The following is a 115343-nucleotide window of genomic DNA, read 5'->3' as shown; positions in this document are numbered from 1 at the left end:
ATTTTACTAATAACAGCTGGTAATGACACTGATGGAGCAGAAGGATTAAAAATAGGGGCAAATGACTTTATGCGTAAACCTATCAAATTTGACATATTAATGGCAAAAATATTAAAGATTTTGAACTGAAGTACAGATATTTTTGAAAATAGATATAAAAAAACTGTCAGCGTGAGAATTTATAAAGAAATCGAAATCTGACAGCTATTTTCAGTACATTGAACCACAGATTTTCGTAGGGGAACGGCAAGATCAGCCTCTACCCCCTGGTTTATTTACTTGAAAACCGCGCTTCAGCAAAATTGGATTTCATTTGGATGAAAATGTGAGTCTAGATCGAGCGCTTATTATTCAAGGTTCTTGACTCTTACTTTGAAGTAATTGGACGCTCACCATCAATGTCCTGGGTGTCTATTATGTCAAAATCACTTTTAGCAACGGGACGTTCGCCGTCTATGTTGACGGTATGCCCAACGTTCATATCACCTGGATCAATTGGACGCTTGCCATCTACAGCAAGCATGTCATGATTCTTAAAAGCACTCTTGCCAATTGGACGGTTACCATCTACATTTAAGGTTCTAGAAATCTCAAAATTACCCTTGGCGAGAGGACGTTCACCATCTATGTTGAGAGTACCCTGAACTTGCATGTTATTTGGGTCGATTGGACGGTGACCATCTACATCAAGTGTTTTAGAAACTTGTTTGGGTTCGTTAGATGATGGCCTACTACCTGTTGTATTTTGAGCGGAATTTTTGGCAGTGGTATCGATTTCGTCAGTGTTATTTGAAGTGATTGGACGCTCACCATCAATGTTTTGGGTGTCTATTATGCGAAAATCACTCTTAGCAACGGGACGTTCACCATCTATGTTGACAGTCTCCCTAACTTTAAAACTACTTGGGTCAATTGGACGGTTGCCATCTACAGCAAGCATGTCATGATTCTTAAAAGCACTCTTGCCAATCGGACGGTGACCATCTACATCTATGGTTTTAGAACGGTCAAATTCACTTTTGGCGATTGGACGCTCACCATCTATGTTAACAGTTTCTTGAACTTCAATATCAGCTGGGTCAATCGGACGGTGACCATCTACATCAAGTGTTTTAGAAATTTGTTTGGGTTCGTTAGATGATGGCTTAGCACCTGGAGTACTATCAGCTTTGTCTATATTATCCATACTTCGGCTTGTTCTTCCTTATTATGGTTGTTTGCGCTCAAATAGCATAATCCCAAGAGTTATTATCCACAATTTGGAGTACTTGTGGGCTATGCAAAAATGGCTTTATTATTCACTTTAATTAACATACTTAAACACAGGCAAAAAATCATCTGCCACAACATAGAATCTACCTCTGACTTGAGAGGGATTTGTCAGTTGAGTGCGGCAGACAAAACCCTCTGGGATCATAAGGTATGTTATCAACGCGCCTCTTACAACGCCCTAGTTTGCCGTTGTCGCACCCGTTCAGCACTTCCAGTAGGAATTGAGGCGATGAGTTTTTGGGTGTATTCCTCTTTGGGTTCGCGGTAAATACTCTCTGCTGTCCCTTGTTCGACGATTTCACCGCGATTCATTACCAAGATGCGATCGCTCATAAATTTCACCACACTCAAGTCGTGAGAAATGAAGATATAAGTCAACCCAAACTCAGCTTGCAATTCTTTGAGCAGATTTAGCACTTGTGCTTGCACAGATACATCCAGCGCTGAAACCGATTCATCACAGATGATAAACTTAGGATTTAATGCCAAAGAACGGGCAATACAAACCCGCTGACGTTGACCACCAGAAAACTGATGCGGATAGCGGTTGATCGCGTCTGCACTCAAACCCACGCGTTCTAAGAGGTAAGCGACACGTTCTCGCCTTTGTTGCTTTGTGTTACCAATCGAGTGAATCACCAAAGGTTCCATAATTGCTTCCCCAACCTTGAAGCGTGGATCAAGCGAGCTAAAGGGGTTTTGGAAGACAATCTGCATTTCTCGCCGCAACTTCTGTAATGCTTTGCCTTTGAGTTTTGTGATATCTTGCCCTTCAAAAATAATTTGACCACTCATTGGTTCAATTAATCGCAGCAAGGTTCTGCCAAGAGTGGTTTTACCGCAACCAGATTCTCCCACCAATCCCAGCGTTTCTCCCTTTTTCACATCAAAGGAAACGCTATTGACTGCCATAAAATAGCGTTTTGTGCCACCAAACGCCCCCCGTATTGGGAAACCAACCTTCAAATCACGGACTTCCAAAAGAGATTGCTGGTGTTCTAAGCTTTGCAACCTTTGATTTATCTCTTCAGTTGTCACTTCCACAGGTTGTTGAGGTTGTTTTTCTTGAATGATCAAATCTCCTGTTGGCGTTTCCTCCACATCCATGTAGTCAGAAACTGTCAGCAGTTTTTGGGGACGACGGTTAAGTGTGGGGCGACAAGCTACTAAGCCTTTTGTGTATGGATGCTGCGGATTTGAAAAAATTTGTGCCGCCGAATCGTATTCTACAACTTTGCCTCTGTACATCACGGCGACTTTGTCAGCAACTTCTGAAATGAGTCCTAAGTCGTGCGTGATGAAAATTAATGCCATTTGACGGCGCTGCTGCAATTCTCGCAACAGCTCAAGGATCGTTGCTTGTACCGTCACATCCAATGCTGTGGTAGGTTCATCTGCAATCAGCAGCAGTGGGTTGCAAGAAATTGCCATTGCGATCATCACCCGTTGCAACTGTCCACCAGAAAGTTGATGCGGATAACGTTCTAGGATAGCTTCTTTGTGCTGCTTCACCAACTGTGCTATTTTTTGCTCGTCTGGAGTTGATGAACCGAAGGAAGTTTGTTTCCAAGTTTCGATATACTGTTCCTTGAGGGCTTCATCGCTAGGAAGGAGTTTGACCTCTTGCAAACCGGCGATCGCCATTCGTCGTGCTTCAGATGCCGAAACACTCTGGTGTCGCAAAATAGCTTCCGTTATCTGAAACCCAATCGTGTAAACCGGATTGAGCGAACTCATCGGTTCTTGGAAAATCATGGCAATGTCGCCGCCTCTGTGGATCTGTATTTGCTCCCTAGGCAATTCCACTAAATTGATCGGTGCGCCATTCTCTTGAGGGTGAAACCAAATTTCACCGCCACTAATCCTACCAGGATTTTGAACCAACCCCATAACTGCCAGCGATGTGACTGATTTTCCGCTTCCCGACTCTCCGACTATTCCTAGAGTTTCTCCTCGATGTAATTCAAAAGATATCCCATCTACTGCTTTGACACTTTTACTCTCACCCGAAAACTCAACTTGTAAATTGCGAACGTCTAGGATAGTTTCTCTCATAAAAGTCAGGGGCTTAATTCTAGCTTATAAATTATTTGGATTTTAACAGCGACTTTGATTTTTTTTATTGATCGCAATCTTATGTGCGACGATATTTTTCCGATTTTGACAGCTTTGGTATTAAATTTGGCATTAAAAATTACAAAAAATAACTTAAGCTGTCGCAAATATAGCAGATTTCCATTGAGTGGCATATTGGAAAAACCCTAGGGGCACACCATTGCTGTACTCCTAGCCGTGGTGTACGTAACACAGAACAGGTATATACGATTCCTCCGCAGATTTTTGCGAAGCTTCGCTCTTCGTGTATGTTAAGCGTTCGGGTGTTCCCTGCTCCCTGCTCCCTGCTCCCTGCTCCCTGCTCCCTGTTCCCTATTCACAGAATTGAAGAATCAAAATCACAAGATTCTTCGTCACTGGAATTATTAACTCCCAACGTCAAATTCACCAGCTTTTTAGATCTGTCTATGCTATCTCAACCTGTGAAACTTCTTTTTTTGAGTGCTGTGAGTTTATCCTTTGTTCTAGGTCCTGCAGCAGCATTTGGGCAAGTTCGTCGTGGAGGTGGTGATATTGTTGTACCAACACAACCAGCAAGCGGTGGCTCAACAACAACTAGAACAAGAACAATAGAAACAGATGGATCTTCCAGTACAACCAGAACAAATACCTCATCACCTATAAGTAGCAGTAATCGATTTTTCTGTCAGTCTTACAATGGTCAGTACACCGTGATGTACCAGCCAGAAAGTCAACCAGGTCAATACTTCCCTTGGGCGAGTCCTAGGACTTTGGGTGGCGGCTGGGATTCACAACAGCGTTGCCAAGCAATTGCCGAACGCTTGGAAACATATCGCCCAGATGGCTTAGTGGAACTGAAGACAGCGATAGAGAACAGACAGAATATTCTCTGCGTCACCACAGAAGCTAATCCTTACTGTCGCATTGTGTTGACAGTACCCCCGGAAAAAGATCCTTATGTTGTCCGTAATAGCGTTTTCCAAAACTTAGCATCTGCTGATAGCGGACAGCAAACTTTTGGCGTTAACACTTATACAAGTGGTGGTAACGAACTCTCCAATTTGGGGCAAAATATTTTTGGTGGTAAAAAACCTTCTGTTTCTTCTAAAGACCCCATCAATCTCAAACCTTTTCTAGATCGTGCTGATCGCGGTACAGGAGAAAAACTCCGTAACGGTGTGTCGCTTAAGACTCAGCAGTCTCAACCTCAAACTGGTAATCGCCTAAATCCCAACAAATTCCGCTAAATTTAGTTTTTTCCTGTTTCCAGTATTTGGTTAATGTCGGATTATCCGGTGATTTCAGTAGTTTTTGTTACAAAAACACAATAAGCGTTCACCAAATGAACGCTTATTGTGCGGATGGGATGTTGGACATAATTTTTGGTCTGGTTTTAAGTATCAATTCAAACCAAGTCGTTATTTGTTCATAACCACGAGACTTTCAGGGATTATCATTAACATCTTCTTTCCTGCCATCGGAACGCTTGTCGTTGGCAAGATTGGTCAGGGAATCATTCAACTCATTCTTTTCATTATTGGGATTCTTCTGAACTGAATTGTTATCCTTCCCATTGTCGGCATCCCCTTGACAATAGGAACTATGGGTTTGGGCGTTGGTGAGCGCAGCAACGCCAAAAATTAAAAAGCAACGTCACCAGGAATAACTGTTTTACCTATCACAATTGAGCATAAGATTTAGGAGTTAAGATTCCAATAAGCTGAAGTTAAAATTTGATGAATATTTTAAAAAAAATAAAACCCCCTACAGGGGGTAAGTCAGTATATTGAGTCAAGTGACAAACTGATCACCAATATTTAAAGCAGATACAGCAATAAGAAAAGGATAATCCAAATCACGTCAACGAAGTGCCAGTAGATTTCGGCGGCTTCTATACCAAAGTGATGTTCATTGCTGTAGTGACCTTTGCCGCGCGATCGCCACAATACCGCAAGAATTGCCACAACTCCCAGAGTCACGTGCAAACCGTGGAAGCCAGTCAATACATAAAATGCGCTGGCAAACAAGTTGGTCGTCAAGCCAAATTCTAAGTGGGTATATTCATATACTTGCCCCACCAAGAAAAGAATACCCATTGCAGCAGTAATCCCGAACCAGAGTTGCATTCCCCGGACATCATTCTTTTTGATGGCGGTATCAGCATTGTGGATAATAAAACTGCTAGCAATTAGATTGATAGTGTTGACTCCTGGTAACAATAGTTCTAACTCTGGGGTACCTTCTGGAGGCCACACAGGTACGGTAGAACGCATAGCCAGATATGCTCCGAACAACCCCATGAAAATCATGCCTTCAGCCACCAGGAACATAACCAGTCCAAAAAGGCGATGGTCTGGATGTTCTTCGTGATGAGCTTCTGCGGTAGCAGTGTGATGATGGTTAAGGGCTGTCTTTGCTGGGTCAATTGTTTGACTTTGCATGAATTTTCCGTTGAATTATGAATTACGAATTATGAATGATGAGTAAAAAAATTTTTTAGCATTCATCATTCATAATGTATCAGCGTTCTTCTTTCTCGGCAGTGATAGCGGGAGATGACTCGTCAGGTTCAGCGCGTAACACCGAGTTAGGACCGGCAGACAAGACTGGATCGGGATCAGACAGGGGTACACCCTTTCTGGTGTTCTCCAAACCATAATCGTATGGTCCAGTCGCTAAAACTGGTGGTTTATCAAAATTCTCGATCGCTGGTGGTGAGGTTGTCATCCACTCTAAAGTCAGTGCATCCCAGGGATTATTACCTGCTTTGGGTCCGTACATCCAACTCCAAATCGCATTGATGATGAAGGGGAATGTGGAAACCGCTAGTATATAGGCACCAATGGTACAAATTTCATTCAAAAACGTAAATTTGGGGTCGTACTGAGCAATACGACGGTTCATGCCCATCATCCCCAGCTTGTGCATGGGTAAGAAGGTCATGTTTAAACCGACGATTGTCAGGGCAAAATGAACCTTGCCCCAAAATTCGTTCAGCATCCGCCCTGTCATTTTGGGGAACCAGTGGTAGATTGCCGAATAAATGCCCAGAACGCTACCACCAAAGAGGACATAGTGCAAGTGTGCTACGACAAAATATGTGTCGTGAACGTGAATATCGAACGGTACAGCCGCTAACATCACGCCACTGATCCCACCAATCACGAAGGTGCCAACAAAACCTATGGCGAACAGCATCGCACTGTTGAGGCGAATTTTGCCACCCCACATTGTTGCCAACCAGCTGAAGATTTTGATCCCCGTGGGTACAGCGATGATCATGGTAGTGATCATGAAGAACATCCGCAGCCAACCAGGAACACCGCTGGTAAACATATGGTGTGCCCAGACGATGAGTCCTAGGAAGCTGATTGCCAAACTAGAGTAGGCGATCGCCTTATATCCAAAAATCGGCTTACGGGAATGAACCGGAATCACCTCAGAAATCGCCCCAAAGAAGGGCAAAATCATGATGTAAACCGCTGGGTGGGAGTAAAACCAGAACATATGCTGGTACACAACCGGATCGCCACCGCCAGTCGGATTAAAAAATGCCGTTCCTGCAAGTAAGTCAAAGGAGAGCAGAATCAAACCAGCTGCTAGCACCGGCGTAGAGACCAAAGTCAGCGCCGAGGTTGCCAACATTGCCCAGCAAAACAAAGGCAATTGAAAGAAACCCATGCCTGGAGTACGCATCTTAAGCATAGTCACCAGGAAATTTATTGCCCCCAGAATCGAAGACGTACCGAGCAAAAGAACGCTCAGAATCCAGATACCCTCACCCACTTGACCTGTGACCAAGCTCAGGGGAGGGTAGGAAGTCCAACCTGCATCTGGTGCATCACCCACCACTAAACTGGCGATCAGCAACAAACCAGCAGGAGGAATCATCCAAAAGGCAACAGCATTCAGGCGTGGAAAAGCCATATCTTTTGCCCCAATCATCAAGGGGATCAGGAAGTTAGCAAATCCTGCGCCTGCGGGCACAATCCACAAGAAAATCATGATTGTGGCGTGCAGTGTAAACAAACTGTTGTACACCTCAGGGGTGACAAAATCGACTTCTGGGGTTCGCAGTTCGGTGCGAACCAAGTCAGCCAAAACGCCGCCAATACAGTAAAAAATGAACGTGGTGACCAGATATTGAATCGCAATTACCTTATGGTCAGTGTTGAAGGTAAAGTAGTCTCGCCAATGTCTGATCTCTGGTTCTTCAGCCAGAGCAGGGATATTGGCTTTTTCTTGTACCTGTGCTTGTGTCATAAAAATTTTAGAACTCAGGAGTCAGAAGTCAGGAGTCAGAACGAAGGTGTCAGTCGTCAGGAGTCAGTTGCGAATCACTCATGACTGATGACTAATAACTACTTGTGGAGTTGATGTAGCATTTCTGGATGAATTCCCATATGGCTGGTATGAGGAGCGAGAAATTCATCTGGGGTTAAATCCACAGGATTAACAGCAACTGCTTGCTTGAGTTCTTCAGCGCTAGCAACTTCCTGTTCTTGGATCCACTGTTCAAATTCTTCTGGCTTTTGAACAACAACTTGTGTCCTCATAGCACCGTGGTAAGGACCACAAAGTTCGGCACAGATGAGAGTATAATCACCTTCTTTGTTGGGTGTAAAACGAATCTCACTTTGCCGACCGGGGATCACATCTTGCTTCAAGCGAAACTCTGGTACCCAGAAGGCATGGATAACATCGTTGGCTGTCATATTCAATTGCACTTCGCGCCCGATGGGAACGTGCAGTTCTCCAGAAGTGACTTCAGTATCAGGGTAGGTAAAAATCCAGGCATACTGCAAACCGGTGACATTCACCACAAATGCGGGTGGTTTTCCTTCATTTTCAGGTGTCGGTCCAAGGGTAGGAGCAACACTTCCTACACCAGGGGCATTCCGCTTTTGGGGAATTTGGTCAGCATTGCGGACTGCTGCTGTCGCAGGGTCTTGCATTGCCTGATCAGATTTTTCTTGATTTTCGTTAGGTTCTGTGCTGGGGGGAGTATCGCTTAAAGTTGCGGCGATCGCAGCCCCAGGCATGTTCATGACTTGTGAGGTCATTGGGGCTTCATGGATAGCGTGGGGGCTAAAGCCGCCCATATCGTTGTAAACGTCGAAGCTGTAAACAGAAATACCGATAACGATAACAGTTGGAATTGCTGTCCAAAGGATTTCTAATGGTACGTTGCCATGTACTGGCGGACCATCTGCATTGTCACCTGCACGGCGACGGTATTTGATAGCAGAGTAAATTAAGATACCTTCTACGAGCACAAATATACCAGTGGAGACGGTCATCATTGCGTTGAACAAACCGTCTACTAACGGGGCTTCGTCAGAAGCTGCTGTTGGTAGTAGACCATGATTTTGACCGTACCAGAGACTGACTAGGGTCAGCCCGATGCCAATAAGTAATGTCCAGATGGAACTTGGGATTTTCACGGTTTTTTTGAGTTAACGGCTTTACTATATTCGACTGAGCAGTTCACTCACTTACTACACTAGTCCAGCCTAAAAGATAAGTTGGGGGAAGGCATGAAAATTTTATTAATTTTTAGGCTGATTTTTGGGATCTTGAACAAAATCTATTTTTTAGATGTGCCACAGGGTGGATGTGGATCAGGAAAAAAACTTTAGCATGGGTTAGCATCATTAAGAATGCCACACTAGGAAAAAATTCAGAACTCCTCCAGTAGACCTCTCCAAAAATCGATTTTTAGTGCAAGCCTCGTAAAGGTTTCATAGCCATTTTTGGAGAGGTCTAGTAGTAACTTAGAGAAATTTTTTGTGACCGAAACTAAGGGTGTAAGAGGTTAAGAAGAGATTATATTTTTGTGCAATGCCAGATACCAAGTAAACGAAACCCGTATTGAGTCAGGAGAAAAGCTGCTGCATTTATAATTCACACTGGTTTGTAAAACTGAGGACATTATTCATGGGAACAATGTGAATTCTGGTTCTGAGTTCTTCGCAATCCTCACAACTTAAAAATTCCCTAAAGCTTCGGGCAAAAAGTGGCTATGGTGATTCACAGTATAGGGAGAGCCAGTCTCGAACCTTAGTTGTACGCTAGGGTGGGAGATGGATCGGTACTGATAAATGTTTAGAACGTAGACAGAATCAAAAAGAGCGGCAAAAGGTGTCTTTAGATGAGCGAATTTGTCCTAGAACAACAAAACATAACCACTGCGCCGCCGCAGGCTCCACAAGAACGAATTCGTCGCTTGGTGTGGAGAATGTGTATAGCCACTTTGATTTTGATGGCAATAGGCAGTGCCACCCGTGTGATGAATGCTGGACTTGCTTGTCCTGATTGGCCTTTGTGTTACGGGGAACTGGTGCCAACCAAGCAAATGAATTTCCAGGTTTTTTTGGAGTGGTTTCACAGGTTAGATGCGGCATTAATTGGTGTCAGCGCGATCGCACTCGTTGGAATGTCCTGGTGGTCTCGTCGCTCTTTACCCAGATGGCTACCTTGGGCATCCACATTCGCGCTATTTTTAATAGTTTTCCAAGGAGTCTTGGGCGGACTCACGGTAACTGAACTTTTGCGGTTTGATATTGTAACCGCTCACTTAGGAACAGCGCTGTTATTTTTCATGACCTTACTAGTCATCGGCACTGCACTAACCCCTTACCAGCCAACCGGAAACGTAGGTAACTTGCCTTGGGTTGGTTTAACAGCAGCTGTTTTGGTTTATCTACAAAGTTTACTAGGTGCTTTGGTCGGGTCTCGTTGGGCGCTACACCAATGCTTTGGCATATCCCAACTTTGTACTGTGATGTATAGTCATATCGCTGGCGTAGTGCCTCCAACAGTGGCAACATTGGCAGTGGTATTTCTTTCATGGCGGACACCAGCACTGCATCCTGCATTACGACGACTAGCAAATATCGCTGGTGGATTACTTATTGTACAACTCCTGATAGGAGTTGCCACTTTTCGGTTACATCTTCAAGTCGAGCCACTTACTGTCTCTCACCAAGCTGTAGGAGCAGCTTTGCTTGGTAGTTTAGTGGGTTTCACGGTTCTTGGACTGCGCGACTGGGTTCACAGCCGTGGGATCAACGCTAACAGCGTGATTATCAACGCAAATACCACAAGTGAACAGTGAACAGTGAGTCCAGTGCTGCAGGAGGGTTTCCCTCCGTAGGCATCTGGTGAGACAGCGCTGCAGGAGGGTCTCCCTCCGTAGGCGACTGCGTTCGCGTAGCGTCTCCGCAGGAGATACCCGAAGGGCGAACCCGAAGGGTCAACAGTGAACAGTTATCTAGGTTTGAAAAAAAGGAAATAGTGCCAAAATGATTGAGACTAATGTCTCTCGCCACCATCAAACATTTCTACAGGTTATTCAAAGCTACTACCAGCTTACAAAGCCTAGAATCATCCCTTTACTACTCATTACCACTGCTGGAAGTATGTGGATTGCAGCTAAGGGAGAAGTAGACCCATTGTTGTTACTCGTCACACTTACTGGTGGCACAATGGCCGCTGCAAGCGGCCAGACGATTAACTGTGTCTATGACCGAGATATCGATTATGAAATGGAGCGCACACGTCATCGCCCTCTGCCTTCAGGTAGAATACAGTCGCGCGATGCTCTGATTTTTGCAAGTGCTTTAGCGGTCATTTCTTTTACGTTGCTTTACGTATTTGCCAACTTACTAGCTGCACTGCTAGCAATGTCAGGTATTGTGTTTTATGTCCTAATTTATACGCATTTTCTCAAGCGACACAGCACTCAAAATATCGTTATTGGCGGAGCTGCAGGGGCAATTCCAGCATTAGTTGGTTGGGCTGCTGTCACTGGTACCTTAAGCTGGCCAGCATGGGTAGTATTTGCGATTGTCTTTTTGTGGACACCGCCTCATTTCTGGTCTCTTGCTTTGATGATTCGGGATGATTACGCAAAAGTTGGCGTACCAATGTTACCCGTAATTGCAGGAACTACGCCGACGGTGCGGCAGATTTGGTTATACACCCTAGTTACAGTAGCAGCAACATTTTCATTGATTTACCCTTTGCACGTCAGTGGAGTAATCTACGGAGTCCTTGCTGTCAGCTTAGGGGCAGTTTTTATTTACAAAGCTTGGCAACTACTGCACAATCCAGAAGACCGCAATTTTGCTAAAGGATTATTTCTGTATTCCATCTCATACATGATGTTGTTGTGTGTAGGCATGGTTGTTGATAGCCTTCCCTTCACTCATCATGTGCTTAACGTTGTGGTAGATAAGGCGCATTCGTTGATGGGATAGAACTTAGCTGTAGTGGAAATTTATGCGATACGCCTCTGGCGTCTGCCCTGAGTCCTTACGGACACGCTGCGCGTTCGCCTCCGGCGTGCGCTTTGCGCTTACGGGCAATCACTTCTGTAGAGGCGATCGCCTCATCTATTTTTGGAAGTGCGATTGCGCAAAGCAACAGACGCGCTCTTGGCGTATCGCTCCTTTGGGTACGCCTTCGCTAATCGCAATTTGACTAAATATGAGCTTGATTAACCAGGTAGACTAATTGTAGCCATTATCCAATTGACCTTTTTTGAATTCAAAATTCAAAATATGCCCAAAGGGCATACTTTGAATTTGAGCCCGAAGGGCGAGTGACACTCCCCTGGCTGTATCTTGGAGAAGTCTGGAAACTCTGCGGCTAAGCCTTAAGTACGCTACGTGAATCGAGCATCGCCCAATCACAACAAAAAACCTCGGTGAAACCAACCGAGGCTAGGAGGAGAAGTCCAAATGTCAATGAGTCCTGATTCCAAAATCTAAAACTTTTAGCTAACGCCCAATACAAGCGAAATTAGAGCGGTAACAAATATACGTAGCTTTTTTGGTTTGTTTTTTGTTTTTTGTATTTTTAAGTTATGTAAACAAGTATAAGAATTTTGTTAAAAAAGGTCAATAAAAGTTTACATTTAAAGAACTGATAGCGTTCATAAAATTAACTTATCAGGAATGAGCGATGATTGTGAACAGCTATGAGGTGATGCAGGCGATACATTCCTGTGGAGCGTGCACTTTGCCATAGAGCGGACACGCGCAAAGCGCACGCGATCGCGTTCGCTCAGGGAGAGGGTTTTCTGGAGGAAAATCCTCTGGGCAAAGAAGGGCGATCGCCCAGTGCTGCCCTTAACTCAACTACTCCCTTCCCGCTCGAAGAATACCTATTGGAATGAACCGCGTTAGCACAGCGTGTCCGCAGGACATAGACGCAAAGCACACGTTAGCGCAGCGTGCGCCAAGGGCGCATAGAAACAGGAGTAAGACTTGAGGACTTGCCAATACTCTGAGGGAAATCCATAAAAAGTAAATCAAACCGCCTTGGTACGCTGATATTTACGCAAAAACCGCAGCCAGTAAAAATAGGCAGTCTACCAAAATGGTACTCAAAACCGCTCCACTAAAAGCGTACCAATGCCGCTGCTTCCCAGATAAAGACAAAAGCCCCACCGTTAACAAGACTATGGCGAGAGTTAGCGCCCAAGCTTGTCCCCAAGGCGTTTGGACTTGTGTTAAAGCACTTTGTAAAATTGGTGTCGCCTCCAATGTTGATTCTACTCGCACGATTTGCCGCCAATAAGGAATTAAATCTACTAAGTAGAAATACACATCGGTTAATACTGTACCGAATAAAGAACCTAAATAAAACCAGTTACCGATTTTGCCCCAGTTCCGACTCAGACACCACAAGGCAAACGGTAAACCTATACACTCAACGGGTAAATGCCATAACGGTTCCCAGCGCAACCAGCCCCAATAAATTGAGCCTGCAAGCCAACTCCAACTGAATCCTAAAAGCAAATCTCCCCAAACATACGTAGAGGAATGCGACATTAATTTAAAACTTAACCATATCCAACCTGCTGTTAGAGCTAAACTCAGCCACGGAAGCGATCGCACAAGTGGCGCTTCAATAAACACAGGCACAGAAACCAGAAACACCGCCGCCGCAAAGACTAACCACGCCGGTTGGAGGGCAACTTTCCACAACAAACCAACATTAGCGCTTTTCGTTGGCTGAGTTCGCTGAATCGTAGTAGTAGAAGCAACGTAAGAGGACAAAGTATTGTTAACCAATGTTTTTAATATTTGTTACTTATCTTTATGTTATTTAAGATATCACAACATCTATCCCCTAGGGGGGCATTTTATACTAGCTTAATCCAAGAATTAAGAATGTGTTAATGTTGTGGGCATTTCATTTACGTATTTCTGTATTTTGGGGAGAATAGGCTCCAGACTGTGAAGTGAGCAGCTTTTTGCGGAGGTTCCCTTCGTTGAAGCGACTGCAAACTAATAAGGGTGATGACTACAGATGTTTTTGCGTGCAGCACAAAGAGCAAAAAGTATTTTGCCTCCGGGTTTGTCTATGGACTATTTGTGTAATGGGTTGTAAAGACAGTGAGCATGAATAAAGGAATGGCTCTATCAAAACGTCAATTGTTATTGTTTTTAAGCGTTGCATCCGCAATCATCTCGGTTGTCGCAGAACCGATAAAAGTTCTCAGCGCTGAACCAAGTACAGGGGATGGCGTCCAACAGATGAATATTTTTCAGGCTCTTGTTTTAGGATTTGTGCAAGGAGCTACAGAATTTCTGCCTATTAGTAGTACTGCACACTTAAAAGTTGTGCCTGTACTTCTTGGTTGGGGTGATCCAGGTGTCGCTTTCACAGCAGTGATTCAACTTGGGAGTATTGCGGCTGTAGTGTGGTATTTCTGGAGCGATTTAACGCAACTTGTCACGGGAGCAGTAAAAGCGATCGCCCGTTCTGACTACCAAGACAACAACTTTCGCGTCACTTTGGGAATTCTCATCGGAACATTGCCCATTATCTTTTTTGGACTTCTAATCAAAAAGCTAATTCCGGATTATGATAATTCACCGTTGCGGAGTTTGGGTGCGATCGCAACTGCCTCAATTTTCATGTCCCTCTTATTAGGGATAGCAGAGAAACTAGGCACACGAAAGCGGGAATTTAATCAACTAGCAATGTCAGATGGGATATTCATGGGATTAGCCCAAGCTTTAGCTGTGATTCCTGGTGTTTCTCGTTCTGGTTCTACCCTGACAGCAGGGTTATTTATTGGTTTAGAGAGAGCAACAGCAGCTAGATTTTCCTTCTTACTAGGTATTCCTGCAATTACCCTTGCTGGGTTAGTTGAGTGCAAAGATCTTTTTCAAGAAGGATTAGGAGGTGCAGGGATAGTTCCTTTGGTTGTTGGTGTCCTTTCTGCTGGAATATTTTCTTATATGGCGATCGCTGGGTTGTTACGCTTTTTAAAAAATCGAAGCACCTGGGTATTTATTTGGTATCGGTTGGTGTTTGGCGTACTTATATTAGGAGCGATTGGAGCAGGATTATTGAAAAATGTTTGATTAGATTTTTGCTAAAAATTTGATTGATACGCGCATTGCATTCATGAGTTACACCTCACCCCGCCCTGACGGGCACCCCTCTCCTTAGTAAGGAGAGGGGATGGGGGTGAGGTTTTTAGCAGGATTATTGAAAAATGTTTGATTAGATTTGTGGTAAGAATTTGATTGATACGCGCATTGCATTCATGAGTTACACCTCACCCCGCCCTGACGGGCACCCCTCTCCTTAATAAGGAGAGGGGATGGGGGTGAGGTTTTTAGCAGGATTATTGAAAAATGTTTGATTAGATTTGTGGTAAGAATTTGATTGATATAGCAGTTGCCAGGTAGATTAGGACATCAACTAATCAGAAAACACGGAAACCACGGGACAATTCCCAGCCTGCTCCCTGCTCCCTGCTCCCTGCTCCCTGCTATATGTGTGTTGCGTTCATGACTTACACCCTCCGGGTATCTCCTGCGGAGACGCTACGCGTAAGTCCCAAAGGGACACGCTTACGCGTATCTCCGTAGGAGACGCTGCGCGAACGCTCTTAGCGTGCGCTTGCGCTTACGCCCAAGCCGCGTGCGCTTTGCGCTTAGGCAGTCGCCTAGGTCGGGAGAGCCGTCATTCGCGCTGTCTCACCTCACTCCGCCCTAACGGGCACCTCTCTCCTTAGTTTTGGTTGATATGCGTGTTGGATTCATGACTGATACCTCACCCCGCCCTAACGGGCACCCCTCTCCTTACTAAGGAGAGGGGATGGGGGTGAGGTTTTAAAATCGCAGATAAATACAGATAATTTATCTGCGATTTTATTTTCCAAAAATTTGACTGTTTACTTTTGCCCTGATAATGCTACTTTGAGTTTTCCACAAGCTTTTTCAATCGCATTTATACTCCCAGGATTGACAAGTCCGTAGTAGTCGAACTCATAGACTCGATTATTTTTTGTTGCTTGGAGTTGATTCCAAAAAGATTCTGACTTGAAAGATTTTAATAATCCAGGTTGAGGACTAACAACAATTAAAACTTCTGGATTTGCTTCCAAAACTTTCTCAGCAGAAAGCGTCACATAACCAGGTACTGAAAATTTACCTTGTAAATCTGCTGATACGTTTTTGGCTTGAAATTTATCTAACAAATTTCCTGCCCAACTTTTTCTGCTGGGTGACAAAATTGGTTGACGGCTAACCAGCACTAATGTGGAAGGATTCTGAATCGATTTTTCAGGTAAAAAAGTTTGATAGCGGTTTAATAGCGGCGTTGGTTCAGCATTAACTATTTTTGCCAGAGTTTTGGTTAAATCTTGTAATTTTTCCCAACTATCAACCTTAGTCAGTAAAGTTGTTATACCCAGCTCTTTGAGTTTGTCGGTAATCGGATTAGAAAAACCTTCAGCGCCAATAACCAAATCTGGTTTCAGTGCGACAATTTTTTCTAAATTTGGTGGTGTTTGCTCCTGACTCACACGGGGAATATCTTTAAATCGTGAGTCATTTTTGAATAAATCGCTACCACTCATCCCGACTAATTTTGTGCTATCAAGTTGCTCAACAATATCAGATGATAGAGATGAGAGGGTTACAATTCTTTTAGCTGACTGTTGGGTTTGCGGCGATGTAGAGGTAGTAGTAGTGGTTGCACTTGTACAAGCAAAGGTGACTAAACTTAACCACAGTATGAATCCAAATAGTATAACACGACGTTGCATAATTACCCGATAATTTTTATTCATTATTTGATGCGGCTTCGTATTCCTCATCAATAGCAGCCAAGGAGCAAATTTGCAAACCAACTGGTGTTTCCAAGACAGCAACTTCTATACCCAAAACATCAGCCAAGTGTTCAGGCGTCAAAACTATCCTTGGTTCTCCTACTGCCCAAATTTTACCTTGGGACAACAATGCAATGCGAGAACTATACCTTGCTGCTAAATTCACATCATGCAACACTGTGATAATGGATAACTTTTGTTCTTTGTTGAGTTGTTTGAGCAGTTCCAGTAACTGCAACTGGTAGCGGATATCTAAATAAGTGGTTGGTTCATCTAATAGCAAAACTTGCGGATCTTGAGCTAACGCCAACGCCAAAAAAGCTCTTTGTCGTTCACCACCGGATAATTGTTCTACGGGGCGATCGCACAAAGATTTCATCCTAGTTAATTCTAAAGCTTTCTCAACTTTATCTCTATCCTCCGCGTCTAACTCCCATTGCCACCAAGGTTGATGGGGTGTACGCCCTAAAGAAACCAACTGTCGCACTGATAACCCCGCAGGTATCGTTTGCTGTTGCGGTAATAACGCCAGTTTTTGAGCGACAGCAGTAGCTTTTTGGGTGTGAATAACTTTTCCATCCAACAGTACAGCGCCTGTTTGCGGTTTCAGCAGGCGACTCATGAGTTTTAGGAGGGTGGATTTTCCTGAACCATTCGCACCGACTAGACTCAGCCATTCTCCTGCTTGGAGTGCGATACTAATTTCTTGGACAATGGGTTTACTATCGTATCCACCACTGAGATTGTTTGTTTCTAATGGCATTGAAAAAAGTTAAAGATTAAAGGAGTCAAAATACACAATTGCTGGAAAATGAGTTAATAATGGAGTTCTAAAATTGTACTGCATACATCAAAACTATAACCGCACTTGCGTAAAAGAACCCATGAAATTAACTGGTCCGCAATACAAACAATTTACACAAGCTCTAATTGACGCGTTTCCAGAGCAGCAAAGACTTGCTGAATTAGTACAATTCCAGTTTGGAAAAAACCTAAATGCAATAGCAATGGGCAATGACTTACAAGCAATTGTCTTTAGATTAATTCAAGCGGCAGAAGCTGAGGGATGGGTTGATAAACTGATTGCAGGTGCTCGTGAGTCAAGTCCTGGAAATCCAGCATTATTTGTCTTTGCTCAAGAGTTCAATCTTGCAACTCCTATGCCACCACAGCTATCAGCAAGAGGCGCATTAGAGAAAATTATTAAGAAAACGAATAGTTTTCTAGACGTGAATACATGGCGAGAAAAGTTAGGCACAATTGAAGCCCAAGTCTGCCGCTTAGAAATTACCAATAACAATAATAAGAAAGAATTTGGTACAGGTTTTCTGATTGCACCAAATGTGGTGATGACAAATTACCATGTCATCGAATCTGTGGATTCAGGACAAGCAAATGCTAGCAATGTTATCCTGCGTTTTGACTATAAACAATTAGCGGATGGCAATATTATCAACAAAGGTACAGAGTATCGCTTAGTAGAGGATGACTGGCTGATTGATAAAAGTCCTTACACCAAAAATACTTTACCAACACCTGACGAATTAGATTATGCTTTGCTTCGGGTAGATGGAGTTCCTGGAGAAGAAGCGATCGCGAAAAACTCTGATCCAAATGCTCCACAGCGAGGATGGATTTCTTTACCTACACAAGCTTATGAATTTTTGCCTGAGACTCCATTATTAATAGTGCAACATCCAAAAGCCGAGCCATTAAAATTGGCGTTTGACACAGATGCAATTATTAACATCAACGAAAATGGCACAACTGTTAAATATAAAACCAATACTCAGCCTGGTTCCTCTGGTTCTCCATGCTTTGACATTAACTGGAATTTAGTAGCGCTGCATCATAGCGGTGATCCTGACTGGAGAAATCCAACTTACAACGCGGGAACACCGTTCAGTGCTATTTGTTCACGTTTAGAGAAGCAAGGTTTATTGGCTGATTTACGAAGTGGTCAACCAATATGGTGAATATTTCTTTATACTCAGATTTTGCACGATTGTCTCGTTCCTTGTCTCTGGCAAGGAATGCAGCAATGGAGGCTCCGCCTCCTTTTGATACTAGAGGCAGAGCCTAAGCAAATTTCATTCCCAAACTCTAGCCTGAGAACGAGAGTGACGCTTTGCATTCTCGTCCGCCTGGGAATTAATTCCGAGGCGGTCAAAATGGGCCATAAGCAGCAAAATTTTATTTTTTCTAACTATGGAGTAGCCGTTAATGGGTTTGTCTGGAGAAACAATCAGGAAAATAAGAGAAGCACTAAAATCTGCCTTTCCGAACCGCGACGAACTGGTGATGATGCTACACATGGAACTTGATATACCCGAATCAGAAGTTCCTAATAATTCCAACTATAATTTAGTTGTTTTCAACTTAATACAGCAGCTTGATAGCCAAAATCGCATACCAGAATTAATTAAGGGAGCGTTGAATGAACGACCTGGTAATCCTGATGTGCAGAAAGTCGCTCAAGAAATTAACGCTATCTATTCCAACGTTAGCAACAAATCACCTTTAAAATCGTTTGAGTTTGATGTGGTAACGGTGAATGCTCAAGGTTGGAAAATTAGCCGCAAAAGATGTCGATCACAATACTTTACAGAAGACTTAGGAAACGGAGTCACCCTAGAAATGGTCGCGATTCCTGGTGGCATATTTACGATGGGCGCACCAGAGAATGAGGAAGGTAGTACAGATGACGAACGTCCCCAACACCAAGTCACAGTTCAACCCTTCTTTATGGGTAGATATCCCGTAACTCAAGCACAATGGAGAGCTGTAGCGGCTTTAGCTCAAGTCAACAAAGAACTAAACCCAAATCCGTCTGGATTCAAGGGAAATGACCGACCAGTAGAGAGAATCTCTTGGTATGATGCATTAGAATTCTCTGCCAGACTTAATTTTAGAATCAATTTCACAGCGGGAAGAGATTATCGGTTACCCAGCGAAGCGGAGTGGGAATATGCTTGTCGTGCAGGTACAGCGACGCCCTTTTACTTTGGTGAGACGATAACGACTGATTTAGCAAACTATAACGGTAACTACACTTACGGAAACGCTCCCAAGGGAGAGTATAGACAACAAACCACCCCAGTAGGAAGCTTTTCACCAAATGCCTTTGGTTTATACGACATGCATGGCAATGTCTGGGAATGGTGTGCTGATACTTGGCATGACTATGAAGGAGCACCCAAAGATGGCAGTGCATGGATCAGGAATAATGATAATGATTATCGGCTACTGCGGGGTGGTTCGTGGTACCTCGATCCTGGTTGCCGTTCTGCCGTCCGCGGCAGGTACTACCCCGACTACGCCTACGACTTCGTCGGTTTTCGGGTTGTGTGCGTTGCTGCGGTAATTATTTAGTATTATTTTATACTTTTGTCCGTTTCCCCTTTACTTTTTTTCTTTTCTCTTTTCTCTGTGTCAGCGGAGCGAGATAAATTTTTTTCACAAATCAAACTATCTTCCTTATAAACACAAATTTTAATTAAGATATGACAACGGGAGCATCCCAATGCATGCAAAAACATGTTTGTCATTGCGAATGAAGCGAAGCGGAATGAAGCAATCGCAAAGTCTAGATGTTGCGATTGCTTCGCTCCATTTCATTACGCTCGCAATGACAACTAGTCATCTGAGTTTGATATGACTTACACATTTGGGATGTTACCGTTTTAATAAGAATGGACTATTCACCAAATTTCATTCCCTATAGCAATTCCAGTATCAACTTCAGAATAAAATTTCTCTGGTGTCATACCTTCGAGTAATTCATCAAGCGTATATTTTTTCCGCTTTCTTGGTGTGATGACAATGCTATCACCCGAAATACTCAAACTCACATCGCTTCCTTCTTGAATTTGTACCTGTTCTGCCAATGCTCTAGGAATACGAACCGCTAAGCTGTTTCCCCACTTCGTAATGATGGTGGTGAGAAATTCCCTAATGATGTTGCATCAAGAATGACACGCTTAAATGTTCTTTTCACATGTATCTACTTTGAAGATACATGACCTCTCCCAAAACGTCAATCGTGCTGGTTACACCTTCGTTCACTAATACCCTTTCATACGGTTGGTTAACAGTCAGCCGCGCCACTCCCAAGGACAGGCAACCATTTTATGGGCTTTTGGCAAAGAAGAGTTGAACGTTGAAAACGCACAACCTCGTTGAAGAATTGAGAGTTTTCTCAATAATCCCATAGCACTATAAAAAACCTGCCCCTGAGAGTCTTACTCAGGTCGTTCTGGTAAAGCTAGATAAATTTCTGCTCAGTATTCCGCTTCGACGATATACAGTGCAGGATTAACTTCTAACCACGACAGATGTTTCTCCTGTGGTTCATGCTCAGAAATTGCGACTTGATAAGCTTCTACACTTTCCCAATGGGCGACATTAATGAACTGAAACCGAGCGTTGGGATCTAAACTGCGATGTAGCTTTGCGTCAATAAATCCTGAGGCATTTTTCAAATATTGACCCGTTTCGTTCCACGTTTTGATGAATTCCGCTTCTTTGCCCTGAGGTACCGCAAAGACATTGATGAGTGTGACAGGTGAGGTCATTGCTGTTTCTCCTTGCTTATGATTATACAATGCCGCCGTTTGCCCGCAAGCTCTGCCCCGTCACCCAGTGGGCATCGTCAGAAACCAGCATGGCAACGGCACTGGCAACATCATCTGGATGACCTAAACGTCCGAGTGGCGTTTGAGCAATCAGTTGATTGACTTGCTCTTGATCGAGTACTAATCCATCTGTATCGGTGACACCCGGAGAAACCGTGTTAACGGTAATGCCGCGTGTGCCCACCTCTTTCGCCAGTGCTGCGCTAAAATGCTCAATTGCCGCTTTGCAGCCTGCATATGCTCCTCCAGCGGGTATCGCCATTGCCGTACCACTGGTCGAGATACTGACAATCCGACCGCCATCTGCTAAATGATGGGCGGCTTGCTGAAGGGTAAAATACACACCGCGCGTGATGTCAAACATGCTGTTGTATTCGTCTTCGCTCATCTGTGAGGTGGGTTTGAAGATATTTTTTCCTGCTGCATTGTTGACCAAGATGTCTACTTTACCAAAGTGCTGTGTGGTTTTCTCAAATAGGGCGCGAACTTCTTCCAGGTTACGCACATCTAGCTGAATAGCGATCGCCTGTGATCCTCCTGCTTCAATCGCCCGGACAACTTCCTCAGCTTTGTCTCGATTGCCCGCATAGGTAATCACAACATTTGCCCCGTCTCGTCCTAATCGTTCAGCAATAGCCCTTCCAATACCGCGAGAAGAGCCAGTAATAATCGCAACTTTTCCCTGTAAAGATGACATCGTGTTACTTGTTGCTCGTAAAGATATTCATTGAACAATTACCAGGCTATATTTAAGCTTACTTTTTGGGAAGTACTTACTTTTTTGTTAGTGCCTATACTAAGATCTTGCACCATTCTCAATAACCATAGGTGGGCACTGCCCACAACGTCAAAATAAGGGTTTGAGCAAACAGTAAGGAGTGCCCACCCTACTGCAAGAAACCAACTGGTGCAAGATCTTAATCTTGCACCATTCTCAATAACCATAGGTGGGCACTGCCCACAACGTCAAAATAAGGGTTTGAGCAAACAGTAAGGAGTGCCCACCCTACTGCAAGAAACCAACTGGTGCAAGATCTTAATCTTGCACCATTCTCAATAACCATAGGTGGGCACTGCCCACAACGTCAAAATAAGGGTTTGAGCAAACAGTAAGGAGTGCCCACCCTACTGCAAGAAACCAACTGGTGCAAGATCTTAATCTTGCACCATTCTCAATAACCATAGGTGGGCACTGCCCACAACGTCAAAATAAGGGTTTGAGCAAACAGTAAGGAGTGCCCACCCTACTGCAAGAAACCAACTGGTGCAAGATCTTAATCTTGCACCATTCTCAATAACCATAGGTGGGCACTGCCCACAACGTCAAAATAAGGGTTTGAGCAAACAGTAAGGAGTGCCCACCCTACTGCAAGAAACCAACTGGTGCAAGATCTTAATCTTGCACCATTCTCAATAACCATAGGTGGGCACTGCCCACAACGTCAAAATAAGGGTTTGAGCAAACAGTAAGGAGTGCCCACCCTACTGCAAGAAACCAACTGGTGCAAGATGTGGGTATAGATAGATGAGGTGAAGTAGATGCCAGAAGAACAGACAGAAGGCACTGTATTTGTGCAGACAACGTTAAAAGTATTAGGCGGCAAATGGAAGATTTTGATTTTGTGGCACTTGAAAGATCGAACAAGACGATTCAGTGAACTGAAGCGATTAATGCCTGAAATTACCGAAAAAATGCTTATTCAACAACTTCGAGAACTAGAGAAAGATAAGATTGTCAATCGACATGTTTATTCAGATGTTCCTCCCAAAGTTGAGTATTCGTTCACCGATTACGGCAGAAGTCTTGAGGCTGTTTTACAAGTCCTCTGTCATTGGGGCGAAGAACATCTAAAACGAGCAGAAACTTAGATGTAGTCTTCTAGAAGTCGTCTCCATCATATCTCACCAACAAATCAACTCTGGGATTTTGACCACTAATTAAAATTTCCTTTGCGTTGATACAGCAACCAGATAAACAAAGGCGATCCAAAAAGCGCGGTGACCGCACCAACTGGTAACTCCACAGCACCCAAGCGAGACAGCAAATCAGCTGCTGTCAGGACTAAAGCACCGCCAACAGCACTCAATGGCAAAACAACTCGATAATCTGTGCCAACGAATAAGCGGATACCGTGGGGAACGATTAAGCCGACAAAACCAATCAATCCGGCGACACTCACAGCACCTGCGGCTAGTAGTGTGGCGATCGCCCCGATAAAAATGCGCGATCGCACCAAAGAAACCCCCAACCCAACTGCCAAGTCATCTCCCAAATTCAGCAAGTTGACACTACGTCCTAACAAACTTCCTAGCAATAAGGATAAACAAATATATGGTCCTGCAATAACTACAAGATTCCATCCTCTTCCATTCAAGCTGCCAATCAACCAATTTAACGCGACTTGCACTTGTCCATTGTCTGTCAACAGCAACAATAGCGATTGAATTGATCCAAATAGTGAGCTAATCGCGACTCCACCTAAGATAAGGCGTTCAATTGAAATCCCATCTCCAGTCTTAGCAAGCAGATAAACAAAAAGAGTTGTTAACAAACCGCCAACCCAAGCAGCCAAAGGAACCCAACTCTGTAATATTCCTAAGGTGAATATTGGCACAACGACCAAACCTGCACCAGCAGAGATACCCAATAAGAATGGATCTGCCAGTCCGTTTCGTAACATTCCCTGAAGCAGTGCGCCAGACATTCCCAAAGCCGCACCCACCAAGATTGCTGCTAGAGTGCGAGGTAATCGTAAATCCCAGATAATTGTTTGATAGAGCGTATCACCCTGACGGAGTATTGCTTGCCATAATTGAGATGGAGTCATCCCGACTGCCCCAAATGAGAGGGAAAGCCCTATCATGAAAAATAGTGCAACACTCAATGATAGAGTTGTCACCAGCACACGGTTGCTTAAAATTATTTTTTGCACTCGAACTGTAAATTGCTACTTTTAGTACTTAAGTTTCAAGAATAATACAAACATTCTATTTTCTTTCACAGTCCGTTTTAACGGACTTGGGTTATTAGCCTTGTAGACGCCGGAGGCGGTGAGGGGGTCGCAGTCTTGGCGGTTCCCGTCGATTGCGAACCCCCGAACCCGGAGGGCTTCCCGTAGGGTACTTGAGTTCAAGGCGTTTATGGAAAAGGTGCAAGATATAAGGTAACTTATATGCTTTAATATACAACTCATGAGTATCTTTCGTCCCGCCCGAATATCTAAAGTCCTACCAGACTCCATCGCTGCTGAAATTGGATTTGAACCAGGAGATGCAATTGTCAGCATCAACGGCACAAATCCTCGCGATTTGATAGATTATCAATTTTTGTGCGCTGATGAGGTATTAGAACTAGAAGTTTTAGACGCTGCTGGAAAAAGCCATTCCCTTGAAATCGAGAAAGACTATGACGAAGATTTAGGGGTAGAATTTGAAACGGCTCTCTTTGATGGTTTGATTCAGTGTAATAACCGTTGCCCATTTTGTTTTATCGATCAGCAACCACCAGGTAAGCGCTCAAGCTTGTACCTGAAAGACGATGATTACCGACTGAGCTTTTTATATGGCTCCTACTTAACTCTTACCAATTTAACAGAACGAGAATGGCAGCGAATTGAAAATATGCGGCTGTCTCCTTTGTATGTGTCTGTCCATGCGACTGAACCTGAGGTTAGAATTAAACTACTGAAAAATCCGCGTGCAGCACAAATATTGCAGCAAATCAAGTGGTTTAAAAAAAGAAGATTGCAAATTCACGCGCAAGTTGTCGTTTGTCCTGGTATTAATGATGGTGCTCATCTTGAACAAACACTGAGAGATTTAGCATCTTTCCATACTGGACAAGTACCTGCCGTTGCCTCTGTGGCAGTGGTGCCAGTCGGTTTGACGCGATTTCGTCCAGAACAAGATGAACTGATACCTGTAACCAGAGAAAAGGCACAAGAAGTCATTTCCCAAGTGCGTTCGCTACAGCAAGAATTTCGCAAGAAAAAACAAAACTGTGTTTGGCTTGCTGATGAGTGGTTTTTAATTGCTGGTGAGGATTTGCCAAATGAATCTGAATATAAAGATTATCCTCAAATAGATAACGGTGTCGGTTCTATTAATTTGTTTATAAAACAATTTACAGAAGCTGCTGACAAGTTGCTACCACCAAAAGTGCAACCAAAAAAATTAACTTGGGTTGTTGGCAATGCAGTAGAGCAAGCATTTCAACCTATCTTGAAGCGATTGAATTCTGTTGAGGGGTTAGATATCAAAATGTGTGCTTTGTCAAGCGATTACTGGGGACAAAGTATTTCCGTGACGGGCTTGCTAACGGGTCATGATTTGCTTTTGAAGTTACAGGGGCAAGATTTGGGAGACGGAATTTTGCTACCAACTGTCATGCTAAAACATGGTGAATTGGTATTTTTAGATGATACAAGTGTTGAGGATGTGGCTTGTAAGCTGGATGTAAAAATATTTCCAGTGGCGGGAGTTGAACAGTTTCTTCAAACTTGTATCAAACCACTTCATGTACAATAATGAATCGTCTGTAAATTGTATTCAAAAACGAATCGCTGAATTGCACTAATACATAGCGTGCCTGTAGGGCATACTTTGTTCTTTTAAGGGTGTCCTACTGGCAGATGTTGAATTGTTAAAGTGAGAGTGTGTAGTGAGAAATCAGAAAAGAGGAAGTAAAAAGATAAAATCAAGAATTCAAAAAGCAGGATTTCTGATTCTAAATTTCAATTTGTTAATATTTCATTTACTAAACATTCTCCCAGCCACAGCGGCAACTTCAGAACCAGTATTGAGCATAGTCCAGAGTGACGAAAATGCAAATCAGTGGACAGGAATCACAAACCGCTTGCAGACGGCTGGAGTTAAGTATTGTGTGATTCCTTTATCTAGTGTGAGGAGTGCGGCAGATTGGGGCGATCGCACAGTTTTATTTTTACCAAATGTCGAATCATTAACGCCAACACAAGCCATTGCTCTGGAAGAATGGATGAGCAAAGGAGGACGCTTAATTGCAAGCGGTCCTGTAGGAAGTTTATCAGCACCGGGAGTGCGACAGTTACTGCGAAGTATTCTAGGCGGCTATTGGGGATTCAGCCTTGATAAACCACAAAAGCTGGAACCATCACCAAAAGCAAAATTCGTAGAATGGGCAAACCAAAACGGACTCTTCGGTCAAGTCCGGGGTGGCGTTGTGATTGCTGATAACGCCACAACTACTGCTGCTGCTATTTGGGGTGGAAAAGATAACCCAGCTGCAGTGGTAGCTAATGAACGTTCCACCTTATTTGGCTGGCGCTGGGGTGTAGATGCTGCTTCCCCAGCACAGCTAGATACTGCCTGGTTACAAACTACCATTAAGCGTTTTTTAAAAAGACCTTCGAGTGCTCCAACTAAAGTAGCGGGAGGTTCTCAAACCTGCTCCACCACCGTGGCTAAAGCGCCAGCAACTCCGACGGGACAAAAAAGAGCAGGGGAAGCAGGGGGAGCAGAGGGAGCAGGGGAGCAGGGGAGCAGGGGAGTAGGGAGCAGGGGAGGATATACCACCATCACTTCCTCATCTTCCCCATCTTCCCCATCTCCCCCATCTCCTCCATCTCCTGCACCTCCCCCCAAAATTGCCACAGCTCCTCAACCCAGACCTATTCCCAGCATCACACCTCCAAAATCAGAGGAAGCAATTGACCAACTTGAACAAAGAGTGCGGTTTGATGTTGTTCCTAACTCACAAGCACCAATTAGCCGAAATGAAGCGCTTACCTATCAGCATGAGCTAGAGAATCTTATTGGTAGAGTCGAGAGTGCCAATTTAGCAGCACTCGCTCTTTCTGAAAATAGTAACAATCCAGCGTTAGCAAAGACGCAACAGGCACAGGTGGCATCAACAAGACCTGGGGCAACATTTCCTAGGACAGAACAAGCTTTAGATGCTGCTCGTGAAGTTGTGAAAAATTTGCCCGAATTGATTGCACAAAAAAACTACGCTCAGGCGCGTCAGCAATGGTTGATGGCAAGAGCGAATTTGTGGAACCAATTTCCTCTCAATAAGAGGTTGGCTCAACCAGAAATCAGGGCAATGTGGCTTGACCGAGGAACGATTATCCGTGCGGGAAGCGAGCAGAGACTGGCTGAGATTTTTGATCGCATAGCGCAAGCCGGAATTAATACCATATTTTTTGAAACGGTTAATGCTGGCTACACGATTTATCCCAGCAAAATTGCGCCCCAGGAAAATCCATTAGTTCGTAATTGGGACCCATTAGCATCTGCTGTCAAGTTAGCTCATGAACGAGGTATAGAATTACACGCTTGGGTTTGGACTTTTGCTGCTGGTAATGAACGTCATAATCGACTCCTCAATATAAATCCTAATTACCCAGGGCCAGTCCTTGCGGCTCATCCTGATTGGGCAGGTTACGATAATCGCGGTCAAATGATTCCTTCTGGACAGACTAAACCATTCTTTGACCCAGCAAATCCTCAAGTACGGCAGTATTTGCTCAGCTTGTACGAGGAAATTGTCAGTCGCTATGACGTGGATGGTTTACAACTAGACTACATTCGCTATCCCTTCCAAGATCCAAGCGCTAACCGGACTTACGGTTATGGGAAGGCGGCTAGAGAGCAATTTCAACAACTGACTGGCACAGACCCAGCGAAGATTTCTCCAAGGCAACAGCAATTATGGCAAAAATGGACAGAATTTCGTACTCAACAAATTGATAGCTTTGTTGCTCAAGTGTCACAACTGCGACAAAAGCGACCTAACTTGATTTTGTCGGCTGCTGTATTTCCCCTTCCAGAACAAGAACGCATTCAAAAGCTACAGCAGCATTGGGAAGTTTGGGCAAGGCGCGGCGATATTGATTTAATTGTGCCTATGACTTATGCCCAAGATACCCCGCGCTTTGAGCGACTGGCACAACCTTGGATAACAACTGCTACACAACTAGGTTCTTCGCTGCTGGTGCCAGGAATTCGCCTACTTTCTTTACAAACAGTTGGAGCATTCGATCAAATTCAGCTAGTTAGAGACTTGCCTGTAGCTGGTTATGCTCTGTTTGCAGCACAAAATTTCACCAATGACCTTAACCAAGTCTTTAATAATACTCAAGGTAGCCCTCAACGCACACAAAAAGAACCCATTCCCCACCGCCAACCTTTTCAAACTGCTTGGATCCGTTACACTACTTTACAACGTGAGTGGAAATTCGCACAGCAAAATAATCAGCTGCGAATAACTTCCACAACGCTTTCAACTCTTAACTCCCAAGCGGAAGTTGTGCAAAGTGCTTTAAATCAGCTGGCTACTAACCCAGATAACACTAAATTGGCAACAGCGAGAACATCGCTTTTAAGGTTACAGTCTCAATTTAGAGAGTTGATGCGTCTACAAGCGTTGGAAAATCCATATCAAGTCAGAGTTTGGGAAAATCGTCTTGCCACGATAGAGAAGTTGTTACGTTACGGAGAACGAGTACAGTTGCACCGCTCCCGGAGTTAAGGTGGGCATTGCAATCCCCACCGTAATATCAATTCAAAATTCGCTCATTCAATCCGGAAGAAAGCCGAGACGAAACTTGGGTTTGGGAGTGTGTATCTGTCGCATTCTTTTTTCAAATTGGTATAACTTGAAAATAAGGAGTGAAGCGCCCAGTGTTAACGTTTACGCAGCGCCCCTTTTAGGGGCTAGTAGACGCCCAGGTCGCCGTAGGCTAGGAGGGAGTGAGGGCACCAAAGAGTAAAAATCCTTTCTCCCAGCACCAGATGCTCCCTGCTCAGAGCGCTAATGATAAATCTTTAACCGAACACAATATGAAGCGTATTGGTTAATAAGCGAAGCAGTGCGCTGGCTCGTCTTTGTTCATCGAGTCGAGTGCAAAAATAGTGTAAAAACATACTTATTTACGAGAATTTACGCAAGAAAATACCGATAGACAAGGTAAAAATGAAAAGACACCAGGACTTACGCACGAACAACGTAACTATAGTCCGCAGCGACGTTCAAGAAGCATAAGCCCTATGCGCAAAGCGTGTGCGAGTGCGACAAGTGTGTCTGTTTTGGTGAGTTCTTTGCTGTTCAATACATCACTTAATAGATAGAAAACAATTCTGTGCTATTAGATTCTTGCAAACATTTATGCACACCTTTGCTCAATTTATTTCACTGCCATCATTAGATTCTGCAATTGACTTTTTTCCCCTAACTGTTTCACCCGAAACACTTCTATCAGATGTCATAGCTCTGATGAAGAACCATGAACCGCAAGCAAGGTGTGTGTTGATAGTTGAGAATTTGCAGATAGTAGGGTGGTTTACAGAGCATGATGCTTTACACCTTCTATTTTCAGACGTCAACCTACAGACTGCCAAGGTGTCTGAAGTCATGAGGACTTCAATACCCACCCTAAAATATTCTGAGATTCCTTGTGTAGTATTTATACTGTCATTTTTACGCCAATATAATTTATTTTGTGTACCACTCATTGGTGAGCAAGGTCAACTCCTTGGCTTATGCACTTATGAAAGTATTTGTCAAGCCTTACAACAAGCACAGGACATTATATCGAGTCCGTCTTATGGCTGCATGTTTGCCAGCAACGAAGATATTACCCAGCAAAAAAGAACTACTGAGACATTGCCTGAGAGTGAGGAGCAATTCCGCAAACTGGCAAACGAGTTACCAATACTCATGTGGATAAGTGATGTTAATGGTTTGAATACATTTGTCAACCAATCTAGCGTAGAATTTACAGGACGCCCTTTTGAAGAGTTACTAGGTGAAGGTTGGCTTGAAGGAATTCATCCTGAAGATAAACAGCACTGTGTTGATACATATCTACCAGCATTCAAAAATCATCAACGTTTCGACTATATCTATCGTTTTTTGCGTGCTGATGGAGAGTATCGTTCGCTGAGCAACATAGGCGTTCCAAGGTTTGAATCTGATGGTAGCTTTGTTGGTTACATTGGCTGTTGTATAGATATTACTGAACGTGTAGAGGCAGAATTCGCATTACAAGAAGTACAAGCAGAGCTAGAAACGCGAGTTGAGGAGCGAACAAGGGCTGTCAAACAAATGAATCGGCAGCTGATTTTTGAAATGACTGATCGTGTTTATGCAGAAGAGCAACTGCGACAATCGCAGCAAATGTTGCAGTTGATCATGGACAACATTCCCCAAGGTATTTTCTGGAAAAATACAGCTTCTGTTTACTTAGGTTGTAATCGCATCTTTGCCAAAATGTTTGGTCTTGAGAGAGCAGAAAATGTTGTGGGCAAGACTGACTACGATTTCGTGGTTAACGAAGAGGAGGCAGATTTTTACAGTGAATCTGACCTGAAAGTGATGCAAACTGATACGCCCGAATATCACATTATCTTTTCCCGCATCCAAAAGGATGGTAAACAAGTTTGGCTACAGGCAAGTAAAATCCCACTTCACGATCATGAAGGCAATGTCATGGGGGTTCTTGGCACTTTTGAAGACATTACTGAGCGCAAACAAGCAGAAGAAAGTTTACAACTGCGCGATCGCGCGATCGCAGCTAGCAGTAATGGCATCATCATTGCTGATGTTACAATGCCAGACTCGCCAATCATATATGCTAACTCAGCTTTGGAGCAAATCACTGGTTATTCAGTAGAGGAGGTGATTGGGAAAAATTACAGTTTTCTCCACGGCTATGATATCAATCAACCGGGTATGACCGAGTTACACGATGCCATTGCGCAAGGAAAAAGTTGCACCGTAGTTTTACGTAACTACCGCAAAGATGGTACACTATTCTGGAATCAGGTCAGTATTTCTCCGGTTTATGACAATCATGGTCAATTTACTCATTACATTAGTATTCAAAGTGATATCACGGAACGCAAGCAGGCAGAGGTGGCGCTCTTAGTTTCGCAAGAGCGGTTGCAATACTTACTTTCTTCTAGTCCTGGTGTGATTTATAGCAGCAAAATCGAGAGCGACTATAGCATTACGTTTATGAGCGCAAACGTTATCGCGACACTTGGGTATGAAGCACATAAATTTACTGCTGATTCCAGGTTTTGGGCTAGTCATATTCACCCAGAAGACTTACACCAGGTGTTTGTAGCGCTGTCAAAACTTCTTGAGCAAGGGCACAATAGTCACGAGTATCGCTTTTTGCACAAAAATGGTACATATCGCTGGATGTACGATCAAGCAAAGCTGGTACGGAATGACGCTGGTGAACCATTGGAAATTGTCGGTTACTGGCTGGACATAACAGAACGTAAGCAGCTAGAAGAGGAATTAAAAGCTTCGCTGTATAAAGAAAAAGAACTGAATGAACTGAAATCTCGCTTTGTCTCAATGACTTCCCATGAATTTCGTACGCCGTTGAGCACTATTCTTTCCTCATCAGAGTTATTAGAACACTACCGCCATAAATGGACTGAGGAAAAACAACTGTCTCACCTGCATCGCATTCAAACTTCTGTCAAGCGTATGACTGAGATGTTAAACAATGTCTTAGTGATTGGAAAAGTGGAGGCAGGAAAATTAGATTTTAAACCCATGCCCTTTGATTTAGTTGAATACTGCCATTATCTAGTGGAAGAATTACAACTGAATGTTAATAATCAACATGCAATCAACTTTAGTAGTCAATCTGATTCCATGCCATGCTGTATGGATGAAAAATTGCTAGGGCATATTCTGGGTAATTTACTCTCGAATGCAATTAAGTATTCTCCAACTGGTACTACTGTCAGATTTTCCCTGACGTTTGAGAATGCTTTAGCAGTCTTTAGAATTCAAGACCAAGGAATAGGTATTCCACCAGCAGACTTACCTCACCTATTTGAGTCTTTTCACAGAGCAACAAACGTAGGTAACATCCAAGGTACGGGGTTAGGATTAGCAATTGTAAAAAACTGCGTGGAAACTCATCATGGTGAAATTACGGTAAAAAGTGAAATTGGGCTGGGAACTCTATTTACTGTAACTCTGCCGTTAAACAATTACATTCCATCAGAGGCAAGCCATGACCAAAATTTTAGTCATTGAAGACGAAAAACTAGTACGAGAAAACATTATAGATTTATTAGCTGCAGAAGATTTTGATACTATTGCTGCTGCTAATGGACGCATTGGATTAGATTTAGCACTTTCTCAAACTCCTGATTTGATTTTATGCGACTTAATGATGCCAGAAGTTGATGGTTATGGTGTCTTGACAACATTACGTGAAAAAGCAATCACAGCAAGTATTCCATTTATTTTTCTGACAGCAAAATCTGCTAGGACTGACTTTCGTCAAGGAATGGATTTAGGTGCTGATGACTATCTGACAAAACCATTTACTCGGACTGAACTATTAAATGCGATCGCAAGCCGCTTAACCAAGCAAGCAAGTTTGGCAAAGCAAGTCTCTACCAAATTTGACGTCCAGACTTTCTCTCCCAAACAACAGATGATAGAAATGTTTTTGCGTCGTGCTATAGAACGGGAGGAGTTTGAGCAATTTCTGGTTTACTACCAACCTATAGTTGATATTCATTCTGGCCGAATTATCGGTGCTGAAAGTTTATTACGTTGGCAGCATCCAGAATTAGGAATGGTTACTCCCACAGAATTGATTCCTTTAGCAGAATCGACTGGTTTAATTCTCCCTATTAGTGATTGGGTATTAAAAAATGTTTGTCAACAAATGAAACTCTGGCATAATCAAGGATTCACAGACTTGCGCATAGCTGTTAACATATCGGCTAATCAATTAAAGCAACCTAACTTTACTGAAAAAATACTTCATCTTTTATTGGTCAATAACTTAGTCCCAGATTGCTTAGTTTTAGAGTTAACTGAAAATATAATTAGACCAGATATAAATCAGGCTATTTCAACTATGAATGAAATTCATTCTTATGGAGTTAAAATTGCTATTGATGATTTTGGAGCCGGATATACTTCTTTAATTTATTTGAAGCAATTACCCATTCACACTTTAAAAATTGACCGATACTTTATTCAATGTATTGCCAATGATTTACAGAAAGCAATCATTACTACGGCATTGATTCAAATGGCACATAATCTTAACCTTCATATAGTTGCCGAAGGTGTGGAAACGGAACAGGAACTTGCTTTTTTGCGTCAACATAAATGTGATGCAATACAAGGGTTTTTCTTTAGCCACCCATTACCAGCAACAGAGTTTGAAAAAATCTTAGTTGCGAAAAAACGCTTAAATATGTCAACCGTATAATATTTTTTATTCAATGTAAATGAATGATTATCAATTATCAATTATCAATTGTCGCTATAAATGAGCGTTTAGGAAAAATTAACAATTGATAATTGACAATTGATATTTTGACGATTAATGTTAATGGACTACGAAATAAGACGTAATCGTAATCGATAACCAATCAAATCAAAATCTAATTTTTTAAAAGAATTAAGTTTTTTTAAATATGTATAAAATTTTGATCATAGAAGATGAGACAAGTGTCAGACAGAATCTTTTGGAATTACTAACTTATGAGGATTTTGATGTTATTGCGGCAGAAAATGGTCAGCTTGGTGTGAAGTTAGCTCAAAAGGAAATTCCCGACTTGATTATTTGTGACGTGATGATGCCAGAACTAGATGGTTATGGCGTTTTAAAAACGTTACGTCAACAATCTACAACAGCAACGATTCCGTTGATTTTTTTAACCGCTAAAACTGAGAAAACTTACTTACGCCAAGGGATGGAATTAGGAGCTGATGACTATTTAACAAAGCCTTTTACCCGCGCAGAACTAATTGCTGCGATTTCCTCCCGATTAAAAAAACAACTTGCCATTCGTCAGCAGTCACAAAGAAGGCTGGATGATTTGCGTAGTAGTATTACCATGTCTCTTCCTCACGAAATGAGAACACCACTAAATGGTATTTTAGGTTTTTCAGAACTTTTAATGAAAGAAGCCGATAACCTTTCTCGGCATGAAATTTTTGAGATGGCAGAAGGTCTTCATAAGTCGGGAAAACGCTTACACAGGTTAGTTCAGAATTTTTTGTTGTACACAGAACTCGAAATGATAGCAACAGATCCAAAACGAATGAAAAACTTGCAAAGCCATAAAACTGTTTTCCCTTCAATGGCGTTGCAAAAATTAATTACTGAAAAAGCTCAACAAGTGGGACGTTATACAGATTTCCAAGTCGATTTACAAAGCCCTTGTTGTGTACAAATTTGCGAAACAAGACTTTCTAAAATTATTGAAGAACTAATTGATAATGCCTTTAAGTTTTCAATATCAGGAACAGAAGTTTATCTAACAAGTACTTCAGTTAGTAATCAACTGATGATCTCACTGACCAACTACGGACGAGGTATGACAGCCGCTCAAATTGCTGAATTGGGAGCATACCGACAATTTGAGCGCCAACTCTATGAACAACAAGGCTCAGGTTTGGGTTTAATCATTGCTAAACGTATAGTTGAGTTATACGGAGGGGAACTTTGTATTCACAGTAAGCTAGGAGAAAAAACAGTTATGCAAGTCGTGCTTCCGTGTATTTGAGCCTTACTCCTAAAAGCGCAGCGCAATCTTACCGAAATGCGCGCCACTCTCCATATACTCTAACGCCTGTCGCGCTTCCTCAACGGGAAACACTCGGTCAACAATCGGTTTGATACCATGTAAAGCAATTGCTTGGTTCATTGCCTCAAACATAGCGCGACTACCTACGTAGATGCCTTGTACAGTTATCCCTTTGTGCAAAATCGATGTTGTACTAACATCTGCGCTGAATCCAGAAAGTACTCCAATTAAACTGATATATCCACCGTAGCGTACAGCGCGTAGGGATTTATTGAAGGTTGCAGCACCCCCAACCTCAATGACGCGATCAACTCCCACCTCATTTGTCAGTTGCCAAACTTTCTCATCCCAATTTGGTGTGGTTTTGTAATTAATAAGTTCAGATGCTCCAAGTTCCTTTAATTTCTCTAACTTCAAGTCGCTGCTAGAAGTGGCAATGACTTTTACCCCCATTATCTTGCCAAACTGCAAGGCAAATAAAGAAACTCCTCCCGTACCTTGTATGAGGATAGTGTCGCCAGCTTTGAGCTTACCATCTGTCGTTAAGGCGTTCCAAGCCGTTACCGCAGCACAAGGTAACGATGCTGCTTCCTCGTCAGAAAGATGTTCTGGGACATGAACAACGCCATCTTCATCAAGCGTCACGTACTCAGCTAAGATACCATCAATCGCTCCACCCAACGCTGATTTTGATTTGTCTGCTGAAAACTCCCCTTCTAACCAGGTTTGCATGAAGATTCCAGCGACGCGATCGCCTACTTTGACTCTAGTCACTCCCTCGCCAACATCAACCACTTCCCCCACACCATCAGAAAGTGGAATAAACGGTAGCTTTTGCTTAGAGCCATATCCTCCTTTGACAGTCAACAAGTCCCGATAGTTGAGTGAAGCAGCACGCATCTTGAGGAGGACTTGTCCTGCTTTTGGTTGTGGTTCTGGTTTTTCAACCAGTGTCAATGCTTCCAAACCTTCTTTAGACTGAACTTCCCAAACTTTCATTGCTGTTTCCTATTACTTTTTTCTACTGCTTTGTGATCACAAATTGGTGCAATATTGAATCTGCCTTGTATTAGTATGACTCTAGCGAGTGGTTACAAGCCAACAACACACCGTCCAGTCATAATGGTCGTAAAGGTGCCGATATTATTGACACTGATTTTTTTTGAAATCCAAGCACACAATATTGATGGGTTGTCAAAAAAACTTGATTCTTCGGGTTTGTGCAACCTATAAGCTCTTTGCAATAGCAGAAATTACTATGTCTTTGTCATCTTCACAAGAACAACGTTTCCCCTCCCTCTGGCGTCAAGTGATTAGCCATGCTCTAATCGCTGTCTTGAGTGTAGGGTTAACTTTGACGACTTTATGGGCATTTCCCAATTTACAAATTTTTAAGGAGTCATCTCTACCCAGTGCTACCGCACCTATAACTTCCAGAGTCGAAACAACCCCATCTCCAATAGCAGCGGATCAAGAAATTCCTATCCGCAGTTTCGTTAGTGCTGCTGTCAATCGAGTTGGATCTGCCGTCGTACGAATTGATACAGAGCGTACGATCACAATGCGTGCGCCTAATTCGTATCTTAGTGATCCTTTTTTCCGTGATTTTTTTGGTAATGATTTCTCTGCAATGCCTCAAGAGTACCACCAACGCGGAGAAGGTTCTGGTTTTATTATTGACCCCAATGGCATGATTCTCACCAATGCTCATGTTGTCAGCGGTGCTGATTCTGTCACTGTCACCCTCAAGGATGGACGCAAGTTAAAAGGAGAGGTCAAAGGAGTTGATGAGCCTTCAGATTTGGCTGTTGTCAAAATTGATGGGAAAGATTTGCCAGTAGCTGCCCTTGGGAACTCCCAAGACTTGAAAGTGGGTGATTGGGCGATCGCAGTCGGCAACCCGTTAGGATTAGATAACACGGTAACTTTGGGTATTATCAGCACGTTGAATCGATCCAGCGCTCAGGTTGGCATCCCAGATAAACGCTTGGACTTTATCCAAACTGATGCTGCGATCAATCCTGGTAACTCTGGTGGTCCCTTGCTGAATGAACAAGGTGAAGTGATTGGCATTAATACAGCAATTCGTGCTGATGCTCAAGGAATTGGGTTTGCTATTCCTATCGACAAAGCTAAGCTTATTAAAGATGCTTTGGTTCGTGGTGAGAAAATTCCGCATCCTTACATTGGCGTTCGGATGATGACTCTTACACCAGAATTGGCAAAACAATCCAATAATGATCCCAATACAGCCATAACTTTACCACAAATCAATGGTGTCTTGGTGATACAAGTGATACCTAATAGTCCTGCTGCTACTGCTGGTGTGCGTCGAGGAGATGTCATTACCCAAGTTGGTGAACAAGCGATAACGACTGCCGAACAGTTGCAAGACTTGGTAGAACTCAGTCGAATCAACCAGCCCTTGCAAATGAAGGTACAACGGGGTGAACAAACTCAACAGTTGAGCGTGCGACCCGGTGAACTGGGGGAAACTATGAAGTCTTAAATCAGTGAAGACTTCGACAAGCGAAGTGCATCGCAGTTATACAGTGAGTCCAGTGCTGCCAAGAGTTGTGCCTTGCGGAGCCAGTACTTGATGAGGGTTTCCCTCACTTGGTATCTGGCGTCGGGTTAAGCGCGTTGTGGAGCCAGCCCCGTGCCCAGAGCAGCGCCTTGCGGAGCCAGTCCTGCAGGAGGGTTTCCCGACAGAGGGATCTGGCGTTGGGGTTCCCCCAAAGTCTGCCGGGGGAAGCAACCCAAGCGGCGAGCTTTGACCGTTGTGGCGACTGGCTGTCGGGTTCCCCCCGAGCCAGGGGACTGGCGTGCAACTAGCCCCGATAGGCGTAGCCGTGCCGCAGGCATAGGGGGCGCTACGCAAACCCAGAGGGTTTCCCGACAGAGGCATCTGGCGTAAGCGCAAAGCGCACGCTGCGCGTTCGCTCTTAGCGTGCGCTTGCGCTTACGCCGTAAGGCGTGCGCTCTGCGCACACCCGATAGCCGTAAGGCGTGGCCGTTCCCACTAGGGTGAACAGTTATCAAAATAATCAGCTTTTTTAACTGATAACTGATAACTGATAACTGATAACTGATAACTGATAACTGATAACTCCGACTACGACTGTGAAACCCACACAGAAACGGAACCAGCACTGCATCGAAAATCCGCCCAGCCCTCATCATTTGTTGTGATGGGTTCGCTGATATGTTCGGTGATGTCAATGTAAGTGCTGTTGGGTTGCCCAACTTCCATCCACTTAGTCCCCTCTTCCCCATTACTCAAAACAACTGCCATACCGCCAGGATGTTCTTCATCTCCTAAGCGTGTCCAGCCCATTGTATTAGGGTGATCGAAATAATCGTATTGATCGCCATAGGCATAAGTTTGACGAGCGTGCAAAAATTTATCAATTAACCATTGATGACTATCAAGCCAAATCTCATGCTCGTTGCCATCTGTGCCCGTATCCTTGTAATTAGCACCATAGTAATCCGCATAGAAGATACAGGGATAACCTTCACTTCGCAGTAGAATCAACGCATAAGCCAACGGTTTAAACCAGCTTTCCACTACAGACTCCAACGACTGCAAGGGTTGAGAATCGTGATTCTCTACTAAGGTGACGGCTAAAGCAGGTTGCTGTTGCACCAAGGTGTTATCAAAGATCTGCCGCATGTCATACTCATTGCCTTGTTTGCTGGCTGCGCTAAAGTTATAGTGCAATGGCGCATCAAACAACAACACATCGCCACCCGTAACCTCAATGAAATGGTGTAGCGCTTCAATTTCATAAGACCAATACTCACCCACAGCAAAGAGATCGCGCTTCGCATGTTGACGACAGTGCTGTAACCATTCTGGGAAAAAGCCAGCCCTAACGTGTTTAACAGCATCAAAGCGAAATCCATCCACCACAGTGGTGTCTATAAACCATTCCCCCCAGCGCTTGAGTTCGTCGCGAACTTCTGGATGTTCCATATCCAGATCGCATCCCATCAGATAGTCAAAAGCGCCTTTTTCTAGGTCAACCTGTTCGTCAAATTGTTTATCTTTAAACAGGTAAACTGCATTCTCACCTTCGTTGTAAACATTGTAATCAACTGCGTCGAAGTGCCACCAGTGCCATTCCATATCGGAGTATTTGCCCTTGCGACCTGGGAAGGTAAAGTGAGTCCACACTTTTATGGTTTGCATCTCACCGATTGGCTCGTGGCGATTGTCTGGATTGTAGGGAGTTGCTTCTACCTCTTCAGCTTCGTCTGCACCTAACTTGTGGTTGAGGACAACATCAGCATACACTCGAATGCCAGCATCTCTTGCTGCCTTGACAGCAGCGACATACTCGTCTTTTGTGCCGTATTTTGTCCGAACTGAGCCTTTCTGGTCAAACTCCCCCAGATCATACATATCGTAGACCCCGTAACCGACATCATAGCCGCCCCCTGTTCCTTTGTAAGCTGGGGGTAACCAAACAGATGTAACACCTACATCAGCTAACTCTTTGACTCTATCCTTTAACTCATTCCAAAGATTACCATCTGGAGGGATATACCAATGGAAGTATTGCATCATGACACCATTGAGTTGAGCCATATGTATCCTTGTAGTAAAATCTACGATAATCTTTTATTTTCGACAAAAAAGACTATACCTGAAGTTTTCTTTGATATCTATCTCTAAATAGAAATAAAATCTACTCAAAAACTGCAATTAACTATTGTTTTCTTCTGCGGATGACAGTTCTTGAGCCAAGTTTTTCTGGAGTGCTTCCAATACCGCGATCGGGTCAGCAGGTTCCTGCATCAATTGGGCTTCCGAATCATGGCGATTTATCACATCAGGCAAATCGGTACGGAGTTCTTCTAATAGAGAAATAATCTTGGCAATTTTTTGCTCGGAGAGCAAGTTAAGCTGTAGCATCAGTTGCGCCCGCTGTTCGGCAAAGTTTTCTTGGCGAGTTTGTCGCACCAGCACTCCAGTTGAAATCACCAATGCAGCTGCGTCTAAACCTTGATTTGACCAGCTAAACGAGGGCAGGTTGAATGGCAAAAAGCGATCAAAAAAACTACCAAAAATCCACAAAGCCAGTATGAATAGCAAACTATACAGAAATGTTGTTCGCCCAAAGAATGTAGCGATCGCTTCTAGTATCCGCTGGTGGGTGGGAATATCTTGAACTTCCTGGGTATGAAGTGAACTAATCGCTTCAATATTTTTTGCGATCGGATCTGGTAATGGAGCTGTAAAAACTTGATTTCGAGAAGTTTTCTGTTTGAGTTTGTTCGCGTCTGAACTAAATTGTTTATTGGCTGTGTCGTCTGCGTTGTCCCTCATGCCGCAACTCCTGAATTTAGATGTTACTCGATTATAAGGAAGGCTAGTTGAAAACCCTTGAGGATGTGCCCTCCTGAGTCGTGCACATCCGTACTTTAGGCAAGGGGACGCCAGATGCCTGCGGAGGGAGACCCTCCTGCAGCACTGGCTCATGAAAACTGCCGACGCAGGGTTTGCCCTGCCTTGATACTATTTTTGCACAATCTTCATTGCATTATTATGCTGGAACTGTTAGCATAATTGTGTAGTTGGTTAGGTCGAAGCCAGTGATAATTTACGAATTCAAAGTCAAAGGAAAAGACAGGCAATATAGAGCAATAGATGATGCTATCCGTACTAGTCAGTTCATTCAGAACAAATGCTTACGATATTGGATGGATAACAAAGAGCAAAAAGTAGACAAATATGCATTAAATAAATATTGCGCTGTATTGGCGGCTGAATTCCCCTTTGCGGATGAACTCAATTCAATGGCTAGACAATCTGCGGCAGAACGTGCTTGGGGCGGGATATCTCGGTTTTACGATAACTGCAAAAAGAAGGTTAAAGGGTCGAGCGGGTATCCAAAGTTTAAAAAATACTGTCGTTCGGTGGAATACAAAACGTCAGGATGGAAGCTTTCAAATACTCGTAAAGCTATAACTTTTTCAGACAAGAAAGGAATAGGAACCTTGAAACTAAAAGGAACCTATGATTTGAATTACTACAACATCAAAGAAATTAAGCGGGTTAGATTGGTGCGTCGTGCCGATGGGTACTATGCTCAATTTGCAATCGATATTAATTTGAAAGTTGAGACTCAACCGACAAATCAAGTAGTTGGTATTGACTTAGGTTTAAAGTACTTCATTGCAGACAATAAAGGTAATGTAGAACTGTCCCCCCAGTTTTACCGTAAAGCTGAAAGACAGTTAAACCGTGCAAATCGCAAAAAGTCTAAAAAGTACGACCAAGCAAGAAAAAAAGCCAAGAAACCGCAATCAACCAACTACCATAAAGCGAGAATAAGGTATGCTCGGAAGCATTTAAAAGTAAGTAGGCAACGAAAAGAGTATTGCAAGCGTGTTGCATACTCCGTTATCCAATCTAACGATTTGGTAGCCTATGAAGATTTAAATGTGAAAGGGCTGGTAAGAAACCGACATTTAGCTAAATCCATCAGTGATGTTGGCTGGTCAACTTTCCGGTCATGGTTGGAGTATTTTGGACACAAATATGGAAAGGTCACGGTTGCTGTACCTCCCCATAATACATCCCAAAACTGCTCTAACTGTGACAAAAAAGTGAAAAAGTCTCTGTCTACAAGAACTCACGTTTGTCCACATTGCGGATACGTGGAGGATAGAGACGTGAATGCAGCAATCAACATCCTGAAACGGGGACTCAGTACCGTGGGGCACACGGGAACTTACGCTTGGGGAGATTTGCCCTCTTGGGCAGTTGGTGCAAACCTGCTGTCTAATGGCGAGTCAACGAACCAAGAATCCCTGCGGCTTTAGCCCAGGGAGTGTCAATGCTTATCTTCTGATGCAGTCAGCACATGGATATTAAGAGGCTGAAAGTCCTATTATACGCTGATTACACCAGTTTTTATTTAACTGAAAACTGGTAAAATCGCACTTTGGAATGGTGAAAGTTTTAGAACATCTGATCTAACTTTAAGGAGCCGTGCATCATTGTTGAAATGTTTACCATGAAACATCTGCGTTACTTGCTGCTTTTTCTGCTACTGACTACAGCAGCAGCCTGTAACCAGACTCGTGCTTCCCAAGAAGAAGCGACACCCGAATCTTCACCTTCTGCCCAACTAGCACAAAGTTCTACACAACTGAAAAATGGTATTCGTACAGAACCATTGTCACCAACACCTATCCGGATTAATGTTGCTGATTTACCAAAACCCTACGCCACTGATAGCGCCTCAAAGTCACCTGAGGTAGTACCAATTCCAGAGAACCCGACTCTGCGTGTCCCTCAAGGCTTTGTAGTTAACGTTTTTGCTGATGGTTTGGATGCACCTCGCTGGTTAGCTTTAACTCCCAACGGTGATGTTTTGGTAACTGAAACTGGGCAAAATCGTATTCGTTTATTGCGTGATACCAACGGTGATGGGGTGGCTGATGTCAAACAAACTTTTGCCACTCAAGCCAACGGACTAAATAGACCTTTTGGTATGGCTTTTGCTGGTAATTCCTTCTTTTTGGGCAACACTGATGCAGTGTTGCGGTTTCCCTACGCTAAAAATCAGCAGCAAATGACTGGTTCTGGCACAAAAATCGCTAGCCTGCCTGCTAAGGGCTACAATAACCACTGGACGCGTAATGTTGTTGTCTCACCTGATGGTAACAAGTTATATGTTTCGGTTGGTTCTGGAACTAATGTAGACGAAGAACCTTTGCCACGGGCTTCAGTGCAGGTGATGAACTTAGATGGTTCCCAGCAGCAGACTTTTGCCTCTGGCTTGCGTAACCCAGTTGGTTTAGATTTTAACCCTGTGACTAAGGAACTTTACGCGACTATTAATGAGCGTGATGGTATTGGGGATGAGTTGGTACCAGATTACTTTACACGCATTCAGCAGGGAGAATTCTATGGTTGGCCGTATACGTACTTAACAGCTAAAAATCTTGACCCACGTCAGAAGACGGGTGAGGCCAGTAAACGACCAGATTTAGCAAGTCGTACTCGTACTCCAGATGTGCTCTTTCAATCGCACTCAGCCGCCTTGGGGTTGCAGTTTTCTGACGGTAAGACATTCCCGGAAAAATATCGTAATGGTGCTTTTGTTGCTTTTCGTGGTTCTTGGAATCGCGATCGCGGCACTGGATATAAAATTGTCTTTGTCCCATTTAACACCAATGGACGTCCGCAAGGATACTATGAAGACTTTCTGACTGGATTTCTCCTAAACCCTTCTGTACCTACAACTTGGGGACGTCCTGTGGGCTTACTTACTTTACCTGATGGTAGTCTTTTAGTCACTGAAGAAGCAAATAACCGTATTTATCGGATTCAGTATAAAGGTTAGTCATCAGTGAACAGTGAACAGTGAACAGTGAACAATTGATAACTGATAACTGAAATCAAAACCAGCCTTCCTGTTCCAAAGTCTCAATCAACTGAAGTCCACGGGGGTCACCAACTCCCAAAAGGGAGGCTTTAGCGTCTTCCCGCACTCCCAAATCTTTATCTTCGGCAAAGGCTTGAATCAGTGCATCAATTGCAGTAGCATAAACGACATTAGAAGGCAGTTCGCGGCAAAGTTGTCCAATTGTCCAAGCGCAATTGCTGCGTACTGGTGCGACGGGATCTTGTACCAAGGCTGAAATCAAGGGGGGCATTGCTCCCACAACAGCTTCATATCCCACTTGTGCCATTTGTGCTAAGGCGGTAGCCGCCCACAGGCGTACTGCGGAAATATCGGTTCTTAAAGCATCTACTAGAGGTGCTAGGCTGCGGCGATCGCGACAGTTCCCCAACGCCCAAACAATTCCTTTACGTACGTAGCCATTCCAATCTCGGTTTAACTGGGCAATCAAAGGTTCCACAGCATCTAAGCTGGGGTTGCGTCCAATACCATAGGCTGCACTCACCCGTACCAAAGGACAGGTATCAGTTAATAAGCGAATCAGATGGGGGATAGCCCTAGCATCTTCTATGTCACAAAAAGCACGCGCCGCTAACATCCTTTGCTGCGGCTGTTGATGTTCTAATAATGCTAGCATCTGCTCTGGATTGGGCATTGGCGTCTCTGTTTCGGCAGTGACGGGTTCCATGTGATCCAGAGGACTTTCTAGTTCTGCTTCGACATCAAGTAAGCTTAGGTCGTCTTCGTCATACATAGTTTCAATCCCTGTTAGGGATTAAGATATAATCCCCCGTGCCAATAAGTCAATAAACCAGGGTTGACAACCCTATTCTTGTGTGTTCTCAAGAGATTTTACCATCCACAGTGATTGGGTTTGATATCCTAGCTGATTGTAAAGATTCAATGCGGCTGTGTTGGTTTGAAAGACTTGCAACCCAATTTGGTGATCACCTCTAGCCCTTGCCCAATTTTCTACATATTGCATCAAAGCTGTCCCGACACCTTGTCGTCGGTGTTCTGGCACAACGTAGAGTAAAAAGATATGAGCATGGCGATCGCCTTGGACTTGATCTATGGCATTTCCTACCCATAAACCAGCGATCGGGGATGAGGGAGGTAGGGAGGGAGAGACTCCTAATTTGGAATTTGGAATTTGGAATTTGGAATTGCTTTCTCTGCCAGCTTCTGGTGCTTCCTTTTGTTCTACTTCTACAAAATCAACCCACCAAAGGGGAGTGTCTCTGGAGAAGTATTGTTCAACTGTTTGCGCGAGATGGGAGAAGTCTTGCTGTGCAAAGGCTTCTTGGTAAGTTCGCTGCATGAATTTTACCAGCAGCGCTCTATCCAAGGTGGAACCACGGCGAATTGTGTAATTCGGTAGCAATTCTTCAGACACTTAAAGAAGGCGACAAGGTAGACAGTGTGAATAGCGGCGTATTTACAGCTCCCACTTCCCCAGTTTCTTCAACGGGTGCGGGTGCAGCCATATCAGAAGGTAAAAAGATGCGGGAACTGACTGCTACAAGAGCAATAATGAAAACTAACACTACGAAAAACGGCGCGATGTACTGACGAAATATAGCCATACTTTCATTTTGCAACGAACAGTTGATATTTGTGAGCTTTGACTAGCGCGGTTACACACTCGCAATCAAGAATGAAACAAACACCACCTCCTTCTTAAAACAGTTATCAGTTATCAGTTATCAGGGGATCAAGAAATCGCTTCCTCTGTTCACTGTTTACTGTTCTCTGTTCTCTGTTCCCTTATGGGTTAGCACTTTCAAAATCAGCAATTGCTTTTTCCCAATACCAATTTTCTGGCATATTAGGGTACTCAACCTTTGCTTGATCTACTAACCGTTGGGCAGCAGTTGCATCACCAGTTAAAGAAATGAGTCTATTTTTGAGATTTGCATCAGGTTCAGGCTGCTGTCTTCGGGAGGCTCGCGTTCTTGCTGCTGGTGAAGTTTGCGCCTGCTGTCTTCTGAACTCCCAAAATAAAACGTAATAAAGTGTACCAAAAATTATAATAAGGCTGAAAGTCCCTAAAAGAGTTAGTAAGTTAGGCGTCAAGTATCCCAGAACTAACTGGGAAAGAACGTAACCAAGTAAGACGCCAGTAATTAAAAGAATAGCTGTTGCAACAATAATGATCAGTTTTTGCCCCATAAATCCTCTTTTTCATTATCAACTCCTGGTCTGTTCATTGCTGCTGGCTTTTGGTTCCAAGGGGCGAAGAATGGCAATAGAAGTAACCCTGGCAAAGCAGCGATGATACTAATTAAGAAGAATATAGACCAACCCGTACTTTTTGCCAAACTGCCAGCTGGGGAAACCAAAATATCGCGACTGAACGCCATAATGCTTGATAATAAAGCAAATTGAGTGGCAGAAAAACGCGGGTTGCACTGACTCATCATAAAAGCTGCGAATGCTGTTGTTCCTAACCCACCACAAAAGTTTTCTACGTTTATTGTCAGCACTAAAAACTGGTAGTTTTTACCGATTTGAGCCAGGAAAAAGTAAGCTAGGTTACTCGCTGCTTGCAAAAAGCCAAATACCCAAAGGGAACGATTGATACCGATTTTACTCAAAATCACTCCCCCTGTGAGAGCACCTACAATGGAAGCAATGAGTCCCATACCTGTTTGGATTGCGCCAATATCGGTTAGGGTGAAGCCTGTTTGCAGCAAAAAGGGAGTTGCCATACTACTCAAAAAAGCATCGCCCAGTTTGTAGAAGAGGATGAACATCAAAACCAATAAGGCTTGGAGTACACCTCGACGCTGGAAGAAGTCCCCAAATGGTAATATAACCGCATCTACTAATGACTCTGGTGGGCTAATTCGCTTTGGTTCTGGTGCGAAGAGAGTGCCAAAAATCCCAATTGCCATACTTGCTGCCATCAACAAGTAAACTGATGACCACGGTATTCTATCAGCAAGTATAAGCGCCAAGGAACCTGTGAGTATGAGCGCCAGTCGATAACCCAAAACGAAAACTGCTGCACCTGCGCCCATTTCTAATTCGTTAAGGACATCAGTACGATAAGCGTCGGCGACGATGTCTTGAGTGGCGCTGAAAAAGGCAATTACTAAGGCGTTGATGGCTAAGAGTTGTAATGCTTGCTTGGGTTGTTGGAAAGCCATGAGGGCGATCGCAATTAACAACGCCATTTGTATCACAATTAACCAACCCCGCCGTCGTCCCAAAAATGGGAGTGTAAATCTATCTAACAAAGGTGCCCAGATAAATTTAAAGGAATATGGTATAGCGACTAAGCTAAACAACCCAATGGCTGTTAAATCAACTTTTTCTACTGTCATCCAAGCTTTCAAGGTGTTTCCCGTTAAGAAGAACGGCAAACCCGATGACGAACCTAATAACAACAAAGCCGCCATCTTGCGGCTTTTAAAAACTTGTAGTAATGATGAAATTGTTTGCACTGTTTTATTTGTTTCTCCTAAAGTGGAACAATTTGAGAGATCTTGTCATACTGACGGCGTAATCTGTGGCAAAGATGCCTATAAATAACGCAAAGTTTCACTATCTTATGCAGTTGGCGTTTTTCATTTTTTGGCTGAATCCTAATTTTCGTTAAGGAAATGAATTTGATGTCCTCTAATTTCTACATCGTGTTCAGCCAAGCATTTTGCCCAACCTTCACGAGTACCAATCTCGCTTTTATCCTTGAGTAGTCCTAATTCTTGTTCTTTTTGGGTAAGTTGAGCAAATTCTTGGTATAATGAATAGTTAGAGATCACAAATGTTTCTTTACGGTGAAGAATTGGCGGATTTTTCCTTTGTTCATAATCTCGGTGAGTTATGCGCAAAGTTTTTAAGTCGATCGTGATACTCGCTTTTAGTTCTGGATGGGCATCAGTATCAAATTCCGGATAGAACAGGTAGGATATTCGTGGCTCATCTGTACAAAACTTTATCAGCGTTGTGTCATCGACACTTCCAACAGTGCGACTTGCGCAGCCTTCGTAAATTCGCAGCAAGGGATCGAGTTCACTAAGGGCTGAAACATGGACGTAAAGGGCGCTACGAGTGTGTTTGCCAATTTTACTTTTTTCGCAAGCTGTTTGGACGACTCCGGTTTTACCCAAACTGAAAAGCTTAGCATCAGCAACTTCGCAAGCTTCTTCATAACTGCCAAAAAAGGCTTTGATGTCATGGCGTATTTCTCGTGGTAATTTATGGAATGTCGGGCGTTGATCGAAGTGGGTGAGAGCAAGATAAACTTGGATGTCAAGAGAACGGCGGTAGGCGATCGCATCCCATTCTGTCTCATCAGTCGCTTGCAAAACCACAGCAAAAGCACGGCGAAAGTTTTTAAATTCACTCAGCAATTCCTGTTCGTTATCCAATTCGCCTTTCACTGGAAGTCTGCCACGTTGAGTAAAAAAAGCCATCAGTGGTTCCAACATCTCTTGGTAATCCTCAAACCGCTTGGTAGGAATGCGTACCTTTGGTGTTGAGGTTCTGGAGAAAAAGCGTATTGCTTTGAATTCTTCTTTTTCGGCTTCATCTCGAAAAACAAAATACACACCCAGCGCGACTGGTACCGCATCGACATTTAGGGTTTCATCAATGTATCTTTTAAGTTCTTCTTGTTCGTAATATTTCTGAAACGTGTTGCGACTGGTGACGATACCATCACTGTAAGCAACTTGAGTCTTGCTGGGAGCATTTATCAGAACTTGAGCTGCAACAATTAAGACTTTGTGGGCGAGTTCCCAAGCTTGGCAAAGAGCTTGGCGGCGTTCCTCTGTGTCTTCAATGACGTTCAGGATGTAGCTCAAGTTCACGACATCAGCAGGAACACAGGGGGTATCTGGGTAATAGTATGGATCCCAGCCTGAACTGGTGTAGCCTAAGTTCGCTACTCGCTCCACATCGCCACCGTGTCCGCAACCGTAGTCAAAAAACGTGGTATCGTTATTTATAATTGCCCATTCTATTGCCAATCGCACAGGTCTGGACAAGTCGGTGCGAAAAATAGCGGCTTTATGGCGTTCTATTTCTACGTAACTCTCTGGCGACATAAGGATATTAAGCAAAGCACAAATAAACAGATGCTCACGGATAGTTTATCTGCGTGCATCTGTGTTAATGCTTATATCTTTTTTGTCGCTAATTCAACTAAATCTTCAATCTTCTTGATATTTGGATCACCTGCGAGGTAACCGATACCGCGATGTAGATGGAGGCGAAATTGTGTCGCCAGGGTTTCTTTGTCTGTTGGGAAGCCGTCGTTGTAGCAGCGTTGTTTGAGGGCGAGTAGGAATATATCGGACATTTCGCCACCAAAGACGCGCCATGTCATTTCGACGTTACTATCTTGAGGAATTGGTACGGGTGAGGGTGAGGTTGGTTCGGCTAAGGAACGACAAAACGCCCAACGACACAGGATGTTCCATTGGTCGATTTTGGTGTTGCGTCTGAGTTTGAGGAGTTGGTCTTTGGCTGTTTGGGAGAGTTTGATACGATCTATTGGGGTTTCCATGTTGTCTTAGAGTAATGAACCGCAGAGGCGCAGAGAACGCAGAGGAAGAGAAACAAGAGAAAGAACAGAGTTTACCAGAAGTAGCCTGGTTCAACTGTTGTCTGACGGGTGGATGAGTCGTATTTGAGGAGGTATTCGCGGGCGATCGCCTCGTTTTCTCGCAATATTTTGACTTCTTTTTTTCCTATCTCTGTATCTGTGGAAAGGAGAATGACTTGATGGCTGGCTGATGGGAAGTAACGTTCAACTAGGTTGTTGCGGTGGGAGGAGTCTAAGCGTCCGAGAGGTGTGTCAATTGCGACTGGTAAGCGACGTCCGGAAACGCGGGCTAATCCCCAGAGGAAGGCGATCGCTAAGAGTTGTTTTTCACCTGCAGAAAGACGATGTTTTGGAACGGGTTTACCTTGTACATCGTATAGCGACAGGCTGAAGGTATGAGTGTCAATTGCAACGCGATGCACTAAGTCTGATTTGTGGAGGAGATAGCGGAAGCATTCGGTAACTTCAACTTCGAGTTTGTTGAGTTTTCTGAGGGTTAATTTTTCGCGGAAAAGCTTGAGTGTTTGTTGGACTTTGGCTGCAGAGGTAATAATATGTTCGTAGTTTTTGCGGTCAATATTTTGCTTACTATATTCTTGTAAGTCCTTTTTGATTTTTTTTATTTCAGCCTCTAATTCATCACAGCTGCGTTTTGTGACTTCGCTTGCAGCTTTCATTTGAGAAACTTTATTTTGTGCTGCTTCGAGTGCATCAACTAACTGTTTATAAGCTTCTGGTTCGGCTGCCGTCTGTATTTGTCTTTCTAGAGTGACAATATCTTCTTCTTTATTTGCGAGAATGTCAATTTGTTGCTTGGCTATCTTCTTCTCATTTTGCAGGTAGTAGAAAATATTGCCCAATTGACTTAAGGTTTCAGCGTCAGCTAATAACCAGGATTCTTCTGGTTGTATCAAATTGGCTCGCAATGTCTCTTCATCTTGTTCTAAAAATGCTTTTATTTTTTCAACTTGTTCTTCAGAAATTCCTGCTTGAGTCATCCAATTGAGTAAACGTTTATCTCGTTCAAATAATATATCTCTTGCTATTTGCGCTTGTTGAATGCGAAATTCTTTTTCTCCTTGGCGTTGCGCTTGAGTCAGTAAAGGTTCAATCAACGCCAGTGGTAGAATACTATCCGCTAATTGACACATTCCCTGACGTGCTTGTTCTACGTCAGTAGTTTTTTGCTTCTTTTGTAATTCTAGTTGATTTCGTTCTGCTGCGATTTTACCGCCTTCATAAACAAATTTATCAAACGCGTCTTGCTTTTCTTTTTCTAATTCTTGTAATTCGGTTTTTAATTTTTCTAGCTGTTTCGTTTTTTCTTCGTATTCTGCTTGTTGCTGTTTTAATCTTTTTTCAATTTCCTCTATATTTACCAAATCTTTAGTATCGGCTATTTCCTTACGTTTGCGATTGACCACAATTTCTAAATCAACTCCCAAACGTTCTGCCAACTCTAGCCCCAAAAGTCCGCGAATTGCATCAACAACAATAGGTGGCGGTACTTCCTGTTCTGCAAGTTCTTTCACCTGTTCTCCATCAAAGAGAAACAAATTAGAAATTCCTAACGGAAGTAGATTTTCAATGTAATCGTCCCAAGTATTAACTAATTCTTCTCTAAGCCAATCCTCTTGTTTGGCAACGTCTAATTCCAAAATTCCTAAATTATCTTTACCATCTTTAGGATTTTTTTCCCAAGTTCGCACTATTCGGTATTTGACTGGCTGATCATTTTCAATATGTTCAAAAAGTAATTCAACCCGTGTTTTTTCAATTCCTGGAGTATGACTGTTAACGCATTGGCTAAGAAAATCACTATAGCTTAAATTACCACGGTTAGAGCATTGAGCACGAGATCCATAAAGCGCAAGGCGAATCGCATCCATCAAAGTTGTTTTGCCACCACCGTTCATTCCACCTAATAAGAGGATGGGGCGAGAATTATCATTTTCTTGTGGGTTAAGGTTGATAACTTGGCGTCCATTGTAGGGACCAAAGTTTTGTAGGACAAGTTCAACAAATATCATGTGGATAGAGACTTTGGCTAGAAAAGATACCAGGTTATTATATAGCAAAATAAAAACCATTAGGCGAATGGAATTCGCCGGGTTTCTAGTTGATTGCAATTTGATTCACCTAAAATTCAATCAACAGAATTCCTCTTTTTATATTTGATATTTCCCCAAGTTTGCGGTTTTTCTGTTTCAGAAACAGTCACATCACCCAAAGTCAACTGCTTGACTTTTTCAATATCGCCTTCACTTGCTGCGGCTTTCAAGTCTCGTTTCAAATGAGCGTTTTTAATTGCTTCATCTGGAGAACGAGAACTTGTTTCAAAACATTTGGCTAACGCATCGTAAATTCCTACACGACGCGACATTTTGCGATACTGGCGTTCTGTGTCGAGAAGCTTCGCCATGAGTTCTAAGTGCATTGCATCTTCTTCACAAATTTCTTCCAGCACCGCCCATTCATCGCTACCAAGAAGACTGTTACCAGCACCAGGACGCGGATCTATAAAAGGTTCATCTGTCACTTCTTTATAAATGCGGGGTAAACTATCATCAAATTCGTGTTTTTCTTCTAGCCAAATCCGGCGAATTTCACTCAATTCTTCTATAGTAATTAGGGTAATGTCACGCATATTTTCTGGTGCTGTGCGACGGATTTGGGTTTGCGCTTCTAGAACTTTTCTTAGCCAATGTTCACGCCAATATTTGGTATATGGACCAGGAATTGGTTCTACGGAGATTTCTCCATCCATGTTGCGTTCAAATAATGTGACTTCGCCCCAGATGCGTCGGAAGTCTCTTTTGTCACGGTCATCTTCGGCATCTAATTCATTGCGGATATCTAATAGAGGTTGCATCCATTCTTTTTCTTCGTCATTTTGAATCATCGCTTCCATCGATTTATCCTTACTAACCATTGTGCAAACCCAGCAACCAAAGCGAGAGTCGCCACAACTCGGGGTAGAAGTATCAATCACGAGGGGACATTCATTATCCGCTGTTGCACCTCGATACATGGTGAATAAATCTTTGTTGCTGTATCCCCAAGGATTCTGCCATTGGTTGAGGTAAATCCACACTTCATGAGTACGCCAGTCTTCGATGGGCAGGTAAATCAGCGAGTTCGGTCGATTGGGATTTGTATTGAGGCGATCGCGTATTCGCCAGTCTCGATGCTTTGCCATCGTTATAGCGCGTTTAACGCTTTCGGCTTTTCGTGTACCAAGCACAAGAATCACTTCACCGCTGGCACGAATCATTTCACGAATGAAGCTGTCGGCGGGTTGAATTTTCAGGCGTTCAGTACACCATCTAAATCTGTTGCGTGGTGCTGGATAACCTTTGCCAATCAAGCAAACCCAAAAAGTATCTTTGATTGCTGGATAATTTAGATGAGGTTCAATAGGCATTCCTTGTTCTTTCGCGGCTGCCTTCATCTGATCTAAAGAGTTGCGTACCCAAGCAGAGACGACAGGGTTTTCTACCAACGTATCTGTTGTAATAACATGGATTGCCTTAGTCCGTTTTTCGGGTGGGAGTTGTGCGATCGCATTCCAAATCAACTGCAAAGTTGCTGTTGAATCTTTACCACCAGAGTATCCAACTACCCAAGGAATGGCATCCAGACAGTATAATTCTTGTATTTCTGTGGTGAGTTCTTGGATATAATCAACTAACTCTGCCACAGTACGGGCTTGCTGACTTTGATTTTCTGACTGTTGTGCTGTAGCCATTTCTCCTTCCCTGTCTAAACACGGACGTTACTCACCCGAATTATATGTAGTGCTATCAAACCTTAGTATTGTAAACGTAAAGTTTTTAAAAACTTTTTCATATTAACTGAATTTTATAGAGAATTAATTTGTACCAAACCCTCCAGTTTTCAAAAACCACTATGAAGGACAGCGCATCAGACCCAACCAATGACATCGCTAGTGAGTACTTGCAACGGGAAATCAAAGACCAACAGCTACTCGCTTTACTTCTAGAGAAGTTCCTTGGGAGGAAGGATCGCATTCTGGTTCAGAAAACTGAGATGGGTGGTACTGAGGCTTATGTTGGTTCTGTCACCCTAGAATGGTTTGCGGGTCGTGTTCACTTCGCGTCTGGCTTACCCTTACTTCAAAAAAAGTACAATCCAGAAACTGATAACATCGAAATTGACGCGGATACCATTGATGAAATTCAACAGCGTCCCCTTGATTGGTCACGTCAAGCACCGCTTGTGCAGTATTTGGCAGCGCGAAAAAATCACAAGTTTCCGCCAGTTCTCGTGGTAATTAATCAACCGTGGGTGGATAATCCCAAAGCTGCTGAGTGGGATAGTCAGGGACGCGCCACAAAATCCACCACCGAATTCACTCCACTGGATAAAGATGATAAAGTCGGTCTGCTTAACCTTTCTGAAGAAAATGTCACCATTTATGCCTTGGATGGTCAACATCGATTGATGGGGGTGCAGGGTTTAATGGAGTTGATCAAAACCGGCAAACTCCAGCGATATAAGAAGGATAAAACTGCTTACGAAACTTTCATTACGTTGGCTGACTTAGTAGAACAATATCGTGTGGAACCAGCTTACCTGCAAAGCTTACCCAAGGAAAAAATTGGTATTGAGTTCATTTGTGCGGTTGCGGCTGGTGAAACCCGCGAAGAGGCAAGGCGACGAGTGAGATCCATCTTTGTTCATGTTAATTTGATGGCTGCACCCTTGAGTAAAGGTCAGTTAGCACAACTGAATGAAGATGATGGTTTTTCGATAGTTGCCAGAAAAATCGCTGTCAACCATCCGCTTTTGGAACAACAGGAAACCCGAAAGCCTCGCGTCAATTGGAATAGTGCGACAGTTGCAGCGAACTCAACAGTTTTGACAACACTGCAAGCTTTAAAAGAAATGTCTGAACGATACTTGGGGCAAAAGTACTCTCACTGGAAACCCTTGGATAAAGGTCTCATTCCCATGCGTCCAGAGGATGAGGAACTTTATGAGGGGATACAGGAATTTCACAAGTTATTCGATTCTTTGGCAACGCTTCCAAGTTATAAACTTCTTGAAGATGAGGGTACGCCTGCATTACGACGATTCAGCTTTGAGAAAGATGGCGGTGAAGGAAATATGCTTTTCCGTCCTGTTGGTCAAGTGGCTTTAGCCCAAGCTTTGGGTATTTTGGTTTTTAAGAAAGGGCTATCGAGTGCAGACATTTTTAAGAAACTGCAAAAATTCGACCGTTCCGGTGGTTTTAGCGGTATGGAGTACCCGCAATCTCTCTGGTACGGTATTTTGTATGACCCAAACAAAAAGCGAGTCCAAGTTGCTGGACGGGATCTGGCGGCGAAGTTACTGATATATATTCTGGGTGGAATTCAGGATCAGATGGAACGTGCGGAACTTCGCAAAGATTTGGCTAAAGCTAGAACTGTTGAAAATAAAACAATCGGGTTTGATGGTAAGTTTGTTGAACCCAAGCAAGTAGGACTTCCATCAGTTTTGTAAATCAATCTTTTGAGGAATCTCCGACTGCCCCGGGAAATTCAGCATAAGCTTTGTCAAAATACTTCGCCAGCTGGATATCTCTATCTGATATGCGATGTCCAATATCCCATGTGGTTAAATAAACTCTCAAAGTTTTCCATATATTTTCCCACCTTGGATGGTGAAGCACAATTTCACATCCAGGAGCAACTTTATTCATGAATTCTACTGCATCAAGAAATGTCTTAAACTTGTACTTGCGAAAGAGTTCAATCCTAACATTGCTTTGATTTTCAGGTAAGGGACTAATAACTTTTTCCCATTGAGATAAATGATTAGCTAATGCAATCGAAAGTTTTTCATCACTAATTTCCTCTGGCTTCTCAGGATGAGGAATAGGATAGTCACTCCAAGGTACTTCACTGCTGGTATGATGAATATTGTCAATTGATGCTCTTAATTGCGTAAGAACAAGTTTAATATCGTGATCCCAATAGGTATTACGAATTTCTACAGCTTGCTTGCTAGTTATGGGAGCTATTGATGATGGTAATTTATTAGAAGGTGGCATTTTTGCTCCATTGAATAATACAGGCAAAATTTTTTTGCCCTTGGCTAGACAATATTCTATTTCTTTGCGAACCCAATCATCTTCCTGGTCGATCCTACGTAACCCATACTCATCGCTAGATTTAATCCAATCAGGACCTATAACCAATACTGCTATCAGCGATGCTTCTAATGCATCAACAAGTTCCTGGGGCCAGTCAGTTCCCGGCTCAATTGAAGAGGTATCAATAAATACCATATCTTTCCCAATTTCTTTAGAAATTGTGCTGTATAGACGACCAGCTTCAGAAGTAATATCAGATCTACGGTAGCTGATGAAGATAGGAGGTTTGAACATAGGCTTCTACTCCGTTAATAGAAATGCTTGTGAATCGGTAGGTATAACTATTTATTATGCAGAAACTTTCCGTATATCATATTAAATATTAAATAAACCTACTTAAATCAAACTCCTCTTCGGGCTGATTTTCCAATTTCTCGGAACTAAGCATGAGTAAAATTCTTTCTGTGTAATCTACTGCACCATGTAATTCTGCTTGTAACAATTCAAGTCCACCATTTGCATATTCTTCAAAGATGTGGTTGCGTTTTTCAACATTTTTGTCTTCATTGAAAGATAAAATTTTGATATCCTTAGTCTCAGTAATTGCTATTACATTAATAACCGTATCATATCCCCTAACAATAAACTGTTCTTGGGGAATTGGAGATGGTTCTCTTTTAGATATCTCCCCCAAAGGAACCCGCTTATTATGCTTTGCACCCAAAGCAGCAGCAAACACAATTACATCAGCATAAGTTTGAAAAAGACCAGTTGCACCATCAACTGATGTTAAAGCTTTTACCAACTCAGCCTTATCTTTCGCAACCCTGATTCTACCAGTTTCAGCCATTTTACTTAAATCTAGTTTGTGACAATCTTAACTCAGAGATAGAGCGATCGCCTTCTCTTCCCTCTGCGTCCTTGGCGTCTATGTCCTGCGGACACGCTACGCTAAGGCGGTTCGTTTAAAACTACGCCTAACTGGGAAACTGTTTATCCTCTCCAAAAGCAGTCTCAGCGCACTTCACAAAACTTTATGAAAACTGTCCACCATCTACATCACAAACTCTCCACGTGTGATAGTACAATAAAAGTAGAAACTTCCACATAGTAGTTCTCCAGGCATTAGGGTGATATCTTGTTAAGGCAATCTACAGCTCAAAGGTTGTCAAAGTTAGAAAAAGTAAAGGCGCTCTGAGTTGATAGAGTCACAACAGAGCCGATGAGAACAGTGAGAGAAAGATTTTTAAAAACCATTACCCAACATTCATGTAGTTCTTGAACTACCAAGAAGTGAATTTGTTGTATTTCTTGCATCGGAAGCAACAACACTCTCTTTTCTTCTCTTTTGCATTCTCTACGCTTCTGGAGTTTATAACTTCTAACAACTCACGCAAAAACAATGTAGAGACGCGAGGTTTCGTGTCTCTATTTTGTGTCTGTGTGTGAAATTTAAAAAACTACCCTTCGCGCATCACCTCAATAATCTCTGTATACTCAAACTCATTTGGACTTTGTCTTACCAAAGGATACCGTTCCCCAGGCAACTCAATATAATCTTGTTCACACTCAGGCTTAGAGGAATAATATGTCAGCACATATTCCCTACCAATTTTATCTGCCATTTCTTCTTCTACTTCACCTCGCCATTGTGTTTTAGTTACCAACACAATCAACTGGTTTGCTAATTTAGGAATTGTCTTTGCAATTTGTCGCCGAGAGATTTCATCCAAACTCCCAAAGGGAGAATCCATAACAATTGGGAAAGTGCTACTATCAGGAACCAGCAGGATTTTTTTCTTTTCACTCCATTCCCGTACTCTATCGATAATGCTAGCAATAAAAGATAAACTGAGAATTTGATTTTCTCCTGTGGAAGCTGCAACTGGCATTTCGATACCTGCTGTATTCTCTACCAGCGTTAGTTCATATTTATCGCTAATTTTAGGAATATAAGGTGTAAACGAAATTTCGCTGAAGATTTCTTGTACCCGCTTTTCTAATTGCCAACGAAACTGCTTTTCTTGACGGTTTCTAACTTCTGTTAACCGTTCAATAGCATCTTGAGTTGCGCTGATGCGTTGTTGCGCTAATGCTTGTCTGTCTTCATTTAGTTTCTGCTTGGCGATTTGTTTTCTCAAACCTTCCAACTCAGTTTTCAAGTTAGCAATTTGTTGCTGATTTGCACCTTGCTCTAATATGAACTCTCTGATTTTATCTTCAATTTCATCCAAACGCTTTTGTAAACTGCTGATTTCTTCATTTGCATCTTTTCGCAATCGTTCTTGAATATTATCTAACTCACCTTCAGTTTGTGATATACTTTGTCTTAACTGATTAATCCGTGCTTGCTCTCTATCAACTTCTTGCCAGAAACTAACTGCTTGCTTATCAATTTCATCAACTTGAGCACTCATGCGGATGGCTGTTTCTTCCACAATTGAAGAACCCGCTTTATCTAATAATTTGATCACATTCTCGTGTGAGTGAGTTCCTTGGCGTAAGTCTGCACCACAAATACAGCATTGAGAGTCGAGTAATTCATTTACAAATTCCCGTGAAATGCCAGAGGTTAACTCGCCTCGCTGCTTCAAATCATCTATAATTTCTCGAAATTGTGCTGTGTTTTGTGAAAGTAATATGGTATAACCGCGTCCAGAAATTGCTTTTTTAATAGCGTCCCTACTTTCTTTGAGATTTTCCTGATTAGATGCTTTTTGTTTTTCTAATTCTTGGCGTCTTTCTTCTAATTCCTTGGCAGTACTGAGTTCTCTTAAGCGGTTGCTTGTCTCTTTTTTAAAAGTTTCTTGATATTCTAACTCTTGTTTAATTTCTGTTTGTCGCTTTGTGATGCGCTCAATTTCCAGTTCGAGAGTGTTTTGCTGTTTCAAAAGCTGTTTAATTTCTGAATCACCAATTATCCTTAACTCATTTTCCAGAGTTTTTTTGGCTTCCTTTAAGTGATTGATGGAACGGTTAATGACTTCTACGCCTAAAAAAATCTTTGTGGCTTCCGCAATTTCAGCTTTCTTGTCCGAACGAACAATCTCTTCAATGCGTTCACCATCAAAGAAGAAATATTGATGTAAACTAATGGGTAAGATTTGCCCAATCACGTCTTCTGGTTGCTGAGGTGGAAAATACCACCGTCCATCATCCCCAGCTACCTGCATACGCAATTCTGTTTTGGTTACGTTGAAGTCGCTTTCATTTTTATAAAGTCGGCATATGCGTTTTACATTGTAGCGTTTGCCGTCATGTTCCCACTCTACCTCTACCCAACATTCTACAGTTTGTCCGGGTTTCGCTTCGGCGATCGCACGTTTATTAACTAATTGTTCAGTCGATGCGAAAGCTGCACTAAATTTCTCATACAACACCCAAGTAAACGCATTCAACAGACTCGTTTTTCCTGAACCATTATTACCGTGAATTATCGTTGTGTTGCGAGTCTCTCCTCCTGCAAGAATAATTTCTGGTGTCTTCCCATAAAAAGAGCGAAAGTTACAAAGCTTAATAGAAGTCAGCTTCATCGCACTGCTTCCTTCACAATCGCCAGAATATCATCATTAATATGGCTATTAATTTTCTTATCTAGTCTACTTTTCTCCAACTGCCACACACGATCAATTATTTGCCGTACTTCTGATGGTGCACTGAGAATTGGTTCTTGAACATAATCAATATGAGTTTCTTTTGTCATCTGACTTTAATTGGAGTTTTTATATCTTTTCATACTATATGGTTTCACAATTATCAGTCAAGACACTATAAGAATGATCGAACCGCCAAGACGCCAAGGGCGCAGAGGAAAGAGAGAAGAGGGAATTTAACTAAACATTTAGGACTGCTAACTGTCTTGGCGGAAGATTGAAAAATTAAATATCCAACAAACCGTATCGCTTTTGTAAGTTGAGTAACTTTATCCTCGCTTCACCAGCGTTATCAGCTAAATCAGCAAACTCAACCAATCTCAGTAATTCCTTTCTCAATAAATTGCGTTCAACTTCTAAAGTTTTTCTATCTAAATCAGGCGGTAAAACAATCATGTCAAAAATTGTGGCACGTTCCTTTCCAGGATGTGGACGCAAAACTCTTCCGCGTCGTTGAATGAATTGGCGAGGATTGGCTGAACTTGCCAAAATCACCGCCGTTTGAATTGCTGGAATATCTACCCCTTCATCTAAACAGCGAATTGCTACTAAACCTTGCAATTCACCACTTTCAAATTGACGCCGTAAAACTTCTCTTTCTTCTATAGATGTTTGGGATGTGTAGGTACTGACTTTATAACCCAGTTCTATCCCTAGAGTTTTGACGACAGCTTTGAGTTGGCGTAAGCTAGAACGTTCTCCAACTTCTTGTGAACCATCACTACAATAGAAAAGTGTATGAGTTGTTTCAAGGCGAGTTGACATTAACTCGCGCAAGGCGTTTAACTTATTTTCTGCTGCACCAATTAACCTTGCGCGCTGCATCAATAACGGCTTCAAATCTTCGTTATCTTCAAAATCTGCCAATTCAACGTTTTCCCGTTCTCGATATAGCAGTGCCCGTCCAATTTTTTGTGTTAATTTAGCATAAGCACGGCTTTCGATGTCTGTTAATTCTACTAATATAGGATAATAAAGATAATGTACTAAAGCACCTTGAGCGATCGCATCTCTTAAAGTAAACTCTGGTTTGAGAACAGGACCAAAATAATCAAATAAAGATTGGGTTCCACCTTCATCAAAATACCTTTCTGGTGTAGCTGATAAAGCCAGTCGCAACCCAACGCGACGAGGTAAACTTTCTTCCAACTTGGGTGCACCTAAGTTATGTGCCTCGTCTCCAATAATGAGAGTTTTTTCCGGAAAATATTTGAGTTGAGATTGAAAGCCATCCCCCATTAAAGTAGAGTTGCTGGTAATAACTGTAAGAAACGGTTGGGAACCAGAACGCACATTATAAAGTTGTGTGGAAAGTTGACTCTGCCAATTGTGTAAACTCTCAAAAGCTAAAATAGGTTGCAAATTAAATTTTGTACATTCTCGCGCCCATTGCGTGACAAGATGTCGATAGGGACAAACGACGAGCAAGACTTGCAAGTTAATTTGCTTGTATAATTCAGTGGCGATCGCCAGCGCTGTAATTGTCTTCCCACTACCAGTCGCCATTTTCAGCGTACCTCTACCGTTGTTGGCAAACCAGTTATTAACGGCTTGTCGCTGATACCCTCGCAGTTGCAGAGATGGTGGCATTTTAGGGCATCCTGGTAATGGTTGTGTATGATAACCACCTCTACTTTCGCCTACAAACGGTAATTTTAATTTGAACGTGGCTGTTTGCTTAACTTGATTTTTTATCAAATACATAAACTAAATAAGTAGTAAGAGAAGTCGGCAGAGAGTGTGAGAGTGAAGCGCGTTTGCGCTAGCCCCCTCCGGGGCTAGCGTTAACGTTTGCGCAGCGCCCCTTTTAGGGGCTAGTGGATCGTAGATCGCCGTAGGCTGGGAGTGAAAGAGTGTGGGAGTGAGGGAGTCAAAGAGTGTGGGAAAATATCTTTGTTTCCCTTCTTCCCTCCTTCCCTCATCCCTATCTATCAGTTGTAATTGCGCCAAATAGCTACAAGCGAACCTTGCACCTGCACCTGAGTCGCGTTTACCTCGATTGGATTGTATTTAGAGTTTGCAGGTTTGAGGGTAATGCGATCGCCGCTTCGATAAAACCGCTTCAAAGTGGTACCAATACTATCGACTCTGGCGGCGACGATAGTCCCATTTTTTAGCAGATCTGGTTCTAGTACTGGACGCAAAAATACCAAATCTCCCTCCACAATCGAATCTTCAATCATGCTGTCACCAGTTACCCGCAAAGCATATGCTTGGGGAGGTAATGACAAATGAGCTATATCTATATTTTCTACAGCTTCAGTGAAAGGTTCTATTAATCCACCAGCGGCGATCGTTCCCAAAATTGGTACACCTTGTTTTAACGCTTGTAGAACTCTAATTGTCCGTGCTTTACCTTCGTTCCATTCAATGTACCCCTTATTGCGTAAATGTTCCAAGCGACTTTGAACTGGTGCAGGCGATTTTAAATTCATCGCCTGCATCATTTGTCGAATCGAAGGTGAATGCTGGTGTTGTCGTATATATTCTGCCAGCCATTCGTAAAGTTCTTTTTGAGCTTCTGTCAGACGTTCCATAAATTTGTAGGGAGGTAAATACAAATGCTTATAGAACATTAGTACTACAAAAAACCTCCCTACGCACTATTTATTTTAGATATTTTGATGAATTCAGATCAGAACAGAGAATAAATCAGTCAATAAGCCAGTAAAAATATAACTATTCTACGAACTTAAAATTCTTCTGCCCCTAAGAAGCTTGCAAGTAAAGCTTTTTGAGCGTGCATCCGATTTTCAGCTTGATCCCAAATACGTGACGCAGAACCTTCCATAACCTCATCAGTAATTTCTTCACCACGATGGGCTGGTAAACAGTGTAAAACAATTGCCTCTGGTTCCGCAAGACTCATCAGTTGTTCATTTACTTGATAAGGTTGGAAAATTGGCATTCTATTGTCTGCTTCTTGTTCTTGCCCCATACTTGCCCAAACATCAGTGTAAATGACATGAGAACCTTTTGTTGCAATTTCTGGGTCATTAGTTAAGAGGACTTCAGTTTTATTGGCTGCAATAGAACGTGCTGTTTCTACAATTGCTGCATTTGGTTCAAATCCATTTGGTGTGGCAATTCTCACATTCATTCCTACCAAAGCGCAACCCAATAACAGGGAATTTGCCACATTATTCCCATCCCCTACATAAGTCAAAGTCAATCCAGAAAAAGTGCCAAAGCATTCTTGCACTGTCATCAAATCAGCCAGAACTTGACAGGGATGTTCTAAATCAGTCAGAGCATTAATAACAGGAATTTTGGCAGAGTTAGCAAAAATTTGCAATTCCTGCTGTGCAAAGGTACGAATCGCTAAAATATCGAGATATCTATCCAGAACCCGCGCTGTATCCTGCAGTGGTTCCCCGCGACTAACTTGAGTCACATTGGGATTGAGATCAATTACCTGTCCACCCAGTTGGTACATTGCGACAGTAAAACTGACTCGTGTCCGAGTTGAAGCCTTGGAGAACAACAGCCCTAACACCTTATGACACCGCAATCTCAGCTTTTGTGATTTTAGCCGAGATGCCATTTGCAGAAGTTCTAGAACTTCCGTTGGACTAAAGTCTGCCAGACTTAATAAATCCCGTCCGATCAACACTGCCATGCTTGTTGCTTTGCAAAGAACACTTTTGTCTTTCTGTTTAGTGTACCCAGCCGTGTCAAAACATTTTGCCTTAAAACTACACCAGATATTTTATATCTAGCCCATAATTTTAAGGTGGCTTTGGTATATCACTAGTTTATCAATATCGTCAGTGAAAAGAATCACAAGTTTGTTTGATTTTCATTACACCGAGAACGCCTGAAAGTGTGTTCATTGGTTGCGAAATCGGCAGTATCATAGACATGACGTATTTCCAGAGAAATTTGGACAACAATAACTCTTCACACTAGTATATTGTCAAATCAGCTTGCCTATGGTATAGTCATAAATTAGTGTGATGTTCAAAAAAAACAAGTATGCCAGCATAGCACAGTGGTAGTGCATCCGACTTGTAATCGGAAGGTCGTCGGTTCAAATCCGATTGCTGGCTTTTGTGGTTTCGATTAACATATTATTTGTCGTCGTTAACAGATTAATGTCATCGAACTGTTCTAAGTCAAGGTTAATAAAGTTTTGCCTCAAACTGAGTTACTTACGTTGAGTGATTCGCCACCAAAGCCCATTCCTATTCAGCCAACTTTGACCTATTGAAATCTAATAAGTTGTATAAATATACAGGAGATGCTACCAATGGATACGTATATCCCGGTCAGTTGTGACTTTCATGATGAATTAGAAGCATTGGCGACGTTGCGTCAGGAATGCCGAATTGTTTACTCCGATGCAGCTAATGAGTTGGTAGAAGTGCAAGGTCGGATTATTGATGTTTACGCTGCAAATAAAGCTGATTTTATCAAATTGAAGGATGGAACTGAAATTCGGTTGGATAGAATTGTTTCAGTTAATGAGAAGCAGCTTTCCTCTTACTCCGATTCATAGTACGGGACTTCCTAAGCTGAACTACTTAAAAAGAAATGAGAACTTTTTTAAGATAAACTTTCTTTGATTTACCTGACTTAATTTCCAAGCATGAGCATCTACTACAAAATGCCCCATAGTTAGCCCCAGTAATCCTCCCAGAATAAAATCTGTACAACTTGAAAGGATACTCTGATTTTGAATAAAGACAAGCTTTTTTAGTTCTTGACTGTACAAGAAAATCAAGCCTCCCACTACTAAATACAGTGAGAGTAAAAACAATGACTTCAAAAGAGTAGACTGTTTTTGGGCTTTATCCTTTGCTTGTTCAGAATTTATAGCGATAACTGTCATGAATATAATGTATTGAATTCCATGTGCTGTTGCATAAGTAGAAAAAGTAACTAAGGTATCGCCAGAGAAATAAATTGGTAAAAAGAAGAATACCAATAAAAAGAAGAATATCGACTTGACTAATGTAAAACACCCCGGTTTGACGAAAAAAACATAAACACTCAAAATTAAAGCCGCCAAGAACACGAATTGTCCCATCAAGTAGAAAAAGTTTATGGAATTATGTAAATAACTAGGAGCCACGCTGTACCCGATAACTTTCCACGTTGCAAAAATACCAGCTAATGTTCCTAAATTAATAGATGCCTTTTCTAATCTAGATACTGGTTTACTTGTTTGAGAATACGAAATAAAACTGTAAACTCCGATATTCTGCTTTCCATAATGATAAGCCTGCCATATCCAATAAAAAAGCAACAGATAAGGTTTTAAAAACTGGCTTGAGAAAGTAAAAACGCACCCTGAGAATAAAAATAATATTAAAGGTGTATATATGTACCTTAATTTATTTTGAGATATTATATTTAACCTAAATTCTTTGACACTATAAAAATAAACTGTTGTTGAAACATGAGCTATTGACAAGAATAACAGAGTATATTTAATGGCGTAAATTTCTAATATTTTGTGTTCTAGATCACTGACAATTGTCAAAAAAATAATTGGTAAAGCTGTACCTAGTAATATACTTAATTCAAATATATTCTTAGGGTTACCCGTGCTTATCAAAAGCTGTTGTAAATATTTCGTGCTGTTGCCCATAGTGATGTAAGTTAGCAATAAATCGGGGGTGAATTTCTGTCTCATGCACTCATGAATAAATGCATGGGAAAATGGGAAATGGTTTTTCTTCCCATTTCCCTATTGCCTCAGTACAAGGATCTCTGTTGAAGTCTAAAATGTTATGCTCTACGCGAACGGGTAGTGTGCACCTTGGACGCTCATACCAAGTTGCGGCTCAATGATCTCCAAAGCCCCTCTGCGATGCTTTGGAGAGAGGGTAAGGTACAAGTATGAATGCAACACGCGTATTAGTATCTCAAAGTTTGACGGTAAAAAGCAACTCCTCGTTCCCCCCAACGGAAAAGTTAAATCCCAAGACGCGGAAAACGTCGGTGCAGGACTGGACTCACCAGTTGCTTCCACCGACGTTTTCCTCAAAACAGTACTAGTCTCACTTCGCTCTACTGAGAATGACAAAATGACACTTTATGAGACAGACATCCTCTTAATATTCCCCCAATAAGCTAAGACTGTGCACGAAAAAAAGCTCTAGCGACATTACAGTCTTGTTGAATTTGTGTTTTTAGGGCTTCTAGAGAAGAAAATTTTTGTTCTGGTCGCAAAAATCTTTCTAGTTGCACTATCAGCTTTTTGCCATACAAATCACCAGACCAATCTAACAGATGGATTTCCACAGATTGATACGTACCATTTACCGTTGGGCGATGACCTATATTCATCACACCTAAGTAAATATTCTCTGGATTGTCTGGTGTTTCATCGCAGACGGTAACACGAACAGCATAGACACCGTGGCAGGGCAAAAACTTGTCTTTCGGTAATTGTAGGTTGGCTGTGGGAAAGCCAATAGTTCTGCCCAGTTGTTGACCTTTGATCACAGTACCGATAAGAGTGTATGCACGTCCTAACAGTTGATTTGCGCTTTGAAGATCGCCTCGGAGTAAAAGTTGCCGGATGAGTGAAGTGCTAATGCGAGTTTCCTCGGCCCAAGCAACACTGACATCACTGCTGTCTGTAGGTTCATGACTTGCATACGTTTCTAGAGCAACGATGGAAACAGGAATGCCGTACTGTGCGGCGATCAACTTCAAATCTAGCGCTGTACCACTGCGGTTGGAACCAAAGCAAAAATCTTGCCCAACGCTAATTTGTGCAGCTTGCAGTTGTTTGACCAGAATCTTTTCTACAAACTGTTCAGCAGATAAGGTAGATAATTCTTTGTCGAAAGGCAGCAGGACGAGTTGTTCTACTCCTAGCGATTGTAACTGATGAACTTTTTCATCCAGTGGTGTTAACCAAGTACGCGGTTGTCCAGTAAAAAATTCTTGTGGATGAGGATTAAAGGTGACAACCGTCGAGTAAAGGTGTGGAGTTTGAGAGGACGCAAACAGCGTTTCGGCAAAGTTTCCTTCGTCTTCTGCCCTCTTGAGGGGGGGCAATATCGGTTGAATAACCTTTTGATGACCACGGTGTACGCCGTCAAACTTGCCAAGAGCAACAAAAGTTGGAGTTCGAGCCAATTCGGTTGAAGAAGTTACCCACACAGAACACCCATTTTGAGACAAATTTAGCACGTCGATTCTGGGATTTGAGGTTATATTTAGCTGTCAGCTAATACAGTTCTTAGAACCAAAGCCCTATGCCTTCCCGTAGGGTGAGGACGCTCGTGCAACTGTTCGTTGACACCTCCGCACGAGTTGTGTGCTAGCGACTGATTGCTGAAAGCTCCTTATCACCAATCTAATCCAAAATTTAAAGTTGCTCCGACTGCAATCTGTAAGTCGAAAATTTCCTAATAGGAAAAGATTCTGATAAAGGGACTGGTACGGGAACTTGAACTACCATTCCTTCACGTGCCATGATAGCACTAGGGAATTTTTGTGCTGCTTCTTGTCCAACACGATCCAAAAACTCATCGTCATGGGATGGGTCGTGATGAAAAATGACCAGAGTTTTGACATTAGCGGATCTGGCGATTTTCACACCTTCTTGCCATGTAGAGTGTCCCCAACCAATTTTAGGCTGAATTGGGGAATTATACTCTTCATCAGTGTAAGTGCAATCGTAAATCAGAATGTCAGCGTTACGAGCTAAGCGCAAGGCGTTTTCATCTAGTCTGTCAGAATAATGTTCAGTATCAGTAATATAAGCTACAGCACCACCACGCCAGTTGACTCTGTACCCCACCGCTTCTCCCGGATGGTTGAGTGGAGCTGTTTCTATGATAATGTCATGAATGTGAATCGGTCGCCCTGATATAACGTCGTAGAAATCTAAATTTGCCTGCATAATCTGTAAGGGAACAGGAAAATTTGGGTGCAGCATCTGGTCATTAAGACGCTGTTCTATGGTCGAACCATCGGGGGCGATCGCACCGTAAATATGAAAAGTATTTCCCTTGACAAATCCTGGGGAAAAGAAAGGGAAACCCTGCATATGATCCCAATGCGAGTGGGTGAAAAAAACGTGTGCCTCTATCGGCATATTAGGCAACAAAGATTGCCCTAAAACGTGCAGTCCTGTGCCTCCATCAAAAATTAAACGTCTGCCACCCACTCGCATCTCTACACAAGGGGTATTACCGCCATAACGAACGGTGTGTGGTCCCGGACAGGGGATACTGCCACGAACGCCCCAAAAATGCACAGTAAATTGATTCTCTATCCTAGACATGGGTGTTGCTTGCTGGACCCAGCGGGCACTCAATACAAAAAATTGTTACTTATTTTGTTAAGTTTATTCTGTTTCACGACTTTTAGTAGTAGTGGTATTTATTGGTAAAACAGCATACCTTGTTTCAGGTTACTTTTGTCTTTACTTATAAAAAACTTCAAGGCAGCAGTTTTGGAGTGCAAACGTTTGCCTAGTAAGTTCTTTTCTATGACGCTCCGACTTTATAACCGATATTTTGGTCTCATGGATTTATCCATATACTTGCCTTCATAAAGAAAAGACTTTACGGAAACTTAAAATTCCACTCAGATAATTGATTCAATCCATTTGCATAAGTAAGGTTGTATTGTAATGGAGTGATACTGATGTAGTTTTTACGGATCATATGCACATCTATAGGTATATTTTCAGGAAGATTTAAACCTACTGGAGGTTCCACATCTTCTACAACTTCTCCCGCTAACCAATAATAAGTTTTCCCACGCGGGTCTACTCGTTTATCAAAAACATCGATGTAACGCCGCACTCCCTGGCGAGTGATACAAACTCCTGCAATTTCTTCCCATTTAACAGCGGGAATATTGATGTTAAGTAACATCAACTCTGGTAGAGGGTTTTGTGCCAGTTGTCCTACAAAGATTTTGGCAAAGTTAGCACCAGGTTGAAAATCCTTATTTTTGTGACTGGTAAGACTGAGCGCCACACTGGGAATGCCTTCAATCAAACCTTCCATTGCTGCAGAGACAGTACCAGAGTAGAGAATTTCGGTTCCTAAATTAGCACCCTGATTAATGCCAGATAGAACTAAATCTGGTGGAGAATCTAACAAAGCCCACAGCGCCAATTTAACACAGTCTGAAGGAGTGCCATCACAAGCCCAAGCTTTGACAGCAGGATCAAAAATCGACTCTACCATTTCAGCGCGAATTGGTTGATGCATTGTTAATCCATGTCCGGTTGCGGAACGCTCTCGATCCGGGCAAACTACATTGATATCATGACCTGCTTGCGCTAAAGTGTTTGCTAGAGTACGAATACCTAAAGCAGAAATACCATCATCGTTGCTAATCAGTATTTTCATAAATATTTAATCAATCATCATAGTCAATAGTTAAGACTTAAGAGTCAACAGTCAAGAGGTAATGACGTGATTGGTAGTCCAGCAGGTGGAATCTTGGAAAAAACAGGACTTCCTTCACCAAGTCGATGTAGAGATTTCCGGCGCGGGCTTAGTCTGGCAAAAAACAATCAGCTGTTTTGAAAAATAATACCAAGTTGCGGCGAAATCACCTCACTCCCCATTTTCTCTGGGATGCATTGGAGAGGGTAACCCGTCCAAGGAGCGTATACGCTAACTTACTCAGCATTTGTCAAAATAGATGACGGTGGCCATTCTAAAGCTAAAGGATGAAGAATGAAATATTCCGTACTTCATTCATAGTTTATACAATCCTATAAGAAGTCGTCCGCAAGGTGTTACCTGACTTGAAAATAGAACTCAGAACTCAGAACTCAGAACTCAGAAGAAAAGAGAAATTTTCATGTGTTCTGGTGTACGCAGTTCATGACGGCTACTTCATACTTCAGGTAACCGATTTTGCAGCCGAGTTCAATTGTTGCAAGATATGGGGATAACTACCCAATTGAGCATCTGGGAAGAGTGCACAATGATAGACGAAGATAAACAGCAAAACAACACAAACCAGCAATCAGGTGAAGAAAGCGAGGAAAAGCAAGCAATGACAAGCGACTCTACAGCCGAAATCAATCCCAACGTAAGCCAAAGCGAGACTGACCCAGTGGCAAGGCAAATCAACGTCTCCGAAGATACAGCAACACAGAGTCAAGACAATAGCGTTGCTGCAAAAGGTGAGGGCGCAAGTACTGACTTTACAGGTAAAGAAGGCGCACTTCATCAACAAATTGAGTCCCTAAAAGCGCAGCTAGAAGAGCGCACCACTCAATATATGCGGATTGTGGCTGATTTTGAGAATTACCGCAAACGCAATCAAAAAGAGAAAGAAGATTTGGAGCAGCAGATAAAACGGAACACGATTAATGAATTACTACCAATCGTTGATAATTTTGAACGAGCAAGAGCGCAAATTAAACCCCAAAATGATGGGGAGATGACGATTCACAAAAGTTACCAAGGTGTTTACAAGTTATTAGTAGATTCCTTAAAGCGCTTGGGTGTCTCACCAATGCGTCCAGAAACTCAACCATTCGATCCCAACTTGCACGAAGCAGTATTGCGGGAACCTACGGATGAATATCCTGAAGGAACAGTGTTAGAAGAGTTAGTACGCGGATATTACTTGGGCGATCGCGTGCTGCGCCATGCAATGGTGAAGGTGGCTGCTCCGAAGGAAGATGGACCACTCAATGCTGAAAATTCAGTTGAGTCTAGCCAATAGCTAAGCTGTATTCGCTCGCCTTACTGATCAAAAGTCCCTGGGAAACTGGGGCGAGCAATCTCACCACACCTGAGAGATAGTCACACAAACATCACGCCCAAAGTTTAGCAATCTTTACCCGGTGTTCGTGTATCGCTAACACCGGACTGAAGTTGCTCAAAACTTCCAGTAAAAATACTGATGTAACAAACTGATATTTATGTCAAAAGTTATTGGGATCGATTTAGGCACTACCAACAGTTGTGTGGCGGTTCAAGAAGGTGGTCAACCAATTGTCATTACGAATTCAGAGGGTGAACGAACGACTCCTAGTATTGTAGGATTCGGTAAAGATGGTGAACGCTTGGTCGGTGAACTGGCAAAACGTCAAGCTGTCACGAATGCTGAAAACACTATTCTCAGTATTAAGCGATTTATCGGTCGTCGTTGGGATGACACTGCAAGTGAACGCTCGCGCGTTTCTTACACCTGTGTCAAAGGTCGAGACGATACTGTTGATGTCCTTGTTCACGGACATCATTACACACCACAAGAAATCTCCGCTATGATCCTGCAAAAACTGAAACAGGATGCGGAAAATTTTTTAGGTGAACCTGTCCAAAAGGCAGTGATCACAGTACCAGCATATTTTACAGATGCCCAAAGACAAGCCACCAAAGACGCTGGTACAATTGCCGGACTAGAAGTTTTGCGGATTATAAATGAACCAACTGCTGCTGCCTTAGCCTTTGGGTTGAACAAGCAAGACCAAGAGCAGCTCATCTTGGTATTTGACTTAGGAGGCGGTACCTTCGATGTTTCCATTCTACAACTGGGGGATGGAGTCTTTGAAGTCAAGGCGACTTGTGGGAACAACCACCTCGGTGGGGATGATTTTGATCACTGTATTGTTCTGTGGATGATCACACGCTTCCAGGAAGAAGAAAAAGTTGACCTTTCTGGGGACAAGATGGCTTTGCAACGTTTGCGGGAAGCAGCGGAAAAGGCAAAAGTTGAACTTTCCAGTAGAATCAGCACTTCAATTAATTTGCCTTTTATCACTGCTGACGAAACAGGGCCAAAGCATTTGCAAATCGAACTCACCCGAGCCAAATTTGATCAGTTAACGGCACATTTGGTTGAAGCGACGATCAAACCGATGAGTCAGGCGCTCAAAGACGCACAACTCAAACCACAAGACATTGATCGGATGATCGAAGTCGGGGGTTCCACTCGCATTCCCGCGATTCAAAATGCCTTGAGCAAATTTTTTGATGGCAAAACTCCAGATCGCTCTATCAACCCCGACGAAGCAGTCGCACTAGGAGCAGCTATCCAAGCTGGGGTGCTGGGTGGTGAAGTTGATAATTTGCTTTTGTTAGATGTGACGCCCTTGTCTGTGGGGATTGAAACATTGGGAGAAGTGTTTACCAAAGTTATCGAACGCAACACCACAATTCCAACCACCCAGTCCCAAATTTTTTCCACAGCAGTTGATGGGCAAACCGGAGTGGAAATTCACGTGCTTCAAGGTGAACGGGCAATGGCGCCCGATAACAAGAGTTTGGGCAAATTTCTTCTTCCGGGAATTGCGATCGCGAATCGTGGTGTACCGCAAATTGAAGTCTGTTTTGAAATTGATGTTAATGGCATCCTCAAAGTTACAGCACAAGACAAAGCCACTCTTCGAGCACAAAGTATTCTCATTACCAATACAGGTGGCTTAAGTGCCAACGAAGTTGAAAGCATGCGACAACAAGCCGAAATGTTTGCTGAAGATGACAAAAGACGTATGCAACTGGTTGAGGTGAAAAATCAAGCAGATAATCTACTGTATAGTTACGAGTCTACCTTCAAGTATAATAGTGATATATTTAACGACCAAATGAAAGCCTTGCTAAATGAAAAAGTCATACAGTTACGAGCAGCAATGGTAGACGAAGCTATTTCTGTGGCTGAATTTCAACAGCACTTGGATAACTTGCAGCAAACTTTGTTTGACATTGGCTCCCAAGTGTATAATCCCGTTAATAGCCAAACTCATACAATAGCCGCAGCTTGCGATCATTCATTGACTTTAGAATCAGCAACGCCCCCAAATGGAACCTCAACACCACCATTTGACTTTGATTTGAAAGACGAGAGCATGATGCAGGTTGGTTACGAGACAATAGACTAGAGAATTGCCAAAAGCTTGGGTTGTGTCCAAAAATGACGGATTCTAGATTCTCACTCCTCTACAATTTGAATCATAGAATCTCTGAAACTGGTTTGAATGGTTGCCCTACATCCCCATATCTCTATAAGACCCAACCTTTAATGAACGGTTTTCCACACTTTTTAGTGCGGTTAGCTCGTCTGTAAAGTGAGCGGAGTTTTTGCAATCTACGTAGCACAATTGTAAAAGAGACAGCCTCAAGCTATTGCTTTTGTCGTTTACCATGAGGAAAGCACTTGTTGCTGTTGTCAGTAGTGAGTAAAAATTTTTCTGGTCTTAACTTAGTCTTTGATTTCAAAACTAATTCTAGATTCAACCGCAGGTGCACTCAAGGCTTAAAGTCGCAAGGACGCACTGCTTCCTCTGACTCAGTGCTCGACATTGATAACTGTTATGGTGATTTTTGTATAAAGGAAAAGGTAAAATTTTAGTATTAATAAAACTTAACTATTGCCTTCTGCCTTCTTGAACTTGTGATCGGCGGAACTCGTCGTTAAAAGTTCTCTTTGTATAGCCTGCTTTCTACCTTTTAACTTTCACCTTTGCTCTATGGCTCGCGACTATTATGAAACTCTAGGTGTCTCTCGTGACGCCGACAAAGAAGAAATCAAACATGCTTACCGCCGCCAAGCCCGGAAGTATCACCCAGATGTGAACAAAGAACCGGGAGCGGAAGAACGTTTCAAAGAAATTAACCGTGCTTATGAAGTTCTTTCTGAGCCGGAAACCCGTGCACGTTATGACCGCTTTGGTGAAGCTGGTGTGAATGCTGGGGCTGGTGTAGGCTTCCAAGATATGGGTGACATGGGCGGGTTTGCTGATATCTTTGAAAGCATTTTCTCAGGCTTTGCTGGTAGTGCGGGTGGTACAACCCAAAGACGACGCAGTGGACCAGTGCGGGGCGATGACCTGCGGCTAGACCTAAAGTTAGACTTTCGGGAAGCAGTCTTTGGCGGTGAAAAGGAAATTCGCATCTCTCATCTAGAAACTTGTGAGATATGTAGCGGATCTGGTGCTAAACCAGGAACTCGCCCTCGCGCTTGTTCGACTTGTACCGGAACAGGTCAAGTACGTCGCGTCACCAGAACGCCCTTTGGTAGCTTCACCCAAGTTTCGACTTGTCCTACCTGTAATGGTACGGGGATGGTCATTGAAGACAAATGTGATGCTTGCGACGGCAAGGGCGCAAAACAAGTTACGAAGAAACTAAAAATATCCATTCCACCAGGAGTGGACAACGGTACACGCTTGCGGATTTCTTCAGAAGGTGATGCGGGTCAACGCAGTGGTCCTCCTGGAGATTTATACGTGTATCTGTTTATCAATGAGGACGAGGAATTCCATCGGGATGGGATCAATATTCACTCGGAACTCAAAATTAGCTACCTTCAAGCAATTTTGGGATGTCGCTTGGAGGCAAATACTGTAGATGGGCCACAGGAATTGTTGATTCCACCAGGAACTCAGCCAAATACTGTGATGACGCTGGAAAATCGCGGAGTCCCGCGCTTGGGTAATCCCGTCAGTCGTGGCGACCACATGATTACGGTGTTAATTGATATTCCTAATAAGTTGACAACCGAAGAACGTGAACTCTTGGAGAAGCTCGCTAAAATAAAAGGAGATCGCACTGGTAAAGGCGGCCTAGAAGGATTTTTGGGAAATTTCTTTCACCAACGATGAGTGTATCTTCCCTTTCAACTCCTAATGCTCAACTCGATTTGCGTGGCACCCCTTGCCCGATAAATTTTGTACGGACGAAACTCCGTCTGGAGCAAATGAATCCAGGAGAGTTACTAGAAGTCTGGCTAGATTCAGGGGAACCGATAGAGCAGGTTCCTGATAGTTTGACAATGGCAGGATATCAGGTAGAAAAAATTACAGACTGTGTTAGTTATTTCTCCCTACTAGTCCGCCGCCCTGTTACTGTCTCATGAGAGGGGAAGCCGAAGACCCGACTGATAAGTTACTAGGGACAGTCCTAGCCGTGCAAGCTAATTTTTACCGAGTGCAGTTAGATATAGGGACCAGACAGATGAGTGAGCAAAGTTCCCCTCATCCCCCCATGCTCTTATGCACTCGCAGAACACGGTTGAAAAAAATCGGGCAACAGGTGATGGTGGGCGATCGCGTAGTCGTAGAAGAACCAGATTGGGCTGGTGGACGAGGGGCGATCGCTCAAGTATTACCTCGTGAAAGTGAATTGGATCGTCCAGCGATCGCTAATGTTAATCAAATTTTATTAGTATTTGCCGTTGCTGACCCGCCTTTGGAACCGTACCAGCTTAGTCGCTTTCTGGTTAAAGCTGAGTCTACGGATTTAAGTGTGATTTTATGCTTCAATAAATGCGATTTAATTGCAACAGAACAACAGGCAGAAATTAATCAGCAGTTGGTAACTTGGGGCTACCAACCAATATTTATTAGTCTCAGCAAAAGTATAAATATTGATAAAAAAGTAGATAAACTCAAAGACAACATGACAGTGATAGCTGGACCTTCTGGAGTTGGTAAGTCCAGCCTGATCAATACACTGATTCCCAATGCTAACTTACGAGTGGGAGAGGTTTCTGGTAAACTGGCACGAGGTCGCCATACCACTCGTCACGTAGAATTATTTGAATTGCCAAGTGGCGGTTTATTAGCAGATACTCCCGGTTTTAATCAACCTGACTTTGATTGTGTCCCAGAAGAATTAGTGACTTATTTCCCAGAAGCAAGACAAAGATTAGCACTTGATAGCTGTCGTTTTAGTGATTGTCTGCATCGAGACGAACCGGGGTGTATAGTCCGTGGAGATTGGGAACGATATCAACATTACTTAGACTTTTTAGAGGAAGTTATTAAGCGCCAAACTCAGCTTAACCAACAAGCAGATCCTGAATCTACTCTCAAGGTAAAAACTAAAGGTAACGGAAAGACTCAATACGAACCGAAGCTGGAAAGTAAGAAATATCGCCGGACTTCACGCAAGACGCAGTTGCAGCAGTTGCAGCAGTTGTATCAAGAGACGGACGAGTAATAAATAACCTCATGCTTACGCAAATATTCTTATGCCACTTAGGCTTTAATAGAGTGAAATGATATTTTTCTCATCGACACTCCCCCGGCTTTTTGTTCAGGCAAAGTCAGCTTGGTGGTTCTCTCAGAAGAAGATGCAAGGTACGACGAATATATCCTTCCAATGGTTCAGTTGTAGCTTGAAACACGAGTGCATAAAGCATGATTCCACTTATCAGGTCAAAAACGAGATCAGGATCTAAATCTGCTTGAATTTCATTTCTCTGTTTTGCGCGTTCAAATACAACAGCGAAGGCTTGTCGTCGCGGTTGTAAGTATTTTGTCCAATAAACTTGAGCGAACTGAGGATTGCTGGATGCAGTACTGATCATCATAGCAACTGTCTGTCGTCCCAAAGGGGTAAATGTAATTTGCGCAGCACTGTTGATTAAGGCGTCAATATCACCCCAGAGGCTACCAGTGTCAGGAACGACATACTCCTGTCTACAACTCTCAATCGCGTCTGCAACTAGTTCTTGTTTCGATTTGTAGCGCCGGTAAATTGTGGGTTTGCCAACTCCTGCACGAGTTGCGATCGCATCAATACTCATGCGATCAAATCCAACTTCTGCCAGCAGTTCCAGGGCTGCTTGCAGAATCGCTTGATGGGATTGGGCACTACGGGGTCGTCCCGGCGGACTTTTGACAGGTTTACTCATGCGATCGTCAGACAATTTTGGATTTTAGATTTTGGAGCCACTGCGTTGCGGAGAGCAGCGCCTTGCGGAGCCAGTCCTGCAGGAGGGTTTCCCGACCTAGGGACCTGGCGTTGGGGTTCCCCCAAAGTCTGTCGGGGGAAGCAACCCAAGCGACGAGCTTTGACCGTTGTGGCGACTGCGGAGGGTTCCCCCAAAGTCTGCCGGGGGAAGCAACCCAAGCGGCGAGCTTTGACCGTTGTAGCAAGTGGCGTGATTTTGGATTGCTTCCACAGGAGTTATCCGGGGGCTTGTACCATCAAGGAATCATTGGTCATTCTAAGGCATTCGTATCTAAACAACTTACCAAGCAGTTGTCCAATTGACATTTTCTTTTTATTTACGATACAGTATCGTAAATAAAAAACTTCTTTATTCATTAAACAACAGAAAACAGCATGACCAGCCTCCCGACTCAGCGATTTGCTTGGCGAACCCCGAAAGGAAAGCTCCCGTTACCTCCTGGTCGCTTCGGTTTGCCCATTGTTGGCGAATCCATCAGCTATTTGCGCGATCCAGCCCGTTTTATGAACCAGCGACAAAAACAATATGGAACAATTTTCAAAACTCATCTGTTTGGTCGTCCAACGATTGTTTTAATTGGAGCTGATGCAACTCGTTTTTTGTTCACCAATGAAAGTCAGCGATTCGAGATGACCAATACTCCAAGTTTTGAGGTGTTACTGGGAGCAAACTCAATTGGAGTAAAGACGGGCACTGCTCACCAAATACTTCGTAAGCAGTTGTTCCAAGCCTTTGAGCCAAGAGCATTAGCCGAGTACGGTACGACAATAGAAGATATGACCCGTCGTTATCTGCATAAATGGGAACGCATGGGAACATTGACTTGGTATTGCGAACTGAAAAAATATACGCTGGATATTGCCTGTAAGTTGTTCGTGAACGTTGAGACTGCCTCAGATGAAAACCTGGAAAAAGTTTATCAGACTTGGAGTGACGGGCTGTTATCCATTCCGATTCGATTTCCTGGGAGCAAGTTTGATCGTGCGGTTCGTGCGCGTGAGCAGCTTCTTGCGCTGATTGATGAAATGATCAACCAACGCCAACAACATCGAAACTCTAATCAGGATGTTTTGAAAATTCTATTGCAGGCGCAGGATGAAGAGGGTAATCGTCTGAGCTTGGAGGAAGTGAAGGATAACGTGTTGGGAATGCTCGTTGCTGGACACGAAACCTTAACTTCAGCACTCACATCCTTGTGTTTATTGCTTGCTCAACATCCAGAAGTGCTACAAGCAGCCCGTGCAGAACAAGAGCAACTAGGGTTGACACAACCGCTAACGCAGGAATCTCTCAAGCAAATGACTTATCTGGAGCAAGTGCTAAAAGAAGTTTTACGAATGGCACCTCCAGTAGTTCGCAGTGGTTCACGGAAAGTGCTTGAGTCCTGCGAGTTCGGTGGCTATCTCATCCCGCAAAGTTGGGATGTGTTTTACCAGATCCAGGAAACTCATCAAGACCAGAATGTCTATGCTCAAGCTCAACGATTTGACCCAGAGCGTTTTGCACCTGATCGAGCCGAGAACAAACAAAAGGTTTTTAGCTATATTCCGTTCGGTGGTGGAATTCGAGAATGTTTAGGTAAAGAGTTTGCCAGATTGGAGATGAAGGTGTTTGCGGCGTTGTTGATTCGTGAGTATCACTGGGAATTACTCCCTGGACAAAATCTAGAGCGTGTTGTGCTACCGTTCTCCCGTCCTCATGATGGCTTAAAGGTGAAATTTTGGCGACGTGAAAGCGGGAGGGTTTGATATGCATAATTTGGAGAGTTGACTAAAGACTGTAACGATCCCCATAAAGTCTTAAAATATTGTTAACATCTACCAAATCCCAACCTTCAATCTAAATAAGTACCACCCCGGAACTATAATTATGGCTATCGGCTACGTTGCGCTCGTACTCCATGCACATCTGCCCTTCGTTCGTCACCCAGAAAGTGATTATGTGCTGGAAGAAGAATGGCTCTATGAAGCCATTACCGAAACTTACATTCCTTTGCTGCGAGTCTTTGAAGGCTTGAAGCAAGACGGTATTGACTTTAAAATCACGATGAGCATGACACCTCCTCTTGTGTCAATGCTACGCGATCCTGTGTTGCAAGAACGCTACGACGCTCATTTAGCCAAACTTGAAGAACTTATAGAACTGGAATTCGAGCATAATGTCCACAATGGTCATATTCGTTATTTAGCCGAGCATTACGCCAGTGAGTTCAAGGCGATACGAGAAGTTTGGGAACGCTACAACGGGGACTTAGTCACAGCTTTTAAGCAATATCAAGACACTAACAATTTAGAAATCATTACCTGCGGTGCTACCCACGGCTACCTACCACTGATGAAAATGTACCCACAAGCTGTGTGGGGACAAATAAAGGTAGCTTGCGAACACTACGAAGAAAACTTTGGTCGTCCACCCAAAGGCATTTGGTTACCAGAATGCGCCTACTATGAAGGTGTTGACCGAATGTTAGCCGATGCAGGGTTGCGCTACTTCCTGACCGATGGACATGGTATTCTTTATGCCCGTCCCCGTCCACGATTTGGTACCTATGCCCCAATTTTTACAGAAAGTGGCGTTGCTGCGTTTGGTCGAGACCATGAATCTTCTCAGCAGGTATGGTCTTCTGAGGTCGGCTATCCTGGTGCTGCAGAATACCGCGAGTTTTACAAAGACTTGGGTTGGGAAGCAGAATATGACTACATCAAGCCCTACATTATGCCCAATGGTCAGCGGAAAAATACGGGCATTAAGTATCACAAAATTACAGGTCGTGGCTTAGGACTGTCAGATAAGGCACTCTACGACCCTTATTGGGCACGGGAAAAAGCTGCAGAACATGCTGCTAATTTCATGTATAACCGAGAGCAGCAAGTAGGAAATCTTCATGCTATGATGAACCGTCCACCAATTATTGTTTCTCCCTACGATGCTGAGTTATATGGACATTGGTGGTATGAAGGTCCTTGGTTCATTGATTACCTGTTCCGCAAGTCATGGTATGACCAAAAAACCTATGAAATGACCCATTTGGCAGATTATCTGCGGGCAAATCCAAGTCAGCAAGTTTGCCGTCCTTCGCAATCGAGTTGGGGTTATAAAGGATTCCACGAGTATTGGTTGAACCACACAAATACGTGGATTTATCCACACTTGCATAAAGCCGCAGAACGGATGATTGAAATAGCAAAGCGGGAACCAGAGGATGAGTTGGAATGGAAAGCGTTGAACCAAGCAGCGAGGGAACTGCTGTTGGCGCAGTCTTCCGACTGGGCGTTTATTATGCGAACGGGAACGATGGTACCTTATGCTGTCAGAAGGACGCGATCGCACCTCATGCGCTTTAACAAACTTTACGAAGAGGTTAAAATCGGCAAAATAGACAGCGGTTGGCTGGAAAAGGTCGAATATATGGACAATATTTTCCCTAGTATCAACTACCGAGTGTATCGTCCATTGTAGTAGCGAAACGGAAATCATAGGTTAGGCAGGTGAGAGCATCCTCACCTGCTGGTGCAAAGCCAAAATTTCTTTTCCATTGTCCACATCGTCTAAGCGTTGTGCTTTTTATTGTGCAGCATCTTTCCTAATCATTTAGTTTTCACTGAATCTTTCTTTTCTTCCTGAAAATCTGTTACCTCACATTCAGCAAGCAGTTCATCTACATTTTCAGGAAAGTCAATATTAGTAACTTTTTTTGCAAAAACCTGATAACAATCGTTTTTATCCCCTTCTTTACGCGGGAATCCTAACCAAATAATGATAATAATTTTTTGTTCTTTAAATGCCCTAAAAAATAATCTATATCGGGCAGGTAGCCCCATTTTCTTCAGACGACCATACTTGTGTAAAGGCTTGTGTAATATAAAATGAGATGCAAAAGGGTCTTGAGTGATTTTTTCTTTAATACCAATATTCAAGCCCTTTAGTAGCTTTACATCTGCATGAGTCATAAACTCTTGTTTAGATAACTCAGTTTTTAAAGTACGAACCCGATGAGACAATTGTACCCATTGCTTATCAAACAATGGGTAGAAAAATATTCTCCATCCATCAGATGTGAATGAGTTCATGCATCCAAAACAACATCACAAAGTAGCTCATCCATTTCGTCGCTCATTTCTTTCGTATAAGCAACGAGTTGCTCAGGATTTGTAATAGCATCTTTCATCAAAAAGTCGAGGAACAGACTCATCATAATAGATTCTGTTTCATCTACCTCCTCAACTTCATCAGTGTCTAATTGCACTAAAAAGGTATTTTTAGACAAGACTTGCACATAACCTGAAGTATTAACTAAATGAGGATGGTCTTTAGAAAAAGCACGAGGTAAGCGAAAACCATCTTGCGTGCCTATCTTAGCAGAAGCTATAGGATAGGTCTTGTCGGTCATTTAAGTATGCTCCTTTATAAAGGCAATTCATCTTATTATAACATTTCTTATAATCAAGTCAAACAAACATAAAAAAGACAGGTCAAACACCTGTCCTATGACTGATAATTTGGCTCTGAATTTAGAAATTCATTTCTGCAGCTTGAACTTTTTCAACCTGCTTCTTCTTGAGGACAAGCATAACTTGAGCCAACATAACAAGTGCGACAAATGCAATCATCCATTGAACTCTGCTAGCATCTTGTAACACAATTTCCCCATCATCTTGACCAAATCCACCAACGTTTGGATTATTGGTCAAAGGTTCATCTTTTTTGACCACTTGTCCTTCAGAGACAATCAATTCTGGTCCAACGGGTATGGTGTCAACTACTACGTCCCCAGATTCAGGTTGGATGCTGAGTTCGTACTTGACGTTACCATCTTCATCTTCTGTTTTGGCAATCTTGCTAATTGTACCAGCAGCAGAAGCGGTGTATACGGTGTTGTTGCTCTTTTGGCCAGTGGGGTAAACTTGTCCGCGTCCACGGTTACCACCTACGTGAACAGCGTACTTACCAAAGTTAATGTTCTTGTCAGTTGCAGGGTTAGGAGAAAGCACTGGGAAGACGATTTCCTGATATTGTTCACCAGGTAACGGTCCAATGATGACAACGTTTTCTTTGTCTTCGGTGTAGGGTTGGTAGAATAAACCCTCGATTTCTTCCTTCCACTCCTCGGGAATGCGTTCTTCAGGAGCAATCTTGAAGCCTTCTGGTAGCATCAGCACAGCACCGACATTTAAGCCAGCTTTAGAACCATCGGCACCCACCTGCTGTACGCTTGTATCGTAGGGAATTTTTACCACGGCTTTAAATACCGTGTCAGGCAGAACAGACTGGGGGATTTCAACTTCGGTCTTCTTTGCTGCTAGGTGACAGTTGGCGCACACAATCAGCCCTGTCGCTTGGCGAGGGCTTTCGGGGTAGGTTTCTTGTGCCCAAAAGGGATATGCTGAAGCTGCTTGAGGTAGAACTAGATCACTGGTGAAGAAAAATGTCACTGTGGCGATCGCTACGAGCAAGGTTTTGATAATTGTTCCAGCACTGCGAGTTAAACTCGCTGTTTGACAAACATTTCTCATCTCTATAAGGACAACTAGGACAACGATTCTCTGATATTAGTCATTAGTGAGCCAGCACGGCGCAGGAGGGTTTCCCGACCTAGGTGAGTGCGTAAGCGCAAAGCGCACGCCAAGGGCGAACGCGAAGCGTCTCCGTTCGGCCTCAAGCCGTGCCCGAAGGGCTCAGGAGATACCCGAAGGGTCAAGAGTCATTAGTCATTAGTCAAGAGTCAAATTTCGACTCCAAACTATAGACTATGCACTGATTTCATCAGTGAACAGCCTTTTCAGTAAACAGTGAAGAATTATCAAGCCAAGATGAGCTGATAACTGATAACTGATAACTGATAACTGTTAACCCCACCAAGGTTCTTCGCCTGTACGGAAGTCAGTTTCCGTCCATTGAGTCAGGATGATTTTGTCTTCTTCGGTTTTTGCATGACTCAAAGCTAAAGATAGCGGTGCTGGACCTCGAACTACTTTACCAGTAGAGTCGTACTGTGAACCATGACAGGGACACTTAAACTTGTTCTCTGCTGCGTTCCAAGGAACAACACAACCTAAGTGCGTGCAAACGGCGTTAATTCCGTAATCAGTAATCGCCTCTTTGCTATCTACAACAATATAAGTAGGGTCTCCCTTAAGTCCTTGAACCAGAACGCGATCGCCTACATTATGACTTTCCAAAAAGTTGCTAACACTGACATCGTTACCCAGCTCGTTTTTTGCCGTTGTACCACCTCCAGCCCCACCGCTTGATGGAGGAATAAAATAGCTGACAACGGGATACAATGCTCCCAGAGCCACTCCGGTTACAGTTCCAAATGTCAGAAGATTCATGAATTGACGACGCCCCATATCGGGCACGTCCATTGATTCAGAAAATTGAGCCATAACCTACGCGTTCTTTGTGTATTTTGTTAACAAATATGACTTGAGTTTTTCATTAAGAAACTCTTGTCTGACTGAAAAGGATAATGCCCACAATGATGCTAGGATGCTTTGTGCAAAAATCTTTCCAGCATCTTTCTTAGTAGGATTACATTTCTTTATAGTCCTATCATACTTGAGTCATGGAACTTAACATCATAACTAAATGTAAAAATATTTGAGAAAATATATGACGGGACAGGAATTACGCCAACTGTTGCTTGATAAGTGGGGACGCTCTTATGATGTCCAGTTGCGTCGGACACAGGGTAAAATATTCTTACAAGTTATGTGGAAATATTTAGAGCAAGTGTCTTTCCCATTAAATGAGGTAGAGTATCAAGAGCATCTCGATAGCATCGCCAACTATCTCAATGGTTTAGGTGGTGAAGCACAGGTAAGAACATATATTAGAGAAACACGAGAACGTCCACGACTTGGTAAAGCTGTGAGCATTGCGTTAGATTTAGGTGAACGCGCTGCGGAGTGGTTAATCGAGTAGTTGTAAAGACTTTCACCAACTATGGCGAAACCTAAGACAGAAAAATGAGGAGATTGTCAGAAAATTCTTTTACCCAAAGTTACCGTAACCTTCGTAGCGAACTGCCTCTAAACTAGAAGCACCGCCTGAGAGTGTACCTGCACCTTTGGCGATCGCTCTTTCAATATTCTCATTAGGTAAACCCGCCGCTTTTGCTTTTTCTATTGCGGTACGCAGTTGAAAATTTCCCGCTGGATCCCGAACCCCATTTCTCGCCGTCACAATAATAGCACGCGACCACTGCAAAAGTCTTACCTTTTTTTGTATCCACGACCGCTTTTTGGCGTTTAATATTTGCCCGTTTACTGTGTCCTGCCATATCAAGGAATGAATAAAAACTATCTACTCAAAAATACGATATAGCTTGATTCTAGCTTTTACATAGTTCCGTAAGAATATCAAGATGATTCACAAGAATTGCAATAACGATAGTGGTAACTATGATAAATATTAAAAGGGCATTTATCACTCAAAAAATATAACGCTTTTACAATGGCAAGGATGACCCTTGACCAATTACAGATATTTTTGGCGGTGGCGCAACATATGCATTTTACTCGCGCCGCCGAGGCGCTTTACATCACCCAGCCTTCTGTGAGTGCTGCAATTCAAAGCCTTGAAGAACAGTATGGAGTCAAATTATTTAATAGGATTGGTCGTCGGATTGAACTAACTCTTGCTGGGAGGATGCTGCAAGCAGAAGCACAAAAAATTTTAGACTCTGTTGAGTTGACTGAACGGGGACTGCGCGAATTAAACGATTTGCAAAGAGGTGAACTCAAATTAGGCGCAAGTCAAACAATAGGTAATTACTGGCTTCCCCGCTTCATCAGCTTATTTAAGCAACAGTATCCTGGCATCACTGTTGACTGTACGTTAGGTAACACTACTGAAATTAGTGAAGGGACGGTTACAGGATTGTTTGACCTTAGCTTGGTAGAAGGCGAAGTTGAGCCATCAATTTTAACTTCTTTACAGCAAACAATTGTGGGCGGAGATTGTCTGCAAATCGTTATCGGTCAATCTCATCCTTGGTTTGAGCGGAGTACAGTTAAGGTAACAGAACTAACAAACACTGGTTGGGTGATGCGCGAGAAAGGGTCAGGAACTCGTCAGCAGTTTGAGCAAGTGCTAAAACAGTGGGGTATTGAACTAATACAGTTAAATGTCATTTTGTCAATGAAAAGCGGTGATATGGTCAAAGCAGCCGTTGAGAGTGGGGTAGGGGCTGCGGCGATTTCCAACCTCATAATCACCAAAGAACTGCGTCTTGATATGCTCCGTTGTATTAAGGTTACAGGTTTGGCAAAAGACACTACTGATGCAAATTCACTCTCACGTCCCTTCTTTTTATTAAAGCATCGAGAACGCTTTCAAACCCGTATCTGCCAAGTGTTCGAGCAATTGCTAGTATCGGGGTAAATCTGTGGAATAGCTCCTTTTACTTCGACATTGGCTGTAGCTGAATCTGCACGGGCATTCCTGCAACATCATCTTTCAACGGTACAATTACCAAATACCGACGAGATTGTCCGCCTGCATTACCTTCTACAACCTGCCTAATCGGTCCCAATGTCGTGACAATTGCCGCACCAGAAGGGTTAGTTTGGAACTTTGCTAGGGGTTGTAATTTACCATAAGGTTTGCTAGGACGCTCCGCTAACGCCAATTGATACATACTTTTAGGTTGCAGTCCAGTCACTGCTGCTTCTAGTAAATCAATTATGCCCTGGTTGTTAACTGTTACAGTGGTCGCGGGTTTTTTCGCTGACGATCCTGGGGCACCCATCACTAAATGAGCCACTAAACCAGAGTTGCCCAAAGGCTCTAGATTTGCCAATCCATCTCCAGTAGGAACTGCATTGGGAACATAAACGATCGCTTGCGAGGATTGACCACCAGGAATCGTCACCATCACTTGATTTTTCAAAGTATCAATTGCGGTGACTCCAGTGCCATTTTCTAATGCTACGTAGATACGGGAACCATCACCAGAAGACCAAAGACCGTGGGGTAACTCGCCCGTTGGAATAGTTGCTACCAATTTTGGAGTATTCGTTGTTGTATAGACTTTGACAACATTTTCACCACCAACTGTAACGTAGGCAAATTGACCTTTCTGATTTCTGACGATATTGACATGGTTTGTAATCGGTCCGGTATCCAAGGTAGCAGTGACATTAAAGGGGGCTTCTGCATTAAATACTTGAACTTTACCCGTGTCTTTCAGCGTCAGCCAAACTTGCTTGTTGTCCGGAGTTGCAGCAATATTTGGGCAGAAGGGAGAGGCTTGTTTAACTGTTGCTACCACCTGATGGGACTTGACATCAATAACGCTTGTCTGGGGTGTGAAACTAGAGCAGACAAATCCATACTTACCATCGGGACGAAAAATTGTCATCCCAGGTCCATTGTCAACAGTGATGCGTTGTTTCTCTTGATACGTTTGACTATCTAACACAGAAACATAGTCTTCTCCACGTATTGTCACCCAAACTTCACTACCATCGGGTGTAAAGAAGGCTTCGTGAGGCGATCGCCCAACATAAGTGACGTGCTTAACTTTATTTGTCTGGGTATCAATAAAAGCTACCGAGTTGGAACCGACTGAAACCACCGCCAAGGTGCGATTGTCGGGCGAAAAACCCATACCATGCACTAGTAGTTGACCAGTATACAAGGGACTCAAATTCTCTGGCGCTGTTTTACCCAGACGAATCACACCCAATAGTTTATTGGTTTGGGGATTGTGTACAGAAATTGTATTCGAGGTTTGGTCAGCCGTGTAAACCCGGTCACGCGAAGTAATGGAAATATCCGGTGTAGATGCTGCATAAGGAACTTGCCCACCAAAGGCAGACAGTGTTAAACCTAGTAAAATGGCAAATGTGATTGTGGCGATTATCGCTCGATTTTTCATAGAGATATTTTCAAACTTATTTTGACGATGAAGGCATGGGTGATTGTGGATGCTTGAGCGATAGCTGCATCAGTTCAATTTCTGACTGTTGAGTGACAATAATCTCTTGCGCTAGTCGTCGCAGACGGGGATCTGTCCCGTACTGCAACTCAACCTTTGCCATCTCAATGGCTCCTTGGTGATGCGGAATCATCATGGCTGCAAAATCAGCATCAGGATTGCCATTCATCTGCACATGCTGCATTTGTGTATGCATAGAGGACATCGCTTGATCGTAAGCCTGATTTGCAAGAGTGTGATGTGGCATTATCATCGACGCTACTGGGATGCCAATTGATAATAAAAATAAAAAAGGTAGATTGAAAGACATATTTTTTAGTGTTGCTTTATGGCTTAACAATTTTCCAGGTTTCTTCAGCAATTTTTAAATTACCAGAAACGGGTTTGTAGAGCAAAGTATATTCAACAGGGATTTTAGTCTTGGCATTGCTGAATGTAACTAAAGCCTTGACTGTTTCTGTTCCTTGCTCTCCAGTGGTGGTTTTAACATTTGAGAACACAGAATTGAACTTATATCAAAGCTGAAGGTTACACCTTTTCATGGTGGTAACCCCCCGAAAGTTTCGCCCAAACAATATCTTGCCGCCAACTTCTGTTTACAAACCACTGACTCAACTTTTCGCAAAATCCAACATTGGTATGACTGACTCTTCTTAAATTCTGCTAGTTTTGTTTTTACAATATTTAAAGATTTTTTTAGTTGCGTTTGAAAGTCATTCAGTACACTTTTGCTAGACTCAACTGAGTCAATAACTAATTTGGTGCCATTCAAATAGCAGTTTTTAAGCACTTTAATTATTAGAAGTGCTTCAGAATTCTGATTGAAATCTGCTTCTGGCGTTTCTAAAAATCGATGCCTAGGAGTTATTGTGTTAGTTTTGATAACTCTAAAAAAAAGCCCGCCCATTTCATTTACCTCATCTTGGCTGATCATTCTTAGCTCTAGTGACCTATCTTTTTAGAGAAGGCTTACGTAGCGTCGAACTAGAAACTATCAGCCATGAGGGCGGTTCTCTGGTTATTCCAGAAGGCGAGTTTCATCACCACTGTTTTTGTAATACCAAAATCTCGACTAACTTGTCAAGATATTGGATTATGCTTCTTTGCTAAAGAACAAAACCTCTTGATGCTTGCGCTTGTAGTCATTTTCCAATCTGTAAATAATAGTTTAAACCTATTGTTTAAATAGTAAAGAACGTTTGCTTCTATTAATTGAAATGCCTAAAGTGAGATCAACCCTTCAGTACGAGGTTGAAATGAAGCGAAGTCTGATCACAAAAAAATTATCCTCACTCACTAGCGATCAAAAACTCCTGTATCGAAAAATTGTCTTTATCCTAGCTGCTGGATTTTGTCTGACTCCTTGGGCTTCACCACCAATAGCGCTGATGTTAGGAATTTTCTTGGCGCTGACTCACGAGAATCCATTTCACAGAATTAGCCGCCCAGCATCTAAATATTTACTAGAAGCATCTGTAATTATGCTGGGGTTTGGCATGAACCTAGCCGTTGTGTTGAAAGCAGGGGCAAGCGGTGCTTTGTTTGCTGTGGGTAGCATCAGTGCTACTTTCATTCTTGGCTATTTCTTAGGAAAGTGGTTGAAGATTCCCATTAAAGCTTCTGGCTTGATTTCAGCGGGAACTGCGATTTGTGGTGGGAGTGCGATTGCCGCAGTCAGTTCAGTCATCAACGCAGCACAAAGCGAGATTTCGGTAGCAATGGGGACAGTTTTTGTTCTGAATGCCGTGGCTTTGTTTGTGTTTCCACCTTTAGGACATGTGCTGCACTTAACGCAGACACAGTTTGGAACCTGGGCTGGTGTAGCAATTCATGATATTTCTAGTGTGGTAGGTGCAGCATCACACTATGGTCAAAGTGCGCTGTATACAGCCACAGCCGTTAAACTCTCGCGCGCTTTGTGGATTATACCTATCTCAATAGCAGCAAGTTATATATTCCAACATCAGAATAAAAAGTCAGGGGAGAGTGTGCAACATAAACCCCAAGTACCCTGGTTTATTGGTTTGTTTCTCCTTGCTTCGATAGCGCGGACGTTTATCCCGCAGGTTGCTTCTTGGTCGCCTATAGTAACACACATCTCGGAAGCAGGTTTGACACTAACGCTATTTTTGATTGGTGCGGGTTTATCTCGACGGATGTTGAAAGCGGTTGGTTGGAAACCGATGCTTCAGGGTGTAGTGCTGTGGATATTTATTAGCGCTACTTCCCTGGGTGTGATTATGTTAGTCGTGCGCTAGTCGCAAGCGTCACTCCTTATATAGGTTTCGCTATTTAAATTAAAAATTTCATTTCCCAACCAATTTAACCAAACCAATACCACCAAAGTAAAGTCCCAAAACTGCTCCTGCTAAGAGACTTTGAGTAAAGGGATCAGTTGAAGGTGTCAGAATTGCTCCTAAAACCACCGCGCCCATAATAACGTAGCGCCAACCAGAAAGCATTTGTCCAGAAGAGACAATTCCCAAAGCACCAAGTAAGACTTGGATAATCGGAATTTGAAATGCTAACCCAGTACTAAACAGCAGCAACAAGACAAATTCAAAATATTTGTCAATCGACCATAATTGTTCCACAACATCAGCACCGTAGCTGATGAAAAATTTCAAAGCAGCTGGTACCAATAAAAGATACGCAAAGGCTAACCCTCCCGCAAACAAAAAACTCGATCCCAAAACCACAGGTCCCAGCAAGCGACGTTCGCGACGAGTCAATCCAGGGAGAACAAACTGGATAACTTGGTATAGCACAAACGGGCTAGACAAAACCAACCCACTGTAGCCTGCAACTTTCATTGAAACAAAGAAATATTCTCCGGGAGCCAGTTGCAGAAATTTTACTCCCTGTGCTGGTACTTCTAGCAGCTGAACAATCGGCTTAACGGCAATAAAACAGCCAACAACACCCACTACTACAGCAATGAGCGAGTAAAAAATTCGTTGTCGTAACTCTTCTAAGTGATCGAAAATTGACATTTCGACTTCACTTGGCAACTCGTCAAGAGGATCGATAGGATCTATTTCTGGTTTTGAGTCACCATTTGGTTCAAAGTCAACACTGTATGGTGTTGTTGTGTCTACGTTTTGTGGAGGTGTCATGAGTTAGCTAGAACGGCATCACCTGCTAACTATTGTATCTGGGAAGCAGGTGGATGTAGAGACGCGCCTTAAGCGCGTCTGTACTTTTTGACATCATTGAACCGGTAGTTGTGGGTGTACAGTCGAATATTTTCCTACCAACTGCGAAGTTTCTGAGTTATAGAGTCTTAAGTAATTCCAGTAATTACCCAACACCTGACGCACGTAATTTTTGGTTTCATCAAAGGGAATTGATTCGACAAATTCATCTAGATCGTCCTTTGGCAGGGTTTGTACCCACTTGGAAACATTACCGGGACCAGCATTGTAACTGGCGATCGCTAGCATTGAGTTATTACCATACTGCTGATGAGTGTGATCCAAATACCAAGTCCCGAACATGATATTCTCGTTGGGATTTTCCAAATTTATTTTTGTGCTGTCCACCTGAATTTGTGGGGCAATCCATTTTGCTGTACTTGGTAGTACCTGCATTAAACCAACCGCACCAGCTGTAGAACGGACTTTTGGCTCAAAATGTGATTCCTGACGCATCAACCCAGTCACTAGCAGAGGATTGAGCTGACGCTTTTGGGACCATTGTTCAATTTCTTTTTGATAGGGGAAAGGATAACGAGCTTGCCAGTAAGTGACTTGTTTGCTTAAAGCCTGATATTGTGCTTGTTCTTGCGGTGTTTCTCGATCTTCCAATTTGGAAATTTTGTCAATTCCAATAATATTTTCTCCCTTTGCCAGCCGCATCAAACCCTCAGTAAATTGCTCTGCTACTGTTGGTTGCATTTTGTTCTGAAATTCGGTTTGCCATTGCAACCAAGCATCGCGGTCTTGATCAAGGAGGTATAATTCTTTAAATGTCTCAGAACCAGCAGTTGGCACCGGACGCTGGAACGGGACGAGGCTTGGGTTCATCGGGCGCACGGAGTTGAAATTGCCAACATTGAGTCCTAAAGTTGCCCCTGCTCGCCACGAATAGTAAGAATGGGGAAAATTGCTGAGGGTATACTCATAAGCTTGTTTTGCTTCCTGCTTTTTCCCCAGTTTTGTTGCCCATTTTCCAACCCAAAAGCTTGCTCTAGGAGCCAAAATACTGTTGGGGTTATTTTTGGCGATCGGTTCTGCCCATTGCCATGCAGCTTTATAATCTTTAGCTTTCGCTTTTTGTTGTGCAATTTTCCAGCGATATTCTGCCGCTTCCTCAGAATTACCGTACTTGGTAATCAGGAGCTTAGTAGCCTCACTCGCTGCTTTTTGATCTTGAGCTTGAAGAATTTTGATTTTTTCTACCAGTGCTTTACCTGCTTTGTCAGGAAATTTAGTAATAACCTGATCAAGATACGGCAAAGCATCTTTACGTACTGTTGCCATTTCTGCTAAGCGTAACAGACCAGTGCTAGTTTCTTTGGCATCGGGAAATGCCTTGACAAGTTCTTGATAGACAACAAGGGCTTCTGGTCGTTTTCCACTTATTTGCAATCCCCTGCCAGCACGGTACAGGTTGAGGGGTGTTTTACCTGCTTTGGCGTAAGCTGTCGTTGCTTTGCCAAATTCATTATTTTCCCAGAAAGCTGAACCAACAATTTCCCACTCTTCGGGTTTAAGGGTGGAATTGTTCGCCAGCTGATTCAACACAGGTACAGTTCCTGGTTGGTCATAGGCATATTTTGCCAAAATTAACTGCAATTGCGGTTGATTGGAATTTGTCTCCAACCGTTTACGGATAATTTCCCAGGTAAGGGGATGAGAAGGAAATTCAGCTATTGCTTTGTCCTGATACTCCGGGAGTCCAATCAGATACAAGGCTTTAGCAGCAGCTGGTTGTTTGGGGTAGTCTTTGATTACTTTCTGCCTCAGATCTGAGGCTTTGCCTTCTTGTCCTAGAATTTCGTGTGCCTGCGCTTGTTTTAGCAATACATACGGAGCAAAGACTGGATAATCTCTGTCTAATCCATCTAGTAACTTTAGTGCAGGTTCAGCTTGCTTTTGCTCAATTAAGTCACTTGCTAAAAGATAACGAGCGCGATTTTGATCTGCTGAATTTGATCCCTCCTTTATTAGTGCTTCTAGTTTTGCACCACGTTCTTGCGGAGATTGTGATACCAAGGCAAAAACGGGTGATTTCGCTTTGCTTTCTTCCGAAAGCTTCTCTGGTTCAGTCTTGTGCGGTTTAAGCCATTGACTTACTGATTTTCCTATCTCGGGAGCCGACAGGATTGCCCCACCTAAGAAGGCACATAGTCCGGCACCCACTATGAGAGAAATATGCTTTGTCTGTAGCTTCTTCAGCATCGATTCCCGCTGAAAATTTCACATGAATTTCTTGCCACTTTAGCATTACTGGTGGTCAACGTCTTCAGTTTTAACTTTTATATTTTTTATATTCGGAAACAAGGATGAGATTAACTTTGAACTTTTAGGAATTATTGACACAATGTTTGCGTAAGTAATCTTTGTTAAGGATTAGAGAACTAAGACATACTACTTTTCATATCAAGACTTTTTTTCATAGTAAACACTTATTTTCTCGCTCAGCTTGTTATTAAAATGACTCCATGTTTTTTTATCGCTAAACTGATTAATACTAAGTAATATAAGTAGATACAAATAGACTAGGGTTAACTACATTAATAACGTTTACAACTCTCACTCAATAACTCCTGACAACCTGAACGAGTTAACTTTATTACTAATACAAACTCTTTTCAAATGTGATGACGTTATAAATCATACAGATATTGAGAGAAGAAAGCCATCAATTGTTATAGTCTTGAATCAACCTATAGTTATATCTTTATCCCTCTAACGGAAGATGTCAAAATAACACAAATAGCTATTCTAATAATTTGTAGTCAGAGTATTTAAAAAAGAGTTCGTGACTCATAACCGAGCGATAATTTTTGCATGATTTTCTTTGCGTTTGTCTTTGTTTGATCTCAAGACAAATGGTCATAGCAATTTAGAATGATGGAAGCATGCCCATGCATGAAACAAGACGAGTCGTAGGAGCATTTTGCTCCCAAATTTTTTTAACCAAAATCAGATCAAAGCCTATACCCACAAATTGAAACATTTAGGATGCTGCCTGAATGATTCTTAAGAGGGAACAGGAATAATAAACAGCAAATAACCTGTTTTTAATGCTGCGCTAATTTAGGAGTCCTCCCTTTCAAACCAATCATCAACTTGAGAGCAAAGACTTTTACCAAAGGTATTCGCTGCATCATCCATAACCCAAGGCGACGAACTATCACAATTGGCAAGATGTTGTTAGAAAACATTCGATCTAATAAATCAGTAAAACCTAAAATTGTCAAGTTCTCCCGCTGACGCCAGCGTTCGTAACGTTTGAGGACTTGAATGTTGCCGATATCTTCACCTTGAGTATCAGCTTCTTGCAACACTTGCGCCAAAGCAGCAACATCGCGAATGCCCAAATTCAAACCTTGTCCGCCTACGGGATGGCAATTGTGTGCGGCATCGCCAATTAAAGCGAGTCGGTGGAGGGCATAGCGATCGCTCTGCATGAGTTGTACCTGAAAAATAAAGCGATCGCCCAACAATTCCAATTTCCCCATCTGATTCCCATAACGCTTGCTTAATTCTGTCAAAAACTGCTCATCATCCAAGGCGCACAAAGCTTTAGCTTCTTCATGGGGGGCAGTCCACACAATTCGGCAACGGTTTCCTGGCAAAGGTAAAATTGCAAACGGACCACTAGACCAAAATTTTTCGTATGCTGTGTTGTTGTGGGGTTTTTCTGGTTTGACAAAAGCAACAATACAAGATTGCCAATATTTCCAGCCACGGGTTTTAATTCCAGCAGCTTCACGGATAGGGGAACGCGATCCATCTGCGGCTACAATTAATTTACTGCGAACCGTCTGCATTTGGTCCGCAATTTTAACATCCATCGTTACCACATCCTGCTGATACTGGATATTAAGGACTTGAGCAGGACACAGATATGTGACGTTGGGACAATTTTTGACAAATTCCTGTAAGGGATGCAACAGTGCTTGATGTTCTGCCACATAACCTAAATCTTTTGTGTTTATATCCTTAGTTTCCCATTCCACCACACTAGGATAATCAGCATCAGAAAGACGCACACGGCGGTAAGTCTCAATGTTGGGCAATATTTTGTTCCAAATTCCAATTCCTTGGAAAATGAGCGCCGAAAGCATATGCACCGCATAAGCTTGTCCTTTGGCTACCGCCGCTGATTCTACTTTTGCTTCTACCAGCAGCACACTTAACCCGGAATCTTTCAATGCAGAGGCTAGGGTTAAGCCAACAATCCCACCGCCGACGATGACTAAATCATAATCATATCCCCGCGTCTGTGTCGGTGTTTGGGGAGGGTTAGGGGTTTGAAGCTGCGCTTGCGCCATTGTTAAGATAAGTTACAGCGTTTTCATTCTTATTTTGACGCAAGGGGGCTAGGAAGAGCAAGTTGAGGAGATGTCAGTCTCGAATTGCCAGAATAATAAGTGTTTTTGAACCGCAGAGGCGCAGAGGACACAGAGAGAAGAGGTAGTGGAAAGAAACTGTACTCCTTGCGGAGAAGAGGTAGTGGAAAGAGTACTTACATCTCCATCTGTGATAGCGACGATAGTGGTTTCCATCTCCTTGCGGAGAAGAGGTAGTGGAAAGACAGATACCATTACTTTTTCAGAGCAAGACCCTGAAAAGTTTCCATCTCCTTGCGGAGAAGAGGTAGTGGAAAGTCGGAGTTTTGAAAGATGGGACGTTTCTCTAAAAAGTTTCCATCTCCTTGCGGAGAAGAGGTAGTGGAAAGAGTTAACTTCTGGAAACCTTACTGGGTGAGACTTTCAGACCCCCCAATCGACGCATCTCGAAAAAGTGATTAAACTGTCTCAGAAATAAATTAATTTTGAGGTCGCAAAAGCTTACTGGGTAAACAATCGACACCAGTCAACGAAGTTATGCGGTTTTCAAGGATCGGGTGAGTGGTGTCGATAAACGTCACACACGCTGCATAAACTATAAGAGCATTATCGTGTGACCGTAAACTTTTGGTATAGAAACTTAATTGTGTATTTGGTGGATAATAATGTTATTACAATAGTATTACCCTAAGAATGCAAGAGATAACTATGTATACGTTAAAAGTTCGTAAAGTTGGAAATTCTTTAGGAACTACCTTACCTAAAGAAATTTTACAAAAACTGAGAGTTGACGAAGGTGACACCATATTTGTAACAGAAACTGCTGATGGTGTTTACCTCACAGCTTCTAATCCTGATTTTGAAAAAGCGATGGAAGCATACAAGAAAGTAAGTTCTAAGTATAGGAATGCGTTGCACGAATTAGCAAAATGAGGAGTGGAAACGAACCGTTTTGGTTAGACGAGGCAATGATTAGAGCTATGCACGCAGACCAACAACATCAGCATGGCGGTTTATCTGGTAGCAATGAAAACTTAATTCAAGCGACATTAGCCAGACCGAAAAATTTATTCGTTTATGGCGAACTAACACCTACGATATTTGAGTTAGCTGCTGCATACTGTTACGGATTTGCAAAAAACCATGCTTTTGTAGATGGGAATAAAAGATTATCCTTCGTAGCAATGGCTACTTTTTTAGAACTAAACGGTTATTCTTTTGACGCTCCAGAAGTAGAAGTAGTTGTAATGATGGAAGGAATAGCCTCTAGCGAAGAAACACAGGAATCGTTAGCTGTGTGGATACAAAAAAACTCAATAGAGTATGGAGAATGACCAAATCGGTAGTTGAGAAAAATCTATGATGCTTCAACGCTACAAATAAAAATACTCGCCATTCTAAACAGCGAGCAAAGCTTAATGAGCATGAGGATATATAGTTTTGACGAGATGCTTGCCTGATTAAGCCCGCTTATTAACTATTATTTATTGAGCAGGAGAAGGTGAAGCAGGAGTGGATGGAGAGGTGGAAGGTGATGTTGTGGGTGTAGTACCTGTAGGTGTTTTGGCAGAGTTAGGAGTGCGAGTCTTTTTTACCGTACCAGTTTTCTTCTTTTTAGTCGTGGAAGGTTTCATAGTACCACCAGGCTTGGTAGTTGCACCAGAAGTTGGTGTAGGTGATGTCGTTGTAGCGGGAGAAGACATTGTTCCCTGTGCGTGTACAGCAGGTGCAGTTAGGGCTACAGGAGCAGCAACCACAAGAGACAGAAGTAAAGCTTTTGTAATCTTGTTCATATGAAACTTTTATCACTCAAGAATCAACCATTCAACTATCCCAAGAAGATATGACATTGTAGTGTTATTGATATGGAGTTTTTGTGTAAATTTTTGCCTTTGTTAGGTTAACGAGGTAACAGATTAGGTTACTTTAGTCAACTTTTTTATAAAGAGAAAAAACCCCGCTGGAGCTTGAGGAACGCAACGGGGTTAGATTCTGTTATGTGTGTCGAGGAGGAGGAATAGGAATTGGGAACATCCCAAATGTGTAAGTTATATCAAACTCAGATTACGTTTAATTTGGTCGATCTAGCTTGAAAATAGAACTCAGAACTCAGAACTCAGAACTCAGAAGAAAAAATCAATTTTCATGTGTTCTAGTGTACGCAGTTCATGACGACTACTTAATTTTTATCGAAGAATCAATAATCTAAGTATTTCATACAGTTATGTCAGTCTCATGTTCTTGACATGGAGTTTTTGTGTCGATTTTTGCAGGTTTGACATCTCAAATTCCAAAATTATCATTACAGCCAAAAGTTGCAAGCTGAGAGTATTTTTTCATCTGATAATTAACAATTAGATCTTCTAAGCATTGTCTTTTTCAGTATTTTATGTGTTTTAATTGCAACAATTTTAAATTTTAGAAGTGAGATTTCATATCAAAATTCAAGCCATCACAGCCATCAATTCTTCTGACATATCAAAATTAGCGGTAACATTTTGTACATCCTCTAAGCTTTCTAAACTATCAATTAACTTCAGAAGTGAGCGTGCCTGATCTGGAGCAGTCACTTCTACATTGTTGGCAGAAATCCAGCGTAGTTCGGCATCAGTCACCCCAAAACCCTTTTGTTTGAGAGTTTGACTCAGGTTCTCTAAATTCACTACTTCGGTAAATACTTCAGCAATTTGCTCTTGTGTCATTTCATAAAACTCAGCACTTCCTTCAAGAGATGCTTCTAAAAGCTGTTCTTCATCGACGATTCTCTCTACAGTACAAACGCCTTTTTGGGAAAACATCCAGCTGACACAACCTGTTTCACCGAGGTTACCACCATTTTTACTAAAAGCAACACGTAAGTCTGCAGCAGTACGATTACGATTATCTGTCAAGGCTTCAATGAGGATCGCAACTCCTCCAGGACCGTAACCTTCGTAACGAATTGCTTCTAAACTAGAGGAATCACCTGAGAGTGTACCTCCACCCTTGGCGATCGCTCTTTCAATGTTCTCATTAGGTAAACCCGCCGCTTTTGCTTTTTCTATTGCGGTACGCAGTTGAAAATTTCCGGCTGGATCCCGAACCCCACTTCTCGCCGCCACAATAATAGCACGCGACCACTGGGTAAAAGTCTTACCCTTTTTTGCATCCACAACTGCTTTTTGGCGTTTAATATTTGCCCACTTACTGTGTCCTGCCATATTCGGAACTTAACAATACTATCTACTCACCAGATACGATATAGCTAGATTCTAGCTTTTACATCGTTTTTGGTTTGTGTGAGATTTCAAAATTTCTGCCCACCTAGTACCGCAAGGCGGAATTCAAAATTCAAAATATGCCCTGCGGGCACGCTACGCGAACAAAATTCAAAATGCTTGAAATACAAGGCTTTTGGGTGTATGAAATGGTAGCTTTATTTCCGCCATTGTGTACTAGTGGTTTGGCAACCCAAAAATGCGCTTGTAAAGCTTAGGGAAAGGGGAAAGGTTAAAGCCAAAGGGATTAAAAAACCTTCCCCTGTTCCCTATTCCCTGTTGCCTGTTTTCTATTCACAAAGGAAAAGCTGCCTCTTGTGTCTCAGGCGTTAACACAGTCGTCTGTGCATGTTGGCGAAGTAACTCTGCTGCGGTGTTTCCATCGCCCTGCACGAATGCGTTAATGATTTGCTGATGTTCCTTTACAAAACACAGCGGATCAATTTTATTTTGGCTCAATTCTAAATTAATGCGAGTCCAAGCTTCAAAATTTAATGAATCCCACGTGTGCAATAAGACACTATTACCTGATGTCTCAACAATAAGTCGATGAAACGTTGCATTTTGCCGTGCCAGTACCTTCAAGTCCTTTGCTAAAGCTGCATCTCGAAATACCACTTGCACAGTCTGAAGTGGCTGAGGATTGTTGTGAAACTTAGGCGCTGATAACCGTGCTGCCAATGCTTCGAGTTCTCCTCGAACTTGATAAGACTCCTGCATCTCATGCAAACTCACCTCCCGCACTCGCGTTCCCCGGTAGGGTTGACTATCCACCAGCCGCATCGCTTCTAGTTCGCGCAGTGCTTCCCGAACTGGTGCTTGACTTGTCTCCATATCTTTAGCAATCTGTAATTCTACCAATCGCTTACCAGGTTCATAAGTGCCGTTAAGGATGCGCTCTATGAGTACCTGCTTGACGCGATCGCTCATGCATTCACGCTTCATTTTCATTTTCCAACTTTTTTTTCTTCTCTTTTCTACTTGACTTTGATTATAGATTATCGATAAATTGAAGTGAAGTTAGCGATTATCGATAATCTATAAGAAAAAAAGCACCACGATATGTACAGAATATGACCAAAACTAAGGATTTCGAGGTTTCGAGGTGCAGGGAGGGGGGGACGTAAACTCTTCGTCCCCTACACCGTTCGGCTGAGCGCTCACCTTGGCGTTGCCCTTACACCCCCTCATTTAAATCTACAAATTTATACGTAAATGGAGTGATCTTCTGTGAAAAGTGTTAACCAGTATTCCAAGAGTGCATCTACTCATAGAACTAGCCAAAACCCTTTAGGGCGTGGTTTAGTCTTGATAATGGCAATAACCTGTGGAACTGTCGTCGCTAACTTATATTACAACCAACCTCTGTTGGTGGTGATTGCCGAAAGCTTTCAAGCTCATAGCCATGCGACTGGGTGGATTCCCATGTTGACTCAAATTGGTTATGCTGTAGGGCTTTTCCTGCTTGTTCCACTGGGCGACTTGATGGAGAGGAGAAGGTTAATTTTGATGATGCTGGTGTTGACATCTGTAGCGTTGGGAGCAGCAGCAGTATCACTCAACCTTGCTTGGTTGCTAGTGGCGAGTTTGGCGATCGGCATAACCAGTGTTTCGGCTCAGTTGATAATTCCTTTAGCAGCACAACTGGCAAAACCAGAGCAGCGGGGAAGAATTGTTGGTACGGTGATGAGTGGGGTGTTGATAGGAATTCTTTTGGCTAGGACAGTCAGCGGTTTTGTGGGGGCAAGTTTGGGCTGGCGGGCGATGTATTGGCTGGCGAGTGGATTGATGATTGTTCTGGCTGCTGTTTTATCACGAATGCTGCCAAAAAGTCAACCGTCGCTGCGAGTTTCTTATCCTCAATTGGTTGGATCTTTATTCAAGTTGATACAACAGCAGCCTATTTTACGTGAAGCATCTCTTGCAGGGGCGATGTCCTTTGGAGCCTTCAGTACTTTTTGGAGTACTCTTGTTTTCTTTTTAGCACAGCCACCTTATCACTACGGTAGTGAAGTGACGGGGTTGTTTGGGCTGGTTGGTGTGGTAGGAGCGGCAGCGGCTCCTGTTGCAGGTAAGATAGCAGATAAAAGGAATCCCAAGATAACTGTGGCGTTGGGTCTTTCGATTACAACCTTGTCATTTCTCATTTTGTGGGTGTTTGGTTACCACATCCTGGGGCTAATTGTCGGGGTTATTCTTCTGGACTTGGGTGCGCAAAGCACACATATTTCCAACCAGGCAAGAATTTTCAGTTTACCTTTAGAGTTTCACAGCCGTTTGAATGCGCTTTATATGACCTTTTCCTTTATGGGAGGGGCGTTGGGTTCGTTCCTTGGTGCATATGCTTGGAGTCGTTGGCAATGGCATGGGGTTTGTGCGATCGCACTGCTGATGCTAGGAGTGGCTTTTGTTACGTTTATTAAGCGGCGGCGTCAACAACTAGGGGTGTAAGGGGATAGGGGGAGCCAGTGCTCGGCTAGGGTTTCCCGACTTGAAGCACCTGGCGTTGTAAGGGTGTAAGGGGAGCCAGTGCTCGGCTAGGGTTTCCCGACTTATTGCAAGAGCGTCTTCGCAGGAGTTAGCACCTGGTGAGACCAGCGCTCCAAAGAGCGCTGGCTCCTCTGCGTTCTGGAGCGCCTCTGCGGTTTTTTAATTATTTAATTATTTAGATTCAACCGGAAACGATATCATGCGTGTTACTCTGCGGGCACCCAAGCTGCTTGTTTGACAAGCGATTGCGCAGAGCGCACGCTAACGCGAACGCACTGCCTTGACAATCGCATCAGCGTCAATTTTTGCTGTATGAAGTAGTTCTTCTGGAGTACCCGATCCGGGCATATCCTGCACTGCCAGCTTGACTAGGTTCAGCGCCAATTCACCATAAGCAGGAGCGCTCCCCGTACCCACAAAAGCATCAAGGACTGCGGCACCTAGTCCACCCTCACTCCAGTGGTCTTCTACTACAACGAGTTTACCACCTGCTGCAAGGGTTAGGCGTTACTTGTCAACAACTTACGATTAAAAGCCCCCAGGCATGGTACTGAGGACTTGTGACTATGGTTAACGATCCATTTCTTCCAATACTAGCGACATCATATTTTGTAAAACCCTTTCTAAAGCAGGAGTTTAGATTATAAGAATTTGTATTGATAAATACAGTATTCACGAATTAATTCATTTTGAAATATTAAATTTTTTCTGTTTTCCTTGACTAAATTGTCAAGTCGAATATTTCCCCCTCACTACCCTAAAAATAAAAAAAAACCCACACTTAATGGGTGCGGGGGAGGTACCTATAGAGGTAAGGAACCCTATAACGAATAATCAACCTTTATTTCTTCCAATACTAGCGATGGCACATTTGTAAAACTCTTTCTTCAGCAGGACTTTAGATTACAAAAGTTTGTATTGACGAATACGATACTGTGGAGTTTCCAATTAAAAATCCCCCAGCGACTGTCTGGACGTGAATTTTGAAATAGTTGTATAAAAGTCAATCAATTGACCTTGATATTAATATCAATTGATTGACATTAACGAGACTGAAAAGCACTCGAAAATCCCCCACAACCTTATCGAATAATGGGGGAAAGAAAATGTAATGCGTAAGATGAGAAGATGAAAGGAGCTTATATCGAGAAGGCTAAGAAATATAGAGATGCAAAACGTTCCAAATGTTAGGAAAACCCTATACCCACAACTTACGATTAAAAGCCCCCAGACCACCTATTGAAAATTTTCGACAAACATTCATAACTCATTTCTTCCAATATTAGCGGGATTGTATTTGTAAAACCCCTGTCTATTGTAGGACTTTCACTTACAAAAGCTTGTGTTGACGAATACAACACATAGGAGTTTTTCCGAGCGTAAATGACCACACCAAAATAAAACCCTGTACTCAACAGGTACAGGGAAGGAACCGATGGAAGAAAGGTTCCCAGTGCTTTTTTGGAAAGCTATGTCGTATTATTAATCCTCTATTTCTTCCAATCTTAGTAAGATCGTATTTGTAAAAACCCTTTCTAAAGCAGGAATCCCTCGTTACAAAAAGTTGTGTTGACTAATACATTTATGGTTCAAATACACATTACACTTATACAGGAAATTATTGATGTTACTGGTGCTATTGCCATATAAAAAATAAAAAGCCCCCAAGGTAACTGGGGCTTTTTGATGTTGTCATCTTGAAATTGATGATACTCTCAATACTAGTGAAGTCGTATTTGTAAAAACCCTTTCTAAAGCAGGAATTGAAATTACAAAAAACCCTTTCTAAAGTAGTAATTGAATTTTGAAATATTTGTATACTCTTTTAATACTAGAGGTATCGTATTTTTTAATTGTTTATGTAACTCGTATAAGCTGTGTAATAACTGCAACAAGCGTATCAATTTCAAAAGGTATATAAATAACCTCCTGAAACCCAGCATCCGTTGCTGTATTAAACTCTTCTGGACACATATAACTTGTAATCGCCACAGCAGGAATAAATCCTCCTTCCTTGGCTTCTTTGTTTCTAATGAAGCGAATTAGTGAATAACCGTCCTTCTTAGGCAGTCTGCTCTCGCTGATTATAACATCAGGTCTCCACTCTTCTATGACTTGTATGGCATTATCCACAGATCTTGCCATTTTCGTTTTTGCAAAACACTCTTCAAAAATAACCCTAACTAGCCACAAGCAATCGTCATTATTACTTACCACAAGTACCCGTAAACCATCAAGAAATGACGGTTGATTTTGAAGTGTTTGTTCAAAAAGCATTAACATGACATTTATTTATATTGCTTAGAATTTACACCTGCTTGACGTTGGGAGTCAGTACGGTTTCGCACATTAAACTCCGAAGAGTAAAACTTTTAGAGAGGGGACGCGTGAATCCATAAAAAACTGGTTTTGTGCTGACCGCTGTTGACTACCGCTAGCTCTGTTTACTTAACAATCGAGCGTACTCGTTTTTGGTGATGGAATAACATTCACAAGATACATCGAGCAAGTGTTCCCGATTGAGGATGGTAATATGTCCACGCCTGTAGGTAATGATTCCGGCTCGGCTAAGGATGCCAGCAGCCACTGTGACACCTGAGCGGCGACAGCCTAGCATTTCACCAATAAATTCTTGAGTTAGCAGGAATTTATCAGATTGCATACGGTCAGAAACTATCAACAGCCAACGGGCAAGTCGTTCTTCTACCGTATGCACGCGGTTGCAGACTGCTGTTTGTGTGACTTGGGTGAACAGTGCTTGAGTATAACGCAATAGCAAACGTTGAAGTTCAGAGCCTCGGTTGAACTCCGCTATGAGTGGCAAAGCCTTCATCTTCATACCACCGTCGGCAACCTGCACAAATGCAGTTGTGGTTGTCGTGTTGCCGCCCCAAATTACAGGAAGACCCACCATGCCATCATTGCTCACTATACCAACTTCAACGGTCGATCCGTCTTCAAGGTTAGAGACTAAAGAAATTATTGCCTGATGGGGAAAATAGACATGTGTTATCGGTTCGCCTACTTCGTAGAGGATTTGCTTATTTTTAAATTCGACTCGCTCTAAGTGGGGAACTAGACGTTGATACTCAGCCGCTGAAAGTGCGGCAAGTATTTGATTTTCTATTGGTGGATTAGGCGAGTTTGATACTGACATTGAGAACCCTTAAGCGCAACTGTACTTTGAAAAGCAACTGATGGTAAGGCACTTGCCTTGAAATAAAATACCAGCCGTCAAACCTAGATCCCTCGTTACCAACCCGTCAACCTGAAATACGGCTGGTATTTTATTTTTACGGTCTCCCCTAACTTGAGAGTTGCCTAAAACTAGTCTCAATATCTCAAAAGGTGGCTTTTGTTTATCAACACGGTGTTCAAAAATAGTGATACTAATTTGGAAATGTCAGAGTTAACTATTTTACGTAGTATAAAAGTCAATAAATTGACCTTTATAGTAATGTCAATTTATTGACATTAACTGGACTGAAAAGCACTTGAAAATCCCCACAACCTTATCGGATAATTGGGGCAATGCGTAAGATGAGAAGAGGAAAGGAGCTTATATCGAAAAGGGTATGAAATATAGAGATGCAAATCGTTCCAGACTTTAGGCAACGCTATATCCGCAATTTGCGATTAAAAGCCCCCAGACCACCTATCGAAATTTTCGACAAATAGTGATAACTCATTTCTGACAATATTAGCGGGATTGTATTTGTAAACCCCCTGTCTATTGCAGGAGTTTAGATTACAAAAACTTGTGTTGACGAATACAACACATAGGAGTTTTTCCGACCACAAATGAGCACACCTCAAATCTTGATTATCTCGTCTGACCTACGCCGAATATTAACTGCTCATTACCTTAAAAAAACCCACACTTATGGGTGCGGGGAAAATGTGCCGATGGAGGAAATGAACCTTATACCAAAAGGTCATCCTCTGTTTATTCCAATACTAGTGAGGTCGTATTTGTATAACTCTTTCTAAAGCATGAATCGCTCGTTACAAAAAATTGTGTTGACCAATACATTTATGGTTGAAATAGAAATTACACTTATGTAGGAAATTATTGATGTTACTGGTGCTGGTGAACTGGACGGTAACAGCTTTACTTATTCGTGTTCCTAAACACATCCAAATTTTATCGAAATTGAACTTTTGACAGAAGAGATATCTTTTCATCACAAATAAATTCTAAGAAGCATTGCTCCTAACGCTGGTTGGCTATTAAGTAAAGTTGCTAGTTAATAAAAACCCCCCAGTTGCCGTGGGGGTTTTTATTTTTTTTTGAGGTAACAGTTTTTCTTATTTGTGTTTATGAATACACCCAAAAATTACCGTAACAGAACTTTTGACAGAAGAGATTATCACCCCATCAAAATAAGCTTCTAAGAAGCAAGCGGTACTAGTGACTAGCCATAGCCATAGCAACACAGGAATTAAAAACCCACAGGTCATCATCTGTGGGTTTTACTTTTTGAAGTTGTGCTAGGTCTATGTTTTTTTGGCTACGCTAAGGTAGGTCAAGCTGAAAAGATTCTTGTATTCCTGATTACATCAAAATTTTCCCAAAAGGTAAACTTTCGACTTTAACACCAAAATCCCCATAAAAATACCCTCCCCCTTCATCGTCGCGAAGTTCTAAGGTATAAAACACATATAAGTACTCAACGCGCTAATCCCAGACAACAAAAAACCCCCATAACTACATCGGTAATGGGGGATATGAGGGTAATATGAGAGAAATAAGAGTGTCCCAAACGTTAGGAAAACATTTCAACTATGCCCGCAACTTACGATTAAAAATCCTCAGACGTGGTACTGAGGAATTGAGACTAAGATTCAGAAGTCATTTCTTCCAATATTAATGGCATCGTATTTGTAAAACTCTTTCTTCAGCAAGAGTTTAGATTACAAAAGTTTGTGTTGACTAATACAGTACTATACAGTTTCCAATTAAAAACCTCCACAACCTTATCGGGAAGCGGAGGGACAATGTGTTGGTTAAGAAGATGAAAGGAGCTTATATCGAGAAGGGTATGGAATATAGAGATGTAGAACGTTCCAGACGGAACGAAAAACGTCTCAGCTTGAGTTCGCAACCTACGATTAAAAACTCCTGAGCTGCTACTGAAAACTTTCGACAAACATTAAGAACTTATTTCTGACAATATTAGCGGGATTGTATTTGTAAAACCCCTGTCTATTGCAGGAGTTTAAATTACAAAAGTTTGTATTGACGAATACGACACTCTGGAGTTTCCAATTAAAAATCCCCCTGGGACTGTCTGAACGTGAATTTTGAAATACTTGTATACTCTTTTAATACTAGAGGAGTCGTTTTTTGTAATTGTTCTAAAGTTAGAACTTAAGTTACAAAAGCTTGTGTTGACGAATACGACACAGTGGAGTTTTTCCTACCGCAAATGACCACACCAAAACCTTTACAATCTCAGCACAAAAAACCACCTCAGTTATGTCCAAGGTGGTGATGAAATTGACGATATTCCCAATACTAGTGAGGTCGTATTTGTAAAACCATTTCTAAAGTAGGAATTTAAATTACAAAAAACTGTGCCAGTAGGTAGGTATGATTAAATCGAACCATATTAACTTATGTAAAGTGCCATAAACGCTTTAAAAATAAAAAAAAACCCCTGCCATCAACTCACCTAAATCCCCAAACTCACTCTAATGTTCTGCACAATCACCTCTAGTGGCTCGGAAATATCCACTGTAACCGCACCAGATGGCTCCTCAAGAGCATCAAACTGACTTTTAAGAAGTTTTTCGCCCATAAAGTGACCATGACGCATCTGTAGCCGCTTTTGAATCAACTCAAATGGTCCTTTGAGATAAACCACAATTACGCGTTTCTCATCCAAAACCAAAACCTGGCGATAACTGGCTTTCAGCGCAGAACACGCCAGCACCATATTTTTATTCTCTTGCAACCACTGCTGTATTGCCTGTTGCAACGCCAGCAACCAAGGCACCCTATCTAAATCATTTAGGGGGATACCATACCGCATTTTCTCAATATTTTCTGGCGAGTGGAAGGCATCAGCATCGCTAAATTCCCACTGTAAAGAGTCTGCCAACAGTTGCCCAATGCTGGACTTACCAGAACCAGAGACACCCATTACGAGAATTATCATATTTTTTATTGCAGACTAAGGAAATCAGGGAGAAAAGGAGGGAAAAGTTAATGTGAAATCACTCTTTTCCCTGACTTCCACACTCTTTCACTTGTCTGCTTGTCCTCTTACAAAAACTCACGCGGATCTGTCACATACCCAGTGATTGCGGAAGCTGCAGCGGTGAAGGGGGAAGCAAGATAAATTCCCGCTTCTTTATGTCCCATGCGTCCGGGGAAGTTGCGGTTGGTGGTGGAAACACAGATTTCTGGCTCATTCATCCGCCCAAAGGTGTCTTTGGGACCACCCAAGCAAGCAGCACAGGAAGGTGCAGCAGGTTCAATGCAACCAGCTTCTAAGAAAATTTCTGAAAGGGTTTGCTCTTGGTACTTGATTTTAAACAAATCTTCGTAAACTTTTTGGGTAGCAGGGACTATGTAGGTGGGAACTTTCACCTTGTGACCTTTGAGAACTTGTGCTGCATGGAAAAAGTCTTCTGTTTTTCCACCCGTGCAGGAACCGATATAAGCTCGGTTAATCTTGACATCGCTGCACTCTCGTGCTGTGGCACGGTTATCAGGGGAGTGAGGTTGGGCAACAACTGGTTCTAGTTTGGAAACATCATAGTGATGCTCACTGTAGAACTTGGCATCTGAGTCTGTGTATACTGCCTCAAAAGGCTTATCGGTACGCGCCCGCACATACTCAAATGTGGTTTCATCAGGAGCAATGGTACCATTCTTGCCACCAGCTTCAATGACCATGTTACACAAAGTCATCCGTTCTTCCATCGTCATTCGTTCGACGGCTTCTCCTGTAAATTCCATCGTCCGATAGGTTGCGCCAGAGACGCTGATATCCCCAATAATTTGTAAAATCAGGTCTTTTGCCAACAAGTAAGGAGGCATTTCACCATTCAACACAAAACGCATGGTGGCAGGAACTTTGATCAACAGCTTGCCAGTCCCCATAATAAAACCAGCATCTGTGTTGCCGATACCTGTGGCAAATTGACCGAAAGCACCAGCGTTACAGGTGTGAGAGTCCGTACCAAATAAAACTTCGCCTGGGCGCGTATGACCCTCTTGGGCTAGGGCGACGTGGCAAACACCTTTGTAATCTGGGTTGGCTTTAAAGTTGGAAAGGTCAGTAATATCGTAAAAGTATTTTATACTTTGCTCTTTTGCAAAATCACGCAAAATATCAACGTTGCGGTTAGCGCGTGCGTCAGCCGTGAAAATATAATGGTCGGGAATTAACACGATTTTTTCAGGATCCCAGACTTTGGCGTCAGCACCAAACTCGCGTTTGAAAACGCCGATGGTTCCAGGACCACAAACGTCATGTGTCATTAAAAGATCAACATTAACCCAGATATTTTCCCCCGGTTCGACAACCGAACGACCAGAGGCTTTCGCCAAAATTTTTTCTACAAGGGTCATGCCCATAGCGATCGCGTTCTTTTTGTGCAAGGGTACAAATTCTATGCTACATGGCTGACCGTCTGTGAATCAAATTTTGACACGTAAATGTCCGAATATATCCTGCAATAGCCAAATGCAGAAATTCTTTGCTAACCTCTAACGTACAACAACAATCGAGTCTGAGAGATTAACTTGTGGATGTTATATTAGAGCGATCGCACCAACTCAAACAAGACCTCACTGATTTTGTCTATGACGCTGAAGGTGAACTTGCACAAGCATTGGAAAGCTATGCTGCGCTCAAGTCACGTCGTGGAAGCGGTGATAATTTTCAACAAGAACTGATTATTGACTCATTTCTTACAGAAGGGCAAGTTGGTGACTCCTCACCCTTAGATTTGTTTCTCCAAAGCGATCAAGAGTTGTCTGAGCTTGAGCGTGAACTGATTCAAAGTTGGCATCGCACTTTTAGTGGCTTATTTGCTATCACAAAAATCTTACCTGATGGCTTTGAATTAAGGAACTGGTTGACAGACAAATACTACACTGTGAAGCCAAACACCTCCCAGAAACTAAACGAAATGTCTCGATTGAAAGAAGGAGAAATTTTACTGACTCGCATTTCTCCTGTGACTGACAGTTACTGGACTTTCTTCAGTTCCTACACACAGATGGGTAAACTGGGGAAACCAAAACTAGCAGTAGCTATTGGTAATTTTAAAGATAATTACAAAGACAATCTTTATGGTGATGCTCCAGACTTGCTACAAGAAGCTTGGCAATCTGTAGGAATCTATCATCAGCAGTTTATAGAGTTTTTTGGTACTGATGAAGTCACACTTCCAGGATACCAACTCAACAAAAAGATTGGTGAATTCCAAGAAATTTTAACGAAGAAACGTTTGGAAGAAGCAGGAATTGATCCTTCAAAATCATTAGGAGATGTCGCACAAGAAGCTGGTTTAGGAGAAGAAGAAATCAAAGCAGTTGCAGAAGAATTTGGTGCTGACTCCCAAACAGTTTCACAAATGTTTGAGAAGAAAAACAGCAGTAGTAAAATGGTGATGCCAAAAGTCGATTTACCTGCTGAACTGAAAAAAGCAGAACAGGTGACAACTATGTCTCATCCCCGATGGGGACAGATGTTTCTGCCAACGTACTCTAAAATCAAAACAATATTAGAAGCAGATGATTGGCAAAGTGTAGAAGGTGCTGAGAAACTGATTCGTTTTTATCTAGAAGATAAAAGTATTAATGCTTTCATTTGGCATCGCTTAGCCCAACAGTATCCAACGCAGTTAGAAAAAGTACTACAAACGTTTCTTAAACGACCAAATTTTCAACTTTCAAATGACTTGGATACACTCTTGCAAGAAAACAACAAACCCATAGAGCCAGAGTTACCAGAAATTGCCAGCGTACCAATACACCTGCATAATTTATTCCAAGAAGCTTTGATGGAAGTTAGTAAATCTAAGCCCAAAGGGAAGAGTCAAAAACAAACAACTAAGGGTTTTGGTAAGTGAAAGTTTCAACATACTAGGGGTGTAGGGGTATAGGCGTATAGGGGAGCCACTGCCCTTCGGGTATCTCCTGCGGAGACGCTACGCGTTCGCCCTTGGCGTGCGCTTTGCGCTTACGCAGTCGCCTACGGAGGGAGACCCTCCGTAGGGATCTGGCGTTGGGGTTCCCCCAAAGTCTGCCGGGGGAAGCAACCCAAGCGGCGAGCTTTGACCGTTGTGGCGACTGCGGAGGGTTCCCCCCGTTGTAGCAAGTGGCGTGCATGTGGCGTGAGCCAGTACTGTTCGGGCAGCGTGGCACTTTGTGCCATAGGAGGGTTTCCCGACAGAGGTATCTGGCGTGTGTAAGTGAATACAAGAGTCATCGCGAATTATTTTCTTTGCCTTACACCCTTAACTAGGGATTTAGGGGTGTAGGTGAATACAAAAGTCATCGCGAATTATTTTCTTTCCCTTACACCCTTACACCCTTATACGCTTATACGCTTACACAATGCCCTACGGGCATTGACGAATTTAAGCAATATCCTCGCGTTCCATGTATACAAACAGAAACCCAAAAACTATAGCTGGAACAACCCAACCAATCACTGGAACAAGGATGGAAGAGATATATGAAGCTGAGTACATAAAATATTCCTATCAAATCAAACGACAATTCAAAATGAGCTTACTGCAAATCTTGCATGATTTTTCAAATTCTAAAGATTTTTAACACAGCAGCTTGCAATAAAGTTGATTGTTCATACACCGAAAACTTCGTTTAGCTGCAAGTTAGGTAAGTCTGGAGGTATTACACTGCGCAGGATAGAGACTTTGTGGCTTTCCTGCTGAGTCGCCTTGTTCACAGCCATCGCCTCCAAGCGAATTTCCAAACACCCAAAAGGAACCCTCAGATGAGTGATTTCTTCCAAAACTCCAGCAGGGTTAAGCCGTAAATGTGTTAACCAACGCGGTTCATCTATCAACCCACGAGTTTGGCAATCCAAAATCCATAACTTCACAGCCACTTCATCAGCTACAGGCGCTAACTGGATGCGTATCCTCACAAATTTTCCAGAGATGAGTTCGCCTGATGACAAATGCAGTTGCGGAACTGGTAATGGTTCGGTGATTTCTGCTAAGACAGGTAAGCCAACAGATACATCTGATATTGATTCTTCTTTTTGTTTGGAAGGTTGATTTTTGAAAGTCTGAGGTTCGGTTTCATCGAATATATCTTCGACAACTATTTCGTGTACCAACCTAGCCGACAATACTTTCCCATCAAGGGAGTTTGGAGGTTGGGAAGATGGAGGAGTGAAGGAGTGAGGCAGTGCGGAAAGTTCTCCTTCCTTCGCTCCCTCCCTGCTATTATCGTGTAGATCCTCAGCATCTCCATGTTTTTGTGTTTTTTTGTTAACCTCATCAGACATCTGATCTTGGCTGGCGACAAAATAAATATCGTCGTCTTGGTTTTGCAAATTAATCGGTTCAGGCAAGGAATACCCTTGAGTATGCATCCACTTTATAATCAAGGGGGATATGTCGGGGTTACCTGTGGTGAACAGTTGCGAATTATGGGGAATGACTAATTTGACTAACGTGTCTTGGGGTTGTGCGTTGTCTTTTGCTGCATCTTCATCAAAAGATGAAATCTGATATTGTGTTTGTTCTATAACTGATTTTGCAGCATCCTCGTTATGAATCTCAGTTGTATCCTGCTGTTCGTCAACTGACTCATAACGCATGATGCCTTTTGTTTCATTCTGGGATAGTTTGACTCGTCTGAGGTAGGGTAAAGTTGTCTCCATCCTGATGACTTTACTTGTTATCTGCCTATTTGACTCCAAGTTTGGAGATGCTTCGCAAACAGCAGCAGGACTAATTATCCGATTTTGATGCTGAACAAAGCTTGGTAGTTGAGGCGAAACCGCTGCTGATTTAAGACGACGTAATGGCGGCTCAATTTTCGGTGGCAAAGATTTTTTGGGAGATGGCTGCAACAGATGTGATTTCGCTTTTGTTGGCGTTTTTACTAAATTGAAAAGTTGCAAATCTAGAGGTGTGGATAGTTTTGAGGATACTGGTTGATGTTCTATTGTGTCTAGTTCATTTTTTTTGGCTGTGGCGCTGATTGCCAGTAATTCTGTGACATCTGCTGTCATTGTGAAAAACTGGTTAGTTAACAATGTCGTTTTACCATCAACCGTAAGGATGCCATATAAACTGATTTCTCCCAAAATCAGCTTGGATTCACAATCAGCGGGAACCTCTATGGAACATCTGATCGGAAATGGTATGAACTTTTCGCTTAAGGATAGGCGCACTCGCCTGATGATTTTAGAATCTTGGGGTGAGCGCAGTTCTATTCTGATTTCTCCTGCATAGACTCTTTGATAATTTGATCTTAGGGGATGATCCAAATTCGTCGTTTCTTTTTCCTCTACACGCCCATTGATTGTGAGAGTTTGCCCCCAAGGAACAGTGTAAAAATCTTCCTGAAGTTTCAACACCAGCGGGGGTTCTAAGGTTTGATCACAAAAATCCTCAATTGCTGCTGCCAATTGAGAATCAGGTAAAGCAATCTCTATTAAGTTTTGTAAAATTTCCGATGTTTTCTCACCTTTGAGCCAAACCGGGCTAATCGGCTGCGAAATCATCGCTTCTTCAAGCAATTCATCGCTAAAGACAGGAAATTGCTCCTTATCGACTCTTGACAATCGAGTATCCTCCTGTTGTCGTCCCACCTCTATAACTACTATAGGTAGAACTTTCAACTGGATACAATGTTGCCAAGGTTGATCGACAAAGTGCGACATCAAGTCACCCGAACAACAGAACTCCCAAACTCCTGGCTTGAGATAACTAAAGGGAAGAAGTGCGATTAAGCCTTCAGAGTTTGTAGAACGCGATCGCTTTTGAATTCGCCGCTTCGGTGGAAACTCCATCGTTGAACTATGGGTGATCTGCACTTGCAAATCAGTATTAATCAGGTCAGAGCGAGCTAAAACTCTATACCGACCTTCTACAATTTCTATATTTGGGGATTCTATGGGACTCCAAGAGCGATCGCCCTGTTTCTGTATCAGAAATTGCCAGTGTTTCATGTTGAGTGATGCCCAGACTGTAGAGATGCGCTGGTTATACTAGGATTATCTTGCTTGCCAGTTTAACTCAGTAATTTCAAAAGTCATCACCTGATTATCTTGTTTTAATTAAAACACTGACGACGTTGGGATTACGTCTATGGAATGCCCGGATCTTTTCCTCTTGCAACGACGAGCGCCAATTTATCAGCTCAATCCCCTTAACAACAATGGCAGAGATTTCGGCACAGTTTCCTGATGTTTTGACTCTGGCGGCGACGGAGTTGAAAGACGAGGTGCACGGAGATGGTGTTCCTTCGACTGTTGTGAAATGGACTGGAGAAAATTGCCAAGTTTTACGACAAGGTGCAACGAAAATAAATCAGGGCAGTTTTTTATAACTTCGACACTACCGGATTTCATCTCAATTATGAAATTAAGGCAAGGGTGCATCAGAAGACAAAAGAAAGTTGGGAAAAATTAGAACGAGAAGTACATAAGTAGAAAGTTGACGATTTTTATAAAGCAGCCGACACAATCTTGCTCGGATTTTGCCCAAAAATCCTTATCTGAACAGTATTGGAAGCTGGCAAATTTTGGTGAACACGGGAAATCTAAAATGCTTTATGCAAGAGATAAAGAGCTTTGAGGACTTCTGTATACTCAAACAAATAGTTTATTTGTACTAAATAATAATTATGTAGATACAATGAAGTGCGTACAAACAAAGAGAGAAAATTCAGATAATAAAATAGGCAAGCTGCTTCAGGATTTGAGCGAAAATCATCAAAAAGCGATGACAGATGCTTCAGAACTTCTCAAGAGCACAAGTCATTTTCTTGATGCTTCTGTTTGCACATCAGACAACTCTGGTGGTGCAACAGTCGAATCAAATCACCAAGCAATTCAGGATGGGTTAGTTCAATTGCTTAGCTTGCTTCCGTGAGATTAAAGAGGAAATCAACTAATAATTAAGTAGTTCAAACCAATGTTTTACGTAACTCAAGCTTCGGAAATCCAAGCAATTATAACCCAACTAACTTCGCATCAAATTCTCTGGTTAGATACAGAAGTTGCTGACTATGATACACCCTTTCCAAAACTATCTCTAATTCAGGTTTCGGTAGAACCATTAGATTTAGCTGGGGATAATGTTTATATATTAGATGTTTTTCAAAAGCCTGATGTCGTCAAATACTTTATCAATCAAATTATGGCAAATGCCAACATTGAAAAGGTATTTCACAACTCCAGCTATGACTTGCAGTTTCTGGGTAAGATTCAGGCGCAGAATATCACTTGTACCTTAAAAATAGCAAGACAAATATCACGCAATCGCCTAGGAACATCAAATTTAAAACTTAAAACTCTAGCCAAAGAACTTTGCAATTTTACAAATGTCGATGAAGAGGAAGGAAGAAGTGACTGGGGAAGACGACCTCTGAGCCAAAAACAGCTAGACTATGCCAAGATGGACACTGTTTATCTTGCTCAAGTACATCTTTATCTTAATAGTTGGATACAATCAACTTTCCAGTCTAAAACGTCACATGAATTAGATAATAGCCACAATTCTTATTCTGAACAGGTGGACTGGACAATTGAAGCAATGAAGTTTTTATCTTGTGTGGCGCGTTGTAAAGAAAAATTTGGAATGCTTCACATTATAGATGTGTTGCGGGGAGGAAAAACTCAAAAAATTATCCAACATGAACACGACAAACTTTCTACTTATGGTATCGGTAAAGATAAAACTCTTGATGAGTGGCGAATGCTGGGGCGTTCTCTATTGGAGCAAGGATTGTTAGAACAAAACGGCGATAATTACCCAGTTTTGCAACTGAATGCTCTTAGTTGGGAAATTATGCATAAAAAGCGAAATGTGTCAATAACTATTCCTGTTGTTCAAAAGATGACTTGGGAAAATGATAATGAAAAAGCAGTTGAAGTGGAAATGCTGATCCAGAGGTTGCGATCGCTCCGCAAAGAACTTGCTGAGGAACAATCTGTTCCACCTCACTTTATCTTTCAGAATTCTACCCTAGAATTAATGGCGCAGGTGCAACCCCAAACTAAAGAGGAATTTAGTAAACTATCAGGCGTAGGTAGTTACAAACTTGCTCAATATGGTGACAAATTCCTAGCTGAAATTTGCGCTCACCGCACTGAACAAGGTTTACCAGAACAAGCCAATTTAGATAGACAAATACAGCAGGTTGAATTTCCCAAAAACAGCGAAGATTTTGATAGGGTTGATAAATTAATTGAGCAATTGAAGCAATCTTTAGAGAGTCTAAGTTCTGAGAGAATACCTGAGGATGTACAAAGATTTCTCAAAGCTGCTGCAAAGAGTGGAGCAAGTATTGACCTTCTAACTCTGGAGGTGAAAGAATGGCTCATTCAGCATAGAGTGGCTGAATCTTTACGAATTCGCTTGACGTGACATCCTCCCGACACTGACCCTTCCAAGTTCGCTCAGGGCTACGTCTCTACACAAGTTGACACATCACTAAATCTCACCAAAAATCCTTTTTCATCAACCAAAAAATAGAATTTTTGGGTGGAGAAACCTCAACCCAAAAATTCTTAAACATAGACATATTTACTAAAATTTCTTGTGAGAATTCCTCAAGCAACGTAGCGATCGCGATAATAAGTCAAAATTTGCTGTACCCGTTGCCTACTTTGTGCGCCACACTCAGGCGTATACGAAATCCATAAACCAGCAATTTGGCTTTGACTATAATCAAATTGTTGAGAAGTTTGAGGAATTAAACTCACTTCTACTCCTTCTACCTGACACAAATGAGCTGCTATCTCTCGATAGACTGCTAAAGGTAAACCAGCAAATTCAATTGTTTCTTTTGTCTCCATCTTTAAGTATCTTCCTCTGGAACAGGGTTTTGGGGTAGCGCTGTGTTAGAAACAGGATTTTCCCCAGAAGCAGTGGGTGAGGTTTGAGTAGTAAGTCCTTGCCCTACCATTTTCGCAACCTCAATACCATATTGTTCCAGAATCACGACAGGTTCGGAGCCTTCATTTATTTCAATACGTTTAATCAGGACTCCGTTTGCCAACTGCTGTCCTGCGTGTACATACTGACTTGTTGGCTCATTTGGTACTTTGATAATTGCTTGGGGTTCTTTACCAATGAGAACAACACCAGAAACAACTACTGCTTTGGCTAACTCTGGTTGTGGTGGTGTTACAGATAAGGCAGAGTTAGGGATCGCTTGCGGTAAAACTTTTGGGAGTACACGAGTCAAGGCACCGTTGGGTTTAATTTTATTATGAGATACACGCGCCACTGGCGGTGCTGAGTTATGTTTAATCACTTTTTTGGGCGCTGCACTTTGGGCGAGGCTGTTGCTGCCGCCAAGGGCGATCGCTTCGCGCGCCCTATGCCTCAAGCAGGCTTCGGCTGCTTGCCCTGTGCTGGAGGCACAGGGGGAGGGCTGTTTGGAAAACAGCCCTCCGGGCATGACACGGGCGATCGCTTTTTTGTTAATTGTGTGTTTTTCTTGATTTAGCTTTTGTTGGTTTAAAGGATTTTTACTAATAGCAGTTATGACGCTGTGCGGTTTACTCTTAGGTGTGCTTATAGGAGGTAACTTAGGAACAGGTTTTGCCTGTGCAGGCTGATTTGTGACTTTGATGGAATCAGGAACCACAATTCTTGCAAACGGATCATTGCGACCTTTTGATACGATACTGACCCGTTTTGTAGAATCCATTGGTTGAATCAAGTTAGCAGTTGTGGTGGAGGTAACTGGCGGAGTTTGTTTGGTAAGAACCTCTGGATTCTTGAAGGGTTGATTTGTTACTTTTTCGTTAGATACGCCTGGGTTCTTGAACGGCGCTCTTGCTGCTGGTGTGTAGGTGGGGCTAGGATGACTAGATTGTTCACTTTGTGAGGAACAAGAGGCGATCGCCAAAGTAGCCAAAGTCAGAATCGCTGCGATTACAATTTTTGAATTTCTGCCCATGAACTGTTCTCAAAAGCCGTTAATCTTCTGCCACATACATTAAGTGTTTCAGCAAGTCTAGCCCTTTCCTCAGCCTGCGAGAGACCGTAACTACACTTATACCAAGGCGTTCTGCCGCTTGTTTTTGCGTCAAATCATCCAAAAAAACAAATTCTAAGACTTGGCGGGTGGGTTGTTCCAACTGCATCAATGCTTGTTGGATACGAATTTGCTCTTCTTGGGCGAGTTGAAAGCTGTGGTAGCGGTTGTCTGGAACCAAATCTCCCAATAAAGTTGCACTTTCATCTCCATTTTGCACTGGTACATCAAGGCTTAAGGGCGCGCGGTTAGCCCACGCTAATTTAATTTCCTGCCATTCATCAGGAGAAATTTCCAATGCGGCTGCTAACTCAGAGTCAGTAGGTTGGCGATTGTATTTTTCCCTTAATGAACGCGAAACTCTGATTGCTTGCTGTTGCAGGGCAAACCAGCGTCGAGGAATTCGCACGATCACTCCTTTATCTCGAAGATAATGTTGTATTTCACCGCGAATATAGGGAATAGCAAACGAGCTTAAGGCATACCCCTTGGAAATTTCAAATCTTTCTATCGCTCTAATCAAACCCAAACAACCTACTTGGAGCAAGTCCTCGTAGCTTTCATGACATTGATTCATCCAGTAATGAGCTTCTTTTCTGACAAGTCCAAAATTAAGTTTCACCAATTGATTGCGAAAGTCAGGTGAGCCAGATAGCTGATATTCTCGCAACAACTGCCAAATCTCATGTTTGACTTCGTTGGTGACGCATTTGTCCCCTAAAAAATGGGGAGGGTTCCAAGCCCCTTGATTAATCGAGGGGACAACACGCATATCGTATAAACCCTCCCCATTTTTTTCGTGTAAGACCTCGTGACTGTGATTGGTATAACATCGCATTTCTTGGTCGAATAAAC

96 protein-coding genes, 1 tRNA gene, 5 pseudogenes and 1 riboswitch (1 of these 103 running past the window's edge) are annotated in these 115343 nt (G+C 42.6%); of the genes and pseudogenes, 39 read left to right on the top strand and 63 right to left on the bottom strand.

Annotation, left to right across the window (positions count from 1 at the left end; translation table 11 throughout):
• A protein-coding gene (locus DP114_RS30750; protein WP_169266263.1) for a response regulator crosses the window boundary here: on the top strand, positions 1-129 show its 3' end. Its footprint begins 246 nt before the window's first position; the window shows 129 of its 375 coding nt (coding positions 247-375); its start codon lies beyond the left edge, outside the window; the stop codon is at positions 127-129.
• 238 nt (positions 130-367) lie between these two features.
• Here the strand turns inward: DP114_RS30750 and DP114_RS34560 are convergent, their stop codons facing one another.
• Together DP114_RS34560 and DP114_RS30735 are read right to left on the bottom strand one after the other, a co-directional pair.
• Positions 368-1186 (bottom strand): hypothetical protein, encoded by an 819-nt coding sequence (locus DP114_RS34560; RefSeq protein ID WP_216669949.1) that lies wholly within the window; start codon positions 1184-1186, stop codon positions 368-370.
• Between the two features lie 254 nt (positions 1187-1440).
• Entirely contained in the window at positions 1441-3327 is a 1887-nt protein-coding gene (locus DP114_RS30735) for an ABC transporter ATP-binding protein (RefSeq protein ID WP_171977933.1), read from the bottom strand.
• Between the two features lie 467 nt (positions 3328-3794).
• Between DP114_RS30735 and DP114_RS30730 the strand changes: the two genes are divergently transcribed.
• Positions 3795-4595, top strand: coding sequence for a COP23 domain-containing protein (locus DP114_RS30730; RefSeq protein ID WP_169266266.1), 801 nt, complete (start codon positions 3795-3797; stop codon positions 4593-4595).
• 570 nt (positions 4596-5165) lie between these two features.
• Here DP114_RS30730 and DP114_RS30725 read toward each other — a convergent pair.
• From DP114_RS30725 to DP114_RS30715, 3 genes are all read right to left on the bottom strand, one after another.
• A complete protein-coding gene (locus DP114_RS30725; protein ID WP_169266267.1) occupies positions 5166-5789 on the bottom strand; it encodes a cytochrome c oxidase subunit 3 in 624 nt (207 codons plus the stop codon).
• Between the two features lie 79 nt (positions 5790-5868).
• Entirely contained in the window at positions 5869-7611 is a 1743-nt protein-coding gene (ctaD, locus tag DP114_RS30720) for a cytochrome c oxidase subunit I (RefSeq protein ID WP_171977932.1), read from the bottom strand.
• Between the two features lie 98 nt (positions 7612-7709).
• A complete protein-coding gene (locus DP114_RS30715; RefSeq protein ID WP_169266269.1) occupies positions 7710-8792 on the bottom strand; it encodes a cytochrome c oxidase subunit II in 1083 nt (360 codons plus the stop codon).
• A gap of 707 nt (positions 8793-9499) precedes the next feature.
• Here DP114_RS30715 and DP114_RS30710 point away from each other — a divergent pair.
• The 3 genes from DP114_RS30710 to DP114_RS30700 all read left to right on the top strand — a co-directional run bounded on the left by DP114_RS30710 (position 9500) and on the right by DP114_RS30700 (position 12529).
• Positions 9500-10465, top strand: coding sequence for a COX15/CtaA family protein (locus DP114_RS30710; protein WP_171977931.1), 966 nt, complete (start codon positions 9500-9502; stop codon positions 10463-10465).
• A 187-nt stretch (positions 10466-10652) separates the two neighbouring features.
• A complete protein-coding gene (locus tag DP114_RS30705; RefSeq protein ID WP_171977930.1) occupies positions 10653-11609 on the top strand; it encodes a heme o synthase in 957 nt (318 codons plus the stop codon).
• A gap of 749 nt (positions 11610-12358) precedes the next feature.
• A complete protein-coding gene (locus DP114_RS30700; RefSeq protein ID WP_169266272.1) occupies positions 12359-12529 on the top strand; it encodes a hypothetical protein in 171 nt (56 codons plus the stop codon).
• 160 nt (positions 12530-12689) lie between these two features.
• Here the strand turns inward: DP114_RS30700 and DP114_RS30695 are convergent, their stop codons facing one another.
• The gene (locus DP114_RS30695) at positions 12690-13430 is read right to left on the bottom strand and encodes a DUF3120 domain-containing protein (protein ID WP_171977929.1); all 741 of its coding nucleotides are present in this window, start codon (positions 13428-13430) and stop codon (positions 12690-12692) included.
• Between the two features lie 342 nt (positions 13431-13772).
• Here DP114_RS30695 and DP114_RS30690 point away from each other — a divergent pair, with 342 nt between their 5' ends.
• Positions 13773-14732: an undecaprenyl-diphosphate phosphatase gene (locus tag DP114_RS30690; protein ID WP_171978355.1), complete on the top strand. Its 960-nt coding sequence runs from the start codon at positions 13773-13775 to the stop codon at positions 14730-14732.
• 818 nt (positions 14733-15550) lie between these two features.
• Here the strand turns inward: DP114_RS30690 and DP114_RS30685 are convergent.
• Both DP114_RS30685 and DP114_RS30680 read right to left on the bottom strand, forming a co-directional pair.
• Positions 15551-16426 carry an ABC transporter substrate-binding protein gene (locus DP114_RS30685; protein ID WP_171977928.1) on the bottom strand — a complete coding sequence of 292 codons (876 nt, stop codon included), beginning with the start codon at positions 16424-16426 and terminating at the stop codon, positions 15551-15553.
• 16 nt (positions 16427-16442) lie between these two features.
• On the bottom strand, positions 16443-17252 hold the full coding sequence (locus DP114_RS30680) for an ABC transporter ATP-binding protein (RefSeq protein WP_171977927.1): 810 nt from the start codon (positions 17250-17252) through the stop codon (positions 16443-16445).
• A gap of 121 nt (positions 17253-17373) precedes the next feature.
• Between DP114_RS30680 and DP114_RS30675 the strand changes: the two genes are divergently transcribed.
• Together DP114_RS30675 and DP114_RS30670 are read left to right on the top strand one after the other, a co-directional pair.
• Positions 17374-18465 (top strand): effector-associated domain EAD1-containing protein, encoded by a 1092-nt coding sequence (locus DP114_RS30675; protein WP_171977926.1) that lies wholly within the window; start codon positions 17374-17376, stop codon positions 18463-18465.
• 247 nt (positions 18466-18712) lie between these two features.
• Positions 18713-19861, top strand: coding sequence for an SUMF1/EgtB/PvdO family nonheme iron enzyme (locus tag DP114_RS30670; RefSeq protein ID WP_171977925.1), 1149 nt, complete (start codon positions 18713-18715; stop codon positions 19859-19861).
• Between the two features lie 329 nt (positions 19862-20190).
• On the opposite strand, the gene DP114_RS30665 is transcribed toward DP114_RS30670, so the two are convergent.
• From DP114_RS30665 to DP114_RS30655, 3 genes are all read right to left on the bottom strand, one after another.
• On the bottom strand, positions 20191-20421 hold the full coding sequence (locus tag DP114_RS30665) for an AbrB/MazE/SpoVT family DNA-binding domain-containing protein (protein WP_256379408.1): 231 nt from the start codon (positions 20419-20421) through the stop codon (positions 20191-20193).
• Between the two features lie 348 nt (positions 20422-20769).
• Positions 20770-21063: an antibiotic biosynthesis monooxygenase family protein gene (locus DP114_RS30660; protein WP_171977924.1), complete on the bottom strand. Its 294-nt coding sequence runs from the start codon at positions 21061-21063 to the stop codon at positions 20770-20772.
• A 22-nt stretch (positions 21064-21085) separates the two neighbouring features.
• Positions 21086-21820 carry an SDR family oxidoreductase gene (locus tag DP114_RS30655; RefSeq protein WP_171977923.1) on the bottom strand — a complete coding sequence of 245 codons (735 nt, stop codon included), beginning with the start codon at positions 21818-21820 and terminating at the stop codon, positions 21086-21088.
• 842 nt (positions 21821-22662) lie between these two features.
• On the opposite strand from DP114_RS30655, the gene DP114_RS30650 reads away from it, so the two are divergent.
• The gene (locus DP114_RS30650) at positions 22663-22992 is read left to right on the top strand and encodes a winged helix-turn-helix transcriptional regulator (protein ID WP_169267741.1); all 330 of its coding nucleotides are present in this window, start codon (positions 22663-22665) and stop codon (positions 22990-22992) included.
• A gap of 65 nt (positions 22993-23057) precedes the next feature.
• Here the strand turns inward: DP114_RS30650 and DP114_RS30645 are convergent, their stop codons facing one another.
• Positions 23058-24056, bottom strand: a complete 999-nt coding sequence (locus DP114_RS30645; protein ID WP_169267742.1) for a FecCD family ABC transporter permease — start codon at positions 24054-24056, stop codon at positions 23058-23060.
• Positions 24057-24315: 259 nt separating this feature from the next.
• Here DP114_RS30645 and DP114_RS30640 point away from each other — a divergent pair, with 259 nt between their 5' ends.
• The 5 genes from DP114_RS30640 to DP114_RS30620 all read left to right on the top strand — a co-directional run bounded on the left by DP114_RS30640 (position 24316) and on the right by DP114_RS30620 (position 34668).
• Positions 24316-25650, top strand: coding sequence for a TIGR03279 family radical SAM protein (locus DP114_RS30640; protein ID WP_171977922.1), 1335 nt, complete (start codon positions 24316-24318; stop codon positions 25648-25650).
• A 133-nt stretch (positions 25651-25783) separates the two neighbouring features.
• The gene (locus DP114_RS30635; RefSeq protein ID WP_172195343.1) at positions 25784-28633 is read left to right on the top strand and encodes a family 10 glycosylhydrolase; all 2850 of its coding nucleotides are present in this window, start codon (positions 25784-25786) and stop codon (positions 28631-28633) included.
• 636 nt (positions 28634-29269) lie between these two features.
• A complete protein-coding gene (locus DP114_RS30630; RefSeq protein ID WP_171977920.1) occupies positions 29270-32167 on the top strand; it encodes a PAS domain S-box protein in 2898 nt (965 codons plus the stop codon).
• Complete coding sequence (locus DP114_RS30625) at positions 32145-33365, top strand: EAL domain-containing response regulator (protein WP_171977919.1); 1221 nt, start codon at positions 32145-32147, stop codon at positions 33363-33365. Before DP114_RS30630 ends, DP114_RS30625 begins: the two co-directional genes overlap by 23 nt.
• 208 nt (positions 33366-33573) lie before the next feature.
• Entirely contained in the window at positions 33574-34668 is a 1095-nt protein-coding gene (locus tag DP114_RS30620; protein ID WP_169267747.1) for a hybrid sensor histidine kinase/response regulator, read from the top strand.
• Between the two features lie 9 nt (positions 34669-34677).
• Here DP114_RS30620 and DP114_RS30615 read toward each other — a convergent pair whose 3' ends face one another.
• Positions 34678-35688 carry a zinc-dependent alcohol dehydrogenase family protein gene (locus DP114_RS30615; RefSeq protein ID WP_171977918.1) on the bottom strand — a complete coding sequence of 337 codons (1011 nt, stop codon included), beginning with the start codon at positions 35686-35688 and terminating at the stop codon, positions 34678-34680.
• A gap of 259 nt (positions 35689-35947) precedes the next feature.
• On the opposite strand from DP114_RS30615, the gene DP114_RS30610 reads away from it, so the two are divergent.
• Complete coding sequence (locus tag DP114_RS30610; protein ID WP_169267749.1) at positions 35948-37198, top strand: HhoA/HhoB/HtrA family serine endopeptidase; 1251 nt, start codon at positions 35948-35950, stop codon at positions 37196-37198.
• 125 nt (positions 37199-37323) lie between these two features.
• Here the strand turns inward: DP114_RS30610 and DP114_RS30605 are convergent, their stop codons facing one another.
• From DP114_RS30605 to DP114_RS30595, 3 genes are all read right to left on the bottom strand, one after another.
• Positions 37324-37554 carry a hypothetical protein gene (locus DP114_RS30605; protein ID WP_171977917.1) on the bottom strand — a complete coding sequence of 77 codons (231 nt, stop codon included), beginning with the start codon at positions 37552-37554 and terminating at the stop codon, positions 37324-37326.
• A 250-nt stretch (positions 37555-37804) separates the two neighbouring features.
• Positions 37805-39283: an alpha-amylase gene (locus DP114_RS30600; RefSeq protein WP_171977916.1), complete on the bottom strand. Its 1479-nt coding sequence runs from the start codon at positions 39281-39283 to the stop codon at positions 37805-37807.
• 117 nt (positions 39284-39400) lie between these two features.
• Complete coding sequence (locus tag DP114_RS30595; RefSeq protein WP_169266165.1) at positions 39401-40024, bottom strand: DUF1003 domain-containing protein; 624 nt, start codon at positions 40022-40024, stop codon at positions 39401-39403.
• A 266-nt stretch (positions 40025-40290) separates the two neighbouring features.
• On the opposite strand from DP114_RS30595, the gene DP114_RS30590 reads away from it, so the two are divergent.
• Positions 40291-41523, top strand: coding sequence for an RNA-guided endonuclease InsQ/TnpB family protein (locus tag DP114_RS30590; protein WP_171977915.1), 1233 nt, complete (start codon positions 40291-40293; stop codon positions 41521-41523).
• A 194-nt stretch (positions 41524-41717) separates the two neighbouring features.
• On the top strand, positions 41718-43052 hold the full coding sequence (locus DP114_RS30585) for a PQQ-dependent sugar dehydrogenase (RefSeq protein ID WP_171977914.1): 1335 nt from the start codon (positions 41718-41720) through the stop codon (positions 43050-43052).
• Between the two features lie 55 nt (positions 43053-43107).
• Here the strand turns inward: DP114_RS30585 and DP114_RS30580 are convergent, their stop codons facing one another.
• The 9 genes from DP114_RS30580 to dndC form a co-directional block, all read right to left on the bottom strand.
• Positions 43108-43866 (bottom strand): HEAT repeat domain-containing protein, encoded by a 759-nt coding sequence (locus tag DP114_RS30580; protein ID WP_169266168.1) that lies wholly within the window; start codon positions 43864-43866, stop codon positions 43108-43110.
• 72 nt (positions 43867-43938) lie between these two features.
• Positions 43939-44433, bottom strand: coding sequence for a GNAT family N-acetyltransferase (locus DP114_RS30575; RefSeq protein WP_169266191.1), 495 nt, complete (start codon positions 44431-44433; stop codon positions 43939-43941).
• Positions 44434-44500: 67 nt separating this feature from the next.
• Complete coding sequence (locus tag DP114_RS30570; RefSeq protein WP_171977913.1) at positions 44501-44698, bottom strand: hypothetical protein; 198 nt, start codon at positions 44696-44698, stop codon at positions 44501-44503.
• A gap of 181 nt (positions 44699-44879) precedes the next feature.
• The gene (locus DP114_RS30565; RefSeq protein WP_169266170.1) at positions 44880-45284 is read right to left on the bottom strand and encodes an ABC transporter permease; all 405 of its coding nucleotides are present in this window, start codon (positions 45282-45284) and stop codon (positions 44880-44882) included.
• On the bottom strand, positions 45269-46561 hold the full coding sequence (locus DP114_RS30560; RefSeq protein ID WP_169266171.1) for an AmpG family muropeptide MFS transporter: 1293 nt from the start codon (positions 46559-46561) through the stop codon (positions 45269-45271). The genes DP114_RS30565 and DP114_RS30560 overlap by 16 nt, the downstream gene beginning before the upstream one ends.
• 141 nt (positions 46562-46702) lie before the next feature.
• On the bottom strand, positions 46703-48166 hold the full coding sequence (locus tag DP114_RS30555) for a DNA phosphorothioation-associated putative methyltransferase (RefSeq protein ID WP_171977912.1): 1464 nt from the start codon (positions 48164-48166) through the stop codon (positions 46703-46705).
• Between the two features lie 71 nt (positions 48167-48237).
• Positions 48238-48627, bottom strand: coding sequence for a DNA sulfur modification protein DndE (gene dndE, locus DP114_RS30550; RefSeq protein ID WP_169266172.1), 390 nt, complete (start codon positions 48625-48627; stop codon positions 48238-48240).
• Positions 48628-48698: 71 nt separating this feature from the next.
• Positions 48699-50696 carry a DNA sulfur modification protein DndD gene (gene dndD, locus DP114_RS30545; RefSeq protein ID WP_171978352.1) on the bottom strand — a complete coding sequence of 666 codons (1998 nt, stop codon included), beginning with the start codon at positions 50694-50696 and terminating at the stop codon, positions 48699-48701.
• A 116-nt stretch (positions 50697-50812) separates the two neighbouring features.
• Positions 50813-52414: a DNA phosphorothioation system sulfurtransferase DndC gene (gene dndC, locus DP114_RS30540; protein ID WP_171977911.1), complete on the bottom strand. Its 1602-nt coding sequence runs from the start codon at positions 52412-52414 to the stop codon at positions 50813-50815.
• Between the two features lie 161 nt (positions 52415-52575).
• Between dndC and DP114_RS30535 the strand changes: the two genes are divergently transcribed.
• The gene (locus DP114_RS30535; protein WP_171977910.1) at positions 52576-54174 is read left to right on the top strand and encodes a DGQHR domain-containing protein; all 1599 of its coding nucleotides are present in this window, start codon (positions 52576-52578) and stop codon (positions 54172-54174) included.
• 1 nt (position 54175) lies between these two features.
• Here the strand turns inward: DP114_RS30535 and DP114_RS30530 are convergent, their stop codons facing one another.
• The 7 genes from DP114_RS30530 to argF form a co-directional block, all read right to left on the bottom strand.
• A complete protein-coding gene (locus tag DP114_RS30530) occupies positions 54176-55060 on the bottom strand; it encodes a 4a-hydroxytetrahydrobiopterin dehydratase (protein ID WP_169266175.1) in 885 nt (294 codons plus the stop codon).
• An 88-nt stretch (positions 55061-55148) separates the two neighbouring features.
• Positions 55149-55616 carry a DNA phosphorothioation-associated protein 4 gene (locus DP114_RS30525; RefSeq protein ID WP_171977909.1) on the bottom strand — a complete coding sequence of 156 codons (468 nt, stop codon included), beginning with the start codon at positions 55614-55616 and terminating at the stop codon, positions 55149-55151.
• A 610-nt stretch (positions 55617-56226) separates the two neighbouring features.
• Positions 56227-58299, bottom strand: coding sequence for an AAA family ATPase (locus tag DP114_RS30520; RefSeq protein ID WP_171977908.1), 2073 nt, complete (start codon positions 58297-58299; stop codon positions 56227-56229).
• Entirely contained in the window at positions 58296-58469 is a 174-nt protein-coding gene (locus tag DP114_RS30515) for a hypothetical protein (protein ID WP_169266178.1), read from the bottom strand. The genes DP114_RS30520 and DP114_RS30515 overlap by 4 nt, the downstream gene beginning before the upstream one ends.
• A gap of 175 nt (positions 58470-58644) precedes the next feature.
• On the bottom strand, positions 58645-60123 hold the full coding sequence (locus tag DP114_RS30510) for a DNA phosphorothioation system restriction enzyme (protein WP_171977907.1): 1479 nt from the start codon (positions 60121-60123) through the stop codon (positions 58645-58647).
• Between the two features lie 227 nt (positions 60124-60350).
• Positions 60351-60956 carry a transcriptional repressor LexA gene (gene lexA / locus DP114_RS30505; RefSeq protein WP_171978351.1) on the bottom strand — a complete coding sequence of 202 codons (606 nt, stop codon included), beginning with the start codon at positions 60954-60956 and terminating at the stop codon, positions 60351-60353.
• 155 nt (positions 60957-61111) lie between these two features.
• Complete coding sequence (gene argF, locus DP114_RS30500) at positions 61112-62038, bottom strand: ornithine carbamoyltransferase (protein WP_171977906.1); 927 nt, start codon at positions 62036-62038, stop codon at positions 61112-61114.
• 358 nt (positions 62039-62396) lie between these two features.
• Here argF and DP114_RS30495 point away from each other — a divergent pair.
• Both DP114_RS30495 and DP114_RS30490 read left to right on the top strand, forming a co-directional pair.
• Positions 62397-62468: transfer RNA gene (locus tag DP114_RS30495), tRNA-Thr, on the top strand.
• A gap of 200 nt (positions 62469-62668) precedes the next feature.
• The gene (locus DP114_RS30490) at positions 62669-62917 is read left to right on the top strand and encodes a hypothetical protein (RefSeq protein WP_171977905.1); all 249 of its coding nucleotides are present in this window, start codon (positions 62669-62671) and stop codon (positions 62915-62917) included.
• Positions 62918-62938: 21 nt separating this feature from the next.
• Here the strand turns inward: DP114_RS30490 and DP114_RS30485 are convergent, their stop codons facing one another.
• The 4 genes from DP114_RS30485 to surE form a co-directional block, all read right to left on the bottom strand.
• Positions 62939-64012, bottom strand: a complete 1074-nt coding sequence (locus DP114_RS30485) for a hypothetical protein (protein ID WP_171977904.1) — start codon at positions 64010-64012, stop codon at positions 62939-62941.
• Positions 64013-64497: 485 nt separating this feature from the next.
• Positions 64498-65568 carry a bifunctional riboflavin kinase/FAD synthetase gene (locus DP114_RS30480; protein ID WP_171977903.1) on the bottom strand — a complete coding sequence of 357 codons (1071 nt, stop codon included), beginning with the start codon at positions 65566-65568 and terminating at the stop codon, positions 64498-64500.
• A gap of 178 nt (positions 65569-65746) precedes the next feature.
• On the bottom strand, positions 65747-66667 hold the full coding sequence (locus DP114_RS30475) for an MBL fold metallo-hydrolase (protein ID WP_169266184.1): 921 nt from the start codon (positions 66665-66667) through the stop codon (positions 65747-65749).
• Between the two features lie 283 nt (positions 66668-66950).
• On the bottom strand, positions 66951-67748 hold the full coding sequence (gene surE, locus DP114_RS30470; RefSeq protein ID WP_171977902.1) for a 5'/3'-nucleotidase SurE: 798 nt from the start codon (positions 67746-67748) through the stop codon (positions 66951-66953).
• 586 nt (positions 67749-68334) lie between these two features.
• On the opposite strand from surE, the gene grpE reads away from it, so the two are divergent.
• The 5 genes from grpE (at position 68335) to rsgA (ending at position 74303) form a co-directional block, all read left to right on the top strand.
• Complete coding sequence (grpE, locus tag DP114_RS30465; RefSeq protein ID WP_169266186.1) at positions 68335-69084, top strand: nucleotide exchange factor GrpE; 750 nt, start codon at positions 68335-68337, stop codon at positions 69082-69084.
• A gap of 199 nt (positions 69085-69283) precedes the next feature.
• Entirely contained in the window at positions 69284-71242 is a 1959-nt protein-coding gene (gene dnaK, locus DP114_RS30460; protein WP_171977901.1) for a molecular chaperone DnaK, read from the top strand.
• A gap of 588 nt (positions 71243-71830) precedes the next feature.
• Positions 71831-72964 (top strand): molecular chaperone DnaJ, encoded by a 1134-nt coding sequence (gene dnaJ, locus DP114_RS30455; RefSeq protein WP_171977900.1) that lies wholly within the window; start codon positions 71831-71833, stop codon positions 72962-72964.
• The gene (locus tag DP114_RS30450) at positions 72961-73218 is read left to right on the top strand and encodes a sulfurtransferase TusA family protein (RefSeq protein WP_169266189.1); all 258 of its coding nucleotides are present in this window, start codon (positions 72961-72963) and stop codon (positions 73216-73218) included. Before dnaJ ends, DP114_RS30450 begins: the two co-directional genes overlap by 4 nt.
• The gene (gene rsgA, locus DP114_RS30445; RefSeq protein ID WP_171977899.1) at positions 73215-74303 is read left to right on the top strand and encodes a small ribosomal subunit biogenesis GTPase RsgA; all 1089 of its coding nucleotides are present in this window, start codon (positions 73215-73217) and stop codon (positions 74301-74303) included. The genes DP114_RS30450 and rsgA overlap by 4 nt, the downstream gene beginning before the upstream one ends.
• A 106-nt stretch (positions 74304-74409) precedes the next feature.
• On the opposite strand, the gene DP114_RS30440 is transcribed toward rsgA, so the two are convergent.
• Positions 74410-75015, bottom strand: a complete 606-nt coding sequence (locus DP114_RS30440) for a TetR/AcrR family transcriptional regulator (RefSeq protein WP_318284274.1) — start codon at positions 75013-75015, stop codon at positions 74410-74412.
• Positions 75016-75110: 95 nt separating this feature from the next.
• Between DP114_RS30440 and DP114_RS30435 the strand changes: the two genes are divergently transcribed.
• From DP114_RS30435 to DP114_RS30425, 3 genes are all read left to right on the top strand, one after another.
• Positions 75111-75362 (top strand): hypothetical protein, encoded by a 252-nt coding sequence (locus DP114_RS30435; RefSeq protein WP_171977898.1) that lies wholly within the window; start codon positions 75111-75113, stop codon positions 75360-75362.
• A 72-nt stretch (positions 75363-75434) separates the two neighbouring features.
• Positions 75435-76808: a cytochrome P450 gene (locus DP114_RS30430; protein ID WP_169266831.1), complete on the top strand. Its 1374-nt coding sequence runs from the start codon at positions 75435-75437 to the stop codon at positions 76806-76808.
• A 121-nt stretch (positions 76809-76929) separates the two neighbouring features.
• Positions 76930-78519: a glycoside hydrolase family 57 protein gene (locus DP114_RS30425; protein WP_171977897.1), complete on the top strand. Its 1590-nt coding sequence runs from the start codon at positions 76930-76932 to the stop codon at positions 78517-78519.
• Between the two features lie 128 nt (positions 78520-78647).
• Here DP114_RS30425 and DP114_RS30420 read toward each other — a convergent pair whose 3' ends face one another.
• From DP114_RS30420 to petC, 4 genes are all read right to left on the bottom strand, one after another.
• Positions 78648-79130, bottom strand: a complete 483-nt coding sequence (locus DP114_RS30420; protein WP_171977896.1) for a type II toxin-antitoxin system YhaV family toxin — start codon at positions 79128-79130, stop codon at positions 78648-78650.
• Entirely contained in the window at positions 79127-79450 is a 324-nt protein-coding gene (locus DP114_RS30415; RefSeq protein ID WP_169266834.1) for a hypothetical protein, read from the bottom strand. Before DP114_RS30415 ends, DP114_RS30420 begins: the two co-directional genes overlap by 4 nt.
• A gap of 121 nt (positions 79451-79571) precedes the next feature.
• A complete protein-coding gene (petA, locus tag DP114_RS30410; RefSeq protein ID WP_169266835.1) occupies positions 79572-80573 on the bottom strand; it encodes a cytochrome f in 1002 nt (333 codons plus the stop codon).
• Positions 80574-80906: 333 nt separating this feature from the next.
• The gene (gene petC, locus DP114_RS30405; protein WP_169266836.1) at positions 80907-81446 is read right to left on the bottom strand and encodes a cytochrome b6-f complex iron-sulfur subunit; all 540 of its coding nucleotides are present in this window, start codon (positions 81444-81446) and stop codon (positions 80907-80909) included.
• A 226-nt stretch (positions 81447-81672) separates the two neighbouring features.
• Between petC and DP114_RS30400 the strand changes: the two genes are divergently transcribed.
• Complete coding sequence (locus DP114_RS30400; protein WP_169266837.1) at positions 81673-81984, top strand: DUF3067 family protein; 312 nt, start codon at positions 81673-81675, stop codon at positions 81982-81984.
• A 72-nt stretch (positions 81985-82056) separates the two neighbouring features.
• Here the strand turns inward: DP114_RS30400 and DP114_RS30395 are convergent.
• Positions 82057-82342 (bottom strand): annotated as a pseudogene (locus DP114_RS30395) (transcriptional regulator family protein); the annotation flags it as partial.
• Positions 82343-82524: 182 nt separating this feature from the next.
• Between DP114_RS30395 and DP114_RS30390 the strand changes: the two are divergent.
• Entirely contained in the window at positions 82525-83445 is a 921-nt protein-coding gene (locus DP114_RS30390) for a LysR substrate-binding domain-containing protein (protein WP_169268333.1), read from the top strand.
• Positions 83446-83464: 19 nt separating this feature from the next.
• On the opposite strand, the gene DP114_RS30385 is transcribed toward DP114_RS30390, so the two are convergent.
• Genes DP114_RS30385 through DP114_RS30370 form a run of 4 tightly spaced genes read right to left on the bottom strand, consistent with a single transcriptional unit; the run spans position 83465 to position 85937 of the window.
• The gene (locus DP114_RS30385) at positions 83465-84943 is read right to left on the bottom strand and encodes a YncE family protein (RefSeq protein WP_169268323.1); all 1479 of its coding nucleotides are present in this window, start codon (positions 84941-84943) and stop codon (positions 83465-83467) included.
• A 16-nt stretch (positions 84944-84959) separates the two neighbouring features.
• Entirely contained in the window at positions 84960-85313 is a 354-nt protein-coding gene (gene copM, locus DP114_RS30380) for a CopM family metallochaperone (protein ID WP_171977895.1), read from the bottom strand.
• 16 nt (positions 85314-85329) lie between these two features.
• Complete coding sequence (locus DP114_RS30375) at positions 85330-85503, bottom strand: hypothetical protein (RefSeq protein ID WP_169268322.1); 174 nt, start codon at positions 85501-85503, stop codon at positions 85330-85332.
• A 38-nt stretch (positions 85504-85541) separates the two neighbouring features.
• Positions 85542-85937, bottom strand: coding sequence for a hypothetical protein (locus DP114_RS30370; protein ID WP_169268325.1), 396 nt, complete (start codon positions 85935-85937; stop codon positions 85542-85544).
• Between the two features lie 44 nt (positions 85938-85981).
• Positions 85982-86057, bottom strand: a riboswitch (Fluoride riboswitch).
• A 202-nt stretch (positions 86058-86259) separates the two neighbouring features.
• Between DP114_RS30370 and DP114_RS30365 the strand changes: the two genes are divergently transcribed.
• Positions 86260-87261, top strand: a complete 1002-nt coding sequence (locus tag DP114_RS30365) for a YeiH family protein (protein WP_169268326.1) — start codon at positions 86260-86262, stop codon at positions 87259-87261.
• Positions 87262-87309: 48 nt separating this feature from the next.
• Here the strand turns inward: DP114_RS30365 and tatC are convergent, their stop codons facing one another.
• The 3 genes from tatC to DP114_RS30350 form a co-directional block, all read right to left on the bottom strand.
• Entirely contained in the window at positions 87310-88119 is an 810-nt protein-coding gene (gene tatC / locus DP114_RS30360; protein ID WP_169268327.1) for a twin-arginine translocase subunit TatC, read from the bottom strand.
• A gap of 93 nt (positions 88120-88212) precedes the next feature.
• Complete coding sequence (locus DP114_RS30355; protein WP_171977894.1) at positions 88213-90405, bottom strand: lytic transglycosylase domain-containing protein; 2193 nt, start codon at positions 90403-90405, stop codon at positions 88213-88215.
• Between the two features lie 845 nt (positions 90406-91250).
• Positions 91251-92507 carry an FAD-dependent hydroxylase gene (locus DP114_RS30350; protein WP_171977893.1) on the bottom strand — a complete coding sequence of 419 codons (1257 nt, stop codon included), beginning with the start codon at positions 92505-92507 and terminating at the stop codon, positions 91251-91253.
• A gap of 726 nt (positions 92508-93233) precedes the next feature.
• On the opposite strand from DP114_RS30350, the gene DP114_RS30345 reads away from it, so the two are divergent.
• Together DP114_RS30345 and DP114_RS30340 are read left to right on the top strand one after the other, a co-directional pair.
• Positions 93234-93458, top strand: coding sequence for an AbrB/MazE/SpoVT family DNA-binding domain-containing protein (locus DP114_RS30345; RefSeq protein WP_169222733.1), 225 nt, complete (start codon positions 93234-93236; stop codon positions 93456-93458).
• On the top strand, positions 93455-93859 hold the full coding sequence (locus tag DP114_RS30340) for a type II toxin-antitoxin system death-on-curing family toxin (protein ID WP_171977892.1): 405 nt from the start codon (positions 93455-93457) through the stop codon (positions 93857-93859). Before DP114_RS30345 ends, DP114_RS30340 begins: the two co-directional genes overlap by 4 nt.
• A gap of 150 nt (positions 93860-94009) precedes the next feature.
• Here DP114_RS30340 and DP114_RS30335 read toward each other — a convergent pair whose 3' ends face one another.
• From DP114_RS30335 to DP114_RS30325, 3 genes are all read right to left on the bottom strand, one after another.
• Positions 94010-94318 (bottom strand): hypothetical protein, encoded by a 309-nt coding sequence (locus DP114_RS30335; protein WP_171977891.1) that lies wholly within the window; start codon positions 94316-94318, stop codon positions 94010-94012.
• Positions 94319-94969: 651 nt separating this feature from the next.
• Entirely contained in the window at positions 94970-95725 is a 756-nt protein-coding gene (locus DP114_RS30330) for a YebC/PmpR family DNA-binding transcriptional regulator (protein WP_171977890.1), read from the bottom strand.
• Between the two features lie 351 nt (positions 95726-96076).
• Positions 96077-96733 carry a GntR family transcriptional regulator gene (locus DP114_RS30325; protein WP_171977889.1) on the bottom strand — a complete coding sequence of 219 codons (657 nt, stop codon included), beginning with the start codon at positions 96731-96733 and terminating at the stop codon, positions 96077-96079.
• A 279-nt stretch (positions 96734-97012) separates the two neighbouring features.
• On the opposite strand from DP114_RS30325, the gene DP114_RS30320 reads away from it, so the two are divergent.
• On the top strand, positions 97013-98233 hold the full coding sequence (locus tag DP114_RS30320; protein WP_246162902.1) for an MFS transporter: 1221 nt from the start codon (positions 97013-97015) through the stop codon (positions 98231-98233).
• A 300-nt stretch (positions 98234-98533) separates the two neighbouring features.
• On the opposite strand, the pseudogene DP114_RS30315 reads toward DP114_RS30320, so the two are convergent.
• The 5 genes and pseudogenes from DP114_RS30315 to DP114_RS30295 form a co-directional block, all read right to left on the bottom strand.
• Positions 98534-98758, bottom strand: a pseudogene (locus DP114_RS30315) (transketolase C-terminal domain-containing protein); the annotation flags it as partial.
• A 1371-nt stretch (positions 98759-100129) separates the two neighbouring features.
• On the bottom strand, positions 100130-100555 hold the full coding sequence (locus tag DP114_RS30310; RefSeq protein ID WP_171977888.1) for a response regulator: 426 nt from the start codon (positions 100553-100555) through the stop codon (positions 100130-100132).
• Between the two features lie 151 nt (positions 100556-100706).
• A complete protein-coding gene (locus DP114_RS30305; protein ID WP_171977887.1) occupies positions 100707-101429 on the bottom strand; it encodes a Crp/Fnr family transcriptional regulator in 723 nt (240 codons plus the stop codon).
• 2518 nt (positions 101430-103947) lie between these two features.
• Complete coding sequence (locus tag DP114_RS30300; protein ID WP_171977886.1) at positions 103948-104433, bottom strand: gluconokinase; 486 nt, start codon at positions 104431-104433, stop codon at positions 103948-103950.
• Positions 104434-104540: 107 nt separating this feature from the next.
• Positions 104541-105884, bottom strand: a complete 1344-nt coding sequence (locus tag DP114_RS30295) for a 3-isopropylmalate dehydratase large subunit (protein WP_246162900.1) — start codon at positions 105882-105884, stop codon at positions 104541-104543.
• A gap of 146 nt (positions 105885-106030) precedes the next feature.
• Here DP114_RS30295 and DP114_RS30290 point away from each other — a divergent pair, with 146 nt between their 5' ends.
• Positions 106031-107362, top strand: coding sequence for a hypothetical protein (locus DP114_RS30290; RefSeq protein ID WP_171977885.1), 1332 nt, complete (start codon positions 106031-106033; stop codon positions 107360-107362).
• A gap of 122 nt (positions 107363-107484) precedes the next feature.
• On the opposite strand, the gene DP114_RS30285 is transcribed toward DP114_RS30290, so the two are convergent.
• The 3 genes from DP114_RS30285 to DP114_RS30275 all read right to left on the bottom strand — a co-directional run bounded on the left by DP114_RS30285 (position 107485) and on the right by DP114_RS30275 (position 110445).
• Positions 107485-107721 (bottom strand): hypothetical protein, encoded by a 237-nt coding sequence (locus DP114_RS30285; protein ID WP_171977884.1) that lies wholly within the window; start codon positions 107719-107721, stop codon positions 107485-107487.
• A gap of 151 nt (positions 107722-107872) precedes the next feature.
• Positions 107873-107986 (bottom strand): photosystem I reaction center subunit VIII, encoded by a 114-nt coding sequence (psaI, locus tag DP114_RS30280; RefSeq protein ID WP_169266843.1) that lies wholly within the window; start codon positions 107984-107986, stop codon positions 107873-107875.
• A 113-nt stretch (positions 107987-108099) separates the two neighbouring features.
• Complete coding sequence (locus tag DP114_RS30275) at positions 108100-110445, bottom strand: hypothetical protein (RefSeq protein WP_169266844.1); 2346 nt, start codon at positions 110443-110445, stop codon at positions 108100-108102.
• Between the two features lie 159 nt (positions 110446-110604).
• Here DP114_RS30275 and DP114_RS30270 point away from each other — a divergent pair.
• From DP114_RS30270 to DP114_RS35485, 4 genes and pseudogenes are all read left to right on the top strand, one after another.
• Positions 110605-110825, top strand: a pseudogene (locus DP114_RS30270) (L-threonylcarbamoyladenylate synthase); the annotation flags it as partial.
• A gap of 308 nt (positions 110826-111133) precedes the next feature.
• On the top strand, positions 111134-111370 hold the full coding sequence (locus DP114_RS30265; protein WP_169266845.1) for a hypothetical protein: 237 nt from the start codon (positions 111134-111136) through the stop codon (positions 111368-111370).
• Positions 111371-111412: 42 nt separating this feature from the next.
• Positions 111413-111880, top strand: a pseudogene (locus DP114_RS35490) (ribonuclease D); the annotation flags it as partial.
• Positions 111881-112015: 135 nt separating this feature from the next.
• Positions 112016-112612, top strand: a pseudogene (locus tag DP114_RS35485) (RQC domain-containing protein); the annotation flags it as partial.
• A gap of 440 nt (positions 112613-113052) precedes the next feature.
• On the opposite strand, the gene DP114_RS30255 reads toward DP114_RS35485, so the two are convergent.
• The 3 genes from DP114_RS30255 to DP114_RS30245 are packed head-to-tail and all read right to left on the bottom strand — an operon-like array spanning position 113053 to position 115260.
• Entirely contained in the window at positions 113053-113298 is a 246-nt protein-coding gene (locus DP114_RS30255; protein WP_169266846.1) for a hypothetical protein, read from the bottom strand.
• A 2-nt stretch (positions 113299-113300) separates the two neighbouring features.
• Complete coding sequence (locus DP114_RS35480) at positions 113301-114410, bottom strand: hypothetical protein (RefSeq protein WP_246162898.1); 1110 nt, start codon at positions 114408-114410, stop codon at positions 113301-113303.
• Between the two features lie 19 nt (positions 114411-114429).
• Complete coding sequence (locus tag DP114_RS30245) at positions 114430-115260, bottom strand: RNA polymerase sigma factor SigF (RefSeq protein WP_169266847.1); 831 nt, start codon at positions 115258-115260, stop codon at positions 114430-114432.
• Positions 115261-115343: the final 83 nt, after the last annotated feature.

Source organism: Brasilonema sennae CENA114 (assembly GCF_006968745.1).
GTDB classification, from domain to species: domain Bacteria; phylum Cyanobacteriota; class Cyanobacteriia; order Cyanobacteriales; family Nostocaceae; genus Brasilonema; species Brasilonema sennae.
This window is presented reverse-complemented; position numbering and strand designations above follow the sequence as displayed.

Coding starts and splice junctions, on each gene's coding strand:
- DP114_RS34560 (WP_216669949.1), bottom strand. CDS start 1,186: ATGGATAATATAGACAAAGCTGATAGTACTCCAGGTGCTAAGCCATCA.
- DP114_RS30735 (WP_171977933.1), bottom strand. CDS start 3,327: ATGAGAGAAACTATCCTAGACGTTCGCAATTTACAAGTTGAGTTTTCG.
- DP114_RS30730 (WP_169266266.1), top strand. CDS start 3,795: ATGCTATCTCAACCTGTGAAACTTCTTTTTTTGAGTGCTGTGAGTTTA.
- DP114_RS30725 (WP_169266267.1), bottom strand. CDS start 5,789: ATGCAAAGTCAAACAATTGACCCAGCAAAGACAGCCCTTAACCATCAT.
- ctaD (WP_171977932.1), bottom strand. CDS start 7,611: ATGACACAAGCACAGGTACAAGAAAAAGCCAATATCCCTGCTCTGGCT.
- DP114_RS30710 (WP_171977931.1), top strand. CDS start 9,500: ATGAGCGAATTTGTCCTAGAACAACAAAACATAACCACTGCGCCGCCG.
- DP114_RS30705 (WP_171977930.1), top strand. CDS start 10,653: ATGATTGAGACTAATGTCTCTCGCCACCATCAAACATTTCTACAGGTT.
- DP114_RS30690 (WP_171978355.1), top strand. CDS start 13,773: ATGGCTCTATCAAAACGTCAATTGTTATTGTTTTTAAGCGTTGCATCC.
- DP114_RS30685 (WP_171977928.1), bottom strand. CDS start 16,426: ATGCAACGTCGTGTTATACTATTTGGATTCATACTGTGGTTAAGTTTA.
- DP114_RS30680 (WP_171977927.1), bottom strand. CDS start 17,252: ATGCCATTAGAAACAAACAATCTCAGTGGTGGATACGATAGTAAACCC.
- DP114_RS30675 (WP_171977926.1), top strand. CDS start 17,374: ATGAAATTAACTGGTCCGCAATACAAACAATTTACACAAGCTCTAATT.
- DP114_RS30670 (WP_171977925.1), top strand. CDS start 18,713: ATGGGTTTGTCTGGAGAAACAATCAGGAAAATAAGAGAAGCACTAAAA.
- DP114_RS30660 (WP_171977924.1), bottom strand. CDS start 21,063: ATGACCTCACCTGTCACACTCATCAATGTCTTTGCGGTACCTCAGGGC.
- DP114_RS30655 (WP_171977923.1), bottom strand. CDS start 21,820: ATGTCATCTTTACAGGGAAAAGTTGCGATTATTACTGGCTCTTCTCGC.
- DP114_RS30650 (WP_169267741.1), top strand. CDS start 22,663: ATGCCAGAAGAACAGACAGAAGGCACTGTATTTGTGCAGACAACGTTA.
- DP114_RS30640 (WP_171977922.1), top strand. CDS start 24,316: ATGAGTATCTTTCGTCCCGCCCGAATATCTAAAGTCCTACCAGACTCC.
- DP114_RS30630 (WP_171977920.1), top strand. CDS start 29,270: ATGCACACCTTTGCTCAATTTATTTCACTGCCATCATTAGATTCTGCA.
- DP114_RS30625 (WP_171977919.1), top strand. CDS start 32,145: ATGACCAAAATTTTAGTCATTGAAGACGAAAAACTAGTACGAGAAAAC.
- DP114_RS30620 (WP_169267747.1), top strand. CDS start 33,574: ATGTATAAAATTTTGATCATAGAAGATGAGACAAGTGTCAGACAGAAT.
- DP114_RS30615 (WP_171977918.1), bottom strand. CDS start 35,688: ATGAAAGTTTGGGAAGTTCAGTCTAAAGAAGGTTTGGAAGCATTGACA.
- DP114_RS30610 (WP_169267749.1), top strand. CDS start 35,948: ATGTCTTTGTCATCTTCACAAGAACAACGTTTCCCCTCCCTCTGGCGT.
- DP114_RS30605 (WP_171977917.1), bottom strand. CDS start 37,554: ATGCCTGCGGCACGGCTACGCCTATCGGGGCTAGTTGCACGCCAGTCC.
- DP114_RS30600 (WP_171977916.1), bottom strand. CDS start 39,283: ATGGCTCAACTCAATGGTGTCATGATGCAATACTTCCATTGGTATATC.
- DP114_RS30595 (WP_169266165.1), bottom strand. CDS start 40,024: ATGAGGGACAACGCAGACGACACAGCCAATAAACAATTTAGTTCAGAC.
- DP114_RS30585 (WP_171977914.1), top strand. CDS start 41,718: ATGAAACATCTGCGTTACTTGCTGCTTTTTCTGCTACTGACTACAGCA.
- DP114_RS30580 (WP_169266168.1), bottom strand. CDS start 43,866: ATGTATGACGAAGACGACCTAAGCTTACTTGATGTCGAAGCAGAACTA.
- DP114_RS30575 (WP_169266191.1), bottom strand. CDS start 44,433: ATGCAGCGAACTTACCAAGAAGCCTTTGCACAGCAAGACTTCTCCCAT.
- DP114_RS30570 (WP_171977913.1), bottom strand. CDS start 44,698: ATGGCTATATTTCGTCAGTACATCGCGCCGTTTTTCGTAGTGTTAGTT.
- DP114_RS30565 (WP_169266170.1), bottom strand. CDS start 45,284: ATGGGGCAAAAACTGATCATTATTGTTGCAACAGCTATTCTTTTAATT.
- DP114_RS30555 (WP_171977912.1), bottom strand. CDS start 48,166: ATGTCGCCAGAGAGTTACGTAGAAATAGAACGCCATAAAGCCGCTATT.
- dndE (WP_169266172.1), bottom strand. CDS start 48,627: ATGGAAACCCCAATAGATCGTATCAAACTCTCCCAAACAGCCAAAGAC.
- dndD (WP_171978352.1), bottom strand. CDS start 50,696: ATGATATTTGTTGAACTTGTCCTACAAAACTTTGGTCCCTACAATGGA.
- dndC (WP_171977911.1), bottom strand. CDS start 52,414: ATGGCTACAGCACAACAGTCAGAAAATCAAAGTCAGCAAGCCCGTACT.
- DP114_RS30535 (WP_171977910.1), top strand. CDS start 52,576: ATGAAGGACAGCGCATCAGACCCAACCAATGACATCGCTAGTGAGTAC.
- DP114_RS30530 (WP_169266175.1), bottom strand. CDS start 55,060: ATGTTCAAACCTCCTATCTTCATCAGCTACCGTAGATCTGATATTACT.
- DP114_RS30525 (WP_171977909.1), bottom strand. CDS start 55,616: ATGGCTGAAACTGGTAGAATCAGGGTTGCGAAAGATAAGGCTGAGTTG.
- DP114_RS30520 (WP_171977908.1), bottom strand. CDS start 58,299: ATGAAGCTGACTTCTATTAAGCTTTGTAACTTTCGCTCTTTTTATGGG.
- DP114_RS30515 (WP_169266178.1), bottom strand. CDS start 58,469: ATGACAAAAGAAACTCATATTGATTATGTTCAAGAACCAATTCTCAGT.
- DP114_RS30510 (WP_171977907.1), bottom strand. CDS start 60,123: ATGTATTTGATAAAAAATCAAGTTAAGCAAACAGCCACGTTCAAATTA.
- lexA (WP_171978351.1), bottom strand. CDS start 60,956: ATGGAACGTCTGACAGAAGCTCAAAAAGAACTTTACGAATGGCTGGCA.
- argF (WP_171977906.1), bottom strand. CDS start 62,038: ATGGCAGTGTTGATCGGACGGGATTTATTAAGTCTGGCAGACTTTAGT.
- DP114_RS30490 (WP_171977905.1), top strand. CDS start 62,669: ATGGATACGTATATCCCGGTCAGTTGTGACTTTCATGATGAATTAGAA.
- DP114_RS30485 (WP_171977904.1), bottom strand. CDS start 64,012: ATGGGCAACAGCACGAAATATTTACAACAGCTTTTGATAAGCACGGGT.
- DP114_RS30475 (WP_169266184.1), bottom strand. CDS start 66,667: ATGTCTAGGATAGAGAATCAATTTACTGTGCATTTTTGGGGCGTTCGT.
- surE (WP_171977902.1), bottom strand. CDS start 67,748: ATGAAAATACTGATTAGCAACGATGATGGTATTTCTGCTTTAGGTATT.
- grpE (WP_169266186.1), top strand. CDS start 68,335: ATGATAGACGAAGATAAACAGCAAAACAACACAAACCAGCAATCAGGT.
- dnaK (WP_171977901.1), top strand. CDS start 69,284: ATGTCAAAAGTTATTGGGATCGATTTAGGCACTACCAACAGTTGTGTG.
- dnaJ (WP_171977900.1), top strand. CDS start 71,831: ATGGCTCGCGACTATTATGAAACTCTAGGTGTCTCTCGTGACGCCGAC.
- DP114_RS30450 (WP_169266189.1), top strand. CDS start 72,961: ATGAGTGTATCTTCCCTTTCAACTCCTAATGCTCAACTCGATTTGCGT.
- rsgA (WP_171977899.1), top strand. CDS start 73,215: ATGAGAGGGGAAGCCGAAGACCCGACTGATAAGTTACTAGGGACAGTC.
- DP114_RS30430 (WP_169266831.1), top strand. CDS start 75,435: ATGACCAGCCTCCCGACTCAGCGATTTGCTTGGCGAACCCCGAAAGGA.
- DP114_RS30425 (WP_171977897.1), top strand. CDS start 76,930: ATGGCTATCGGCTACGTTGCGCTCGTACTCCATGCACATCTGCCCTTC.
- DP114_RS30420 (WP_171977896.1), bottom strand. CDS start 79,130: ATGAACTCATTCACATCTGATGGATGGAGAATATTTTTCTACCCATTG.
- DP114_RS30415 (WP_169266834.1), bottom strand. CDS start 79,450: ATGACCGACAAGACCTATCCTATAGCTTCTGCTAAGATAGGCACGCAA.
- petA (WP_169266835.1), bottom strand. CDS start 80,573: ATGAGAAATGTTTGTCAAACAGCGAGTTTAACTCGCAGTGCTGGAACA.
- petC (WP_169266836.1), bottom strand. CDS start 81,446: ATGGCTCAATTTTCTGAATCAATGGACGTGCCCGATATGGGGCGTCGT.
- DP114_RS30400 (WP_169266837.1), top strand. CDS start 81,673: ATGACGGGACAGGAATTACGCCAACTGTTGCTTGATAAGTGGGGACGC.
- DP114_RS30390 (WP_169268333.1), top strand. CDS start 82,525: ATGACCCTTGACCAATTACAGATATTTTTGGCGGTGGCGCAACATATG.
- DP114_RS30385 (WP_169268323.1), bottom strand. CDS start 84,943: ATGAAAAATCGAGCGATAATCGCCACAATCACATTTGCCATTTTACTA.
- copM (WP_171977895.1), bottom strand. CDS start 85,313: ATGTCTTTCAATCTACCTTTTTTATTTTTATTATCAATTGGCATCCCA.
- DP114_RS30370 (WP_169268325.1), bottom strand. CDS start 85,937: ATGATCAGCCAAGATGAGGTAAATGAAATGGGCGGGCTTTTTTTTAGA.
- DP114_RS30365 (WP_169268326.1), top strand. CDS start 86,260: ATGAAGCGAAGTCTGATCACAAAAAAATTATCCTCACTCACTAGCGAT.
- tatC (WP_169268327.1), bottom strand. CDS start 88,119: ATGACACCTCCACAAAACGTAGACACAACAACACCATACAGTGTTGAC.
- DP114_RS30355 (WP_171977894.1), bottom strand. CDS start 90,405: ATGCTGAAGAAGCTACAGACAAAGCATATTTCTCTCATAGTGGGTGCC.
- DP114_RS30350 (WP_171977893.1), bottom strand. CDS start 92,507: ATGGCGCAAGCGCAGCTTCAAACCCCTAACCCTCCCCAAACACCGACA.
- DP114_RS30345 (WP_169222733.1), top strand. CDS start 93,234: ATGTATACGTTAAAAGTTCGTAAAGTTGGAAATTCTTTAGGAACTACC.
- DP114_RS30340 (WP_171977892.1), top strand. CDS start 93,455: ATGAGGAGTGGAAACGAACCGTTTTGGTTAGACGAGGCAATGATTAGA.
- DP114_RS30335 (WP_171977891.1), bottom strand. CDS start 94,318: ATGAACAAGATTACAAAAGCTTTACTTCTGTCTCTTGTGGTTGCTGCT.
- DP114_RS30330 (WP_171977890.1), bottom strand. CDS start 95,725: ATGGCAGGACACAGTAAGTGGGCAAATATTAAACGCCAAAAAGCAGTT.
- DP114_RS30325 (WP_171977889.1), bottom strand. CDS start 96,733: ATGAAAATGAAGCGTGAATGCATGAGCGATCGCGTCAAGCAGGTACTC.
- DP114_RS30310 (WP_171977888.1), bottom strand. CDS start 100,555: ATGTTAATGCTTTTTGAACAAACACTTCAAAATCAACCGTCATTTCTT.
- DP114_RS30305 (WP_171977887.1), bottom strand. CDS start 101,429: ATGTCAGTATCAAACTCGCCTAATCCACCAATAGAAAATCAAATACTT.
- DP114_RS30300 (WP_171977886.1), bottom strand. CDS start 104,433: ATGATAATTCTCGTAATGGGTGTCTCTGGTTCTGGTAAGTCCAGCATT.
- DP114_RS30285 (WP_171977884.1), bottom strand. CDS start 107,721: ATGACTCTTGTATTCACTTACACACGCCAGATACCTCTGTCGGGAAAC.
- psaI (WP_169266843.1), bottom strand. CDS start 107,986: ATGTACTCAGCTTCATATATCTCTTCCATCCTTGTTCCAGTGATTGGT.
- DP114_RS30275 (WP_169266844.1), bottom strand. CDS start 110,445: ATGAAACACTGGCAATTTCTGATACAGAAACAGGGCGATCGCTCTTGG.
- DP114_RS30265 (WP_169266845.1), top strand. CDS start 111,134: ATGAAGTGCGTACAAACAAAGAGAGAAAATTCAGATAATAAAATAGGC.
- DP114_RS30255 (WP_169266846.1), bottom strand. CDS start 113,298: ATGGAGACAAAAGAAACAATTGAATTTGCTGGTTTACCTTTAGCAGTC.
- DP114_RS35480 (WP_246162898.1), bottom strand. CDS start 114,410: ATGGGCAGAAATTCAAAAATTGTAATCGCAGCGATTCTGACTTTGGCT.
- DP114_RS30245 (WP_169266847.1), bottom strand. CDS start 115,260: ATGCGTGTTGTCCCCTCGATTAATCAAGGGGCTTGGAACCCTCCCCAT.